The sequence below is a fragment of the Sediminicola arcticus genome (assembly GCF_040566695.1).
Classification (GTDB): Bacteria; Bacteroidota; Bacteroidia; order Flavobacteriales; family Flavobacteriaceae; genus Sediminicola; species Sediminicola arcticus.
Window position 1 is genome coordinate 1 of record NZ_JBEXAE010000002.1, and the last position, 115,343, is coordinate 115,343.

General features: G+C 37.6%; 106 protein-coding genes and 2 tRNA genes (1 of these 108 running past the window's edge). 72 read left to right on the forward strand and 36 right to left on the reverse strand.

Going from position 1 to position 115,343, the window contains the following annotated elements; genetic code table 11:
* Positions 1-298: 298 nt before the first annotated feature.
* The 3 genes from ABXZ36_RS03715 to ABXZ36_RS03725 all read right to left on the reverse strand — a co-directional run bounded on the left by ABXZ36_RS03715 (position 299) and on the right by ABXZ36_RS03725 (position 7,752).
* Positions 299-1,765 (reverse strand): glutamate synthase subunit beta, encoded by a 1,467-nt coding sequence (locus ABXZ36_RS03715; RefSeq protein ID WP_354614143.1) that lies wholly within the window; start codon positions 1,763-1,765, stop codon positions 299-301.
* Between the two features lie 8 nt (positions 1,766-1,773).
* Entirely contained in the window at positions 1,774-6,282 is a 4,509-nt protein-coding gene (gltB, locus tag ABXZ36_RS03720) for a glutamate synthase large subunit (protein WP_354614144.1), read from the reverse strand.
* Between the two features lie 327 nt (positions 6,283-6,609).
* Entirely contained in the window at positions 6,610-7,752 is a 1,143-nt protein-coding gene (locus ABXZ36_RS03725; RefSeq protein ID WP_354614145.1) for an acyl-CoA dehydrogenase, read from the reverse strand.
* Between the two features lie 317 nt (positions 7,753-8,069).
* Here ABXZ36_RS03725 and ABXZ36_RS03730 point away from each other — a divergent pair, with 317 nt between their 5' ends.
* The 7 genes from ABXZ36_RS03730 to ABXZ36_RS03760 all read left to right on the forward strand — a co-directional run bounded on the left by ABXZ36_RS03730 (position 8,070) and on the right by ABXZ36_RS03760 (position 14,018).
* Positions 8,070-9,296: a Glu/Leu/Phe/Val dehydrogenase dimerization domain-containing protein gene (locus ABXZ36_RS03730; protein ID WP_354614146.1), complete on the forward strand. Its 1,227-nt coding sequence runs from the start codon at positions 8,070-8,072 to the stop codon at positions 9,294-9,296.
* A 16-nt stretch (positions 9,297-9,312) separates the two neighbouring features.
* Complete coding sequence (gene nhaD / locus ABXZ36_RS03735) at positions 9,313-10,644, forward strand: sodium:proton antiporter NhaD (protein ID WP_354614147.1); 1,332 nt, start codon at positions 9,313-9,315, stop codon at positions 10,642-10,644.
* Between the two features lie 49 nt (positions 10,645-10,693).
* Entirely contained in the window at positions 10,694-11,386 is a 693-nt protein-coding gene (locus ABXZ36_RS03740) for a MotA/TolQ/ExbB proton channel family protein (protein ID WP_354614148.1), read from the forward strand.
* A 9-nt stretch (positions 11,387-11,395) separates the two neighbouring features.
* Positions 11,396-11,782 carry an ExbD/TolR family protein gene (locus tag ABXZ36_RS03745; RefSeq protein WP_354614149.1) on the forward strand — a complete coding sequence of 129 codons (387 nt, stop codon included), beginning with the start codon at positions 11,396-11,398 and terminating at the stop codon, positions 11,780-11,782.
* A complete protein-coding gene (locus ABXZ36_RS03750) occupies positions 11,783-12,622 on the forward strand; it encodes an energy transducer TonB (RefSeq protein WP_354614150.1) in 840 nt (279 codons plus the stop codon).
* A gap of 3 nt (positions 12,623-12,625) precedes the next feature.
* Positions 12,626-13,837 (forward strand): bifunctional folylpolyglutamate synthase/dihydrofolate synthase, encoded by a 1,212-nt coding sequence (locus tag ABXZ36_RS03755; protein ID WP_354614151.1) that lies wholly within the window; start codon positions 12,626-12,628, stop codon positions 13,835-13,837.
* 106 nt (positions 13,838-13,943) lie between these two features.
* Positions 13,944-14,018: transfer RNA gene (locus tag ABXZ36_RS03760), tRNA-Val, on the forward strand.
* Between the two features lie 92 nt (positions 14,019-14,110).
* Here the strand turns inward: ABXZ36_RS03760 and ABXZ36_RS03765 are convergent.
* Complete coding sequence (locus ABXZ36_RS03765; RefSeq protein WP_354614152.1) at positions 14,111-15,094, reverse strand: carbohydrate kinase family protein; 984 nt, start codon at positions 15,092-15,094, stop codon at positions 14,111-14,113.
* 335 nt (positions 15,095-15,429) lie between these two features.
* Here ABXZ36_RS03765 and ABXZ36_RS03770 point away from each other — a divergent pair.
* Positions 15,430-15,504 (forward strand) — tRNA-Val (locus ABXZ36_RS03770).
* 108 nt (positions 15,505-15,612) lie between these two features.
* Here ABXZ36_RS03770 and ABXZ36_RS03775 read toward each other — a convergent pair.
* Together ABXZ36_RS03775 and gldJ are read right to left on the reverse strand one after the other, a co-directional pair.
* Positions 15,613-16,887, reverse strand: a complete 1,275-nt coding sequence (locus tag ABXZ36_RS03775; RefSeq protein ID WP_354614153.1) for a UDP-N-acetylmuramoyl-tripeptide--D-alanyl-D-alanine ligase — start codon at positions 16,885-16,887, stop codon at positions 15,613-15,615.
* A 237-nt stretch (positions 16,888-17,124) separates the two neighbouring features.
* Complete coding sequence (gldJ, locus tag ABXZ36_RS03780; protein WP_354614154.1) at positions 17,125-18,789, reverse strand: gliding motility lipoprotein GldJ; 1,665 nt, start codon at positions 18,787-18,789, stop codon at positions 17,125-17,127.
* 431 nt (positions 18,790-19,220) lie between these two features.
* On the opposite strand from gldJ, the gene porV reads away from it, so the two are divergent.
* The 9 genes from porV to ABXZ36_RS03825 all read left to right on the forward strand — a co-directional run bounded on the left by porV (position 19,221) and on the right by ABXZ36_RS03825 (position 28,709).
* Positions 19,221-20,366 carry a type IX secretion system outer membrane channel protein PorV gene (porV, locus tag ABXZ36_RS03785; protein ID WP_354614155.1) on the forward strand — a complete coding sequence of 382 codons (1,146 nt, stop codon included), beginning with the start codon at positions 19,221-19,223 and terminating at the stop codon, positions 20,364-20,366.
* A 67-nt stretch (positions 20,367-20,433) separates the two neighbouring features.
* A complete protein-coding gene (cdd, locus tag ABXZ36_RS03790; RefSeq protein WP_354614156.1) occupies positions 20,434-20,919 on the forward strand; it encodes a cytidine deaminase in 486 nt (161 codons plus the stop codon).
* A gap of 166 nt (positions 20,920-21,085) precedes the next feature.
* Positions 21,086-22,084 carry a pyruvate dehydrogenase (acetyl-transferring) E1 component subunit alpha gene (pdhA, locus tag ABXZ36_RS03795; RefSeq protein ID WP_354614157.1) on the forward strand — a complete coding sequence of 333 codons (999 nt, stop codon included), beginning with the start codon at positions 21,086-21,088 and terminating at the stop codon, positions 22,082-22,084.
* Positions 22,085-22,088: 4 nt separating this feature from the next.
* The gene (locus ABXZ36_RS03800; RefSeq protein ID WP_354614158.1) at positions 22,089-23,744 is read left to right on the forward strand and encodes a pyruvate dehydrogenase complex dihydrolipoamide acetyltransferase; all 1,656 of its coding nucleotides are present in this window, start codon (positions 22,089-22,091) and stop codon (positions 23,742-23,744) included.
* An 83-nt stretch (positions 23,745-23,827) separates the two neighbouring features.
* Positions 23,828-24,871, forward strand: coding sequence for a M28 family peptidase (locus ABXZ36_RS03805; protein WP_354614159.1), 1,044 nt, complete (start codon positions 23,828-23,830; stop codon positions 24,869-24,871).
* A complete protein-coding gene (locus ABXZ36_RS03810; RefSeq protein WP_354614160.1) occupies positions 24,871-25,551 on the forward strand; it encodes an SDR family NAD(P)-dependent oxidoreductase in 681 nt (226 codons plus the stop codon). Before ABXZ36_RS03805 ends, ABXZ36_RS03810 begins: the two co-directional genes overlap by 1 nt.
* Complete coding sequence (locus tag ABXZ36_RS03815) at positions 25,552-26,154, forward strand: SprT-like domain-containing protein (protein ID WP_354614161.1); 603 nt, start codon at positions 25,552-25,554, stop codon at positions 26,152-26,154.
* A gap of 12 nt (positions 26,155-26,166) precedes the next feature.
* Positions 26,167-27,246 carry a mannose-1-phosphate guanylyltransferase gene (locus ABXZ36_RS03820; RefSeq protein WP_354614162.1) on the forward strand — a complete coding sequence of 360 codons (1,080 nt, stop codon included), beginning with the start codon at positions 26,167-26,169 and terminating at the stop codon, positions 27,244-27,246.
* Positions 27,247-27,248: 2 nt separating this feature from the next.
* Positions 27,249-28,709 carry a DUF389 domain-containing protein gene (locus ABXZ36_RS03825; protein WP_354614163.1) on the forward strand — a complete coding sequence of 487 codons (1,461 nt, stop codon included), beginning with the start codon at positions 27,249-27,251 and terminating at the stop codon, positions 28,707-28,709.
* Here ABXZ36_RS03825 and ABXZ36_RS03830 read toward each other — a convergent pair.
* On the reverse strand, positions 28,706-29,473 hold the full coding sequence (locus tag ABXZ36_RS03830; RefSeq protein ID WP_354614164.1) for an ABC transporter ATP-binding protein: 768 nt from the start codon (positions 29,471-29,473) through the stop codon (positions 28,706-28,708). The genes ABXZ36_RS03825 and ABXZ36_RS03830 overlap by 4 nt on opposite strands.
* Positions 29,473-30,210: an MlaE family ABC transporter permease gene (locus ABXZ36_RS03835; protein WP_354614165.1), complete on the reverse strand. Its 738-nt coding sequence runs from the start codon at positions 30,208-30,210 to the stop codon at positions 29,473-29,475. Before ABXZ36_RS03835 ends, ABXZ36_RS03830 begins: the two co-directional genes overlap by 1 nt.
* Positions 30,211-30,323: 113 nt before the next feature.
* Between ABXZ36_RS03835 and pafA the strand changes: the two genes are divergently transcribed.
* Positions 30,324-32,000, forward strand: coding sequence for an alkaline phosphatase PafA (pafA, locus tag ABXZ36_RS03840; protein ID WP_354614166.1), 1,677 nt, complete (start codon positions 30,324-30,326; stop codon positions 31,998-32,000).
* Between the two features lie 61 nt (positions 32,001-32,061).
* Here pafA and ABXZ36_RS03845 read toward each other — a convergent pair whose 3' ends face one another.
* From ABXZ36_RS03845 to gcvP, 4 genes are all read right to left on the reverse strand, one after another.
* Positions 32,062-32,916, reverse strand: a complete 855-nt coding sequence (locus ABXZ36_RS03845; protein ID WP_354614167.1) for a glycosyltransferase family 2 protein — start codon at positions 32,914-32,916, stop codon at positions 32,062-32,064.
* Between the two features lie 30 nt (positions 32,917-32,946).
* Entirely contained in the window at positions 32,947-33,474 is a 528-nt protein-coding gene (locus tag ABXZ36_RS03850; RefSeq protein WP_354614168.1) for a class I SAM-dependent methyltransferase, read from the reverse strand.
* Between the two features lies 1 nt (position 33,475).
* A complete protein-coding gene (locus ABXZ36_RS03855) occupies positions 33,476-34,531 on the reverse strand; it encodes a 3-oxoacyl-ACP synthase III family protein (protein ID WP_354614708.1) in 1,056 nt (351 codons plus the stop codon).
* A 170-nt stretch (positions 34,532-34,701) separates the two neighbouring features.
* Positions 34,702-37,551, reverse strand: a complete 2,850-nt coding sequence (gcvP, locus tag ABXZ36_RS03860) for an aminomethyl-transferring glycine dehydrogenase (protein ID WP_354614169.1) — start codon at positions 37,549-37,551, stop codon at positions 34,702-34,704.
* 139 nt (positions 37,552-37,690) lie between these two features.
* On the opposite strand from gcvP, the gene ABXZ36_RS03865 reads away from it, so the two are divergent.
* The gene (locus tag ABXZ36_RS03865) at positions 37,691-38,515 is read left to right on the forward strand and encodes a UbiA prenyltransferase family protein (protein WP_354614171.1); all 825 of its coding nucleotides are present in this window, start codon (positions 37,691-37,693) and stop codon (positions 38,513-38,515) included.
* Between the two features lie 213 nt (positions 38,516-38,728).
* On the opposite strand, the gene ABXZ36_RS03870 is transcribed toward ABXZ36_RS03865, so the two are convergent.
* The 4 genes from ABXZ36_RS03870 to ABXZ36_RS03885 all read right to left on the reverse strand — a co-directional run bounded on the left by ABXZ36_RS03870 (position 38,729) and on the right by ABXZ36_RS03885 (position 43,565).
* Entirely contained in the window at positions 38,729-39,283 is a 555-nt protein-coding gene (locus tag ABXZ36_RS03870; protein ID WP_354614172.1) for a sigma-70 family RNA polymerase sigma factor, read from the reverse strand.
* 497 nt (positions 39,284-39,780) lie between these two features.
* The gene (locus tag ABXZ36_RS03875) at positions 39,781-41,799 is read right to left on the reverse strand and encodes a M3 family metallopeptidase (RefSeq protein WP_354614173.1); all 2,019 of its coding nucleotides are present in this window, start codon (positions 41,797-41,799) and stop codon (positions 39,781-39,783) included.
* A gap of 101 nt (positions 41,800-41,900) precedes the next feature.
* Complete coding sequence (gene purE, locus ABXZ36_RS03880; RefSeq protein ID WP_354614174.1) at positions 41,901-42,395, reverse strand: 5-(carboxyamino)imidazole ribonucleotide mutase; 495 nt, start codon at positions 42,393-42,395, stop codon at positions 41,901-41,903.
* Positions 42,396-42,410: 15 nt separating this feature from the next.
* Positions 42,411-43,565, reverse strand: a complete 1,155-nt coding sequence (locus ABXZ36_RS03885) for a 5-(carboxyamino)imidazole ribonucleotide synthase (protein WP_354614175.1) — start codon at positions 43,563-43,565, stop codon at positions 42,411-42,413.
* A gap of 136 nt (positions 43,566-43,701) precedes the next feature.
* Between ABXZ36_RS03885 and ABXZ36_RS03890 the strand changes: the two genes are divergently transcribed.
* From ABXZ36_RS03890 to ABXZ36_RS03900, 3 genes are all read left to right on the forward strand, one after another.
* On the forward strand, positions 43,702-44,808 hold the full coding sequence (locus ABXZ36_RS03890; protein WP_354614176.1) for an adenylate kinase: 1,107 nt from the start codon (positions 43,702-43,704) through the stop codon (positions 44,806-44,808).
* A gap of 72 nt (positions 44,809-44,880) precedes the next feature.
* Positions 44,881-45,882: a GTPase ObgE gene (gene obgE / locus ABXZ36_RS03895; RefSeq protein WP_354614177.1), complete on the forward strand. Its 1,002-nt coding sequence runs from the start codon at positions 44,881-44,883 to the stop codon at positions 45,880-45,882.
* Between the two features lie 58 nt (positions 45,883-45,940).
* Positions 45,941-46,468 (forward strand): DUF4136 domain-containing protein, encoded by a 528-nt coding sequence (locus ABXZ36_RS03900; protein ID WP_354614178.1) that lies wholly within the window; start codon positions 45,941-45,943, stop codon positions 46,466-46,468.
* A 109-nt stretch (positions 46,469-46,577) separates the two neighbouring features.
* On the opposite strand, the gene ABXZ36_RS03905 is transcribed toward ABXZ36_RS03900, so the two are convergent.
* From ABXZ36_RS03905 to ABXZ36_RS03920, 4 genes are all read right to left on the reverse strand, one after another.
* Positions 46,578-46,952 (reverse strand): DoxX family membrane protein, encoded by a 375-nt coding sequence (locus ABXZ36_RS03905; protein ID WP_354614179.1) that lies wholly within the window; start codon positions 46,950-46,952, stop codon positions 46,578-46,580.
* A gap of 71 nt (positions 46,953-47,023) precedes the next feature.
* A complete protein-coding gene (locus ABXZ36_RS03910; protein ID WP_354614180.1) occupies positions 47,024-53,068 on the reverse strand; it encodes an alpha-2-macroglobulin family protein in 6,045 nt (2,014 codons plus the stop codon).
* A gap of 185 nt (positions 53,069-53,253) precedes the next feature.
* The gene (locus ABXZ36_RS03915) at positions 53,254-54,039 is read right to left on the reverse strand and encodes an SDR family oxidoreductase (RefSeq protein WP_354614181.1); all 786 of its coding nucleotides are present in this window, start codon (positions 54,037-54,039) and stop codon (positions 53,254-53,256) included.
* Between the two features lie 2 nt (positions 54,040-54,041).
* Positions 54,042-54,359 (reverse strand): cupin domain-containing protein, encoded by a 318-nt coding sequence (locus ABXZ36_RS03920; protein WP_354614182.1) that lies wholly within the window; start codon positions 54,357-54,359, stop codon positions 54,042-54,044.
* Between the two features lie 147 nt (positions 54,360-54,506).
* On the opposite strand from ABXZ36_RS03920, the gene ABXZ36_RS03925 reads away from it, so the two are divergent.
* The 7 genes from ABXZ36_RS03925 (at position 54,507) to ABXZ36_RS03955 (ending at position 61,568) form a co-directional block, all read left to right on the forward strand.
* Entirely contained in the window at positions 54,507-55,865 is a 1,359-nt protein-coding gene (locus tag ABXZ36_RS03925; protein WP_354614183.1) for a UDP-N-acetylmuramate--L-alanine ligase, read from the forward strand.
* A 79-nt stretch (positions 55,866-55,944) separates the two neighbouring features.
* On the forward strand, positions 55,945-56,643 hold the full coding sequence (gene radC, locus ABXZ36_RS03930) for a RadC family protein (protein WP_354614184.1): 699 nt from the start codon (positions 55,945-55,947) through the stop codon (positions 56,641-56,643).
* 40 nt (positions 56,644-56,683) lie between these two features.
* On the forward strand, positions 56,684-57,979 hold the full coding sequence (locus ABXZ36_RS03935; RefSeq protein WP_435602058.1) for a polysaccharide deacetylase family protein: 1,296 nt from the start codon (positions 56,684-56,686) through the stop codon (positions 57,977-57,979).
* A complete protein-coding gene (locus tag ABXZ36_RS03940) occupies positions 57,972-58,661 on the forward strand; it encodes a YjjG family noncanonical pyrimidine nucleotidase (protein ID WP_354614186.1) in 690 nt (229 codons plus the stop codon). The genes ABXZ36_RS03935 and ABXZ36_RS03940 overlap by 8 nt, the downstream gene beginning before the upstream one ends.
* Positions 58,662-58,733: 72 nt before the next feature.
* Positions 58,734-59,273, forward strand: a complete 540-nt coding sequence (locus ABXZ36_RS03945; RefSeq protein ID WP_354614187.1) for a hypothetical protein — start codon at positions 58,734-58,736, stop codon at positions 59,271-59,273.
* On the forward strand, positions 59,270-60,700 hold the full coding sequence (locus tag ABXZ36_RS03950) for a DUF5723 family protein (RefSeq protein WP_354614188.1): 1,431 nt from the start codon (positions 59,270-59,272) through the stop codon (positions 60,698-60,700). The genes ABXZ36_RS03945 and ABXZ36_RS03950 overlap by 4 nt, the downstream gene beginning before the upstream one ends.
* A 13-nt stretch (positions 60,701-60,713) precedes the next feature.
* Positions 60,714-61,568, forward strand: a complete 855-nt coding sequence (locus ABXZ36_RS03955) for a hypothetical protein (protein ID WP_354614189.1) — start codon at positions 60,714-60,716, stop codon at positions 61,566-61,568.
* On the opposite strand, the gene ABXZ36_RS03960 is transcribed toward ABXZ36_RS03955, so the two are convergent.
* Complete coding sequence (locus ABXZ36_RS03960; RefSeq protein ID WP_354614190.1) at positions 61,565-62,842, reverse strand: replication-associated recombination protein A; 1,278 nt, start codon at positions 62,840-62,842, stop codon at positions 61,565-61,567. The two genes, ABXZ36_RS03955 and ABXZ36_RS03960, sit on opposite strands and share 4 nt — an antisense overlap.
* 92 nt (positions 62,843-62,934) lie before the next feature.
* On the opposite strand from ABXZ36_RS03960, the gene ABXZ36_RS03965 reads away from it, so the two are divergent.
* Positions 62,935-63,681: a rhomboid family intramembrane serine protease gene (locus ABXZ36_RS03965; RefSeq protein WP_354614191.1), complete on the forward strand. Its 747-nt coding sequence runs from the start codon at positions 62,935-62,937 to the stop codon at positions 63,679-63,681.
* Between the two features lie 2 nt (positions 63,682-63,683).
* Here ABXZ36_RS03965 and rlmB read toward each other — a convergent pair whose 3' ends face one another.
* From rlmB to ABXZ36_RS03990, 5 genes are all read right to left on the reverse strand, one after another.
* Positions 63,684-64,427 (reverse strand): 23S rRNA (guanosine(2251)-2'-O)-methyltransferase RlmB, encoded by a 744-nt coding sequence (gene rlmB, locus ABXZ36_RS03970; RefSeq protein ID WP_354614192.1) that lies wholly within the window; start codon positions 64,425-64,427, stop codon positions 63,684-63,686.
* Between the two features lie 122 nt (positions 64,428-64,549).
* Positions 64,550-65,977: a PQQ-dependent sugar dehydrogenase gene (locus ABXZ36_RS03975; protein ID WP_354614193.1), complete on the reverse strand. Its 1,428-nt coding sequence runs from the start codon at positions 65,975-65,977 to the stop codon at positions 64,550-64,552.
* A 185-nt stretch (positions 65,978-66,162) separates the two neighbouring features.
* Positions 66,163-67,089 carry a hypothetical protein gene (locus tag ABXZ36_RS03980; RefSeq protein ID WP_354614194.1) on the reverse strand — a complete coding sequence of 309 codons (927 nt, stop codon included), beginning with the start codon at positions 67,087-67,089 and terminating at the stop codon, positions 66,163-66,165.
* Positions 67,090-67,101: 12 nt separating this feature from the next.
* Complete coding sequence (locus ABXZ36_RS03985; RefSeq protein WP_354614195.1) at positions 67,102-68,793, reverse strand: SusD/RagB family nutrient-binding outer membrane lipoprotein; 1,692 nt, start codon at positions 68,791-68,793, stop codon at positions 67,102-67,104.
* Positions 68,794-68,804: 11 nt separating this feature from the next.
* A complete protein-coding gene (locus tag ABXZ36_RS03990; RefSeq protein WP_354614196.1) occupies positions 68,805-72,011 on the reverse strand; it encodes a SusC/RagA family TonB-linked outer membrane protein in 3,207 nt (1,068 codons plus the stop codon).
* Positions 72,012-72,420: 409 nt separating this feature from the next.
* On the opposite strand from ABXZ36_RS03990, the gene rpsL reads away from it, so the two are divergent.
* From rpsL to ABXZ36_RS04175, 37 genes are all read left to right on the forward strand, one after another.
* Entirely contained in the window at positions 72,421-72,795 is a 375-nt protein-coding gene (gene rpsL, locus ABXZ36_RS03995) for a 30S ribosomal protein S12 (RefSeq protein WP_013305196.1), read from the forward strand.
* Between the two features lie 23 nt (positions 72,796-72,818).
* The gene (gene rpsG / locus ABXZ36_RS04000; RefSeq protein WP_354614197.1) at positions 72,819-73,295 is read left to right on the forward strand and encodes a 30S ribosomal protein S7; all 477 of its coding nucleotides are present in this window, start codon (positions 72,819-72,821) and stop codon (positions 73,293-73,295) included.
* Positions 73,296-73,306: 11 nt separating this feature from the next.
* Positions 73,307-75,439: an elongation factor G gene (gene fusA / locus ABXZ36_RS04005; protein ID WP_354614198.1), complete on the forward strand. Its 2,133-nt coding sequence runs from the start codon at positions 73,307-73,309 to the stop codon at positions 75,437-75,439.
* 11 nt (positions 75,440-75,450) lie between these two features.
* Positions 75,451-75,756 carry a 30S ribosomal protein S10 gene (gene rpsJ, locus ABXZ36_RS04010; RefSeq protein WP_062055772.1) on the forward strand — a complete coding sequence of 102 codons (306 nt, stop codon included), beginning with the start codon at positions 75,451-75,453 and terminating at the stop codon, positions 75,754-75,756.
* A gap of 162 nt (positions 75,757-75,918) precedes the next feature.
* Positions 75,919-76,536, forward strand: coding sequence for a 50S ribosomal protein L3 (rplC, locus tag ABXZ36_RS04015; protein WP_354614199.1), 618 nt, complete (start codon positions 75,919-75,921; stop codon positions 76,534-76,536).
* A complete protein-coding gene (rplD, locus tag ABXZ36_RS04020; protein ID WP_354614200.1) occupies positions 76,536-77,165 on the forward strand; it encodes a 50S ribosomal protein L4 in 630 nt (209 codons plus the stop codon). Before rplC ends, rplD begins: the two co-directional genes overlap by 1 nt.
* A 7-nt stretch (positions 77,166-77,172) precedes the next feature.
* Positions 77,173-77,463 (forward strand): 50S ribosomal protein L23, encoded by a 291-nt coding sequence (gene rplW / locus ABXZ36_RS04025; protein WP_354614201.1) that lies wholly within the window; start codon positions 77,173-77,175, stop codon positions 77,461-77,463.
* 9 nt (positions 77,464-77,472) lie between these two features.
* Positions 77,473-78,297 carry a 50S ribosomal protein L2 gene (gene rplB / locus ABXZ36_RS04030; RefSeq protein ID WP_354614202.1) on the forward strand — a complete coding sequence of 275 codons (825 nt, stop codon included), beginning with the start codon at positions 77,473-77,475 and terminating at the stop codon, positions 78,295-78,297.
* Between the two features lie 12 nt (positions 78,298-78,309).
* Positions 78,310-78,588, forward strand: a complete 279-nt coding sequence (gene rpsS / locus ABXZ36_RS04035; RefSeq protein WP_354614203.1) for a 30S ribosomal protein S19 — start codon at positions 78,310-78,312, stop codon at positions 78,586-78,588.
* 3 nt (positions 78,589-78,591) lie between these two features.
* Positions 78,592-78,999: a 50S ribosomal protein L22 gene (rplV, locus tag ABXZ36_RS04040; RefSeq protein ID WP_062055760.1), complete on the forward strand. Its 408-nt coding sequence runs from the start codon at positions 78,592-78,594 to the stop codon at positions 78,997-78,999.
* A 10-nt stretch (positions 79,000-79,009) separates the two neighbouring features.
* Positions 79,010-79,732, forward strand: coding sequence for a 30S ribosomal protein S3 (rpsC, locus tag ABXZ36_RS04045; RefSeq protein ID WP_354614204.1), 723 nt, complete (start codon positions 79,010-79,012; stop codon positions 79,730-79,732).
* Between the two features lie 20 nt (positions 79,733-79,752).
* Positions 79,753-80,172 carry a 50S ribosomal protein L16 gene (gene rplP, locus ABXZ36_RS04050; RefSeq protein ID WP_354614205.1) on the forward strand — a complete coding sequence of 140 codons (420 nt, stop codon included), beginning with the start codon at positions 79,753-79,755 and terminating at the stop codon, positions 80,170-80,172.
* A gap of 18 nt (positions 80,173-80,190) precedes the next feature.
* Positions 80,191-80,382: a 50S ribosomal protein L29 gene (rpmC, locus tag ABXZ36_RS04055; protein ID WP_062055754.1), complete on the forward strand. Its 192-nt coding sequence runs from the start codon at positions 80,191-80,193 to the stop codon at positions 80,380-80,382.
* A 13-nt stretch (positions 80,383-80,395) separates the two neighbouring features.
* On the forward strand, positions 80,396-80,653 hold the full coding sequence (gene rpsQ, locus ABXZ36_RS04060; RefSeq protein ID WP_062055752.1) for a 30S ribosomal protein S17: 258 nt from the start codon (positions 80,396-80,398) through the stop codon (positions 80,651-80,653).
* A gap of 2 nt (positions 80,654-80,655) precedes the next feature.
* On the forward strand, positions 80,656-81,024 hold the full coding sequence (rplN, locus tag ABXZ36_RS04065) for a 50S ribosomal protein L14 (protein ID WP_062055750.1): 369 nt from the start codon (positions 80,656-80,658) through the stop codon (positions 81,022-81,024).
* A 13-nt stretch (positions 81,025-81,037) separates the two neighbouring features.
* Positions 81,038-81,352: a 50S ribosomal protein L24 gene (gene rplX, locus ABXZ36_RS04070; protein ID WP_354614206.1), complete on the forward strand. Its 315-nt coding sequence runs from the start codon at positions 81,038-81,040 to the stop codon at positions 81,350-81,352.
* 2 nt (positions 81,353-81,354) lie between these two features.
* A complete protein-coding gene (gene rplE, locus ABXZ36_RS04075; protein WP_354614207.1) occupies positions 81,355-81,906 on the forward strand; it encodes a 50S ribosomal protein L5 in 552 nt (183 codons plus the stop codon).
* A 1-nt stretch (position 81,907) separates the two neighbouring features.
* Positions 81,908-82,177, forward strand: a complete 270-nt coding sequence (gene rpsN / locus ABXZ36_RS04080) for a 30S ribosomal protein S14 (RefSeq protein ID WP_354614208.1) — start codon at positions 81,908-81,910, stop codon at positions 82,175-82,177.
* A 70-nt stretch (positions 82,178-82,247) separates the two neighbouring features.
* On the forward strand, positions 82,248-82,646 hold the full coding sequence (gene rpsH / locus ABXZ36_RS04085) for a 30S ribosomal protein S8 (RefSeq protein ID WP_354614209.1): 399 nt from the start codon (positions 82,248-82,250) through the stop codon (positions 82,644-82,646).
* Between the two features lie 20 nt (positions 82,647-82,666).
* Positions 82,667-83,209, forward strand: coding sequence for a 50S ribosomal protein L6 (gene rplF / locus ABXZ36_RS04090; protein ID WP_354614210.1), 543 nt, complete (start codon positions 82,667-82,669; stop codon positions 83,207-83,209).
* Between the two features lie 11 nt (positions 83,210-83,220).
* Positions 83,221-83,577 (forward strand): 50S ribosomal protein L18, encoded by a 357-nt coding sequence (rplR, locus tag ABXZ36_RS04095; protein ID WP_354614211.1) that lies wholly within the window; start codon positions 83,221-83,223, stop codon positions 83,575-83,577.
* A gap of 6 nt (positions 83,578-83,583) precedes the next feature.
* Complete coding sequence (gene rpsE / locus ABXZ36_RS04100) at positions 83,584-84,108, forward strand: 30S ribosomal protein S5 (protein ID WP_354614212.1); 525 nt, start codon at positions 83,584-83,586, stop codon at positions 84,106-84,108.
* A gap of 12 nt (positions 84,109-84,120) precedes the next feature.
* On the forward strand, positions 84,121-84,300 hold the full coding sequence (gene rpmD / locus ABXZ36_RS04105; RefSeq protein WP_062055736.1) for a 50S ribosomal protein L30: 180 nt from the start codon (positions 84,121-84,123) through the stop codon (positions 84,298-84,300).
* Between the two features lie 15 nt (positions 84,301-84,315).
* Positions 84,316-84,768 carry a 50S ribosomal protein L15 gene (rplO, locus tag ABXZ36_RS04110; protein WP_354614213.1) on the forward strand — a complete coding sequence of 151 codons (453 nt, stop codon included), beginning with the start codon at positions 84,316-84,318 and terminating at the stop codon, positions 84,766-84,768.
* A gap of 10 nt (positions 84,769-84,778) precedes the next feature.
* Positions 84,779-86,122 carry a preprotein translocase subunit SecY gene (gene secY, locus ABXZ36_RS04115; RefSeq protein WP_354614214.1) on the forward strand — a complete coding sequence of 448 codons (1,344 nt, stop codon included), beginning with the start codon at positions 84,779-84,781 and terminating at the stop codon, positions 86,120-86,122.
* Between the two features lie 3 nt (positions 86,123-86,125).
* Positions 86,126-86,341 carry a translation initiation factor IF-1 gene (gene infA / locus ABXZ36_RS04120; protein ID WP_013305172.1) on the forward strand — a complete coding sequence of 72 codons (216 nt, stop codon included), beginning with the start codon at positions 86,126-86,128 and terminating at the stop codon, positions 86,339-86,341.
* A 9-nt stretch (positions 86,342-86,350) separates the two neighbouring features.
* The gene (gene ykgO, locus ABXZ36_RS04125; RefSeq protein ID WP_013621733.1) at positions 86,351-86,467 is read left to right on the forward strand and encodes a type B 50S ribosomal protein L36; all 117 of its coding nucleotides are present in this window, start codon (positions 86,351-86,353) and stop codon (positions 86,465-86,467) included.
* Positions 86,468-86,469: 2 nt separating this feature from the next.
* On the forward strand, positions 86,470-86,844 hold the full coding sequence (rpsM, locus tag ABXZ36_RS04130) for a 30S ribosomal protein S13 (RefSeq protein WP_354614215.1): 375 nt from the start codon (positions 86,470-86,472) through the stop codon (positions 86,842-86,844).
* A 13-nt stretch (positions 86,845-86,857) separates the two neighbouring features.
* Positions 86,858-87,250 (forward strand): 30S ribosomal protein S11, encoded by a 393-nt coding sequence (rpsK, locus tag ABXZ36_RS04135; protein ID WP_354614216.1) that lies wholly within the window; start codon positions 86,858-86,860, stop codon positions 87,248-87,250.
* A 98-nt stretch (positions 87,251-87,348) separates the two neighbouring features.
* Positions 87,349-87,954 (forward strand): 30S ribosomal protein S4, encoded by a 606-nt coding sequence (gene rpsD, locus ABXZ36_RS04140; RefSeq protein ID WP_354614217.1) that lies wholly within the window; start codon positions 87,349-87,351, stop codon positions 87,952-87,954.
* A gap of 18 nt (positions 87,955-87,972) precedes the next feature.
* Positions 87,973-88,965, forward strand: a complete 993-nt coding sequence (locus ABXZ36_RS04145) for a DNA-directed RNA polymerase subunit alpha (protein WP_354614218.1) — start codon at positions 87,973-87,975, stop codon at positions 88,963-88,965.
* Between the two features lie 55 nt (positions 88,966-89,020).
* A complete protein-coding gene (gene rplQ / locus ABXZ36_RS04150) occupies positions 89,021-89,551 on the forward strand; it encodes a 50S ribosomal protein L17 (RefSeq protein ID WP_354614219.1) in 531 nt (176 codons plus the stop codon).
* A gap of 95 nt (positions 89,552-89,646) precedes the next feature.
* Positions 89,647-90,759 (forward strand): glutamine-hydrolyzing carbamoyl-phosphate synthase small subunit, encoded by a 1,113-nt coding sequence (gene carA / locus ABXZ36_RS04155; protein WP_354614220.1) that lies wholly within the window; start codon positions 89,647-89,649, stop codon positions 90,757-90,759.
* A 115-nt stretch (positions 90,760-90,874) separates the two neighbouring features.
* On the forward strand, positions 90,875-92,167 hold the full coding sequence (gene eno, locus ABXZ36_RS04160) for a phosphopyruvate hydratase (protein ID WP_354614222.1): 1,293 nt from the start codon (positions 90,875-90,877) through the stop codon (positions 92,165-92,167).
* 157 nt (positions 92,168-92,324) lie between these two features.
* Positions 92,325-93,866: a glycogen synthase gene (locus tag ABXZ36_RS04165; RefSeq protein WP_354614223.1), complete on the forward strand. Its 1,542-nt coding sequence runs from the start codon at positions 92,325-92,327 to the stop codon at positions 93,864-93,866.
* Between the two features lie 145 nt (positions 93,867-94,011).
* Positions 94,012-95,298: a citrate synthase gene (locus ABXZ36_RS04170; RefSeq protein ID WP_354614224.1), complete on the forward strand. Its 1,287-nt coding sequence runs from the start codon at positions 94,012-94,014 to the stop codon at positions 95,296-95,298.
* A gap of 94 nt (positions 95,299-95,392) precedes the next feature.
* On the forward strand, positions 95,393-96,307 hold the full coding sequence (locus ABXZ36_RS04175) for a dimethylarginine dimethylaminohydrolase family protein (protein WP_354614225.1): 915 nt from the start codon (positions 95,393-95,395) through the stop codon (positions 96,305-96,307).
* On the opposite strand, the gene ABXZ36_RS04180 is transcribed toward ABXZ36_RS04175, so the two are convergent.
* Positions 96,297-96,554 (reverse strand): CBU_0592 family membrane protein, encoded by a 258-nt coding sequence (locus ABXZ36_RS04180; RefSeq protein ID WP_354614226.1) that lies wholly within the window; start codon positions 96,552-96,554, stop codon positions 96,297-96,299. The genes ABXZ36_RS04175 and ABXZ36_RS04180 overlap by 11 nt on opposite strands.
* 111 nt (positions 96,555-96,665) lie before the next feature.
* On the opposite strand from ABXZ36_RS04180, the gene ctlX reads away from it, so the two are divergent.
* Positions 96,666-97,598 (forward strand): citrulline utilization hydrolase CtlX, encoded by a 933-nt coding sequence (gene ctlX / locus ABXZ36_RS04185; RefSeq protein WP_354614227.1) that lies wholly within the window; start codon positions 96,666-96,668, stop codon positions 97,596-97,598.
* 34 nt (positions 97,599-97,632) lie between these two features.
* Here the strand turns inward: ctlX and ABXZ36_RS04190 are convergent, their stop codons facing one another.
* The 5 genes from ABXZ36_RS04190 to ABXZ36_RS04210 form a co-directional block, all read right to left on the reverse strand.
* Positions 97,633-99,138, reverse strand: a complete 1,506-nt coding sequence (locus ABXZ36_RS04190; protein ID WP_354614709.1) for a BCCT family transporter — start codon at positions 99,136-99,138, stop codon at positions 97,633-97,635.
* A 111-nt stretch (positions 99,139-99,249) separates the two neighbouring features.
* Complete coding sequence (locus ABXZ36_RS04195; protein WP_354614228.1) at positions 99,250-102,714, reverse strand: glycosyltransferase; 3,465 nt, start codon at positions 102,712-102,714, stop codon at positions 99,250-99,252.
* Between the two features lie 262 nt (positions 102,715-102,976).
* A complete protein-coding gene (locus tag ABXZ36_RS04200; RefSeq protein ID WP_354614229.1) occupies positions 102,977-104,344 on the reverse strand; it encodes a glycoside hydrolase family 2 TIM barrel-domain containing protein in 1,368 nt (455 codons plus the stop codon).
* 124 nt (positions 104,345-104,468) lie between these two features.
* Complete coding sequence (locus ABXZ36_RS04205) at positions 104,469-105,899, reverse strand: SDR family oxidoreductase (protein WP_354614230.1); 1,431 nt, start codon at positions 105,897-105,899, stop codon at positions 104,469-104,471.
* Between the two features lie 68 nt (positions 105,900-105,967).
* Positions 105,968-106,393 (reverse strand): hypothetical protein, encoded by a 426-nt coding sequence (locus tag ABXZ36_RS04210; RefSeq protein WP_354614231.1) that lies wholly within the window; start codon positions 106,391-106,393, stop codon positions 105,968-105,970.
* A 150-nt stretch (positions 106,394-106,543) separates the two neighbouring features.
* Between ABXZ36_RS04210 and argS the strand changes: the two genes are divergently transcribed.
* Positions 106,544-108,334 (forward strand): arginine--tRNA ligase, encoded by a 1,791-nt coding sequence (argS, locus tag ABXZ36_RS04215; RefSeq protein ID WP_354614232.1) that lies wholly within the window; start codon positions 106,544-106,546, stop codon positions 108,332-108,334.
* Between the two features lie 70 nt (positions 108,335-108,404).
* On the opposite strand, the gene ABXZ36_RS04220 is transcribed toward argS, so the two are convergent.
* Positions 108,405-109,133 carry a bacteriorhodopsin-like gene (locus ABXZ36_RS04220; RefSeq protein ID WP_354614233.1) on the reverse strand — a complete coding sequence of 243 codons (729 nt, stop codon included), beginning with the start codon at positions 109,131-109,133 and terminating at the stop codon, positions 108,405-108,407.
* 88 nt (positions 109,134-109,221) lie between these two features.
* Between ABXZ36_RS04220 and ABXZ36_RS04225 the strand changes: the two genes are divergently transcribed.
* Both ABXZ36_RS04225 and ABXZ36_RS04230 read left to right on the forward strand, forming a co-directional pair.
* Complete coding sequence (locus ABXZ36_RS04225) at positions 109,222-110,121, forward strand: Brp/Blh family beta-carotene 15,15'-dioxygenase (RefSeq protein WP_354614234.1); 900 nt, start codon at positions 109,222-109,224, stop codon at positions 110,119-110,121.
* 327 nt (positions 110,122-110,448) lie between these two features.
* Positions 110,449-110,991, forward strand: a complete 543-nt coding sequence (locus tag ABXZ36_RS04230) for a zinc-dependent peptidase (protein ID WP_354614235.1) — start codon at positions 110,449-110,451, stop codon at positions 110,989-110,991.
* On the opposite strand, the gene ABXZ36_RS04235 is transcribed toward ABXZ36_RS04230, so the two are convergent.
* The 3 genes from ABXZ36_RS04235 to ABXZ36_RS04245 all read right to left on the reverse strand — a co-directional run bounded on the left by ABXZ36_RS04235 (position 110,975) and on the right by ABXZ36_RS04245 (position 115,115).
* Entirely contained in the window at positions 110,975-113,536 is a 2,562-nt protein-coding gene (locus ABXZ36_RS04235; protein ID WP_354614236.1) for a TonB-dependent receptor, read from the reverse strand. The genes ABXZ36_RS04230 and ABXZ36_RS04235 overlap by 17 nt on opposite strands.
* Positions 113,517-114,431: a FecR family protein gene (locus tag ABXZ36_RS04240; RefSeq protein WP_354614237.1), complete on the reverse strand. Its 915-nt coding sequence runs from the start codon at positions 114,429-114,431 to the stop codon at positions 113,517-113,519. The genes ABXZ36_RS04235 and ABXZ36_RS04240 overlap by 20 nt, the downstream gene beginning before the upstream one ends.
* Positions 114,432-114,584: 153 nt before the next feature.
* Positions 114,585-115,115: an RNA polymerase sigma factor gene (locus ABXZ36_RS04245; RefSeq protein WP_435602075.1), complete on the reverse strand. Its 531-nt coding sequence runs from the start codon at positions 115,113-115,115 to the stop codon at positions 114,585-114,587.
* Between the two features lie 88 nt (positions 115,116-115,203).
* On the opposite strand from ABXZ36_RS04245, the gene ABXZ36_RS04250 reads away from it, so the two are divergent.
* On the forward strand, positions 115,204-115,343 hold the 5' portion of the coding sequence (locus ABXZ36_RS04250; protein ID WP_354614238.1) for a hypothetical protein. It continues 1,618 nt past the right edge of the window; the window shows 140 of its 1,758 coding nt (coding positions 1-140); the start codon lies at positions 115,204-115,206; its stop codon lies beyond the right edge, outside the window.

Sequence of the window (115,343 nt, forward strand, 5' to 3'; positions counted from 1 at the left end):
CCGATGGTACTGCTATACCAAGTGGGAGAGTAGGTCGCCGCCTTTTTTTGGAGAACCCTTCATCTAACGATGAAGGGTTTTTTTATGCCATAAAATGAAAGTTTGTTGTGTGTAAATCTAATATTCATGATTAAAAAAGATCCAACAAAAATGAGGAGCCCCATACAGGACTTCAATTTTATTATCGATTAAAAAGGAGTCGTTAATCGTTTTATAGGAAATAGATTTATTTTAGTAGGTAATACAAAAAAGACGTACCTCTGAAAGACGCGTCTTTTTTATGATGTAGTATTGTGTTTTATACCCTAGGCAAATCCCCATCACCTTTTAATGGTAAATTGGAGGAGCCCATTAAATAAGTATCCACATGAAATGCAGCTTGTCTTCCTTCTGAAATAGCCCATACGATAAGCGATTGTCCGCGTCTCTGGTCACCAGCCACAAATACGCCTGGTACATTGGTCATATAATTGTTAATAGAAGCCTTAACATTGGTTCTTGTATCCATTTCTAAACCTAATTGGTCAGCTATAGTTGTTTCAGAACCAGTAAAGCCTAACGCCAATAGAGCAAGTTCACATTTCCATTCTTTTTCAGTCCCCGGAACTTCTTTTAAATTAGGTCGATCTCCTGCTTTGTGAATCCATTCTACTTCGGCTGTAATTAATCCTTTTAAATTACCGTCCTTGTCTCCAACAAATTCTTTGGTGGAGATACTAAAGAAGCGCTCTGCCCCTTCTTTATGGGAGGAACTAGTCCTAAGCCTCATAGGCCAAAATGGCCATGGTTGGTCCTGTGGACGTTCTAAGGTAGCTTTTTCCATTATTTCAAAATTGGTAACGGAAACTGCTCCATGTCTAATGGACGTTCCTATACAGTCAGATCCCGTATCACCACCACCAATAACAATGACATCCTTACCAGTGGCTTTGATTTCTTCTCCTAAATCTTTTTTTCCATCAACACGTTTATTGTTCTGCTTGAGGAAATCCATAGCCTGTACAACACCTTTTAGGTTAGCTCCCTTTGTGGGAAGTCCTCTTCTAATAGTTGCCCCACCAGATAATACCATAGCATCAAATTCACTTTTAAGCTCATCTGCAGTGATATCTACCCCTACGTTAATACCCGTTTTAAAAATTATACCTTCAGCTTCCAAAACCTTTATCCTTCTATCAATTACATGTTTTTCCATTTTAAAATCTGGAATTCCATATCGTAGAAGTCCACCAACTTTTTCGTCCCTCTCAAAAACTGTTACCAAATGGCCAGCCCTATTCAATTGTTGAGCAGTAGCAAGACCTGCAGGTCCAGAACCAATGACGGCAATGCATTTTCCTGTTCTATTAGTTGGGGGTTCTGGCGTAACCCAGCCTTTGGCGAAAGCTGTTTCTACAATGTTTTTCTCTATATTTTCAATGGACACAGGGTCTTCATTGATACCTAAAACACAAGCCTCTTCACAAGGTGCTGGACATAGCCTTCCCGTAAATTCTGGGAAATTATTTGTAGAATGAAGTATTTTAGCCGCCTTTTCCCATTTGCCTTTGTAAATAGCATCATTAAAATCGGGAATAAGATTTCCCAACGGACATCCACTATGACAAAATGGAATACCACAATCCATACATCGGGCCCCTTGATCTTTAAGATCACTCTCCTTTAGAGGTACCGTAAACTCCTTAAAGTTCTTTATGCGTTCCTCCACGGGGGTGTATTCTTCTATTTTTCTATCGAATTCCAAAAATCCTGTTATCTTTCCCATATCTTCGATTATATTGTTTTTAGTTTTTCTTCCTCAAGGCGTATCAACGCTTGTCTGTATTCTTCTGGGAAGACTTTGATGAATTTGGGCAATATATCCTCCCAATTCTCTAAAATGCGCTGAGCAATTGGGCTAAGCGTTGCATTGTAATGGTTTTCTATGAGGGTTTTCAGTTGTAAGATGTCCTCGTTTTCATTTACCGATAGTAAGTTTAAGGCCTCCTTGTTGCAATTTTTATCGAACGTGCCTTTTTCGTCCAAGACAAAAGCTATTCCCCCACTCATTCCAGCACCGAAGTTTCTGCCTACTTGGCCTAAGATTACAGCGATACCACCTGTCATATATTCACATCCGTGATCACCAATTCCTTCAACCACAGCATGGGCCCCTGAATTACGCACGCAAAAACGTTCTCCTGCTTTCCCGTTGATATAGGCTTCTCCTGAAGTTGCTCCATAGAGGGTAACGTTACCTGTGATCACATTTTCTTCAGGCTTAAGGGTAGACTTGTCCGGAACCTTAATAATTAATTTCGCCCCAGAAAGACCTTTGCCTAAGTAATCATTAGTATTTCCATTAACGATCATCGTTAGTCCTTTGGTAGCGAAAGCACCAAAACTCTGTCCCGCGGAGCCTGTAAAGTTTAATTTCAGCGTGTTTTCTGGAAGACCCTCAGCACCATAGATTTTAGAAATCTCATTGCTAATAATGGCGCCTACTGCCCTATCTGTATTGCATATTGGGAAATCTAGTGCTATTTTTTCCTTTCTAAATAAGGCGGGATGTGCTTTACCAATAATTTCAAATTCAATAGACTTGTCTACATGATGTTCCTGTGCTTGGGTGTTGTAGAACTTTGTGCCTTTTGGGACATCTACTTGGTGCAGGATAGGGGTTAAATCTATCCCCTCTGCTTTGAAATGTGAAATGGCCTTATTTCGATCTAATTTTTGTACCTGACCAACCATTTCATTTATGGTTCTAAAGCCTAATTGGGCCATAATCTCTCTCAATTCTTGAGCAACGAAATACATATAATTTACTACATGTTCTGGTTTGCCTTCAAACTTCTTACGTAGTTCCGGGTTTTGAGTGGCTATTCCTACAGGACAGGTGTTCAAATGACAAACTCGCATCATAATGCATCCTGAAGCAACCAATGGTGCCGTGGCAAAGCCAAACTCCTCGGCCCCTAGTAAACAGGCAATGGCTACATCCCTACCTGTTTTTAATTGACCATCGCATTCCAAAACAACCCTATTTCTAAGGTCGTTCATAACCAAAGTTTGTTGTGCCTCAGCGATTCCAAGTTCCCAAGGAAGTCCAGCGTGTTTTAAAGAGGTTAGGGGTGAAGCTCCTGTGCCACCGTCATGCCCAGAGATTAGGATAACATCGGCTTTGGCTTTAGAAACCCCCGCAGCAACAGTACCAACTCCTATCTCTGAAACTAATTTTACATTTATACGAGCTTCCCTATTAGCCGATTTAAGGTCGTAAATCAATTGCGATAAATCTTCAATGGAGTAGATGTCATGATGTGGAGGAGGAGAAATCAATCCTACGTAAGGGGTGGAATTTCTCGTTTTTGCTATGGAGGGGTTAACCTTTGGTCCAGGTAATTGCCCACCTTCCCCAGGTTTAGCACCTTGGGCCATTTTTATCTGTATTTCCTTGGCGCTGGTAAGGTAATTGGAGGTGACTCCAAACCTACCTGATGCGACTTGTTTTATGGCGCTGTTTTTCCAATCGCCAGTCTGATTCTTATAAAAACGTTCTGCATCTTCTCCGCCTTCCCCAGAATTGCTTTTTCCGCCTATTCTATTCATGGCAATGGCCAAATTTTCATGAGCTTCTTTACTAATAGATCCATAGGACATGGCACCGGTTTTGAACCTTTTTACAATTTCGGTCCAAGGTTCTACCTCTTCTAAAGGAACGGGATCATAGTTAGAAAACTCGAATAAACCCCTAATGGTCATAAGGCCTTTGGACTGCTCGTTGACCAACGCTGAGAATTCCTTGAATGATTCAGGTTCATTGTTGCGTACCGATTTTTGTAGCTTGGCAATGGTCATCGGATTAAAGGCATGCTTTTCACCATCCCTTCTCCATCTATATTCACCGCCTATTTCCAATTCCAATTCTGCAGCAACATCTTGAGTTTTATAAGCCCTCTGATGGCGTCTGGCAATTTCTTTTTCTATTTCATATAGTCCTATACCTTGAATTCTTGTAGGGGTATTGGGGAAATATTTATCTACCACTTTGGTGTTAAGACCTACACATTCGAATAGCTGCGATCCACGGTAAGAATTTAAGGTAGATATTCCTATTTTGTTCATCACCTTAAGAATGCCTTTTCCTATTGCCTTATTGTAATTCTTTATAGCTTCTTCAAAGGAATAGTCTGTAATGTCATGCTCCTTTATTTGTTCTGCTATAATTTCATTGACTAGGTAGGGATTAATAGCGCTGGCACCAAATCCGAACAATAACGCAAAATGGTGTACCTCCCTGGGTTCGGCAGATTCAATGATTACACTTAACTGAGATCGTTTTCGTATTCTCTGTAAACCACTATTTACCGAAGAGCAGGCTAATAGTGCAGGAATAGGTGCAAGATCTTTGCTGACATTCCTATCTGTTAAAATGATAATATTAGCACCTTCGTCTATAGCGGATTCAGCTTGCTTTAATAAGGATGCCAACGCATCCTCTAGACCATTGAGGCCTTTGGATATTTCGTATAAGGTAGGTATGGAAACAACCTTATAATCTGGGCTGGCGTCGTAATTTTTAATCTTATCTAAGTCTTCTTTGGAAATAACAGGGTTTTGGATCTTTAATTTTCTGCAATGCTTTTCTGTAAAATCGAAAATATTATGATCGCTACCCAAGGTTAAGCTGATATCCGTAATTAACTCCTCACGAATTCCATCTAAAGGTGGGTTCGTTACTTGGGCGAACAACTGTTTAAAATAATTATAAATCAACTGGGGTTGTTCAGAAAGAACTGCAATAGGAGTATCAGACCCCATAGAACCTAGTGGTTCCTTGGATGTTTTTCCCATGGGTAATATAATGGTATTGATATCTTCTTGAGTATATCCAAAAATCGATTTTCTTTTTGATACAGAGGCTTCATTTAGGAAGAGAGGGCAGTCGTTATAAGGAATGTCCTTTAAGTGAACTAAATTATCTTTAAGCCATATTTTGTAGGGATGCCTTTGCGCAATTTCCTCTTTGATCTCTTCATCATTGATGATTCTGCCTTCCTCCATATTCACCAAGAACATTTTACCTGGCTCCAATCTACCGTGCATCTCAATATTTTCAGGAGCTATGTCTAATACTCCAACTTCAGAGGACATAATAACATATCCATCTTTGGTTACTGAATATCTGGAGGGACGTAAACCATTCCTATCCAAAACTGCCCCAATGTAATTCCCATCTGTAAAAGGTATGGAAGCGGGACCGTCCCATGGTTCCATCATACAGGAATTATATTCATAAAAGGCTCTTTTAGCCTCGGACATATAAGGATTCTTTTCCCAAGCTTCCGGAACCAATATCATCATTACTTCAGGTAGGGATCTACCAGTCATTAATAAGAGTTCTACGACCATATCCATTGTAGCCGAATCAGATTTACCAGGTAGGATTACGGGTAGTACCTTTTTTATCTCATCACCAAACCACTCACTTTTCATAAGCTCTTCCCTGGAAACCATTCTAGAAACATTACCCCTAAGTGTATTTATTTCACCGTTATGGCACATGTATCTAAAAGGTTGTGCCAAGTCCCAAGTTGGGAACGTATTGGTGGAAAATCGCTGGTGAACCAATGCCAAACGTGTAACAACACGAGAATCCATTAGATCTCTATAATATAAGCTTATGTCTTCGGGCATTAATAATCCCTTGAAGATGATTATTTTGGTGGATAGACTGGGGACATAGAAGAAATTACTTTCAGAAAGTTTAGAGGCTATAATGGTGTGTTCCGTAGTTTTTCTAGCAATAAAAAGTTTTAGATTAAAGTCAAAAAAACTTTGATCGTTATTCATTTTAGCAATAAAAACTTGTTTTACAAAAGGTTCTGTTTCAGTTGCGATTCTGCCGGGAATCGATTTATTAACTGGAACATCTCGCCACCCTAGTAATTTTAGGCCCTGCTTAGCGATGTTTTCCTCAAAAATTGAAATACAAAATTCTCTTTGATTTTGCTTTTGTGGTAAAAATATGTTTCCAACGGCGTAGTTGCCAGCTGTGGTGAGTTCAAAATCGCAAACTTCGGTAAAGAAGTCGTGAGGTATGTCTATGAGGATTCCAGCACCATCACCGGTTTTTCCGTCAGAGCTTACGGCTCCCCTATGCTCCAATTTCTCCAATATTTCAAGCGCCTTGTGGATGATATCATTAGACTTGTTGCCCTTTAAACTACATATAAATCCTGCTCCACAGTTATCATGCTCAAATTCCGGTAGGTACAACCCTTGCTTTATCAACTTCATAAATTATGGTATTTATTCAAAAATATCATATTTGATGCGTTAAATGCATCTTATTTATAATAATGTAACAAAAAAAGCAGTGTTTTGAATATTTCGTTGAAAAATATTTATATTTAATTTTGAGACGTTTAATATTTAGCAATTTGATAAATAGTAAAATTGGATATAGCGTATCCCTAAGGAATAGGGGGGTTGTAAATAAAAAAAGGATATTAATCCATAAATATTTTAGATCATAAGGGGGTATATTGTATGTAATTAGATTAAATGTAAAACACCCCCTATTTTCATAGGGGGTGTTTTACATTTAATATTTAAATAGGATTTTTAGTCGCGTAAGATGCTTCTAGAAATAACAATTTTTTGAATTTCAGAAGTACCCTCATAAATCTGGGTAATCTTTGCGTCACGCATTAGTCTTTCAACATGGTAGTCCTTTACAAAGCCATTTCCGCCATGTACCTGAACCGCCTCAATAGTGGTATCCATAGCGACTTGTGAGGCGTAAAGTTTGGCCATGGCTCCAGATAGATCGTAATCTTTGTCGTTGTCCTTGTCCCAAGCGGCCTTATATACCATATGACGGGCAGCTTCTATTTGTGTGTGCATATCCGCTAATTTAAAAGCAATGGCTTGATGGTTCATAATCTCTGTCCCAAAAGCTTTTCTTTCCTTAGAATATTTCTTTGCCATTTCATAAGCACCAGCCGCTATTCCTAAGGCTTGTGCGGCTATTCCTATACGTCCTCCGGCCAAGGTCTTCATTGCAAATTTAAAGCCGAAACCATCCTCGCCTATTCTATTTTCTTTAGGTACAATTACATCGTTGAACATTATAGAATGGGTGTCACTACCTCTAATTCCCAGTTTATTTTCTTTTGGACCAATTTCAAATCCAGGTGTTCCTTTATCAACGATTAGAGCATTAATACCCTTGTGGCCTTTTTCCACATTGGTTTGGGCAATGACCAAATACACTTCTGCAGAATTACCATTTGTGATCCAGTTTTTAGTGCCATTTAAAAGATAATGGTCGCCTTTGTCTATGGCGGTGGTTTTTTGTGAAGTTGCATCGCTTCCGGCTTCGGGCTCTGACAAACAAAATGCTCCGATTATTTCTCCAGATGTCAATCTAGGGAGGTATTTTTCCTTTTGGGCTTCGGATCCAAATGTTTCTAGACCCCAACAAACTAGAGAATTATTTACGGAAACTATAACAGAGGCCGATGCGTCAATTTTAGATAATTCCTCTACAGCAATGGCGTAAGACAAAGTGTCTAGTCCGCTACCACCATATTTAGGGCTTACCATCATTCCCATGAATCCCAATTCTCCCATTTTTTTTACCTCTTCTGTAGGAAATCTTTGAGCTTCATCTCGTTCAATTACGCCTGGGAGAAGTTCATTTTGAGCAAAATCCCTAGCTGCTTGTTGAATCATTAGTTGCTCTTCTGATAATGTAAAGTCCATAAATATGCAATATGATTAAAAATGTGCATCAAATATACGGCTATGCTTACAAATATTCAATTAAGTTTTGTGCATTATATCGGATTTTTATCAACTAGAAGTAAATTATCTGCATGAAAATTATTTTTCAATAGCAAAGGTTAAAAAACGGAAAACCAAATCAATATTTTTATATTTGTGGCAGTTTGAAAATATCGGTTGTATTAAATAGGTAACTTATGAGACAGCATTAGCTTCGCTAAAAGCGAATAACGTAATGATTATGAAGGCAGCATGCATTTAATGTTAGTTTACAAAAATTTAATAAAACGATTATAATGAAAGAGTTACTTAGTATCTACGAAAATAAGGCCCCTGAAATTGTTTTTAATTGGAAAGATCCAGAAACGGAAGCAGAGGGTTGGACCGTAATAAACTCTCTTAGGGGAGGAGCTGCAGGTGGAGGAACAAGAATGCGAGAAGGTTTGGATATGAACGAGGTGCTCTCCTTGGCAAAGACCATGGAGGTGAAGTTTACTGTTTCTGGTCCTGCTATAGGTGGTGCAAAATCTGGTATTAATTTTAATCCAAGTGATCCTAGAAAAAAAGGGGTGTTGGAAAGATGGTACCGTGCAGTTTCGCCTTTGTTGAAAAGTTATTACGGAACTGGTGGGGATTTAAATGTAGATGAAATACATGAGGTGATTCCAATTACTGAAGATTCTGGTGTTTGGCATCCTCAAGAAGGGGTTTTTAATGGTCATTTTAAGCCAACAGAAGCCGATAAGATTAACAGAATTGGCCAATTGCGACTTGGTGTAATTAAAGTCTTGGAAAGTGGAAAGTACTCGCCTTCTACTGCTAGGAAATATACTGTGGCAGATATGATCACTGGGTATGGAGTTGCTGAGGCCGTAAGACATTATTACGATATTTTTGGAGGTACTGTCAAAGGAAAAAGGGCAGTGGTCCAAGGTTTTGGCAACGTTGGTGCTGCAGCTGCTTTTTATTTCGCCCAAATGGGTGCAAAGGTAGTAGGCATTATTGACCGAGACGGCGGAGTAATAAAGGAGGAAGGATTTACATTTGACGAAATAAAGTCGTTTTATCTAGAGAAAAAAGGGAATACGCTGGTCGCTGATGGGATGATGTCCTTTGAAGAGATCAATAATAAGATTTGGAGCATTCAAACAGAAATATTTGCGCCTTGTGCGGCATCGCGTTTAATCACAAAGGATCAGATAGGGAACATGATCGATTTTGGTTTGGAGGTAATTAGCTGCGGGGCTAATGTTCCATTTGCGGATAAGGAAATATTCTTCGGCCCTATTATGGAGTATACAGATGAAAAAGTAAGTTTGATTCCTGACTTTATTTCCAATTGTGGAATGGCAAGAGTGTTTGCCTATTTTATGGAGCGTAGGGTACCCATGGATGACGAATTGATATTTCAAGATACTTCTGAAACCATACGTAAGGCTATTTTGAATATATTTAAACAAAACGCATCTAAAGTAAATTTGAGCAAAACAGCCTTTGAGATTGCATTGAAACAATTAGTATAAATTAAACCGACCGAAAATGGAGAGCATTATTATTATTGTATTTATTGTGGGTTATTTGGCAATAACCCTAGAGCACAACTTAAAAATTGATAAACTCATACCCGCTTTGGCGATGATGGCATTGCTATGGGCAATCATAGCCTTAACGCACATGCCTGTATTTGAGGTTAATGCTGAGTTAAGGGAGCTAGAACCCTCTCATATTGATGATATATTGTTACATCATTTGGGCAAAACAGCGGAAATTCTGGTATTCTTGTTGGGAGCCATGACCATTGTGGAAATCATAGATTACTTTGATGGTTTTGCCACCATAAAAGGATTTATTAAAACAAGGAGTAAGAAAAAGTTATTGTGGTTGTTTTCCATCCTTGCTTTTATACTTTCTGCAATAATAGACAACCTAACAGCTACCATAGTTTTAATTACAATTTTACAAAAGGTAATTAAGGATAGAGAAACCAGATTGTGGTTTGCCGGTATGGTTATTATTGCAGCAAATGCCGGTGGAGCATGGTCTCCTATTGGTGATGTAACGACTACCATGTTATGGATTGCCAATAAGGTTTCTGCCTTGCAGTTGGTGGAGCATGTATTTTTACCTTCTGTTGTATGTATGGTGGTGCCTACTTTTATTGCAAGCAGATTCAAAGCTTTTCAGGGCAATATAGAGGGCGAATTTGAGGAGGAAATTCCTAAATCAAAATTTGGGTCTAACATGTTGTACCTTGGATTAGGTGCGATTGTTTTTGTTCCTTTCTTTAAAACAATCACCCATCTTCCTCCTTATGTAGGAATGATGTTGTCCTTGGCAATTGTGGCTACTTTTGCAGAGATATATAGTAGTACTAAGTTTAGTCTGTCCAATGTGGATGGAGAGAGTGACGCACACGCACAACACAGCCCTGTTCATGCTTCATTGTCTAAAATTGAGTTACCAAGTATCTTGTTCTTCTTGGGAATATTATTGGCAGTTGCCGCCCTAGAGTCTTTGGGTATGCTGTTCCATTTTGCAGAAGGATTAAATTCGGCCATACCAAATACAGATATCGTAGTGATGTTGCTAGGTGTTGGTTCAGCAGTTATAGATAACGTACCTTTAGTAGCTGCTAGTATTGGGATGTTCTCCCAGGGAATGGATAGTCCATTATGGCATTTTATAGCATATTCAGCAGGAACTGGTGGAAGTATGCTTATCATTGGGTCTGCAGCTGGGGTAGTAGCCATGGGAATGGAGAAGATAGATTTCTTCTGGTACTTAAAGAAAATAGCATGGTTGGCCTTGGTAGGATTCTTGGCTGGAGCCGTAGCATTTATTTTGTTGAGAGATTTAATATTGAACGCATAATTTAAATGACAAATAACCGTTATAACGGCAACACTAATTAAGAGAACCTATGTTATTATTTCAAGATCTTGTCCAAGATCCAGCTGTTGACGCAGTTGTATCAGAGGAAAAAACACTTTCCGTTATCGATTTGATCGTCGATGGGGGTACTGGAAGTATCCTTATTATATCGGTATTGTTTGTCATGTTGTTCGTGGCGCTGTACATTTATTTTGAGCGTATTTTTGCCATAAAGGCGGCCTCCAAGATCGATAGTAATTTCATGAATCAGATTAGAGACCATGTGTCCAATGGCAAGTTGGAAGCAGCAAAATTGTTGTGCGCTCAAACAGATTCTCCTGTGGCTAGATTGACTGAAAAAGGGATTTCCAGAATTGGAAAGCCATTAGACGATATCAATAAAGCCATTGAAAATGCAGGGACCTTAGAAGTTTACAAGTTGGAAAAGAACATCAGTGTTCTAGCAACCGTTGCAGGTGCTGCCCCAATGATAGGGTTTTTAGGAACGGTAATTGGAATGATTCTTGCTTTTCATCAAATGGCAAGCAATGGGGGTCAGGCAGAGATGGGCTCCTTGGCTTCTGGTATTTATACGGCAATGACTACCACTGTAGCAGGTCTAATAGTTGGTATTATTGCGTATATAGGGTATAACCATTTGGTCAACAGAACAGACAAGGTAGTTCATAAGATGGAAGCTAATGCTGTTGAATTTTTGGATTTGTTGAACGAACCTCTTTAATCCATAGCTATGAAACTAAAAGGAAGAAACAAAGTCAGTCCAGATTTTAGCATGTCCTCTATGACGGACATAGTGTTTCTGTTGCTGATTTTCTTCATGCTCACAGCTAATTCTCCCAATGCACTGGATTTACTTTTGCCTAAGGCAAAAGGCAAATCTACCAATACTCAAAATGTATCTGTAAGCATTACCAAAGATTTGGAGTATTATATAGATAACCAAAGGATAAATGGAGCATACGTTGAAATTGAATTAAAAAAGGCACTGGAAGGACAAGAGAAGCCTACAATTATTTTGAGGGCAGAAGAAAGTGTTGCTATAAAAGAGGCGGTAAACGTTATGGAAATCGCTAATAGGAACAATTATAAGGTCATTTTGGCCGTGCGACCCAATTAAATGTCATTTTTAGATACAAAACATAAGAAGAAGTCTTTTACACTTACAACAGTTTTGTTAAGTGCACTTCTTCTTTTGCTTTTTTATATAGGTCTTACCTATATGGACCCGCCTATAGAAAATGGGATTTCTGTTAATTTTGGTGCCATGGAATTTGGTTCTGGAAACGTACAACCAAAAGAACTTATCAAAACAGCACCTAAACAAGAAGTGCAACCGCAGCAAAAATTAGAGGCTACGGTAACAGAGACCCCAAAAGAGAAAATGGAGGAGGTCTTAACGAGTGAAGATATAGACGCTCCGGTTATACCTCCTAAGAAGAAAGAGGTTAAAATCACACCCAAGGTAGACCCGAAACCTAAAGAAGAGGTAAAGAAGCCTGTGGAAACGCCCAAGCCCTCCCAATCTACCACTGATGCCCTATCAAGTATCATAAACGGTCCAAAAAATGATGGAACGGCAACAGGCGGTGAGGGCAACGATAATAGGGCAGGGGATAAAGGACAGCCAGATGGAGATCCTTATGCTACGAGCTACTACGGAAGTGCTGGTTCTGGTTCTGGAACCGGAGGGTATGGATTAAATGGGAGATCCTTGGTGAGCCAGGGAAAGGTTCAACAAGAATGCAACGAAGAAGGTAGGGTTGTGGTTAAAATTATAGTGGATAGAAACGGGAAGGTGGTCAGTGCCACTCCTGGAGTAAAAGGTACAACAAATAACAGTCCTTGTCTTTTGGATCCTGCAAAAAGAACCGCATTTATGCACAAATGGAACCTAGATTCCAATGCTCCTAGTCAACAAATAGGATTTGTTGTTGTCAATTTTAAATTGGGGGAGTAATTCATGGGGTATCAAGAAACCTTGGATTGGATGTTTGCACAACTTCCAATGTATCAGCAGAAGGGAAAGTCTGCCTTTAATGGAAAGCTGGACAATATATTAAAACTCGTAGATCATTTAAATCACCCCGAAAAAAATTTTAAGACCATTCATGTTGCCGGCACCAATGGTAAAGGGTCTAGTAGCCATATGTTGGCCTCTGTACTTCAAGAGGCAGGATATAAGGTAGGCCTTTATACATCGCCCCATTTAAAGGACTTTAGGGAGCGCATCAAGATCAATGGGATTCAAGTTGATAAAGATTATGTAATAACATTTATAGAGAAGAACAAAATGTTCCTTAGCGAGAACAAACTTTCCTTCTTTGAAATGACCGTGGGAATGGCCTTTGACTTCTTTGCCATTGAGCAAGTAGATATAGCCATTATAGAAGTGGGTTTGGGAGGAAGGCTCGATTCCACTAATATTATAATCCCCGAAGTGTCTTTGATTACCAACATTGGATTGGACCATATGGATATTTTGGGCTCCACCTTATCTCAGATCGCTTCCGAGAAAGCAGGGATTATAAAACCCAATGTTCCAGTAGTGATAAGTGAGTATCAACAAGAAATTGCTTCCGTATTTATGGAAGCTGCCCAGTCACGAGATGCAGTCATCGTCTTTGCCGCAAAGGAAGAATTACCCGATTATATTTCCTCCTTACTCGGGAATTATCAAAAAATGAACGTAAAAGGGGTACTGGCGACATTGAAACTACTTAAGGGTTATAATGTAAATGAAGAGCATATCAAAGCTGGACTTCTTAAAGTTGCAGAGAACACGGGATTAATGGGACGATGGCAGGTACTTGGCGAAAAACCCTTAGTGATATGCGATACAGCTCATAATAGTGAAGGCTTTGCCGTGGTATTACAGCAAATTCATCAACAAAAGTATAACGCCCTACACTTGGTTTTGGGTTTTGTAAAGGAAAAGAATCTCGAAGCAATTTTACCGCTCTTTCCAAAGGAAGCATCGTATTATTTTTGTGCCCCACAGATTGAAAGGAAGTTGGATGAATGGGTACTCAAAGAAAAAGCTTCAGAATTTGGATTGGTAGGGGAGGTGTATAATTCTGTAAATGAAGCACTTGTTGCCGCAAAGCAAATAGCCAAAAGTTCTGATCTTATATACGTGGGTGGCAGTAATTTTGTGGTCGCAGAAGTAGTTTGATTTTTTTGCATTTTTTTCTTTTGGGATTTCAAAAACTATACTATATTTGCACTCGCTTCGAGAATTTAGAAGTGGAAAATTAATTGAAAGATTGATTTACAAGTACGGGCTCTTAGCTCAGCTGGTTCAGAGCACCTGCCTTACAAGCAGGGGGTCACTGGTTCGAACCCAGTAGGGCCCACAAAAAAAATCCTGTTCACTATGTGAACGGGATTTTTTCGTTAAAACAGCCACTTAGAATTCTATAGACATCGTTAAGTATCTAAATTCAGCTTATACGATGCCATAGGTTTCCAATAATATCTTATTGGTCTCTTCAATATTCTTGAAAACACTAAAGTCACGACCTTGCGTCCTTTGGGCTCCTAAGGCATTAGCATATCTAGCCGCCCTTATATAATTAGTCTTATCTTTTAGTAGTCCATACCCAAGACCACCTGCGAAAGAATCACCACAGCCTGTGGTGTCTACCACGTGGCTTACCTTTATAGAGGGAACCATTTCTTGATGAACTTTATCCTCTTTTTTGAAGAAAACTGCTCCTCCTTTTGAATCTAAAGTCACAATTAATGATTTAACACCTTTATTCAAGGAGTGTTCAGCAAAGGATGCTAAATGATCTGTACTTTCGTCGTTAACATGTTTTAGGTTTTCTAGTTCGAATTCTTTTTCAAACCAACAGCATTTAGACTCTTCTAGATTCATTTTTAAAACATCTATAAAGGGTAGCCATTGATCCATGTCGATCCAAAATTTAACCAATCTATCTCCTGTCATTGTCACCGTGTTGGTGGGTCCGTGGGCATCAAAAATAATGGTGCCTGTACTATTTTGTTTTATATACTTTAGGGTCTCAAGGGGCACTTCATAATCTGTAATGGGAACACATACAAAAACATCACAATGTAATAGTGATTTTAAATCTTCCGGAATAATTGGATTCATGAATCCAGTTTGTTTCTCTAATCTGTTGTTCTGGTCAATAAACCTTAGGCTGATAACGTCTCCTTGATCTAACTCTGAAGTGATATGTTCAGTATTTATATTGGGGTATGCCGATAGAATTTCTTTAATGGGCGCTTCGTCTTTTTTTCGAACATGAGACACGAGATGGACTGTTCCTTCATTTCCTAATAATTGGGATAATCCAATAGCCGTATGTGTGGCACAACCGTACTTTTCAATTATTTCTCCTCTATGGGTTGTAATATGATCTCTTGGAATTGGGCCAAGAACCGCAATATTATATTTTGCCATGCGATGGTTTGCTTTGATTATCTAATTATTGTGAACTATATCTTAGGTGTTCTAAAATATACGAATTTTTTGAATTTTCCAATGATTAATTTTTTGTAACTACCATTCGTTGTAAATCTTATTTTTGAAAAATGGAAATAAAAGGGAGGCGAAATTATCGTAAAAACTTATGCTGATTTAATCTTTCAAACTAGAAATTCTTAGTACATTATGATCCTAAGGAAAAAGATTTAATGGCACAATAGGTGTTAGAAAAAACCCCTGGTAGGTCAAAATTGATGAATTTTATAGTTTTTCTAATCCAAAATAAGCTTTACATTAGCACCCTCGTTTATGGGGTATTAGCTCAGTTGGTTTAGAGCGCTGCCTTGACAGGGCAGAGGTCACTGGTTCGAATCCAGTATGTCCCACACCAATCACTAAATCCATCTCGTAGTAACGGGATGGATTTTATATTTCTAGTCAAGGTCTTATTGGTTTATGAAAGCGCGGAGATGAAAAGTCACCCATTTATTTGCCTAAATAAGGTCTAAAATTCGTTCCAATGCCATTCCACGAGATCCTTTTATTAGAACATTACTTCCTTTTGGGGCTCTATTTTTTAGGTGCTTAGAAAGATCGCCGAATGTTTTAAATTTTAGCAAAGGGCTTTGTGTGTTGAAAAAATTCTCTCCTATAAGATAGACAGTATCAAATTTTGAAGCTGCTGCTAAGTCAGCAATGTACTGATGCTCTTTAGCGGCGGTATCTCCTAGTTCAAACATATCCCCAATAAATATTGTTTTGTTCTCCCCTTCCATGGCAGCAAAGTTTTCCAAAGCGGCTTTCATACTGGTTGGGTTGGCATTGTAGGCATCCAAAATAATTTGGTTGTCATTTTTATGGATGATTTGAGAGCGGTTGTTCTTTGGTTGATAACGTTCAACTGCAATTTTTATGTCGACCATAGGAATTTTAAAATAATCACCAATAAGAATGGCGACACAACAATTGGTAAAATTATAGTTCCCTATTAAGCTTGATTGTATTTTTATCCCATGTGATTCTAGGGCCACAAAAGGATGGGCACCCAAACTCTTAATTTTGAATAAATTAGGATCGTCCTGACTATATCCTAATTTATTTGGATAGTCTTTTAATTTCTCTCTTTGGATGGGGTCATCTCCGTTAAAGAATACAGTCTTATGGTTTGAAAGTAGGAATTGGTAAAGTTCACTTTTACCGGTAATGACTCCTTCTTCGCTTCCAAATCCCTCTATGTGTGCTTTGCCAAAGTTGGTGATGTAACCAAAGTCAGGCTCGACCAAACTACATAAGAATTTAATTTCTAGTTTGTGGTTGGCCCCCATTTCAAGTATCGCTAATTGGGTATCGGGTTTTATATTCAAAAGGGTTAATGGTACTCCTATATGGTTGTTCAAATTGCCTTTTGTCGCCACTGTTTTGTACTTCACGGAAAGCACGGCATTGATTAATTCTTTAGTGGTGGTTTTGCCATTGCTTCCGGTGAGAGCGATGACTTTGGCTGAACTATACTTACGGTGGAAATTAGCAAGCTCCTGTAGTGTTTTTAAGGTATCGGTTACCAATATAGTTTCGCCATCGGAATGGTAGGTAGGATCATCCACAACGGCATAACGAGCTCCCTTTTTGATAGCCTCTTTTGCGTATTCATTACCATTAAAATTGTCACCTCTTAAGGCAAAAAAAAGGCAATTAGCCGTTATATTTCTGGTGTCCGTACTTACGGAATGAGATTCCAAAAATACCTTATGTAATTCATGTATAGTCATCTAATTAAGGGGGGGATTTTGTATTTCAAATCGAAAGCAAGATAAAACCAAAAAGGAAAACCTCGCTTATTTATAGATATAAATATATTCAATTATTCTAAAATTAGATATTCTCTAAAATGCTTTCGTTAGGTGAGAAGGCTAAGGTGTGCCGTTATTTGATTTATACATTTAATGTAGGGGCATAAAAAAAGCCCTGAGAACAGGGCTTTTGAATCTTTTGAATTTTACGAAGGCTTATTTTGCTTTTTTAGATCGTATCATTTTGTTTTTAGTTTTAGATTTAGAACCTACCCTAGACATTGCACATCTAAAACCAATATAATCGGTAGCCATATATTGTGGCATGTATCTGCGTTGTGCCGGATCTAACCAATACGCTCTATCTCTCCATGAACCTCCTTTGAAGACTCTAACTTCATCGTTGATCAAGGTGTTTCTGTTATTGGACTTATCGTATTTTCCTACTAAATTCCCAACTGAATCTACCTCAATTTTATGTTTTGGTGAGTTGTACATACTTTTTGTATTGTCCTCCTCCTCATCTTCACTGAATTGATCAAAGTATCTTGTAGATCCCGGTTCACCGTCTCTATAACCTCTGTTGTCACTAGAAGAGAAATTAGTTCTCAAATAGGTTTCATTCTCGTCAACCGGAACCATTTTTACTTCTCCAGGCAGATTGACTGCTACTATTTTTCCGTTCGGTAAGGTATCGTATACTATTTCATCCCTCAGCACATTTACTTTTCCATCTTCTCCTATAGCAGATTTCATATATACGTTACCTCTAAAGTAGTTGAAATCACTTACTTCATCATCCACAATAGGTCTGTATACATCGGCAACCCATTCCGCAACATTTCCGGCCATATCATACAGTCCAAAATCATTAGACTTATAAGATTTTACTTCAGCAGTAATATCCGCACCATCATCTGACCAGCCAGCAATTCCGCCGTAATCTCCTTTTCCTTGTTTGAAGTTGGCCAATTGATCACCTCTTCCTACTCTTTGTCCACTTCTGGTGTAGTCACCTTCCCATGGATATTTTTTTCTTCCTCTATAATTATTGTATTCCCTAGATCCAATTTGAGCTTGAGCAGCATATTCCCACTCGGTTTCCGTAGGTAACCTATATTCAGGTAAAATAATTCCACTGCTTCTTTTAGCAAAGACATTAACGGAATCTTTTTGTTTCTTCCCTTGTAAGGAGTCAATACTTCCGTTGTATACAGATTCTGGTCTCATTAAATAGGCTTCAGTACTAAAGGTACCACTACCTTCCCCATCTAGGGCCTGATATTTTGCGTCTTCTGCCAAATAACCTTCGCGTTCCAACATTACCTCGTTAACGCGGTCCGTTCTCCATTCAGCAAATTGAGTGGCCTGCACCCAATTCACACCTACTACAGGATATTCTGCATATGCAGGATGGCGCAAGTAGTTATTGGTCATGGTTTCGTTAAACCCTAATCTGTTTCTCCAAACCAACGTATCAGGAAGTGCACCTGTATAAATATGTGCATACTGAGGATTGTCGGGAGGGTAAACACTTTTTAGGTAATCTAGGTATTCTAGATACATAACATTAGTTACTTCTGTCTCATCCATATAAAAGGATTGGACATGTTGAGTGGTAGCAGTGTTGTTCCAATCGTGCATCACATCATCCTGTACTTTACCTTTTGTAAAGGTTCCACCTTCCACAAAAACAAGACCGGGAGCGGTTTCTTGCTCCTTAAAATCTGAATTAAATTGGAAACCACCTTCTTTGTCATTAATTTTCCAGCCGGTAGCTCTGGACGTATTCTTGGATGATGAGGAGTTTTTGCTACAACTAGTAAAACTTCCTATTACCACTATACAAGAGAGTACAACTTTGATAAATTGTTTTTTCATAATTAGGACTTGAGTTCAAAAAAATATAAACCGCTATTAAGTAGTTTGGGATTCGTATTATGATTTAAAATGATTTGCATTTGGCTATAAGAACGATGATAAGCGCATAATATTTTATGCTTTTACATTTTTTTTCATTAATTCTGATCATTGTGATTCGCATAGTTAATGCTTACAAAAGCCATAACGGTATAAAGCCAAGAATAGTATGATTGGTCCTTATTCTTTTTGGGACTAGTGAAGTATATCTTTGGGAATTAAAATAGGATCATTCCTGTTGTTTAATGGATGATGTTGATGGAATCATCGATTTTTTTTGAAAAGTATATAAGATATTGGCAAATTGTCCGTTAAATTGTAATACAACTCATTTCTTAAGGTAACCAATTTAAATGGGCATTTTTGAGATCTTGCTTAATCAAAAGTAGAAAATGAAAAAAATATTCACACTTGCATTATTGGTTTTGGTTTGTAAATTATCCGGACAGGAAGATAGGGTAATCACAACCGCAGTTCCTTTTTTGACTATCGCTGCAGATGCTAGGGCGGCTGGTATGGGAGATATGGGGGTTGCAACTTCTACAGATGCCTTTTCACAGCAATGGAACCCGGCTAAATTTGCATTTGCAGAACGGAAAATGGGAATAGGATTGAGTTATACCCCGTACTTAGAAAGTATTATTACAGACATAGCCTTATTAAACGCAGGGTATTATAATAAATTTAATGACAGAAGTGCTTTCGCCTTTAGTTTGCGCTATTTCACACTGGGTGAAATAGAATTGAGGCAGTTTGCGAATGATCCAGGAACCATTGCAAAACCAAATGAATTGGCGTTGGATGGTTCATATTCCTTGAAATTGAGTCAGACCTTTTCTATGGCTGTTGCTGGAAGGTTCATTAGCTCAAATTTAAAGTTTCAGGATGATGCCGGCGCTGATTCTCAGGCAGCAAGTTCATTTGCAGTGGATGTAGCTGGGTATTACCGATCAAGGGAAATTGCCTATAATAATTTTGATGGTAGATGGAGGGCAGGTTTTAACGTGTCCAATCTAGGAGGCAAAATAGCCTATGATCAAGGTGGACAGGGAAATTTTTTACCTACTAACTTAAAGTTTGGTGCTGGTTTTGATTTTATCTTAGATCAAGACAATGTTTTAGGGATAACTTCAGAATTTAATAAGTTATTGGTGCCAACTCCAAGAGATTTTGATGGTGACGGTGATGTGGATTCAGCCGATAATGAAGAATATCAAAGAATTGGATTCTTTAGTGGTATCTTTGAATCCTTTGGCGATGCTCCCGATGGATTTAACGAAGAACTAAAGGAAGTTACCTGGGCTTTGGGTTTGGAATATAAATATCAAAACTCGTTTATGCTACGTACGGGTTATTTTAATGAGAGTGAAGTTAAGGGGTCTAGAAAATTTTTCACTTTAGGAGCGGGGTTCCAATTTAAGGCGACACAGATAGATCTATCATACTTATTCTCTTCTTCTAAGGTGAAAAATCCTTTGGAGAATACACTTAGATTTTCACTAACATTTAATTTAGGGGAAGAAATTTTAAATGATTAATTTAAGTAAGCTTCCTATTGGGTATAGTATCTTTGAAATCATACAATAACCGCTAAAATAATATTTCTTGAGAAAACAGACCATTTCCTTTGAGATGACCGTTTTTGACAGCTTCGACGACTTGTCTATAGAAGATCAAAAACTTATGAATGCTGCTATTGCTTCCAGAAAAAATGCCTATGCCCCATATTCCAACTTTTTAGTGGGTGCGGCCGTATTGCTAGAAAATGGAGAAATTGTAATTGGAAACAATCAAGAAAATGCCTCTTATCCATCAGGACTATGCGCGGAAAGGGTGGCTGTTTTCTATGCAGGAGCAAAATATCCAGGTGTGCATATTAAGGCAATTGCTATTACTGCAACTTCGGAAAAATATATAGTTAAAGAGGCGGCAGCTCCATGTGGTAACTGCAGACAAGCTATATCCGAATACGAACAAAAACAAGAGACACCCATTCCTTTGATGTTGATGGGGGAGACCGGTGAGGTCATAAAATGCAATTCTATTGGGGATATTCTCCCATTGGCTTTTGGCAAGTCGTTTTTGGGATAAACATAATTTTTCGCCTAAAAATTAGCCCAAAAACAGGGGTAATTTTATATTTTCCCATCTTTTTGTGGTTTCTTACTAGCTTTTTCTTCAATACTTTTTCTCTATTAAATTTATGTGTATTTTTGTTCCCTTGTTTGATACATAAGCTTCAATAAATACTGAATTAATGAAAAAAATAACCAAAGAAGTCTACCTTAAATGGTATGAGGACATGTTGTTGTGGAGAAAATTTGAGGATAAACTAGCCGCAGTCTATATTCAACAGAAAGTAAGAGGCTTTTTGCACTTGTACAATGGGCAAGAGGCAGTTTTAGCAGGTTCCTTGCATGCTATGGACCTTTCTAAGGATAAGATGATTACGGCATATCGTAACCACGTACAGCCCATCGGAATGGGTGTAGACCCAAGAAGGGTGATGGCGGAATTATACGGTAAGGTTACGGGTACTTCAAAGGGTATGGGAGGATCTATGCATATCTTTTCCAAGGAAAAGGGATTCTATGGAGGTCACGGAATTGTTGGTGGCCAAATTCCTTTAGGCGCTGGAATGGCTTTTGCTGATAAATATTTTAAAAGGGACGCTGTAACGCTTTGTTATATGGGTGATGGAGCCGTTAGACAAGGTTCCTTGCACGAAAGTTTCAACTTGGCCATGCTTTGGAAATTACCAGTTGTTTTTATCTGTGAAAATAATGGATATGCCATGGGCACATCTGTCGCCAGAACCTCTTTTTCAACAGATATTTGGAAATTGGGCTTGGGCTACGAAATGCCTTGTGGACCGGTAGATGGAATGGATCCAGAAACAGTGGCCAAAGAAGTTAGTAAAGCAGTAGAAAGAGCCAGAAGTGGTGGTGGACCAACATTTTTGGAAATGAAAACATATAGATATAGAGGTCACTCAATGTCTGATGCCCAGCAATACAGGACAAAAGACGAGGTTGAGGAATACAAAAAAATAGACCCTATCAATCAAATATTGGAGATCATCAAGGAAAATAAATACGCTTCAGATGATGAGATCAAGAAAATAAATAAGCGTGTAAAAGACTTGGTTACCGAATGCGAAAAATTCGCTGATGAATCGGACTACCCGCCAGTGCAACAATTGTACGATATGGTATACGAGCAAAAGGATTATCCATTTTTACCACATAAATTATAAGTAGATGGCAGAAGTAATTAATATGCCAAGACTTAGCGATACCATGGAAGAAGGTACGGTAGCTAAGTGGCTTAAAAAAGTAGGGGACAAAATTGAGGAAGGTGATATTTTAGCCGAAATCGAGACGGACAAAGCAACTATGGAATTTGAATCTTTTCACGAAGGTACATTGCTCCATATCGGTATTCAAGAAGGGGATGGTGCTCCTGTTGATTCTCTATTGGCCATTATTGGCGAAGAAGGGGAAGATATTTCTGGACTTTTGAATAGGGGTGCAACATCTTCAAATTCAACCGAAGCAGAAAAAGAAGAAGCGGAAGTGCTGTCTAAATCTGACGATAATACCTCCGAAAGTGCTTCTGAAACTACTGAAATTCCCGAAGGTGTAGAAATTATTAAAATGCCGCGTTTAAGTGATACCATGGAGGAAGGAACAGTTGCTTCTTGGTTGAAACAAGTAGGTGATGAGATTGAAGAAGGAGATATCCTTGCGGAGATTGAAACCGATAAGGCTACTATGGAATTTGAATCGTTCTACTCTGGAACCTTATTATATATTGGGATTAAAGAAGGAGAATCATCGCCTGTTGATGCTGTTTTGGCTATTATAGGGCCAAAGGGCACTAAAGTAGAAGGTCTTTTAGATAGAAAATCTTCAAGCGAAAAGGCCCCAGCAGCGAAAACTGAAAAGAAAGAGGAAGTTAAAGAAGAGGTAAAATCTTCTCCTTCATCAGAATCAGTGGCCGTTAGTGATGGCAAAAGAATCTTCGTTTCACCTTTGGCTAAAAAAATAGCCGATGAAAAAGGAATTGATCTGTCCTCTGTTACAGGAAGTGGAGATCACGGAAGGATTGTAAAGAAGGATATTGAGAACTACCAGCCAGCACAAAAGGCTTCAGCTGGGACACCTATATCAGAGAAAACGGAGACTTCTGCAGGAAAAGCACAAAGTGTTGCATTTGCTGCACCCGTAGGCGAGGAAAGTAGTGAAGAGGTGAAGAATTCCCAAATGCGAAAAGTAATCGCAAAAAGATTGGGAGAATCTAAATTTAGCGCACCACATTACTATCTTACTATAGAAGTGGATATGGACAATGCCAAAGCTTCAAGAGAACAGATAAATAGCTTACCAGATACTAAAGTGTCTTTTAATGATATGGTGGTTAAGGCATGTGCAATGGCTTTAAAGAAGCATCCGCAAGTAAATACTTCATGGAATGGTGATACCACCCGTTACAATCACCATGTTAGCGTGGGAGTGGCTGTTGCTGTTGAAGATGGACTTGTAGTTCCTGTGTTGAAATTCACGGATCAGATGGGACTTACCCAAATAGGGGTATCTGTGCGTGATTTAGCTGGAAGAGCAAGGAATAAGAAATTGACTCCTGCCGAAATGGAAGGTAGTACGTTTACGGTATCCAACCTTGGGATGTTCGGAATTTTAGAATTTACCTCTATTATCAATCAACCCAACTCTGCAATTTTATCCGTAGGGGCCATCGTTGAAAAGCCAGTGGTTAAAAATGGTCAAATTGTGGTAGGGAATACCATGACAGTTACCTTGGCCTGTGATCATAGGACAGTTGACGGTGCTACTGGAGCTCAGTTTATGCAGACTTTAAGGGCATTCTTAGAGAACCCAGTTACTATGTTGGCATAATAACAATAGCTAACAATTATATTACAGAGCATTCCAATGATATTGGAGTGCTTTTTTTTATCTTTAAATCCAAATTTAAAAGGATGAAAAAAATTATAAGGATTGCACTTTTAGCACTATTGGTTGGTTGTGGTTCCACACAAACCATGGGAACCCAAACAGGTGTTGTGGGAGGTCCCGAAGGTGTTAAAGGGAAAATTGTAGAGTCTACCGATAATACTAAGGCTTATGGTTCATCCGACAATGGCGCTACTACTGCTGTATTTAGTGATAAAGCGAAAATCGGGGTTATAATGGATTATTTAGCCTCAGATGAGCTTCAAGGTAGGGAAACTGGCAGTGAGGGTATTGAAAAGGCTGCAGATTTTATAGAAGCCGTGTTCAAAAACAACAATATAAACCCTTACTTTATTACGTATAAGGATACTCTTACCAATATGGACACCAACGCCTATAATATTGTGGGGGTCTTGGAAGGGACGGATCCCGTACTTAAAAATGAATTTGTTGTAATCGGTGCCCATTATGACCACATTGGACTTATTGCTCCTGAGAATGGAGACACAATTGCCAATGGGGCCAATGATAACGCGTCAGGTACCACAACTGTATTGGAGTTTGCAAGGTATTTTGGGAACAAAAATAATAATAAGAGAAGCCTAATTTTTGCGCTCTTTAGTGCGGAGGAAAAAGGACTTTTGGGTTCTGCCCATTTGGCAAAGAGATTAAAATCTAAAAACCTAGATTTATATACCATGTTAAATTTTGAAATGGTAGGTGTGCCCTTAGTTGAAAAGGATTACTATGTATATGTTACCGGTTACGAAATGTCTAATTTAGCAGCTATTAGTAATGGTTACGCTGGGGAAAAGTTGGTAGGGTTCTTGCCCACGGCAAAGGAGTATAACTTGTTTCAAAGATCGGACAATTATCCATTTGACACAGAATTTTCCGTGCCTTCCCAGACCTATTGCACTTTTGATTTTACTAATTTTGATTTTTATCATAAAGTAGGGGATGAGCCAGAAATTATGGATTACGAGCATATGGCAAATTTTGTAAATAAAATGTATCCAGTCTTGGAAAAAATCATCAATGCACCTATTAAAGAAATAAAATACAATTAATGTCAAATATTATCATAACAGGTTCTAGTAGGGGTATAGGTTTTGAAATGGCTCAGCTTTTCGCGAATGAAGGCCATCAAGTATTGGCACTCTCTAGAAATGAAAAGCCTATTTCTGAGTTAAAACATAAAAACATCACAAGTTTTTCATTTGATATTTCCAAAAAGGAAGATATACAGAGAATGGAAGACTTTATCAATAAAACTTGGTCCTGCGTAGACGTATTAATTAACAATGCGGGTAAATTGTTAAACAAGCCCTTTTTGGATTCGTCTATGGAGGAATTTGAAGAGGTCTATAAGGTAAATGTTTTTGGAGTCGCTCGTATCACTCAGAGTGTGATTCCTCATATGTCTAAAAAGGGTCACGTGGTTACTATTAGTTCTATGGGAGGCGTACAGGGAAGTGCAAAATTTCCGGGATTGGCAGCTTATAGTTCCAGTAAGGGTGCTGTTATTACCTTGACGGAATTATGGGCAGAGGAATTTAAGGAAGGTGGACCTTCATTTAATGTATTGGCCTTGGGGGCAGTACAAACAGAAATGTTGGAAGAGGCCTTTCCTGGGTATCAAGCACCAGTGACTGCTCTTGAAATGGCTTCCTATATCAAAGATTTCGCCTTATCGGGACATAAACTATACAACGGAAAAATGCTACAGGTATCTAACAGTACCCCATAAATGAACGAAGTTTTAAAAAAATACCTCCCTGAAAGAGCGATTGAACCTTGTTTGGTTTTAATCAAGGACAATGGGGTGCATCTTAAAATTGTAAACGAGCGTGTAACGAGGCATGGAGATTATAGAAGGTTACCCAATGGGTTGCACCATATTACAGTAAACTCTTCCTTGAACAAGTATCGGTTTTTGATTACATTGGTTCATGAAGTTGCCCATTTGGTTGCCTTTGAGAAATATGGAAGACGGATATTGCCGCATGGCCTAGAATGGAAAAGAACATTTCAATATTTGATGTTACCGTTTATTCGCCCAGAAATATTTCCCTCAAAGCTATTGCCATTGTTGGCAAACCATTTTAAAAACCCCAAAGCAAGTAGTGACACAGATGCTAAATTATCTATAGCCCTAAAACAGCTTGATCATCAAAATAAAGATAATTCCTATATTTTTGAACTTCCCTTCGGTAGTGTTTTTAGGATTTATAATGGCAAGTTGTTTAAGAAAGGGAACAAAAGGGTAAAGCGGTACGAGTGTGTAGAGATAGCCACAGGGAAAGTATATATATTTCAGCCCAATGCAGAGGTTGAATTGATCAGTGATTAAAAATAATTGACCATGAATGAAAATTATTATGCCATATTAATGGCTGGGGGTGTAGGATCTAGATTTTGGCCTATTAGCACATCAGATTATCCAAAGCAATTTCATGATATGCTCGGAACAGGGGACACCCTTATCCAAAAAACGTTTAAAAGATTAAATAAATTTATACCGACAAAAAATATATTGATCCTCACCAATGAGCGGTACAATGATCTCGTGTTGGAGCAGTTGCCATTGGTAGAGCAAGATCAGGTAGTTCTTGAGCCGGCCATGAGAAATACGGCACCTTGTATTTTATATGCATCTCTTAAGATTCAAAAAATGAATCCTAATGCGGTTATGATTGTGGCCCCAAGTGATCATTGGATAGAAGATGAAGATGCCTTTGCAAAGGATGTGAAAATGTGTTTCGATAAATGTGAAAAGGAAGAGGTTCTTTGCACCCTGGGTATTAAGCCGACATTCCCAAACACGGGATTTGGATACATAGAGTTTCAGAAAGGAAATACCGATGCTCTTAAGAAAGTGACTCAATTTAGGGAAAAACCTGATTATGAAACTGCTAAAGAATTTTTAGCACAAGGTAATTTCTTATGGAATGCTGGAATTTTTATGTGGAGTGTTTCTACCATTGTGAATGCTTTTAAAGCTTATCAGCCATCCCAATTTAAATTGTTTGTAGATGGAATACCTAAGTATAACACAGAGGGCGAGCGTTCCTTTATTCAGGAAAATTACGAGAAGGCAGAAAACATTTCGATAGATTACGCTATCTTAGAACAGTCCAAATCTATTTTTGTAGTACCTGCCACCTTCGATTGGAATGATTTGGGTACTTGGGGTTCCCTATACGATAAGTTAGATAAGGATGAGAATAACAATGCCATTGTGAATAGTAAGGTCATTGCCCAAGATGCTAATGGTAATATGATTTGTACTCCAAAAAATAAGATTGTAGTTGTAGACGGATTAAAGGATTATATTATTGTTGATAAGGAAGAAGTACTCCTTATTTATCCTAAATCAAAGGAACAGGATATTAAAAAAGTATTGAATAAAGTCAAAGAAAAGTTTGGCAATCAGCATGCCTAGTTATGAGCGAAAATTTGAATCAGGATGAAAGTATCCCAACTGGAGGAGACGATAGTGGAAAGGAGGTAAAGAAGGATTTCCAAGGTCTATTGGATAGTTCAAAAAAGTTTCTTTCCGAACTTTTGGACATTCGTAACAATACAGACCAAGAGGCAACCAAAGATTCCATAATTGCGGATATTCCATTTAAGGGGCATACATCTTGGATTTTGATTTGTTCTATTTTTATAGCCTCTGTGGGTTTGAACGCCAATTCCACAGCAGTGGTTATTGGTGCAATGTTGATATCCCCATTGATGGGCCCTATATTAGGTATGGGACTTTCATTAGCTATAAACGACATAGATACTCTGAGGAGGTCGTTGAAGAATTTTGGGGTTATGGTGGTGCTTAGTGTTATTACCGCCTTTCTATTTTTCTATTTTTTTCCATTGAAGGATCAATCTTCAGAACTTTTGGCACGGACAGAACCGGATATTAGGGATGTATTGATTGCTTTTTTTGGTGGATTGGCACTTGTAATTGCCAGGGCAAAAAAAGGAACTATCGCAAGTGTGATTTATGGGGTAGCCATTGCTACTGCACTTATGCCACCGCTTTGTACTGTAGGATTTGGTCTTGCCATTGGTAATTTTTCCTATGCCTATGGTGCCATGTATCTGTTTACCATTAATACCATTTTTATTGGTCTTGCTACATTTTTGGTAATTCGCTTGTTGCGATTTCCAATGGTGCGGTATGTAAATTCACAAAGAAGAAGATTTATCGCAAGAATTGCATCTGTAGTGGCTATTCTGGTAATGATTCCAGCTAGTTTTACTTTTTATAATGCACTGCAGAAATCTTTGTTCAGAAAGGATGCCGATCAGTTTGTGACGGAAAAAATTGCGCCCTACAAATTTCAGGGAGAGGGAAGGTTTTTAGAGAATCTTACTACCATTGAATACGACAAAGGAAAGGATCCTAAAATTGAAGTTGTTTTTATGGGGAACGAAACTGTGCCAGGCAATGTTATCGCTACATGGGAGGCTCAAATGAAAGATTATCCTAAGCTAAAGAATACTGCGCTTAAAGTGGTCCAAGGAAACAATGAGGTACAGGATCAAATGAAGTACATCAGTGAACTTTATGAGTCCAAGAAAAATGAACTTCTAAATAAGGATGAGCAAATAAAGGTATTGGAAGGTGAGCTTATGAAGGTAAGTAAACTGGCGTCACAACAGATACCGTTTCAAGATATAAGTGCCGAGGCAAAAACCAACTATGAAAATTTAGCCAGCATGGGTTTTAGTTATACCATTAGCACCGATTTCAATAAACTAGATACTATTCCAATTTTCGAGGTAAAGTGGAAAGAGGGGACCAAATCTTCTCAGGTTGCCGCCGATACTAAAAAAATGAACGATTGGCTAAAATTGAGATTAAAAAACACGAAAATACAAGTAAGGGAATCGAGGAATTAATTCCGTTCCTCTACGTACATTTGTTTTACTTTTTTAAAAAGTTCTGAAGAGTAAACAAAATCGGTCACGGCCTCATTGTCTGTTTTAAAGATTTCCATGTTGGTTCCTTCCCATTCTTTGTAGCCATTTTTAAGGAAAAGAATTTTCTTTCCAATCTCCATAACAGAATTCATATCATGGGTGTTGATTACCGTGGTGATATCATACTCCTCAGTAATTTCCATGATAAGGTTGTCTATCATGATCGCTGTCTTGGGATCCAGACCAGAATTAGGTTCATCGCAAAAAAGATATTTAGGATTCATTACGATCGCCCTAGCTATGGCAACTCTTTTTTGCATCCCTCCAGATATTTCAGAAGGAAATTTGTGATGTGCATCAATAAGATTTACCCTTTTTAACACACTGTCTACTCTATCCTTCATTTCAGATTTGGATTGTTTGGTGAACATATCCAGAGGAAACATAACATTTCCTTCAACGGTCATAGAATCAAATAAGGCACTGCCTTGAAATACCATCCCCATTTCTTGGCGTAAATCTCTCTGTTGATCTCCAGAGAGCTTAGAATAAACTTGCCCGTTATAGCTTATTGTGCCTTTGTCCGGTGTAAATAAACCTAAAAGGCACTTTAAGAAGACTGTCTTCCCAGAGCCAGATTGTCCAATGATCAAATTAGTCTTGCCTTTTTCAAAATTCGTGGTGATTCCTTTAAGGACTTCTGAACTCCCAAATGACTTGTAAATATCGTTTACTTCTATCATTAGCCTAATAGTAATTGGGTTAGCATATAGTTTACAATGATAATGGTAACACTTGTCCACACAAAAGCGGTGGTACTTGCTTTTCCAACTTCCAAAGCCCCACCCTTCATGTAATATCCATGAAATGATGGGATGGTTGCAATAATGAATGCAAATACCATAGTTTTAATAAAGGAATAGGCAACATGGAATGGAATAAAATCCAATTGAAGTCCCTCTACAAAGTCAGCACTAGAACTGAATCCTCCAAAAACACCAGCAACCCAGCCTCCAAAAATACCTACATACATGGCAATGGCAATGGCAAAAGGGTAAAGTAATAGAGCAATAATTTTTGGAAATACCAGGTAGTTAAGGGAATTGACACCCATAACCTCTAGGGCATCTATTTGTTCTGTAACCCTCATGGTTCCTATACTGGAGGTAATATAAGAGCCAACTTTCCCCGCCATAATTATGGAGGTAAAAGTCGGGGCAAATTCTAGAATGACGGACTGCCTTGTGGCAAAACCAATTAAATTTCTGGGGATTAAGGGATTTGTAATGTTCAGGGCTGTTTGAATGGCTACGACCCCTCCGATAAAAAAGGAAATGAAAATTATAATTCCCAAAGAGCCATAAATTAATTCATCTATCTCCTTTAAGATGAGGGTCCTCATGATGGGCCATTTTGTAGGTTTTTTAAAAACCTCTCTAACCATTATAAAATAGCTGCCAATAGATGCTAAGTAGTTCATGTAATATAAATAGACTTCTTGCTGTAAAAATAGGAATATTAGCTTTCATTTAAGCTTCAATTATCTTTTAAAGGTATTTATTTATTTAATTTTGTATCCTTAAGATTTAAAGTATGATCAAAAGTAATTTAACACTAGTCCTTTCGCTTTTCCTTTTAGTAAGTATTCCTGCCGTGGGTAAGGCACAAAAAAGGGGTGATTCTGATACTCATAATTCCATATCGTTACAAACTAAACCAAAATTGGTGGTAGGTATAGTCGTGGATCAAATGCGTTATGATTATCTGACCCGTTTCTGGGATCATTATGGTGAAGGAGGATTTAAACGTCTTGCCAATGAAGGGTTTACTTGTAAAAACAATCATTTTAATTATGCACCCACTTATACTGGTCCAGGTCATGCTTCTGTTTATACCGGAACAACTCCTTCTATGCACGGTATTATTGGAAATGATTGGTATGATAAGGAATTAGGTAATAGTGTGTATTGTGCAGGAGATGAAGCGTATGCCTCTGTTGGTACGAAGAGTGATGCAGGAAAGATGTCGCCACTTAGGATGAACACAACAACCATTACCGATGAACTTAGATTGCATACCCAAATGCGTGGAAAGGTTATTGCAATTTCATTAAAGGATAGGGGAGCTGTATTGCCTGGTGGGTATACCGCTAATGCGGCCTACTGGTTGCAAGGTTCAGATGAAGGAAATTGGATTACTAGTACCTATTATATGAAGGAGTTGCCTCAATGGGTGAATGATTTTAATACATCAACTATTGTTGAGGATTATAACAAGCCGTGGAATACACTAAAAGATATTGCCTCCTATTTGGAGAGTGGAGTTGATAACAATTCTTATGAAGGAATGTTCAAAGGAGAAACAACCACTTCTTTTCCACATAATTTGCCAGTCCTATGGGATGCCAATGGGAAATTTAGCTTGTTGAAATCGACTCCTTTTGGGAATAATATAACGACAGATTTTGCTTTGGCGGCATTGGATGGCGAAAAATTAGGGGAGGATGCAATTACAGATTTCTTGGCGGTAAGTTATTCAAGTACGGATTATGTAGGGCATATGTTTGGAGTGGATTCTAAAGAGGTGCAGGACACCTATATTCGGTTAGACCTGGATTTAGAACTACTCCTAAAGACCTTGGACAAAAAGGTAGGAAAAGGGGAATATACAGTTTTCTTAACCGCTGACCATGGGGCGAATGAGGTGCCGGCCTATTTGATGGATCAAAAAATTCCAGCGGGCTACATCAAGTCGTCAGAGATGCTAAACAAACTCAACGAATTTGTAGAGTATACTTTTGGAACTAAAGATTTGATTAAAAATCTATCGAACAACCAAATATTCTTAGATCATGGAGTAATCAAGGGGTTGGATCTTAATGTAGAAAGTGTCCAAGAAACCATAGCCAATGAAATGCTTGGATATGATGGGGTGGAAAGAACTTATACCGCCTATCAAATGTGGCAAAATGAATATACTAAGGGAATTCCTTATATCTTACAAAATGGGTATAACCAAAAACGTTCTGGAGATGTTTTATTGGTTTTAAAACCGTCCACTGTAGGATATTCGAAAACAGGTTCTACCCATGGCTCCACTTTTACATACGATACCCATGTTCCATTATTTTTCTACGGGAAGGGAATAAAAAGAGGAAGTACGGTTGCGAAAACAGAAATACCGGACATAGCCCCCACAATAGCTGCCCTGTTAGGAATTGCTTTTCCGAATGGAGCTACTGGAGAACCTATAATAGAGGTTTTGGAATAGTGAGTTAAAGAACCTGATGGCTCTTTTTGCATAGGAAGTCAGCTGTAATATAAAGGGCGAACTATCTCAATAGTTTGCCCTTTATCTTTTCCCATCTTAAAGCCCTTATAAAACTACCTTCTTGTACGGTTACTAAAAATGGGATTTTCGCATTTTTAGCGGAAAAGTAGCCTTGTAGGTTATCTAGTAGGGAATTAAATTTTCCCTGTTTCCAAGCCATTTTTGCTGATGCAATGAGGGTTATAAGAAAACCATATCGCATGGTGTACATGGCCTTGCCTTGCAATAGCTTCGCTCTTTTGTTATATGCTTTTCCTATAGGCCGTAAATGCTTTACTTTTAAGCTTTCATCTGTGTGGATATCAAAACCGTGAAATTTAGCCAGGAGCTCGTCCACAGTGTCCCATCCCATAGCATTTCGAAGACCTCCCATGGCCAGAAAGCAATCTTTTCTATAGGATTTGAAGGCGCCCCTTACGTGATCATTGTCCATGGGGTGATTTCTTTTATATTCGCCAGTCTCATCTTGTTCGTAGGCAAATCCGCCTGCGATACCTACCTTTGGGTAATTATTAAAAATAACGGCTATTTTTTCAAAATAGTGGTCTGGTAATATAACATCGGCATCCATTTTTACTATAAAATCATAATCATCCTGTAGTTGTTGAAGCCCATTTTGAAAGGCACTGACCACCTTGCTACCGGGCATATGCAGGTGAGAAGATATAATAGTAAGCTTTTGGATTATTGGATTTATTACAGAGAACTCGTCTATGATACTTTCTGTGGCGTCATCAGAATTATCATTCACCACAATTACGGAGGTTGGTTTCAATGTCTGCCTATGCACAGATGATAAAGCATCTTTTAGATGTATCTCTTCGTTATGTGCAGGGATTATGATACTGTATCTCATAGGAACTTATAAGGCTGTAGTGATTATGCTTTAGGAGTTCTTCCTTTCTGCATATACAATATAATACCGGGGGGTTATGCTCCTTAACAAAGGTCTAATACCTAGTTTCTTTACGGGATTGGTCCATTTGGAGCGGTCTTTAACCTCCCATCCTGATTTTTCTAAGAGCCAATCAAATTGCCAATCTTCAAATTCATGATAGTGTCGGTCCCAAGAGTCGGTTTTACTTTTATAGGCATTAGAGAACCATAGACGCAAGGGTACGCTAGCTACTAGTTTGGTTGCTTTTATTTCGCGTAGAACATTAAAGGGAGCTACAAGGTGTTCAAAAATTTCAAATGCTGTAATGACATCGGCAGTTGAATTCCGTACTGAAGCAAATTCTAAATCTAAATCTTCACCATGGGTGTTCTCTACGGAATAGCCTTGATCTTTCATTAATTTAGAAAAAGGATTTTCTACTCCAAGATCTAAAATAGGTTTATCTGTGGTAATGTGTTTTTGTAAAAATGCAGAGGTATGTTTAAATCTTTTATTAGGAAAATTGTTTTCGTACATGCTAATATCTATAAACGAAGGCGTTTATGTTCATTCCTGCGCCTACACTTGCAAATATAGCAACATCTCCTTTTTTAATTTCCTGATTTTCTACTTTTCCTTTTCGGACCATATCATATAAGGTAGGAATAGTAGCTACTGAGCTGTTTCCTAGCTGATTGATGACCATGGGCATTACATCTTTTGGCGTTTTAAGGCCATAGGATTTGTAGAATCGTTTTACTATGGCTTCATCCATCTTTTCATTTGCTTGGTGGATGAATATCTTTTTCACCTCTTCAATGCCTACGCCACTTTCATCTAGGCAGTCTCGCATAGCGTTCGGCACATGTGTCACGGCAAACTCATAGATTTTTCTACCGTGCATTTTAATATACTTTGTATTAGAGGTTTCTTTTTGTGAAAAGGAATCACCATAAAATAAATAATAGGCTTCATCATTGGCGTAAGTTGCCGAGGAATGCGATAAGATGTTTCCTTGAGCATTTGCCTCAATAATAGTAGCTCCTGCACCATCGGAATAGATCATAGAATCCCTATCATACTTGTCAACAATTCTAGATAAGGTTTCCGCCCCAATAACCAAACACTTCTTGGCAATACCGCTCTTTATAAAGGCATTGGCCTGAATAACTCCTTCTATCCATCCTGGGCAACCAAATAAAAGGTCGTAGGCTACACATTTAGGATTTCGAATCTTGAGTTGGTTCTTAACTCTCGTAGCTAAACTTGGAAGAGTATCCCCTTGCGAATGTCCGTGTGCTACATCTCCAAAATTATGGGCGAATATAATATAGTCCAATTCTTCCTTGTTGACACCAGCATCTGCGATGGCTTTTTCGGCAGCTAGAAAAGCCAGATTAGAGGTGTTAAGGTGAGGTTCTGCATACCGTCTTTTCTCAATTCCTGTGATGCCCTTAAACTTTTCAATGATAACCGTGTTTGGACTATTGAAAGATGTACCATCTGAATTTAGAAATTCATGATCGCCAAAATCTTCATTCGAGGTGATAATAGTTGGCAAGTAGCAGCCTGTTCCTGTAATACCAATAGTCATAGGTGTTGTCTTCATATAATAGGCACAATATAGTGCAATTTAATAAATAATATTATGCATGCATAATGAATAGTACGATGTCCAATGCTAAATGATTACCTATTATGCCCTAATAAAAAGCCTCCCTAAATGTAAAGGGAGGCTCTGAGGTATTTATTTTGTTGAGGTTCTTAAGCTTCTGCGTACGCTTCAATTGGTGCACAGGTGCATATTAAATTACGGTCTCCATACGCTTCATCTACCCTTCTGATACTTGGCCAGAATTTATTATCTGAAACAAATGGCAACGGAAAGGCAGCCTTTTGTCTGCTGTATGGAAATTCCCAATTATCATTGGTTACCATATCTAAGGTATGTGGGGCATTTTTAAGGACGTTATCACTATTTTCCAAGGTAGCCTCATCTATTTCGGCTCTTATAGAAAGCATTGCATCACAAAAACGGTTTAATTCAGATAATCCCTCACTTTCTGTTGGCTCTATCATCATTGTTCCAGCAACAGGAAAGGATACAGTTGGTGAATGGAATCCGTAGTCCATTAATCGTTTTGCGATATCTGTTACTTCTATTCCATTTTCCTTGAAAGGTCTGCAATCAATGATCATTTCATGTGCAGCGCGCCCCATCTCTCCGGTATAAAGAACATCGTACTTGCCACTAAGCCTATGTTTAATATAATTAGCGTTTAGAATCGCAATTTTAGTAGAATGGGTTAGCCCTTTTTCTCCCAACATCTTAATATAACCATAGGAAATAAGGCAAACTAATGAGCTCCCCCATGGCGCTGCAGATATGGCCGTTATTGCTTTCTCTCCACCTGTTTTTATGATTGGGTTTCCTGGTAAAAATGGAACCAATTGTTCTGCTACGCAAATAGGTCCAACACCTGGTCCTCCACCCCCGTGTGGGATAGCAAAGGTTTTATGAAGGTTTAGATGACATACATCTGCACCTATCGCCGCTGGGTTGGTAATTCCAACTTGTGCGTTCATATTGGCACCGTCCATATAGACTTGTCCTCCATGATCATGTATTAATTTAGTGATGTGCTTTATGGAAGACTCAAATACCCCATGCGTAGAAGGGTAAGTGACCATCAAAGCGGCTAAATTTTCTTTGTATTGTTCAACCTTAGCCTCTAAATCTGCAACATCAATATTCCCTTTCTCATCAGTTTTTGTTACAACTACTTTCATTCCGGCCATTACTGCAGATGCAGGATTGGTGCCATGGGCAGAGGCAGGAATTAGACATATATTTCTGTGTTGGTCGCCATTGGACTCGTGATAGGCCCTAATAGTCATTAAACCTGCATATTCCCCCTGCGCACCGGAATTGGGCTGCAAAGAGGTTCCAGCGAATCCGGTAATAATATTTAAATCTTGTTCTAGTTCCTTAAGCATTATTTGATATCCTTCTGCCTGTTCAATAGGAACAAAGGGATGTATATTGCCCCATTGTGGAGAACTCAAAGGAAGCATTTCAGAGGCTGCATTCAATTTCATGGTGCAAGAGCCAAGGGAAATCATGGAATGGTTCAATGCTAAATCTTTACGCTCCAATTTTTTGATGTAACGCATCAATTGGGTTTCTGAATGGTATGAGTTAAAAACAGCATTCTCCAAGAATGTAGAGGTTCGTTTTACGGACCCGTTAATCACAGTTTTGTCTAATATACTATCAATTTTTAACCCTTCTTTTGAAAGTGCACTTGCGAAAATATCAACTATTTGTTGCAAGTCTTTTAGTGAGGTAGCTTCATTTAATGCTATACTTACAGTATTCTCGTCTGGATAGAAGAAGTTTACCTCATTTTTCTCTGCTTCAGGTCTTACCAATTTGGCGTCGGCCTTAAAGGTGATGGTATCAAAAAACGAACTATTGGTTTGGTATAATCCCATTTTTTCCAAAGCATCAGCCAAAGTAGCGGTAGAAGAATGTACTTTGTTGGCAATATATTTTAAACCTCTTGGGCCATGATAGACTGCGTACATACCAGCCATAACGGCCAACAGAACTTGAGCAGTACAAATATTGGAGGTAGCTTTGTCTCTTTTTATATGTTGTTCTCTGGTCTGTAATGCCATACGCAGAGCAGGTTTGCCGTCTGTATCCTTAGTTACTCCAATGATACGTCCTGGAATACTTCTTTTATATTCTTCTTTAGTAGCAAAAAAAGCTGCGTGTGGTCCTCCGTAACCTAATGGTATCCCAAATCTTTGGGTGGTACCCACTACTACATCGGCTCCAAATTCCCCTGGAGGGGTTAATAAGACCAAACTTAGTATGTCTGCAGCAACTGCAACCTTTATGTCATTTTTTTTGGCTTTAGCTACGAAAGAAGCGTAGTCATTTACTTGTCCGTGCTTGCCTGGATATTGCAATAATACCCCGTAAAATTCATCAGTAAAATCAAAAGAACCGTGATCGCCAATAACCAATTCTATACCTAGGGGTATAGCCCTTGTGTATAATAAGGAAATGGTCTGAGGTAGGACTTCTTCCGAAACAAAGAATTTAACGGTATTGTTCTTTTTTTGATCCTTGCTCCTCACTTCATAGAGCATGGTCATAGCTTCAGCAGCTGAGGTACTTTCATCTAGGAGAGATGCATTGGCCAATTCCATTCCCGTAAGATCACAGATCATGGTTTGGAAATTAAGTATCGCCTCTAAACGACCTTGGGCAATTTCTGCCTGATAAGGGGTATAGGCGGTATACCATCCTGGATTTTCAAGTATATTTCTCTTAATAGGAGATGGGGTAAGGCTCTCGTGATATCCAAGTCCTATGTACGACTTGAAAACCTTATTTTTTTCAGAGAGTTTTTGAAGATGGCTGAGGAATTCGTGTTCACTCATAGCCATCGGCAGATCCAATGGCTCTTTTAACCTAATATCATCTGGTAAGGTTTCATTGATCAGTTGTTCCAAACTGTCTACTTGTACCGTTTTCAGCATTTCTGGAAGGTCTTCTTCTCTTATTCCAATATGGCGTAAAGCAAATACGTCTGTCCTCATATTTCGGGCGTTTTTTTTTAAATAAAAAGATGTGCAAAAATACTCATTTCTAATTTCAAAATCGATAAATAATGTTAGGTAAAACATAAAGTTTTTAATTAATAATCAATCATGTAAACCGTTTAATTAATTTTGTTCAATGAAATGGCTTAGGCGAGTTTTCGACTTTTATTTGGATGCTAGTATTCATGTGGCGTTAGGTGTTTTAGCCATGCTGATGGTAAGTGGCCTAATCTTAAACATTTCATTAAATCGTAATTTGGCCTATTTTCTTTTTTTTGGTACTATAGTGGGCTACAATTTCATTAAATATGGAGTCGAAGCTAAAAAGTATCTACTTGTGGCAAATAGTTACCATAAAAACATTCAGATATTTAGTTTTATAGCCTTTTTTATTGCCGTCTACCATGCTTGGTTTTTAAACCTTGAAGCTAAGAAGTGTATCCTTGTACTTGTAATTTTGACAACCCTATATGCCTTACCTGTTTTACCTAAGGCTAGAAATCTAAGAAGTCTTGGTGGATTTAAAATTGTTGTGGTAGCTATTGTTTGGGCTGGGGCCACAGTACATCTGCCAGTTCTGGCTGCTTCGGGTGAGCTTACTTGGGACGTTTGGATAGAAGGGGTACAGCGATTTTTGTTTGTCTTGGTCCTTATGGTACCTTTTGAGATCAGGGATTTGGATTATGATGGGCCCGAACTGCGAACCTTACCACAACTTATAGGATTTTTAAGAACTAAGATATTAGGCGCCTGTGGGGCTTTTCTTTTTTTTTGGCTCCTTTTTTTAAAGGATCACATCTCTAATATAGATGCACTATCTAAAGGTTTTGGCTTGTTTATAATGGGATTGCTAATGTTGTTAACACAAAGGAAGCAAACTACTTATTTTTCTTCCTTTTGGGTGGAGGCCCTACCTATTTTTTGGTTGATATTCTTGCTATTGTTTGCTTTCTGGATATAGCTTCTGTTTCATCTCCAACTTTTCTTTTTCGGATAGAGCCTTTAAACGGGCCTGATCACATAAAGAAGTAAGTTTGGTATTTTTTTTGGTGTACTTGGAGCAAGTTTTACACATAAAGACATGGAACTTAAGTTTTAGAATTTCTAAAAACTTAGCTTCTCTGTACTGTGCTTTGTTACATATTACTGCTGCTTCTTGGCAAGAAATCATAATTTAAAACCAATTTTGATTAAGGCAATCCATAAGGGTTGTTCTGGCCCTATGTATCATCACCCAAAGATTAGACGGATTAATATCCAACTCATTACAAATATCTTCGGTGCTCATGCCCTGAACGGTTTTCATGGTGAATACTAAAGCTTGTTTTTTTGGTAATTTAGAAATACATTCTTGTATTGCAATGCCCAACTCCTCATTCTCTATGTCGCTATTTTCTAGTATACTCATAGGATCAGCCACCTGCTCCTCCAGCCAATCTCCCTCGGTTTCGGAGCTTGTATTGTAGGTCATGCGCACCTCTGCTTTTCCTTTGTTGGAGTTTATTTTGCGATAATGGTCAATTACCTTCCGCTTTAAAATTGCAATCAGCCACGTGCGTTCGGCTGCATCGCCCTTATAGTTCTTGGCAGATTTCAATCCGGCAAAAAAGGTTTCCTGTACCAAGTCTTTCGCTATTTCAGTGTCGCTTACACGGGAAACGGCATAATTGAAAAGGTAATCGGCATAATGATCCACCCAAATTTTGGGCTGTAATACGTGAGTTGTCATATTATTTTTTGCTCGTACCAAAAGTAATTTATTTTTTTTTGACCAGTATGCCTTATTTTTATTTAAATAGTTTACTTAGGAAAAAGCAGTTTACTGCTTTTTTTATTTGCAATGGTTCAGTTGTGAATGGTCCAAATGAAAACAATTCCGATTACCTAGGTGTCAGAAGATCTATTGGCTTCAATAGTTTTAGTCGATGTAAGAACGCCTCCTGAATTTAGTGTCGGCCTTATATATAAAGTTGAAAATGTCAATTGGTTGGGGATACTTTTCAAAACAGTTAGAACGCCTGTCCAAAGGCCCACCTATTTATGTGTACCGCAAGGTTGGGAGTTGCAGTCTTAAGGCGGCCGAATAGCTAGTAGTCAATGGCTTTGAAAATGTGACCAACCTATCCGGAGGGTATGATACCTGTTTAATATAAAAGTGATTAAAGTGAAAAATATTTGATATATAAAAACCTATAAAAATAAAGATCTTACAGGTTTTTATAGGTTCTAAATTAATCCGGCTCTTTCTAATAAGGGCTCAATTTTTGGTTCTGCTCCCCTAAAACGCTTGTAAAGGTCCATAGGGTTCTCTGTACCTCCCTTGGAAAGGACATTTTCTTTGAATTTAGTAGCAATTTCTTTATTAAAAATACCCTTTTCCTTAAAATAAGCAAAGGCATCGGCATCCAGTACTTCTGCCCATTTGTAGCTGTAGTAGCCAGAGGAATATCCGCCTTGAAAAATATGAGCAAAAGAGGTGCTCATGCATGTCTCGGGTACATCGGGATAAAGATCGGTGTCTTTGAAGGCCTCTTTTTCTTGCGTCTTAACATCGGTTATATTAGAAGGGTCTGTTCCGTGCCATGACATGTCCAATATGGCAAAGCTCAGTTGACGTAGGGTGGCCATCCCTTCTTGGAAGGTGGAAGACTCTTTGATTTTTTCAACGATATCCATAGGAATCAAAGTTCCAGTGTCATAGTGGGTTGCAAACAGTTCCAAAGCCTCTTTTTCATAACACCAATTCTCCAAGATCTGACTTGGTAATTCCACAAAATCCCAATAAACGGAGGTGCCCGATAATCCAGGATAAACCGTATTGGCCAGCATACCATGTAGTCCGTGTCCAAACTCATGGAAAAGGGTAGTTACTTCATTAAAGGTTAGTAAGGAAGGTTTGCTTTTTGTTGGTTTGGTGAAATTACAAACATTGGAAATATGGGGTCTTACATTTACCCCGTTTTGAACGTATTGGGATTTAAAGGAAGTCATCCAGGCTCCCCCACGTTTTCCAGATCTAGGATGGAAGTCCGCATAAAAAAGGGAAACTAATTTTTTTTGCTCGTCATAGATGCGATACGTCTTCACATCCGAATGGTACTTGTCAATATCAAAGACTTCTTCAAATTGTAATCCATATAATTTTTCAGCCACTTTAAATACGCCTGCAATGACGTTTTCTAATTTAAAATATGGCTTCAGTTTCTCATCGTCTAAATTGAACAATTTCTGCTTTAACTTTTCAGAATAATAGGCGCTGTCCCATTTTTTTAAGCCATCTATTTGGTCCAGCTCTTTGGCAAAGGATTCCAATTCCTTAAACTCTCTTTCGGCAGCTGGTTTGGCTTTTTCCAAAAGTTCGTTAAGAAATTCATGAACTTTTTCAGGTGTTTCCGCCATCCTTTCTTCCAGAACAAAATGGGCATGGGTCTTATAACCCAACAAATTAGCACGTTCATAACGGAGTTTCGCAATCTTCATTATGTTTTCTTGGTTATCCAATTCGTCATTATGAAACCCTTTGCTGCCAAAGGCTATAGAAAGTTCTTTTCTTAACTCCCTTTTTTCTGCGTATTTCATAAAGGGGATATAGCTGGGATAATCCAAGGTGATTAACCAACCTTCTTTGTCTTTAGTCTTTGCCAACTGCTCAGCAGCTTCTTTTTCGCCTTCCGGTAGTCCTTCCAAGTCGGCCTCATCCGTTAGGTGCATTTCGTATCTATTAGTCTCGGCAAGGACATTCTCTCCAAATTGCAGTTTTAGCTTGGATAGCTCCGCGTCAATTTCTCTTAACCTCTTCTTTTTGTCTTCGGGTAAATTAGCACCATTTCTGCTGAAACTTTTATATTTTTTGTCCAGGAGGGTGTATTCCTCTTTGTTCAGATCCAAATTATTCTTTAGTTCAAAGACTGCTTTTACCCTTTTAAAAAGGATTTGATTTAGCATTATGTCATTACCGAATTCTGATAGGAGGGGGGATATCTCTTGGGCAATATTTTGAATTTCAGGATTGGTCTCAGCGGAATTCAAATTAAAAAACACACTTGAAACACGATCTAATTGTTGGCCTGCAAAATCTAAGGCTGCAATAGTATTTTCAAAAGTAGGAACTGAACTGGCATTGGCAATAAGGTCTATTTCCTTTCGGGCTTGAGTCATAGACTCCAAAAAAGCAGGTTTAAAATGTTCGTTCTTTATCTTGGAAAAAGGTGCTGTATCGAAGGATGTCAATAAGGGGTTGTTCATATAATCTTTTAATCAATTTTAATTTAAGTAGAAATCTGTTTTATTGGTAATGCGGAATCATAAGTTAGCAATACGTCAAGTACTTATGCTACATGAACGTTTTAAGTTTGTTTTTTACGTACTTCTTCTGCTCCCTGTATTACTTTTTGTTTTAGACCTTCTTTGTAGAAAATAATTTTGTCCAAGATACATTTATCACTGCTGCCAATGATTTGTGCAGCAAGGATTCCTGCATTTTTAGCGCCGTTCAAGGCTACTGTAGCAACGGGGACGCCACCAGGCATTTGTAAGATAGATAAGACGGAATCCCATCCATCAATGGAATTGCTACTTTTTATGGGTACCCCAATGACTGGCAGCGGAGACATGGAGGCAACCATGCCCGGTAAATGGGCGGCACCACCTGCGCCTGCAATGATAACTGAATACCCATTTTTATGGGCATTCATGCTGAAGTCAAATAATTTTTCGGGAGTACGGTGTGCGGATACAATATCCACATCAACCTCTATGTCAAAACCTCTTAAAATATCCACTGCCTCTTGCATGATAGGTAGATCACTTGTGCTTCCCATAACCACTGCCACTTTGCTCATAGTTGTATATTTTTCTTATTCACTGATTACTTTTATGGTCTGCTTCACTTGTTCGGCAATTTTTCTTGCCTTGGCTATGTCGTTGTTCACTATGGTTACATGACCCATTTTTCTAAAAGGTCGCGTTTGTTTCTTGCCATAGATATGTGGGGTAACCCCTTCCATTTTCAGGATCTTTTCAATATTGGCATAGACCACATTACCCGTATGACCCTCTGCGCCCACTAAATTAACCATAATACCAGCTACCTTACTCGCAGTATTTCCTAAGGGTAAATCTAAAATAGCGCGTATATGTTGTTCAAATTGGTTTGTGTAACTGGCCTCTATACTGTAATGTCCACTATTATGTGGCCTAGGGGCCACTTCGTTGACTAAAATTTGGTCGTCCTCGGTTTGAAACATTTCTACTGCCAAAACACCAATGTGATTCATTTTTTCTGAAACCTTTAAGGCGATGGCATTTGCTTTTTGTGCTACTTTGTCATCAATTCTAGCCGGACATATGACATATTCCACTTGATTTGCCTCTGGGTGAAATTCCATTTCTACAACGGGGTAGGTAACTACTTGTCCGCTAGGATTTCTTACCACAATCACAGCCAGCTCATTTTTAAACGGGATCATTTCTTCCGCTATGCATTCCACATTAGGTAAGCCGTCTATGTCCTTTAGATTTCTCACCACTTTTACGCCCTGACCATCATAGCCAAATTGGGTGCATTTCCACACAAAAGGGAATTGCATCCCGCCATTGCTAATACTGTCCTTAATTTCACTGGTGTAGGCAAATCTACTGAAAGAGGCCGTAGGGATGTCATGATCTACATAAAAAAGCTTCTGTGTGGCTTTATTCTGTATAGTACGCAATGTTTGTGACGGGGGATATACCTTGATGCCCTCCTCTTCTAGCTGCTCTAAGGCATCCAAGTTGATATTCTCAATTTCAATAGTGAGGACATCTACTTTTTTTCCAAAATTGTAAACGGTATCGTAATCCATAAGGTCTCCCTGTTGGAATTCATTACAGGATATTTTGCAGGGCGCTTCCTCTGAAGGATCCAGAACTTTAGTATGGATATCAAACTTACGGGTCTCGTAGAGCATCATTTTTCCTAATTGGCCACCGCCTAGGATACCCAGTTTAAAATCGGAAGAAAAATAGTTCATGGATTATTCTTTAGTCTTATGGATAATCGAATACAAATAGTGTAACAAAAATACATTTAAATCTTAAAACAGCCTTGCGCATCTTAGAAAAGAGAAATCAAAATGTTATCTTTGGCATCTCATAAAATTTATGGCGGTGATAAAGCTCCACGACAAATATTTTAAACCATTTCTTAGCAAAGCGGAAATAGAAACTGCTGTTAAAAAGGTGGCCCATGCCGTTGCAGCAGATTATAAAGAAGAAGTGCCAATTTTTGTTGGCGTTCTTAATGGGTCTTTTATGTTTGTTTCCGATGTTTTAAAGCATTACGAGCACCCCTGTGAGGTTTCTTTTGTGAAGTTAAGCTCTTATAGTGGTCTTACCTCTACAGGAATAGTAGAAACCTTGTTAGATGTGCCAGAAAATATTGAAGGTAGGGTAGTTATTATTCTTGAGGATATTATAGATACCGGCCGTACTTTACAGAAACTAGTGCATTTGTTTGCTAATGTAAATGTGAAGGAATTCAAGATAGCCACCTTGTTCTATAAACCATCCGTTTATAATGGGGAGTATACCATTGACTATGTAGGAATGGAAATTCCTGATAAGTTTATTGTTGGGTATGGACTAGACTACAATGAACTGGGAAGAAATTTAAAAGAAGTATACCAATTAAACCAAAAACATATGATTAACCTAGTATTGTTCGGAAAACCTGGTGCAGGTAAAGGCACCCAGGCTGAATTTCTAAGGGACACTTATAACTTAAAACATATTTCTACTGGCGATGTGTTCCGTTACAATATTAAAAACGATACAACATTGGGGCAACTTGCAAAATCCTACATGGATAAAGGAGATCTTGTGCCAGATGAGGTTACTATAAAAATGTTGCAAGAAGAAGTGGAGAAAAATCCTGACGCATCCGGATTTATATTCGATGGATTTCCAAGGACAACTGCACAAGCAGAGGCCTTGGATGATTTTTTGGATACCAAGGACATGAAAATCAATGCAACTATAGCACTAGACGCCAATGATGAGGTGTTGATTCAAAGACTTCTAGAAAGAGGTAAGGTAAGTGGTAGGCCAGATGATCAGGACGAAGATAAGATTAGAAACAGATTTGAAGAGTACAACCAAAAGACCGCCCCCTTGAAACAATATTATCAAGCCAAGGGGAAATTCCATAGTGTGGATGGTATTGGCGCCATAACTGATATTACTGAACGCTTAAAGGTTGTAATAGATAAATTATAAAGTTTGCTTTTCAATGGGTTTCCCCGTTTGGGAATCCCTTGAAGAATTCGTGGAAACTGTTAAACTGTAAAAATGACTGAAGGTAATTTTGTTGATTATGTTAAAGCTTCTGTTTCTTCCGGAAATGGGGGCAAGGGTTCTGCGCATTTACACCGTGAGAAATTCATAACTAAAGGTGGACCTGATGGTGGTGATGGAGGAAGAGGGGGACACATAATCTTAAAGGGCAATAAAAACCTTTGGACCTTGGTTCACTTTAAATTTAAAAGACATTTTAAGGCTGGTCACGGTGAGCACGGAAGTAAAAACAGAAGTTTTGGTGCTGACGGGGAAGATATCTATGTAGATGTGCCTTTGGGTACTGTGATACGCGACACAGAGTCCAATGAAATTTTATTCGAGATCACTGAAGATGGAGAAGAAAAAATCATTGTTGAAGGTGGTATGGGTGGACTTGGTAACTGGCACTTTAGGTCCTCTACCAATCAGACACCTAGATATGCCCAACCTGGAAAACCTGGAGAAGACAAACAGATTACCTTAGAAATGAAAGTTTTGGCAGATGTAGGCCTTGTTGGGTTCCCAAATGCAGGAAAATCAACGTTATTGTCTGTTATTACCTCTGCTAAACCAAAAATTGCCGACTACGAATTTACTACCCTTAAGCCTAATTTGGGTATTGTTGAATACAGGGATTTCCAAAGCTTTGTGATGGCAGATATCCCAGGAATTATAGAGGGAGCTGCCGAAGGAAAAGGCTTGGGACATTATTTTCTAAGACATATTGAACGGAATGCTACTTTATTATTCCTGATTCCTGCGGATAGCAAAGATATAAGTAAGGAATACGAAATATTACTGGATGAACTTCGCAGGTATAACGAAGAACTTTTGGACAAGGAACGCTTGGTGGTTATTTCCAAAAGCGATATGCTAGATGAAGAGCTTATCAGTGAAATGAGAGTAGAAATCGAAAAAGATCTCAATGGCACACCATATATGTTCATCTCATCTGTTGCCCAGAAGGGTATCGTGGAACTTAAGGATAGGCTCTGGGCGATGTTGAACGATTAAATATTTGATGATTTAATTGCGTTCCCATTTTTAAGTATTTTTATAAAAAAACCAATTGATGAGAAACATTTGTACCATCTTGGCAGCCTTTCTTTTAGTATCGTGTAATGCTGTTAGAGTTAATTATGATTACGAAAAGGACACAGATTATTCAAGTTATACTACCTATAATTATTATCCGGATATGAAAGCGGGTTTAAGCCAGTTAGATACAAAGCGTTTATTAGATGCCATTGATTCTACCATGCAGGTTAAGGGGATGTTACTTGTAGAAGAACCAGACTTTTTTGTTAATATAACCAGCAGTTCAATGCGAGCTCCTAGAAATAATTCTGTAGGTCTTGGAGTAGGCGGAACAGGAAGAAATGTAGGAGGAGGGCTATCTATAGGTTTGCCTATTGGTCAGCCCGATTTAGAGCGCGTTATTCAGTTCGATTTTGTGGATAGCCAAAAGGATGAACTTTTTTGGCAAGCTATTAGCGAAAGCTCCTACAAGGAGAATTTGTCCCCAAAGGCAAGGGAGGCTAAATTAAAACAACTGGTAGATAAGGTTTTTTCCAAATATCCTCCGGGCAGAAAGAACTAACAAATACTATATGAAAACTACCGTTCATACGGCAATTATGAATTGGCTATATTAAAAAAGGTGGACACATAGCGATATGGGTCCACCTTTTTTGAATTATTAAATTTTCTTAAGGTCTAATGATATCCTTATAGCGATCTTTATAAAAGTAAAGCATAATAATATTTAGTAGAAGTAGTATTAATGCTGGACCTATGGAGCTAGGCTCCAAGAAGGCATTAAACAAAATGGCATTAACGGAGATGGTCATTAGAATGATCATCATCAATGCCCCAAACTTGTTGGCCAATAAAGAAAGACCTGCAAGTATTTCGACCAAGGCAACCATGTTAAGGGTGTTGGTACTCATCAATGCGGAGAAATACTCATTTGCCGCTTCGGACATTTGTCCCATGGGCATAAAATGAAATAATTTATTCGATCCGAATACGATTAAGAATAGTCCAAACGCAATACGCAGGGCCATGAAAATTTTTGGATTCATAATTGGCTGTTTATCTATTAGTTATGTGTTAATTTATAAAAAAAATCGATAACATATTACGAATTTCATAACTATTTCTCCATAATATGAATTCTAATCCCTTCGCTATGGCTACTAAATTCGGGGGCATACATGCTTTGAATTGTTGAAATACCGTTACTGAAATCACCTGAATTATTTACCCTTAGATCGTACTCAAAAACATAAATCCCTTTTGGTAGGTTATCAAAAAAGAAATTGGAGGTGGCATCTTTGGTGCTTTCATAATATCCCAATCCATCTTGCCATTTATACTGGGATATAACATTTACGGGCTCCAAACCTGCAGCTCTCATATCTTTGAGATGGATAAATTCCATTGCCCGGTCTACCTTTATCACAATCCGAGCCTTGATTAGATCACCAACATTTAACTGGGTGTCTTCGGTAATTTCTTGCAGTTCTTCCCCTAAATCTGTATTCTTTTTTAGAAATAATTTTTTTTCTAGTTGCAAGGGTGTTTTCGCTGGGGTTATCTTATCCAAATCCTCAAAGTACTGCCAATATAAAGCACCCCAAGCTACACCGTTCCTTTTTTTACCCAATTGAACTTTGGCCATTTTGGGCTTAATCTCATTCCCATTCCAGGTGGTTTTAAAATAACCAGTACCTGCTTCAATGGGGCTATCGGAGTTCCATGGTTTTATGGTCTCTCCTCCCATTTGAACATCTATCACATCGGTAATGGAAAGCCAATCATTACCCTTTAGTAATAAGGCATATATGGCTTCTGTGGTTGCCTTGGTGGTTTGCCATTGATTGGTCTGCTTGTTTTTTAGTAGCCATACTTTCAGATTCTCAATAGTCTGTTGATTCAATGCGTCTTCCTCTCCGATCTCAGTAAAAGCCTCTATTAATAGTGCCTGAGTTTCAATGGGTGATTTGTACCAGTACCACGAAGCGGAGTTTTCCTTCCAGTACATGCCCAATTCATCACTAACAATACTGTTTTCCTTTAAGGATTGCATTATCTTCTTTGCTTCTAAGTCCATTTCTCTCCTATGAAATACCAATGCTAGTAACCCCTTTTCATATAAAGTTTTCTTGGTCCAGTACTTTCGTGCCTGACCTATGTAGTACTGCATTACCTCCTGTACCGTATTAGATGCGGGTTGATCCTTAAAAAAGCTGCGTAGATATAGGTACTGGATCTGTATGGAGCTTAAATAATCATTATTGATATTATCCGTGTATTTTTTCATCTCTTCGTATTCGGTTACGAATTCCGCATCCAGAAAAGCAAGCCCTCTTTCTTCTATTCTTCCTAATTTCTCATTGGTAAGACCGGTATTTAAGTTTTTTAAATGCCCAATTCCGACCAATATATGTTGAGTGATAAACCTATTTTGGGGGCCTCCTTGGAACCAGGCCCATGATCCTTCAGACATTTGGTTGTCTACTAGTTTATTTAAAGCTAATTGCTGTTCCTGTTGTAGATGATTACTATTGAATAAAAGGGCTATTCTCTTTTTCTGTTCTGGTTCCGTTTGCGCATCCCTTAACCAAGGAGTTTCTTGAATTAAAATGGATTTCAGATCTTGATTCTTTTCTAGATTACTCACTAGGGCATCTGTATTTGCCCATTGATCAAAAACAGATTTAATTCTAGGATTTGATTTTGTGATATGATTAGCCAAAGTATTAGCATACAAACGGGCGAATATCTGCTCGTTGCTTTCATACGGTTGCTCCATAAGATAAGGGAGTGCTTGTAATGCATACCAGGCGGGATTAGAGGTGATTTCCAAGGTGAGCTTATGGCTGCTTCTCGTGTTTGAGGTGGTTTCCTTTAATTTTTGTAGCGTAAATGTTTTAGTAGTATTGCCACTGATCCACATGGGCAAGGTTTCGGTCACCAATATTCTATTGGTCAGAACGGGTAGGATGTTCTGTTCTCCATCGCTAAAATCTCCTGCTTTCGCCATGACTGTATATTGGACAGCCTGAAGATTTTTGGGAATAGTAAGTGTCCAAGATACCTGAATATTGTTTTTAGGATCTACCTTAAATGCTTTCTTGTTACGAGGACTAGATTTTACTGATATAAGTAGCTCATCAGTAATATTCCTTCCTGTAAGCGCATCCTCTAGCAGAATACTGGCATCGCCTTCCAGTTGATTTTCTGTAAGATTGCTTATTTTACTGCTGATGGTGATAGTGTCTCCTTCCCTTAAGAATCTAGGAGCATTGGGTGTTATCATGAGTTCCTTTTGGGTCAAGGCTTTAAAAGTTTTTACGGTACTTTCCAATGTAGCAGTATGCGCTAATAATTGAAGCTTCCATTGGGTAAGGGCATCAGGAGTCTTAAAACTAAAAGAGACATCGCCTTCGGTATTGGTCAATAAACTTGGAAAGAAAAAAGCAGTTTCCTGAAGATTTTTTCGAACCTGAATTTGTTCCATTTCGGTTTCTTTTTCATTCACACGTATAGAGCTTTCATCTAAATCTCTGATCTTTCCCCTTGAATATAATGCGATTTCTTCCTCAGATTGTTCATTAGCATCATCGGCAACTTCCATGGCTATTGGCGCTGAATTCTTCATCATCATTTCTGTTCTGTACAACCTATTGCTATTTCCAAAATAAAACTCGAACCAATTGAATGTGTCATATTCTTGTTGAGAATAATCATGGCTTTCTGTTTGGCTTACACGTGTATTGAAATTTACCGTACCAAAACTTTGGTGCGCATTAGAGCTATAAATGGAATAATAGGATGGTTTTTCGGTAGGGTTAAAATACCATTCATGCTCCCTAAAAGTATCCAAAGAGGCATCGTACATACTTGCTAAAACTTCTGCAACTACCTTTTCGCCTTTTGGACCTTTAAATTTAAAACTCCAAGTCTCTTCGGCACCAGGAGCTAACTTATCCCGGAATGTCATAGTCTCCAATTCGAGATGGGTCGATGGATAAGGCACACTTATGCTTTGATTCCCATTTACAAACCCATTAAACGCAGAAAAGCTATAGTTAATGACAAAACCACCCAAATCACCTTTCTCAATTGGGATAGAAATGGATTTGCTATTATTGGACAAGGAAACTATAAGGGTTCTTTTAATTTTTTTATCCTTTTCAATAAACAATGTCACTTGAAGGTCCTTTGCGGTTGAGGCCAATGTAAAGTTTACTATATCCCCTATGGTGTATGATTCCTTATCGGTTTTTATGTCGAACAATTCATTATCTGCTAATTTTTTATCCTTCTTTGAGAAAACAGTGGTTTGCACTGCGTCCTTCACAGACTTACCATACCTGTCTTTTGATTCTAGTTCAATTACATACTTGCCAGATTCCCATGATTCAATAGGGTCTAGGACAATTTTATCTATTTTTTCAGTATTAAAATCGGCCTGCCAAACCAAAGTTCCTTTTTCCGAGTTTTCTGGATTTTCTTCATTGGAATAAGAATCATGTGGAAACAAAACGTTGAACTCCTCTTTTGTGAAGGAGGAAAATTCAGGAGCTTTCCATGGTCGTTCTCTAAGGACCTTATCAGGACACTTTAATTTATACATTTTAAGAGTACCCTTTACTGAAACCTTTTGACCATTAAGATTGGTAGTGGAAATTTCAAGGGAGTGATCTTTTTTGTTTTTATCTAGTTTGTTTGCAACTTTTATTTTGGCCAATAGGGAATGATACCCTACACTCACCATTGTTGACGCACCATGGGTTTCAACATTAATATCTGTAACATCTACGGTTACTTTGTATGTAAAAATGGGTAAATCTTTCTTGGGAATATCACTGTCAGGGATTGCCCTAAATTTAATCTCAAATTTGCCATCTTCATCGGTTTGAGTTTCCCCATGTGCAATTTCTTGGGCCGAACTTCTTATATACGGGTGACTCCAATAATACCATTCTGGATATTGAACTACCCTGCTCACGGCATAACTGACTTTTGCTTTGGTGATGTTACTTCCGGCAAAGGCTTTGGCGGTCCCCGTTAATAAAATACTGTCATTCACTTTATAACTTTCCGTTACAGGATCAATAAAAGTCTCAAATTTTGGTCGCTTGTATTCCTCAACGGAAAAATTGGATTGTCCGCTTAAAATAATGTCTTCAGAACTTGCTAGTAAAGAATATTCACCAGTAAGACCGTAATTGGGTAAAATGAACTGTCCATTTAAAGAACCGTATTCATTGGTTTTATGTTCCTGCCTTCCAACCTCTTGATTATTGGCATCGAAAAATATTACTATGGTTTTTGTATGTTTTAATACCTCTGTAGAAAATTTCTTTCTTTTTAAAACGATTCCTTTAAAAAAGACGACTTGGCCAGGTCTGTAAATGCTCCGGTCCGTAAAAATAGAGGTGAAATAGGTGGTATCGGTAAGACGATCAACTTCTGTATTTTGGGATATAAAATACGTTCCAAAAATTGCATGATCTTTTTTAGACTTGACAGAAATAGAAATATTTGTCCATCTTTCATCAGAAAAATCGGTGTTGATGAAGCCTTGTTTATCTGTGAGAGTGGTGTGTTTCTTTAATGGCCCATTGTAATTGGTTTGATAACTCAAGGTAACTGGGACTCCTGAAATGGGAAAACCGTTATTTCTATTAATAACCTGAAACTTTTGTTCGTTAGCTCTTCTTGTTTCTACAATGGCAATATCGGTTACTTGCACTGTTTGAAAGGCAAACGTAGCATCGTCTTCCGCAAGAATTACGTATAAACCATTGGGTAATGCAGGGAGTAGTATTTCTGTGCTGTGATTTTGATAGTCCCCAACGTTTTTTAACGTTCCCGTCCATTGCTTGGCAAGCTGTAGTTTGTTTATAAAGGATTTTTGCTTTTCTATTGGATAAATTTTCTCTAATTGGACTTTTTCTCCCTCGGTAATAGTATAAGCCGAAAGCTTTAACCCATCCATATTTTTGTAGTTCACTAAGATGCGCGATGCTGTGTTTATTGGCAGAGCCCCTTCAGCTTTTAACTGAAGGTTCCGGGAAAGTATTTGACTTTTCAGTGCTAAGGATTTTTCGGCCGCTACGCTTTTTGGATACTTTTCAATTATAGCATTACAGATTTCCAATGCTTCTTTCCGTTTCCATTGATTTTTCTCATCGGATATAGGAAGGAAGTTCTTAGCCCACTGGTCATACAGTGCTGCAATCTCGTAATGATATAGCGCTGCAACATCGCCCTTAAAGGAATTAGCGGTATTTTTCAATGCTTCCAAATAGTATTGATCCACTTCCTGGATGCTAGCATATTGTTTTACAAAATGTAGGCGCTCTATATCTACATTTACCATGGCCAAAGGGGATTTGTCCTTTAGATGGAATGTTAAAAGTTGCTGGTATAGTTTCAGAGCCTTTAATTGGAGGGAGCTACTGTCTTTAGGATTTAACGTTAAGACACTGAATTTTTCCGCTGAGGTAAAATACTTAGGCTGATCCAATTCAAATTTATACGAAGGAGTTATGATGCCATTCTCACTGGTTTTATAAAAATCCAATGCGGTATGGGCCAAAACATCATAAAGTGAAGGTCTGTATAGCTTTGAATCCTTTTGATGATCTAGAATATCTTTAAAAATGTTGATATCCAACTTTTGTAGAACCTCTTTGTCTTCCAAGGAACGTTCAAAGTGAAAAGTTATTTCTTCAAAAAGAGTGCTGAGGTCCCACGTTCGAAAATCTAGGTGATCTTCCTTAGTTTCAGTTTTAGTCCGATTATAGAACTCAAAGCGGTTCTGCTGATAGTATTGCCAATAGAGATTAGCCAAATAACTCTCTAATATGTTTTTTGTGGGAGTTGTAGCTTTGTTAATTTCGCTTTTAAATTCATTAACAATGGTCAATTGGGATTCCTCTTCCAATACCATACTATATTTCGAAGAATATAGCAATGCTTTAATAGTCTGTGGAGAATTTTGTTCTTTTTTAGATTTTTTGGAGATGGTATTAACCACTTCTAAGGCAGATATTGTCAACGATTCTTCTTCTAATTGGGCAACCTTTGTCCAAAGGGTTTCATAGGAAGTATTCCCTTTAGTTTGGGCATGGCCCATTTGGGAAAATAGAAGCAGGATGAGTATAGAAGCTAGATGTTTCATAGACATAAATTTAGAAACAATATTAAATAATCTGTTATGTATAGGTCGATATGAAATGACAAAAAAGTAACCTTAGAGCATTATAGACAACCTCAATTGCAAAAAGAATACCAAAAAGTGAGTATAAAAAAAATAAGTCCTTATTGGAATAGAGACTTATTTTTTCATCTGCTAGCTAATAGCATTTAAACAGATTTTAACATGCCCCCATCAATGGGAATATTTGCGCCCGTAATGAATGACGCTTGTTCAGAAGCTAAAAAGGCCACTAAATAACCGTATTCTTTTGGATCTCCAAATCTGCCTATGGGAACATTATTGAGCATTTGTTGGTTTACCTCTTCCATGGGAATACCAAAAGATTTGGCTTTGGCACTATTAAGGTTTTTTAGTCTTTCGGTATCAAAATAGCCAGTCAGGGTGCTGTTAACAGTGATCCCATATTTACCTACGTCGGCTGCCAATGTTTTCGCCCAAGTTGTCACTGCCGCCCTTATGGAATTGCTTAATGCTAGATATGATAAAGGTTCTTTTACGGAAACAGAAGCAATATTTATGATCCGCCCGTATTTTTGATCTATCATTCCCTTTAAAGCAAGTTCCGAGGTGTAGACGACTGTTTTAAACAACAGATCAAAAGCAGCTTGGTAATCTTCTACTTTTTTTTCCATTGCTCCTCCCGATGCAGGACCTTGGGTGTTGTTCACTAAGATATCTACCGAATTATTTTTAAAATAGTTTCCTATAATTTCTTGATAAGAATTAAAGTCAGTAAAATCTACTTCCAAGTATTGGTGCTGTTGCCCATTATCTGTAGGCATTAGGGAAATAATATCTTTCAATTTTTCCCCACTACGCGCCATTAGGGTAACACTGGCACCACTAGCAGCCAATTGCTCTCCTATGCCCTTACCAATGCCTTGACTACTACCGCCCACCAAAGCCCTTTTTCCAATTAAAGATATATTCATGATTACTTGTATTCTTCTCTAGTGGGGCTAAAGGCGTCCATCAATTTACAGTCGGTAAGTGCTTTGCCACTGTGGGGCAAATGTGGAGCAATCACTACGAGATCTCCAGGTCCATAAACCTTGGTATGGCCGTCTAAAGTAAATTCAAAACTACCTTCCAATACCTGCATAACCTGTTCGTTCATATGGGAGTGTAAGGGAACTTCCGCCCCTTTTTCAACCTCCCAAAAAGCTAGACTCATATTTTGTGTATGTATCAGTTTACCTCGGTACCCAGGCATTATTTCTTTTGGGGCCACATCTTTTAATTTTATATGCATATGTACTTGTTCTTTATACGAATATAAACAATATTCAATACTTTGAGGACGCTAAAAAGAGCTGTTGGATGTGCGTTAAAATCAAAACATTTAAAATTTTATTAGGCCCATGCAATCCCTATCTTTACGTTTTTTAAATTCGATTAAATGCACATTCATTTTATAGCTATTGGCGGAAGCGCCATGCACAATCTAGCCCTTGCCTTGCATCATAAGGGATATGTTATTACCGGGAGCGATGACGTTATATTTGAGCCTTCTAATGGCAGGTTAGATGCGAAAGGACTATTGCCGAAAGAATTTGGTTGGTTTCCAGAAAATATTCATCGAGATTTGGATGCTGTAATTCTGGGCATGCACGCCAAACCGAATAACTTGGAATTGTTAAAAGCTCAAGAATTGGGGTTGAAGATATATTCCTATCCTGAATTTTTATATGAGCAATCCAAGCATAAGACTAGGGTGGTTATTGGTGGTAGTCATGGCAAAACCACCATTACCTCAATGATTCTCCACGTCTTGGATTACCATGATAGGCCAGTAGATTATATGGTAGGCGCCCAATTGGATGGTTTTGACCGAATGGTTCATTTAACTGAGGAGAATGACTTTATTGTTTTGGAAGGTGATGAGTATTTGTCTTCACCAATAGATAGAAGGCCTAAATTCCATTTGTATAAACCTAATATTGCATTATTGAGTGGAATTGCATGGGACCACATCAATGTATTTCCTACCTACGAGAATTATGTGGAGCAGTTTCAAATATTTGTTGATAGTATCGTCAAAGGAGGTAGTATCACTTATAACGTAGAAGACCAGGAAGTAAAAAGGGTGGTGGAAGCTTCCATGAATCCCATTCGGAAGTTACCTTATGAAACCCCTGCTTATTCTATAGAAGATGGCAAGACTCTATTAATGACAGAGGAAGGTCCAATGCCCATTGAGGTTTTTGGTAGGCATAATCTCAGTAATTTGGCCGGAGCAAAATGGATCTGCCAAAATATGGGGATAGATGAGGCCGACTTTTATGAGGCCATAGCCTCTTTTAAAGGAGCTTCCAAACGATTGGAAAAAATAGGAGAAGGAAAAACAAGTGTGGCTTACAAGGATTTTGCCCATTCGCCAAGTAAGGTAGCGGCAACAACTAGGGCTGTGAAGGAGCAGTATCAAGATAAAAAGCTCTTGGCATGCTTGGAATTGCATACTTATAGCAGTTTGAATGCTGATTTTTTAAAAGAGTATAAGGGGGCCCTTGATTATGCCGATGAGGCCGTGGTGTTTTATTCTCCTGAATCAGTGAAGATCAAGCAGCTGGAAGAAGTGACCAAGGAGCAAATTGCAGTGGCTTTCGAAAGGAGCGATCTTAAGATCTACACGGACGCCCTTTCGTTCAAAGAATTTCTGTTCCAAAATAATTTTGATGATTCAGTACTCCTACTTATGAGTTCTGGTAATTACGGGGGATTAAATTTTGATGAGGTAAAGGATCTTATGGAAAATTAGGGCGTAAGTTGAATTGAATTGGGAATAGATTTTTTTCTTGAATTTTAGTTTAAATTCTTTTGTTTGTTATCTTTAACAGATGCAAGAAAAGTCGATTAATTTCTCTATTAAGCAGTGGTCAAATGATGACAAGCCCAGAGAGAAATTGGTACATAAGGGGAAATCTGTGCTTTCGGATGCAGAACTGATTGCTATCTTAATTGGTTCTGGCAGTAGAAATGAAAGTGCTGTAGAGCTCGCGAAAAGGATATTGGCATCTGCTAATAATAACTTAAACGAGTTGGGAAAACTATCCATTAAACAATTAATGCAGTTTAAGGGGATAGGAGAAGCAAAAGCTGTTACGATTGCAGCAGCCCTTGAAGTAGGAAGGAGAAGAAGAGAGGAATCAGCACAAAAGATTACTAAAATAACAAGTAGTAAAAGTGTTTTTGAGCTGTTGCACCCTCTGATGGGAGAACTTCCTCATGAGGAGTTTTGGATTGTTTACCTAAACAACGCAAATAAAGTAATGCACACCGCCCTTTTGAGCAAAGGAGGAATAACTGGTACTTTGGTAGACGTACGTTTGGTGTTGAAGAAGGCACTGGAACTGGGTGCTGTGGGGTTAATTTTGGCACATAACCATCCGTCGGGAACTTTAAAGCCAAGTGAAGCTGACAAGCAGGTGACCAGTAAACTCAGAACTGCTGCTGAGGCTTTTGATATAAAAGTTTTGGATCATGTGATCATTACCCAACAAGATTATTTTAGCTTTGCGGATAACACTATGCTATAAAAATGTCCAAATAGCATTAAATTTGGAATTTTAGGAACCTATGTTGTTGATATATACCCATAAGATTACGTCTCGCTTCACTTACATTATGAAGCATATTTTCACTCGAATTCTGGGAATAGAGGTTATTTTTACGACCAAAGTGGAAGATTTTATCAAGCATGCTGGTCCAAAAATAACATATACTAAGCAACCCTTACAGAATGAGTTTTTTGTTCGAAGCAATGACCTACTATTCGAACAGGGGATAAACGACCTTCAATTTAAAATGGGGGAATGGAATGGAGTGCCCTGCTTTTTTGTTGCCAGGGACCGCAGTAATATTCCTTTTGATATTTTTGCTGCCAGTTTTTATCTTATCTCTAGATATGAAGAATATTTGCCCCATGTAAAGGATGTGCACGGAAGGTTTCCTCCCACGGAAAGCCTTGCATATCAGCATGATTTTCTAGAAAGGCCCGTTATAGATCTTTGGGCTTTCCAGTTGCTTAAAGCATTAAGGGAAAGGTTCCCAGATATGAAGGCAAAAAAACGGGAGTTTTCCTATACATCCATCATAGATGTTACTACCTCCCACTGTTTTGCATATAGAGGTTTTGTTAGAAGTCTTGCTGGTCTATTTTTGGATATTGGTTCTCTTAAATTAAAACGTGTTGTAGAGCGTTTTATGGTCTGGCTTAACCCTGAATTAGATCCTTATGATAATTTTTTTAGTCTTATAGAACTTCATAAGAATTACGGAGTAGGTAGCATGTTCTTTTTCCAATTCGCAGAATATTCTACCTATGACAAAAATGTGTCAACCAATAATAATAGATTTAGATATTTAATAAAATCTGTTGCAGATTATAGTATAGTATCTTTAGGCGCTTCGTATAGTTCCTTTGATAATAACGCCTTGTTAAAGGAGGAGAAGAAGCAGTTGTCGCAAGTTATAAACAGGCCAATTAACGCTTCTAGAATGCGATATAATAGGGTAGATATTCCAACTACCTATCGGAACTTGGTGGAGGCAGAATTTACAGATGATTATACCATGGGGTACACCCATGAAATAGGTTTTAGGGCAGGCACTTGTACCCCTTTTTTCTTTTATGATATTCCTTTAGAGGTGCAACAACCCATAAAGGTTCATCCCTTTGCTGTGCATGATTACGCCTTAATGAAGTATATGGATCAGGAAGAGATTTTAGAAAAGATATCCTTCCTTTATAAGGAAACGAAGGAGGTGAATGGGAATTTTATTAGTGTTTTTTCCAATGAACTTTTAGGCGGTGAAAGTAAAATAGATTGGATAGATTTATACAGTACAGTTTTAAAGAATTATTATGTTTAGAAATATTGTAACAGACGTTTTTTTTGATTTGGACCACACGCTTTGGGATTTCGAAAAGAACTCAGCGCTAACCTTTGATAGAATACTACAGGCCAATAGGGTAGGCGTTGACTTAAATGATTTTTTAAAGGTGTATATCCCTCTTAATCTAGAATTCTGGAAACTATATAGAGATGGTAAGATAATCAAGGAGGATTTAAGGTATCAGCGATTAAAACAAACCTTTGATGCTTTGGGATTTACGATTTCGGATGAAACCATTCATGTCCTATCTGAGGAATATATAGAGCACTTGTCCTCTTTTACCCATTTGTTTCCAAATACGGTCCACATCTTAGACTATTTAAAACCAAATTATAAGCTACATATCATCACCAATGGTTTTCAGGAAATTCAAGAAAAAAAATTAAAAAATTCCAACATACACGGGTATTTCGATCAGATTATTGATTCTGAAATGGCTGGAGTAAAAAAACCAGATCCTATCATTTATCAATTGGCCCTTCAAAAGGCAAGGGCAACTCCTGAGAAGTCCATCATGATAGGGGACAGTTTAGAGGCCGATATCATTGGTGCAAGGGCTATGGGGCTGCATGCCCTTCATTTTAATGTTCACAATGATGAAAAACATGAATATTGTGATATGATACATGATCTTAATGAAATAAAATCTTATTTGTAGAGTTGTAGAAGTAGTTTCTTTAGATAACTGTCACAATATGTGTTATCTAGGGAGTTTTAAATCACGTTCAATATGAAGTACTTCGTTCCTTTATTTCTCTTCATTGCTTTATGCGGTTCTTGTATGCAAGAGCAGGATTTCAATCAATTTGAGAACCTTAGTATTAGGCCCACAATAACTTCTAGTATCTTGTATATAGAAACCACAGAAGAATTTATTAATTCTGTAGTGCCTGGAGCCTTTTATGCAGAGGAATTTAATTTTGACGCCTTTACAGAGGATTTTTTTGCAGAAGGGGTTCTAAGTGGTGTCCTTACCTATGAGGTAGAAAATTCGACAAGCAAAACAATTGAGATTGTTATTGAATTATTAGATGAAAACGGGATTGTATTAGACACAGAACCCATTCTTGTGGAACCCGCTCCTCCAGTTTTTACAAAAATGGTGGAGATCGCCTATGGTCCCGGGGGAAGAAGCATCGATATCATAAAAAACACCTCTGCAATCAGGGTAAGCGCACAGAATCTTAGTGATGATACCAGTATTTCAAATGAACTAGATCCGAAAATAATATTGCGTTCCAGTGGAACTTTTAAGGTGGAGCTCAAATGAGATTACAAAATCTAATTGTAGTTTTTTTGCTTTTGGACTGTTCTTCTATATTGGCTCAAAATAAACAATTGCTGTACGATTTTATGGAAGTACCACAAGCCTTAATGCTCAATCCAGGAGCAAGGGCAACGTATCAATGGTATGGTGGTATACCCATGCTTTCCGGAATTTCTGCTGCAGCCGGAACTAGCGGGGTGACTGTAAATGATATTTTTGCCAATGATGGCATAGATATTACCACCAAAATAAGAGATAAAGCCATTTTTGGGATGAATTTTCGGGACGAGATCAGTGGAACTATTCAATTTGAATTTCTGAATGTTGGATTTAGAAGTAAAAATAGGCCCAGTGATTTTTATTCCTTTGGGATGTATTTGGAGGAGGATATGATTACGTATTGGCCTCAGGATTTGGCTATTTTAGGGTTTGAGGGTAATGCTAATTATATTGGCAGTAGATTTAATTTGGAGCATTTGAAAGTTCGTGGCGAAGTGGTTAATGTTTTTCATTTTGGCATCAATAGAAAATTGAATAATACCTTAAGAGTTGGGGTCAGGGGAAAGCTATATTCGGGGATTTTGGATGTAAGTTCTACCAGCAATTCAGGTTATTTTGTCACCAATCCTGGGGAGAACAACCTCTTGGCAAATACCCTAGTTGCAGATGTAGAGGTTAGAACCTCGGGCATTGACGGTTTGGTAGAGGGGAACCAAGGGGTGTCCCAAACTTTTTTAAAAAGGGCACTTTTAGGGGGCGATTTAGGTTTGGGTCTTGATGTTGGATTTACGTATCGACTTAATAATCGAACTTTGATAACTGGAAGTTTGTTGGATGTAGGTTTTATAAGGCACACTAAAGATGTTAAAAATTATACTTTGAAAGGTAGTGCTACCAACGAAGGTATTTCTATTATACTTCCAGGAGACCTAGAAGATCCTAACCGAGATTTTTGGCAAGAGCTTGTAGACGAGATAGAGGAGCTTATTCCTTTTGAGGATAATAGGAACAGTTATATTAATTTTAGACCAACAAAACTCAACGCCTCCCTACGCTATAATTTTGGAGAACCATTAGCTTCAGAAGAAGATTGTGAATGCACCTCAGATGGGGGTGGATTAAAAGGTAGACAGCCAGAGTACGCTAATAGTGTGGGAGGGCAGTTGTATATGATCAATAGGCCTAGAGGTCCACAAGCGGCATTTACCGCTTTCTATATGCGCAAATTAGGTAATTTCTTGGCACTTAAAACCACTTATACTGTTGATAAATTTTCCATCTCTAATATTGGACTGGGCATGAGCATGCAGGCCGGACCCGTTGAACTTTATGCCATGGCAGATAATTTATTAGGGTATAGGAATGTGTACGCAAGTCAATATGCCTCTTTCCAATTCGGATTAAATATTATATCTTGGGGCAGAAAATGATGGTAAACCACTTATGAAAATCTCACTTTTTATCCTATTCCTTTTTGTAGTGTTTCTTGGAAACGCACAAACAGATCTCAATCAATACAAGTATATCATTGTCCCTAAAAAGTTTGATGGTTTTAGAAATGAAAACCAATATCAGACCAGTACACTTATTAAATATCTTTTTGTAGAAAATGGATTTACTGCGGTATACGAGGATGCACTTCCAGATGACCTGAATAGAAATCGTTGTCTTGGGACAGTTGTGGCGATAAAGGAAGGCTCCGGAATGTTAGCGACAAAATTATCATTGACCTTAAAAGACTGCCAATCCCAAATAGTCTTTGAGACCCAAGAGGGTACTAGTAAGGATAAGGATTACAAAACAGCTTACGCTGGTGCCATAAGAGATGCTTTTATTTCCTTTAAGGGGCTTAATTATGTATATGTACCAAGATTAGAAAAGAAAAGTACTCTAACGATGATAAGTTTTAAAAATGATGTGAAGCAGATTAAGGAAGCTGAAATCAAAAAGTCTGAAAATGGAGTCTTGGTGCAAGAGGCCACCATGGAACAACTAACGTATAAGGAAATTGTACCTGAGCCTTCAAATTTAGAAAAAGGGGTGAACACGATGGAAAGTTCTAAAAACGGTTTACTTCCAACAGCACTATTATATGCCCAGGAACTTACCAATGGATATCAATTGGTGGATAGTACACCTAAGGTTGTCCTAAAGATGATCAAAAGTACAATGGCAGATGTCTTCATTGCGAAAGCGGGTGATCAAGACGGTATGGTCTTTAAAAAGGACGGAAAATGGTTTTTTGAATATACTTCCGATGGTCAGGTGATTGTTGAGGAACTTCAGATCAAGTTCTAAAAATCATATTTGCTTTTCCATCTGTTTTTAAGGAATTCTTTTAATGCATTTTCCCGCTGATTATTCCCAGGTTTATAAAAGGATGAGCCCTTGATACTGTCAGGCAGAAACTCCTCCTCTACAAAATTGTTTTGGTAATCGTGGGCATACTTGTATTCCTGCCCATAACCCAAATCCTTCATTAATTTGGTGGGTGCATTTCTTAAACCTATAGGGACAGAAAGGTCCCCCGTTTCTTTAACAAGCTGTTGTGCCCTGTTGATGGCCATATAACTAGCATTGCTTTTAGGAGAGGTTGCGAGATAAATGGCGCATTGGCTCAATAAAATCCTTGCTTCCGGATAGCCTATGGTAGTGACAGCCTGGAAGGTTGTATTGGCCATGACCAAGGCTGTAGGGTTGGCATTACCTATATCTTCAGATGCGGCTATGAGCATTCGTCTAGCGATAAACTTTACATCTTCGCCACCTTCTATCATTCTTGCCAGCCAATAAACGGCTCCGTTTGGATCGCTCCCACGGATCGATTTTATAAAGGCAGAGATAATATCGTAGTGCTGTTCTCCCGTTTTGTCGTAGAGTACCGTATTTTTTTGAACTTTGCTAAGCACAAGATCATTGGTTATAGTTATTTGGTCCCCACTTTCAGAGGAAATTACCAATTCAAAAATATTCAATAGTTTTCGTCCATCACCTCCTGATAATTTCAAGAGAGCCTCGGTTTCTTTCAGTTCAATATTTTTGCTTTTTAGATAGTCATCCTGCTTCATTGCCCTATGCAACAACGCTTCCAAATCTTGCTTTCCAAATGGATTTAAGATGTAAACCTGGCATCTGGAAAGTAAGGCCGGAATTACTTCAAAACTTGGGTTTTCTGTGGTGGCTCCAATAAGAGTTACCCATCCTTTTTCAACTGCTCCTAAAAGAGAGTCTTGTTGGGATTTGCTGAAGCGGTGTATCTCATCAATAAATAGAATAGGATTTTTAGTGGTAAATAAGCCTCCACTCTGTTTAGCCTTGTCTATTACATCCCTAATATCTTTTACGCCACTACTGATGGCACTGAGGGCATAAAAAGGACGTCCGCTGGTATTGGCAATGATATTTGCCAATGTTGTTTTACCTGTGCCAGGAGGACCCCACAAGATAAGCGAAGGTAATATGCCTTTTTTTATCTGTTGTGTTAACGAACCTTTTTCGCCAACCAAATGGTGCTGGCTGACATAATCTTCTAAGGTTTTGGGGCGTATGCGTTCTGCTAATGGTTCATTCATAGGTTCAAAAGTATAACAATTATCCTGATGACAATTTATCAGGTTTTATATTTTTGGTCTTTAAATTGATGAATTTGTTTTAAATTGTAGGGATGTCCGAGGATAAATATTTCAAATTTTATAACGCGGTTTTAGTAGTTCCTTTGATAGCTGTATTGACCATATGGTTGGTTTTTTGGTTGGAGTTGAGTCTTCAGGTGAATTGGAATTTTTTAGGAATTTTCCCAAGGACCTTGTCAGGACTAAAAGGAGTGGTTTTTAGTCCACTAATCCATAGTTCTGTGGAGCATTTGTACAACAATACCATTCCTGTAGCCATTCTTCTTGGTGCATTGGTCTATTTCTATCAAGATATTTATGGAAAGGTGCTGATTTGGGGTATTCTTATTTCAGGAATAGTGACATGGATCATAGGAAGGCCATCCTATCACATAGGTATCAGCGGTCTTATTTATGTTTTGGCTAGTTTTATTTTTTTTAAAGGGATTTTCACTAAACATTACAGGTTGGTGGCCTTATCCTTAGTAGTTGTATTTATTTACGGTGGATTATTGTGGTATATATTTCCTATAGAAGATGGTATTTCTTGGGAAGGGCACTTAGGTGGTTTTACAGCAGGACTGTTGATGGCGTTAATGATCAAGGTAAAAACGCCTCCTGTTAAGAAGTATGAATGGGAGCAAGAAGATTTTAATGAACAAGATGACCCCTTTCTAAGGCATTTTGACGCAGATGGAAATTTTGTTGAAAATAACGAAGAACAAAGCCATACTGAGGAGGCTTCGGTAAAGATTACCTATCATTTTAAAAAGTCCTTACCTGAAGAAGGCAAGGACTAATCTTATTTTGAACGTTGTCTGACCACTTCGTATAAGAAAACGCCACAAGCTACCGAAACGTTCAAAGAACCAATTTCGCCCAAAAGGGGTAATTTAACAGTTTCTTCCGAAGCCTTAAGAATGGAGGGGGAAATACCTACATCCTCCGCGCCCATGACGATGGCGCAAGGCCCTTCAAAGGATACGTCATATAGTGTTTTCTCTGTTTTTTCGGATGCTGAAATTACCTTCACTCCAGAGGATTGCAAATAGAACACGGCATCTTTTAAATGATCTACTTTAGCTATGGGTACTTTAAATGCCGCACCTGCCGATGTTTTTATAGTATCTGCTGTAACTGGGGCAGCTCCCTTTTTTTGTATGATGATTCCGTCAACTCCTGTACATTCTGCAGTTCTAATAATAGCCCCAAAATTGCGAACGTCGGATAATTGGTCCAATAAAAGAAAGAGAGGAGTTTTCTGGTCGTTGGCTAATACTTTTTCTACCAGTTCTTCCATTTCATAGAAAGAAATAGGAGAGATACTGGCAACTACCCCTTGGTGGTTCCCTTTGGTTAGTCGGTTTAACTTTTCAACGGGAACATAGGAAAATCCAATACCATTCTTCCGAACCAAGGTTTCCATTTCCTTGATAAGATCGCCTTTTAATCCTTTTTGGATAAATACCTTATCCAAATTTTTACCAGCGTTTATAGCTTCTATAATTGCGCGTATTCCAAATATTTGGTAATCCTCATTTTTCATGGGGTAAAGGTAAAATAAAAAACCATCTTAATATTGTAACCTTAATTTAATTCGGGAATAGGAACGTTTAATGATCAACTTAAGAAGTAGGATAGGAGCTACTTCTTTCTTGAGATTTAATTCTAATTTCCGGTGATTAGAAGATCTTTCACTTTATCGGGAGTCTTCAGATAAGGCATTGATTTTCTTTTTACCATTGTTTTGAGCTGTTCTATTCCAAAATTTTCTTTGTCTCCTTTAAAGTAAATGCGCCAAATTTTTCCTTGGGTAGACTCCGAGATGTAGAGAGAGCCATCTGCTCCCTCAGAAAGTCCCATAGGCCTATATTGGGCATCTTGCATGTTAACAATAGTATCTGTCCCTGTAAAACCGTCCGCAAAGACCTCCCATTCCCCTACTGGATTTCCATTTTCAAATGGAATAAAGGCTACAATATAACCCGCTTGGGAATATGGAGTCCTATTTGTAGATCCATGAAAGGCAATAAAGGCACCCTTTCGGTATCTAGAGGGAAATTGGTTTCCTTTATAGAATAGAAGGTCATTTGGTGCCCAATGAGCTGGAAGTCCCATGATGGGTTTTTTGAATTCTTTTGCCTCTATTTTGCCATCACCACCGTATTCTGGTGCTAGGAGCTTTTTGTTCTGGAAGTGATCATAATAGCTATAGGGCCATCCAAAATCATCGTCCTTTTCTATCTTCATGAATTCTTCTGCTGGAAGCACGGCTTGTTGCCATTTGCTATAGAATTGCGGTGCATGGTTATGGAGATAATCCCTCCCATGTTGTACGCCATATAAACTATTTTTCTCATCGTTCCATGAAAAGGCTACAACGCTTCTAATTCCTGTAGCAAATAGTTCACCATCTTGTTGTGACTGACCAGGCTTGTTTTCATCAAATTTCCATATACTTCCTAAAACCTCAAGGCCAGGGCATGGCATCATGCCTTTAATCTGTCCTTTAGAATTTGGATCCTCGCAAGCGTTTGTAGGAGCGCTGAATGTGACATACATATTTCCTTTTTTGTCAAATGCAAGAGACTTAGCATTATGCCATCTCTTAGGAAAATAATCTGTAAGAATGACTTCTGTTTTTGATTCTGGTATCAGTTTATTTGGGGTTAACTTTTGTCTATAGATAACTTGTTCGGAACTAAAATAAAGGTATCCATTGTGAATTCTCATTTCTGTAGCAAAGGTGCCATCATTAGGGTAATCACCAAATTTCTGGATGATATCGGCTTTTCCATCTCCAGTTGTATCACGGAGTGCCATGTTACCCATTGTACCTTTTGGTTCTCTAAGCTTTACATAAATATCGCCATTATCGTTAACGGCAATATGTCGTGATGGACCAATGCTGTCAACCACAACTATGGCAGAAAAATCATCGGGGAGAAACAATCCTCCATTTTTAGACTCTTCCTTGGGCTGCTCAATAGCTATTTCTGTTTTAGAGGATATTGGGTCTTTTTTTTTATTCTCTGTTGCGTTTTTGCAACCAAAAAGTAAAGTAATTTGGAGTAAAACTAGTAAGCATTTTTTCATATGTAAACAGTGAATATTTCAGATGTTAAAGATAGGAAAATTGAGGATTAACTTTTGGTCATAGGGAAAGATAACTATTTTGCTTAAACTCGTATTCTATTAGGTTTAAGTTTTAAAGAAAACTTTAAAAAACATAAAAAGGGCGTAAACATTGTTTACGCCCTTTTTATAAAAATAACTATTATTTAATCTACACAGAAATCTATAGCTACTGGACCAGCAGGTGGATTTGTAGAAATGTCTGCAGCAACGTTACCGTTAGGTGTTATGATTGTGAATGATATTTCACCGTAGAAATCACCAGGAAAAAACCAATCAGCAGTAGTTGTCCCTACAGGAATATCAATAGTAGCTGTACCACTAGAAACACCCGGAGTACACACGAAATCTGATGTGTCGTAAGGAGAACAAAGTCCAACTTCAAATACGGTACCATCGTTTAATGTTACAGTAAGACCAGCTCCTGCATCGGCATTAGTTGTTTGCCATCCATCACCAAATGCGTCTTCCATATTAATTACCCAAGTTCCAGGTGTTGGTGGAACTGGAGGACAAACCAACGGTACTGAATATCTAAATGGAGATCTGAAATAAGACCCACCAGAAACGGTACTGTTCAAATTATTACTAGAGAAGGTTCTGCCATCTGTAAGATTTAACGCATATCTTATTACAAAGCTATCACCACCTGTATACTGATTTGCAGCAAGACCTGCTACAGATGCCAATTGCCCTAACGTTAATGAAACAGTTATAGCTGGTAAACCATCCGCGTTTGGAGAAAATTCCGACGCGGGTAGTGTTGTAACCAAAAATTCAGTTGAACTAGTTCCTGCAGAAGCATCATTAAAAGTAGTATATACCTCTACATCTTGAAGAAGGTCTCCTCCAGCATTATCTTCAACCTCAAATGAGGTTGTGATAGTGGAAGAAGGATCCGAAAAACTGAATTGTTGTGCAGCGATCTCCAATGAAGGAGTTGTTGATCTAAATACAGCTCCACGTGTTACATCAGCGAAAACATCGTCAATTGTCTTATTGCTGGACTCACAGGCGACGAAGCCTGTGGTGACCAACGAAAGCATCATTAAGTTCTTTATATATCTTTTCATTGTTCTTTTATTTTAATTTGATAATGGGAATCCAGCATCAGGGTTATTGTCCCAGAAAACCTTTTGTGTTACGTTAGTCTTTTGGGTAACAGAGCTGTTGTTGTTTGCAAACACAGCAGGGTAAAGGAAAGACCTAATGAATAAACCTGGATCTGGTTCCAAGTTTGGTTGTAAGTCGTTTGGATATCCAGTTCTTCTGTAAAAATTATAACCGTCAATACCATTACCAAAGGTTGCTACCAAAAATTCTTTAGCAATAAGGTTTAATTTATCATTTCCGGCAGCCGCATCATATATAGCTTGAACTTCAGCAATGTAATCATCAATATCGTCCTGTGTAGGAGCTAAAGATAAGTCAGCACCAGCATCTAAAGGTCCAAAAGCAACTGTTTTGTCAATTGATTTTTGAATACCATTAGTTAAGTGTGTTCTTGCGCCAGCAAGATCGTTACTAACAAATGCAATTTCAGCTCTTAAGAAATCTACAGTCTGTGCTAAGAATATTGGTAGTATACCTGCACCACCAGCGCCAGAACCTAAATCAACCGCTTCATAAGTGCTATCATCAAATTCACCACCTGCAGGATATACTCCGTACGTTGTTCTAATTTGACCATCTGGAGGAGTACCGTCATCGTCACCATGATCTCTACCCCAATACCCATTTGGTAAGGAACAGAACGTAAAATTACCTGCAACATAATGCGCTGGAGCAGGTTCTACACTGCATGAAAGGGTTTGTTGGTTAGGCCCGTCAGAATCTGAAGCCCCTGGTGTGGTTTCTGATTGTCTGTAATAGTAGTATCTAATTCTTGGATCACTTCCTTCATAAATACCCACTCCGTTGTCAACTTTAGAATTATCCATGTAGTTCATCATCCAGTTGCTCATGTAGGTGTTAGCACCTTGAGGTGTGTAGTTGGTAACATAATTAGGATGTCTAGAATCTGGATTTACTACGTTTGTACCCCAAGTAAATTGGAAATCTTCCGAAACTGAGGTCATATAGTTTCCATTCGTAATAATGGCATTAAATGCGGCAACAGCACCACTATCTACCAATCTAGATTGAGCATAGATTTTTAGCTTTAAAGAATTTGCTAGTTTTACCCAGTTATCCCAGTCACCAGCATAATAATAATCGTTGCTTGGTTCAGCTGCGTTATCTGTAGCAGTAAAATTTGCTATAGCTTCATCTAGTAAAGAAAGGGCTGCAGAATAAATAGCGGCACCACCATCTACAGAAGGGTTTAAATTCTCAATCCCACCTATAGCTTCAGAATAAGGAACGTCACCATAAAAATCAACTAGAGTAACGGCTGTAAAGGCTTTAATCACTTGGCCTATACCAATATGTCTTCTGAAGTTATCCTCTGTTGCTAACTCATTCATTGCAGCGATATCTGTTAACATAGAGGAATAAGCAACACTCCACTCAAAATCTTGAGAAGCTGGTGAATAGGCTTGTTGGTACAACCTAGTACCCATATACTCCATACGGGTTACTTCAGCACCATTGGTTCCTATTGCATTATTAAATCGCGCAAATTCTTCTTGAATACGATTCAAATAAAAATCTGCTGAGGCTTGATCGGGACTTACAGCGTTTGGATCACTGGTCAGATCAAGTTCTGTTGTCTCACACGAAAATAAAATTCCCGCTGAGAACATAGTAAGAACTAAATTTTTAATAAATATTTTCATTTTCTATTTTTTTAAAAAGTTGCTTTTATAGACATACCATATCTTTGGGAACCTGGGCTATTGATAAAGTCAAAGCCTAAAGCGTTACCTACACCTACACCTAGGTTTTCAGGATCAAAGTTAGTTCCTTCAGGTACATTGATACCCTTAAACCAAAGGTTCTGACCAGATAGGGTTATACTAAGAGATCCAAATGGTGTTTTTTCCAGTGATTTTTTTGGAATGGAATACCCTAAGCTAATTTCTCTAAGGCGTATTGTGCTTCCATCATATACCTGTAGTTCACTAGGACCAAAGGCAACATTGCTGAAATAATAATCAGAGTTGTTAATTTGAATATCATTTACACCACCATCTTGTTTTACACCAGGTAGGATAAAGGTTGATACACGATCTTGAGTGTCAGTGGTTAAACCTCTTCCAACAAGTGCAGAAATAGTGTTTGCATAAACATCTCCACCATGTCTGTAAGAGATATCAAAATTAAAGTTGAAGTTTTTAAAACGGAAACCGTTACTTACGTTAAGTCTCCAATCTGCGTTGGGATCACCAATTTCAAATAACCCATTCTCTTCAACATAACTACCAGTACTGGCAACTACCTTGTTTCCATTGTCATCTCTTAATACTCTAGATCCTAAAATAACACCAAAAGGTCTTCCAGGAACAGCGAAGTTAGAAAGGTCTGAAAACAAGCCACCAATGTTGATGTTGTCTGTATCTTGGCCTAAATCTATTACAGTAGACTCATCAGCTGTAAAGTTTGCATTTACATTCCAATTGAAGCCTCCTTGTTTTTCATTTCTAAATAAAGTAACTCCTAAGTCTGCCTCTATACCTTTAACCTGTACTTCACCAATGTTGGTTACTGTTGAGGTGTAGCCAGTAGCTGGGTCCAAAGGTCTATTTGAAATTAGATCTGTTGTGTTTTTCTTATAGACAGATACGTCTAAGGAAACTCTGTTTCCAAGTAAACGCGATTCCACACCAAATTCAATTTCTTTAAGAAGTTCTGGTTTTAAACCAGGATTGGCCAACTCGTCATCAACTCTAACGGAAGGAACTAAAGTCCCATCTTTTAAAAATTCTCTAGTATTCAATGTACCTGTTACTGCAACGGGATAGCCACCAAAGAATCCTGCTGAAGCTCCGTAACCAGCTCTTAACTTTAAGAAGTTAAGGCCGTTTTGTGATTGCAAACCGTCAATAAGAGCAGTAGGCAATATGGATATACTCGCAGAAGGATAGAATATAGAGTTCTCAACGAAGTTGGAAACCCAGTCATTCCTAGCTGCTAAGGTTAAATAAGCAAAATTGTCATAGCCAAATTCAGTTTGGGCATAAACACCTACTATATTTTGTATTTCATCATACTGTACTGGTGCTTGTGTAGAAAAGTTAAAGTGTCTAAACACGTTGAAAATTGATTGTTGGTCACTGGTTACACCTTGTCTAGAAAATTCTGTTCTTCTAGAAGTTGCTCCCAAGTTTACGTTCATATCCAATTTTTCAGATAAAAGGAATGAGCCGTTAAACTGTAAAGTATGATCCCAAATGGTGTTTCTATTGTCATACGTTTGGTATCTACCTTGTATAAACCCTTCGGCACCTCCTTTGTTTTGGCCAATTTCATTTCGTTCTGTATAAAAATCAAGACCCGTTCTCCAAAAAACGTTTATCTTATCATTGAATTTATAAGTGGCTTGTGAGCTACCAAAAACACGATTTGTTGTTTGGTTGGCAAAGGAATTGGCAGCAGTCCATCTAGGATTCTGAATATCATTTCCACCCCTGTAATAAACACTTCGGCCATCAATAGGGCTTTGAAAAGGAAGTCCCATTAAATCTATACTTCGAGGCGTAAAGAATAAGTGTCCAAAAATAGAAGCACCATCTCCAAATGCACCGTTACCTGTACTGGCAGCAATTGGTGGAGATTTAACGTCGTTCTTAGAGAAATTCAACGTACCATTTACGGTAAAATTATTACTTAATTCTGCACGTCCTCCCACACTTATATTGGTTCTCTGTAACTTGTTTCCAGGTGTAAAACCAACATCTCTTAAGTTACTAGCACTGGCATTGTACGAAATTTTACCATCTTCAGATCCGCCAGAGGCGTTTATGGAATTATTTGTAACTGTTCCCGTACGGAAAAAGTCTTTAACTCCGTTGTATGGTTTGTAGTCGTATACGGCATCATTAAACTCTGGAAAAGCGGCTCTTACACCAGAATTTACAGAGTAAGGATGTCTTATTTGAATAACTCCTTCTGGAGAAACACCTCTGTAACTAGCTCCAAAACTGTTTGCATTAGGAATATTAAAATCAGGTCCCCAGTTACTAAAAAATGCTCCGTAAGCCTGATCAAAACCATTACCGTATTGGTCTTGGTAATCTGGCAATGTAGAGATTTCATTGAAAAACATGGAGGAAGTTACCGTAATTTCTGATTTTGCACGGCTAGCTCCAGAAGAACCAGCTTTCGTAGTGATTAAAATCACACCGTTCCTACCTGCTGTACCATATAGGTTAGCTGCTGCTAAACCTTTTAATATACTAACATCGGCAATACTGTTTGGATCCAAGTCTAAAAATCTACTAGAACCTACATTACCATCAATAGCACTTCCTTGAGCGTTGGTATCAGAACTAAAAGGGACACCATCTACAATAAATAAAGGCTGGTTAGATCCAGAAATGGATGTAAAGCCTCGGATAATAATATTCGTTGCTGATCCTGATACACCACTTGCAGCGTTGATTAAAACCCCCGATGCTTTACCATTCAGTGCCCTACCTACATCACCTTCTGCTTTTTGTTCCAATTGTTCGGAACCAATGGATGCAACCGCATAACCTAGCGATTTTTTCTCTCTTTTAATACCTTGGGCAGTGACCACTACTTCTTCCAAAGCTTGTGCATCTTCTGCCATTTGAACATTAAGCGTGTTGCTTGCTCCAATATCCATTCTGACTTGCTTTTGACCTATATAGGTAAACAAAAGAGTTTGGCCGGTAGATCCTTGTATGGAATATTTCCCATCAAAATCTGTCTGTGTACCGTTAGTGGTACCTACTACAACAATGTTGACTCCTGGTAAGGGTAGACCGTCTTGATCCGTCACCGTACCGGAAATCGTTTTTTGTTGTGCAAAAGTCAAATGCACAACAAACGCCAATAGTAGCGTTAAGATTCCATTTAGTTTTGTTCTCATTTTTAAATTATTTGAATTAGCTGAGTGCTAAAATCCTAAATTCATGTTAATAAACCAAACTAATTTTAATAAATATTTAAGATTTCTTTAATACTCTTTATTGTGTAAATTCTATAACGACCACTATTATTTGTGGGGTTTCCATAGTTGACGGACGCTGTGTGATGCTATAAAGAGAAATAGAAACACAATTCTTTTAACATTTGATATATGTCAAGTAGTCTTTGGTAAATTTTTAATCTGATATATGGCGTATTTTTTGCCTTCGTTTGGGGTGTTTGATTGAAGCTCTTTTGTCTTTTTAAAAAAAACATTGGAAATTAATGCTTTAGAATTTGAATTATTGGTAATAATTACTACATTTGCCAGCCCTTAAAAGAGGGTAAGTTTTATACATATAATATATAGTATGCCAACAATTTCACAATTAGTACGAAAAGGAAGGGCCACAATTACTAAGAAGAGTAAATCGGCTGCTTTGGATTCGTGTCCACAGAGAAGAGGGGTTTGTACTCGTGTTTACACTACAACACCAAAGAAACCAAATTCTGCAATGCGTAAAGTTGCAAGGGTTAGGTTGACCAATGGTAAAGAGGTGAACGCCTACATCCCTGGAGAAGGACACAATCTTCAAGAGCACTCGATAGTATTAGTAAGAGGCGGAAGAGTAAAGGATTTGCCAGGTGTTAGATACCACATTGTTAGAGGTGCTTTGGATACAGCAGGTGTTGCTGGAAGAACCCAACGTAGATCTAAATATGGAGCTAAACGACCTAAGAAGTAATTAAATCTTTTTAAAGAGAAGACATGAGAAAAAAACAGGCCAAAAAAAGACCGTTATTGCCAGATCCAAGGTTTAACGACCAGTTAGTAACTAGGTTCGTAAACATGATGATGTGGGATGGTAAGAAGTCTATCGCTTTTAAAGTATTCTATGATGCAATTGATATCGTAGAAGAAAAGAAGACAGATGAAGAGAAAACTGCACTTGAGTTGTGGAAAGATGCGTTGTCTAATGTTATGCCTCACGTAGAGGTTAGAAGTAGAAGGGTAGGAGGGGCAACTTTCCAAATCCCAATGCAAATTAGACCGGACCGTAAGATTTCTACTGCTATGAAGTGGTTGATCAGCTATTCACGCAAGCGTAACGAAAAAGCAATGTCTCAAAAATTAGCCGGTGAGATTTTAGCCGCTGCTAAAGAAGAGGGTGCTGCAGTTAAGAAAAGAACAGATACCCATAAAATGGCAGAGGCTAATAAAGCATTCTCCCACTTTAGATTTTAATTAATAGAGAAATGGCTAGAGATTTAAAATTAACAAGAAATATAGGTATTGCTGCTCATATCGATGCGGGTAAGACAACTACGACAGAGCGTATCTTGTTTTACACTGGTGTGAGTCATAAAATAGGTGAGGTTCATGATGGTGCTGCTACTATGGACTGGATGGAACAAGAACAAGAGCGTGGAATTACCATTACTTCTGCTGCTACTACCTGTGAGTGGGTTTTTCCAATGGAAAATGCCCTGCCAACCGAAGATGCACAATCTTACCACTTTAATATTATAGATACTCCTGGTCACGTTGATTTTACGGTTGAAGTAAATCGTTCATTACGTGTATTGGATGGGTTGGTTTTCTTGTTTAGTGCAGTTGATGGCGTTGAGCCTCAGTCTGAGACTAACTGGAGATTGGCCGATAATTACAAAGTTCCACGTATCGGTTTCGTTAATAAAATGGACCGTCAGGGAGCTGATTTCTTGATGGTTAACAGGCAGGTTAAGGAGATGTTGGGATCAAAAGCGGTGCCAATTGTTTTGCCTATCGGAGACGAGGAAAACTTTAAGGGTATCGTGGATTTGGTGAAAAATAGAGCTATCGTTTGGCATGATGAAAATTTTGGGGCAACTTTTGATGTAGTTGCGATACCAGAAGACATGAAGGCTGAAGTTAAGGAGTTTAGAGCAGCTTTGATTGAAGCTGTTGCTGAATATGATGAGACCCTAATGGAAAAGTTCTTCGAGGATGAAGATTCTATTACAGAAGATGAGGTTCACGCTGCTCTAAGAGCTGCTGTTATGGATATGAGTATCATACCTATGATCTGTGGATCTTCATTTAAAAATAAAGGTGTTCAGTTTTTATTGGACGCTGTATGTAGATATTTACCTTCTCCTATGGATAAGGATGATATCGTAGGTATGAACCCAGATACTGAGAAAGAAGTTTCTCGTAAGCCATCTGTAAAGGAACCATTTGCTGCTTTGGCTTTTAAAATTGCTACCGATCCTTTTGTAGGACGTTTAGCTTTCTTTAGAGTGTATTCTGGTCGTTTGGATGCCGGTTCTTATATATTGAACAATAGATCAGGTAAAAAGGAACGTATCTCTCGTATCTATCAAATGCACTCCAACAAACAAAATGCTATCGATTTTATCGAGGCTGGTGATATTGGAGCGGCAGTTGGATTTAAAGACATCAAGACTGGTGATACTATGTCTGATGAAAAGCATCCTATCGTTTTGGAAAGTATGGATTTTCCTGATCCCGTTATCGGTATCGCGGTTGAACCAAAAACCAAAGCGGATGTTGATAAGTTAGGTATGGCTTTGTCTAAACTAGCTGAAGAAGATCCAACCTTTCAGGTTAAAACTGATGAAGCATCAGGGCAGACTATCATATCTGGTATGGGTGAACTTCACTTGGATATTATTGTAGACCGTCTTAGACGTGAGTTTAAGGTAGAGGTAAACCAAGGCGAGCCTCAAGTTGAATATAAAGAGTCTTTAACTAGGACTGCATCGCATAGAGAAACTTATAAAAAGCAATCTGGTGGTCGTGGTAAATTTGGAGATATTGTATTTGAAATGGGACCTGCTGATGAGGATTTCGTAGGATCTGGTCTACAGTTTGTAGATCAAATTAAAGGGGGTCGAATTCCAAAGGAATTTATACCATCGATAGAAAAAGGATTTGCAGCAGCAATGCAAAGTGGTCCGTTAGCGGGCTATGAAATGGACACGATGAAAGTTGTATTAAAGGATGGTTCCTTTCATGCAGTAGATTCAGATGCACTTTCGTTTGAGTTAGCCGCTAAAATGGGATACAAAGCTGCGGGTAAAGCTGCGGGTGCTATTATCATGGAGCCTATAATGAAAATGGAAGTATTGACCCCAGAAGAAAACATGGGTGATATTGTTGGTGACCTTAACCGTAGAAGGGGAACAGTTACCAATATGGATGATAGAGCTGGTGCAAAAGTCGTAAAAGGTATGGTACCGCTTTCAGAAATGTTTGGTTATGTAACCTCATTGAGGACCTTGTCTTCAGGTAGAGCTACATCAACAATGGAGTTTTCGCATTATGCAGAAACACCATCGAGTATATCAGAAGAAGTAATTAAAAAAGCTAAAGGGGTAACCTCTTAAATAATAGTAAAATGAGTCAGAAAATCAGGATAAAATTGAAATCTTACGACTACAACTTGGTAGACAAATCTGCTGAGAAGATTGTTAAGACGGTAAAGACCACAGGAGCTGTTATTACAGGGCCAATTCCTTTGCCTACACATAAAAAGATATTTACTGTATTGCGTTCTCCTCACGTAAATAAGAAATCTAGAGAACAGTTCCAATTAAGTTCTTATAAAAGACTATTGGATATCTATAGTTCTTCATCTAAAACTATTGACGCCTTAATGAAGTTAGAGCTTCCTAGTGGTGTTGAAGTGGAGATAAAAGTATAGTTTTATCTTATCCTCTTCCTTAGGGAGTGGGTTACATGTCCAGCGCTTTGTGCAAAGGAAAAATGGAAAAAAATAAATTCAGGGTTGAATTATTTTTGACCCTGTTTTTTTGCTACATATGTAGCAAAACACAAATAAGTTAATAATTAATAATTAGTAAATATGTCTGGGTTAATAGGTAGAAAAATCGGCATGACCAGCATTTTCGATGAAAATGGAAAGAACATTCCATGTACAGTAATCGAAGCTGGACCATGCGTAGTTACCCAAGTCAGAACCTTAGAGGTTGACGGGTACAGTTCCCTTCAGCTTGGTTTCGATGACAAGGCGGAAAAACGTGCGAATAAGGCCGAAACAGGTCATTTCAAAAAAGCAGGTTCTACTCCTAAGAAGAAAGTCGTTGAGTTCCGAGATTTTGAAGGAGAATACAAATTAGGTGACACTTTAGGTGTAGATCTTTTTGTAGAAGGAGAATTTGTAGATGTAATTGGTACATCTAAAGGAAAAGGATTTCAAGGTGTTGTTAAAAGACATGGCTTTGCAGGTGTTGGTCAGGCAACTCACGGTCAGCACAACAGACTAAGAGCTCCAGGTTCTATTGGTGCGGCTTCATATCCAGCGAGAGTATTCAAAGGAATGAAAATGGCAGGTAGAATGGGAAATGATAGGGTTACAGTTGAAAACCTTAGAGTTGTTAAAATAGTTCCAGAGAAAAACCTTATTGTAATTAAAGGTGCAGTTCCTGGTCATAAGAACGCTTACGTAACTATTCAGAAGTAATGAAAGTAGCAGTTTTAGATATCACAGGAAAAGAAACAGGCAGAAACGTTGAGCTTTCTGATAGTGTTTTCGGAATAGAGCCTAATAACCACGCTGTATACTTAGATGTAAAGCAGTATTTAGCGCATCAGAGACAAGGTACCCATAAATCAAAGGAAAGAGCTGAGATTTCTGGTAGTACAAGAAAAATAAAGAAGCAAAAAGGTACTGGTACCGCTCGTGCGGGTAGTATTAAATCTCCTGTTTTTAGGGGAGGTGGACGTATTTTTGGACCAAGACCTAAAGATTACACTCAAAAATTAAATAAGAACCTGAAACGTCTTGCAAGAAAATCGGCTTTGAGTATTAAGTCAAAAGAGCAAGCCATATTTGTGGTGGAGGATTTTAATTTTGAGGCGCCAAAAACAAAAGAATTCAAGGAAGTTTTGAAGTCATTGGGATTGGAAAATAAAAAATCTTTATTTGTGTTGGGCGATTCAAATAATAATGTATATTTGTCGTCACGCAATTTAAAGCGTTCCGAGGTCGTAATCAACTCAGAATTAAGTACTTACAAAATATTAAATGCTGGTAGCATTGTCTTAATGGAAGGTGCTTTAGAAGGAATTGAATCGAACTTAACTAAATAAGAGAGACATGAGTGTGTTGATAAAGCCAATAATTACGGAAAAAATGACCGCGGACAGCGAGTTGTACAATCGTTATGGTTTCATTGTTGACCCAAGTGCCAATAAGCTTCAGATTAAGAAAGCTGTTGAAACTACTTATGGGGTATCTGTGGAAAAGGTTCGTACAATGAATTACGGGCCCAAACGTAAATCTCGTTACACAAAAACCGGCGTACAGCACGGTAAAACAAATGCTTATAAAAAAGCGATTGTTGATGTAGCGGATGGAGAGGCAATTGATTTTTACAATAATCTATAAAGACAAAAAATGTCAGTTAGAAAATTAAAACCAATCACTCCAGGACAGCGATTTAGAGTAGTAAACGGGTTTGACGCCATTACTACTGATAAGCCGGAGAAGAGTTTACTCGCTCCGTTAAAAAAGTCCGGAGGTAGAAACAGTCAAGGAAAAATGACCATACGCCAGAAAGGTGGAGGTCATAAAAGAAGGTATCGTGTTATCGATTTCAAGAGAGAGAAGCAGGGAATTGTTGCAACTGTTGATTCGATTCAGTACGATCCTAACAGAACAGCCTTTATCGCATTGTTGAATTATGCAGATGGTGAAAAAAGGTATGTTGTTGCCCAGAATGGGTTGCAAGTAGGTCAAGAAGTTGCTACAGGTGGTGATGTTGCTCCAGAAATTGGAAACACCTTACCTTTGAAAGCTATTCCTTTAGGTACTATTATTTCTTGTATAGAATTACGTCCAGGTCAAGGTGCTGTTATGGCTAGAAGTGCTGGAACGTTTGCTCAGTTGATGGCGAAAGACGGTAAGTTTGTTACTGTTAAGTTACCATCAGGAGAAACTAGATTGGTTCTTTCTGAATGTTTGGCCACTATAGGTGCTGTCTCTAACTCTGACCACCAATTATTGGTGTCGGGTAAGGCAGGTAGAAGCAGATGGTTGGGTAGAAGACCAAGAACTAGGCCGGTAGCAATGAACCCCGTCGATCACCCAATGGGTGGTGGTGAAGGTAGAGCTTCGGGTGGTCATCCAAGATCTAGAAATGGTATTCCTGCAAAAGGTTATAGAACTCGTTCTAAAACTAAGAGTACCAACAAGTATATAATAGAACGTAGAAAGAAATAAAAAGAGAAAGAAATGGCACGTTCACTAAAGAAAGGACCTTACGTTCACTATAGTCTAGACAAGAAGATTCAAGATAATGTGGTATCTGGAAAGAAATCAGTTATAAAAACTTGGTCTAGAGCTTCAATGATAACACCAGATTTCGTTGGTCAAACCATAGCGGTACATAATGGGAAGCAATTTGTTCCTGTATTTGTAACTGAAAACATGGTTGGTCACAAATTGGGAGAATTTTCACCTACAAGATCTTTTAGAGGTCATGGTGGTACTAAGAATAAAGGTAAAAAGTAAGCTATGGGAGTTCGAAAAAGACAAATGGCCGAAAGAATAAAGGCAGAGAAAAAGCAAGTTGCATTTGCGAAACTAAATAATTGCCCTACATCACCAAGGAAGATGCGTTTAGTAGCTGATTTGGTAAGGGGAGTTCAGGTTGAAAAAGCTCTCGCTATTTTAAAATTCAACCAGAAGGAAGCTTCTAAGAGATTGGAGACATTATTGTTATCTGCTATTGCAAACTGGCAAGCCAAAAACGAAGAAGCGAGTATAGAAGATGCGGACCTTATTGTAAAAGAGGTACGAGTTGATGGAGGAAGTATGTTGAAACGACTTAGACCTGCACCACAAGGAAGAGCGCATCGAATTAGAAAACGTTCCAACCACGTAACAATGGTATTGGAGTCTAACAATAACACACAAAGCTAGAGCATTTAGTATGGGACAGAAAACAAATCCAATCGGGAATCGTCTAGGTATTATCAGAGGATGGGAATCTAACTGGTACGGTGGAAACGACTACGGAGATAAGTTGGCCGAAGACGATAAGATAAGAAAATATGTTCATGCACGTTTGGCGAAAGCTAGTGTTTCTAGAGTTATTATTGAACGTACTCTTAAGCTTGTTACTATAACCATCACAACTGCAAGACCTGGTATTATTATTGGGAAAGGTGGTCAGGAAGTAGACAAGTTAAAAGAAGAGCTTAAGAAAATTACTGACAAAGAGGTTCAAATAAATATCTTTGAGATTAAGAGACCAGAATTGGATGCCAATTTGGTTGCTGCAAGTGTTGCACGGCAGATCGAAAGTAGAATTTCTTTTAGAAGAGCTATAAAAATGGCTATCCAAGCTGCAATGAGGATGAACGCTGAGGGTATCAAAATACAGATATCTGGTCGTTTGAACGGTGCTGAAATGGCACGTTCAGAATCTTACAAGGATGGTAGAATTCCATTGTCTACATTTAGAGCTGATATAGACTATGCATTACATGAAGCACATACTACATACGGAAGATTGGGTATCAAAGTGTGGATCATGAAGGGTGAGGTTTACGGAAAGAGAGAGCTTTCTCCTTTGGTAGGAATGTCTAAAGGACAGACCGCTGGCAAAGGTGGAAAACCAGAAGGAGGAAAGAAACCACGTCGTAGAAAGTAATTTTTTAAAGAAAGAAAAAAATGTTACAGCCAAAAAGAACCAAATATCGCAAAGCGCAGAAGGGTCGCATGAAAGGGATCTCCGGAAGAGGACATCAACTTTCTAACGGTATGTTTGGTATAAAATCCTTGGACACTGATTTTATTACATCTCGTCAAATCGAAGCGGCTCGTATTGCAGCTACAAGATACATGAAGAGGGAAGGTCAGTTATGGATCAAAATATTCCCGGACAAGCCTATTACGAAAAAGCCTTTAGAGGTGCGTATGGGTAAAGGTAAAGGTGCAGTAGAGTACTGGGTTGCCGTCGTAAAACCAGGAAGAATTATGTTTGAGGTAGGTGGAGTGACCATGGACATTGCTAAAGAGGCAATGCGTTTGGCAGCTCAGAAGCTACCTGTTAAGACTAAGTTTGTTGTTGCTAGAGATTATTCAGCTTAATTTTAATTTCAAGAAATCATGAAACAATCGGAAATAAAGGAATTATCAGTAGAAGGGTTGAAAGAAAAACTAGCTGAGTACAAAAAACAACATGCGGATTTAAAAATGGCCCATTTTGTTACTCCATTGGAGAATCCTCTTCAAATAAGAAAAGTGAGAAGAACAGTGGCAAGAATTGCGACAGAATTAACAAAAAGGGAATTACAATAATTGGTTCTGCTTTATGGAAAATAGAAATTTAAGAAAAGAGAGAATAGGCGTTGTAACAAGCGATAAGATGGAGAAATCAATTGTGGTTTCAGAAGTTAAACGTGTAAAGCACCCTATGTACGGAAAGTACGTGTTGAAAACTAAGAAATATGTTGCGCACGACGAGACGAACGACTGCAATGTTGGGGATACTGTGAAGATCATGGAAACCCGACCATTGAGTAAGAACAAGTGTTGGAGATTAGTTGAAATCATTGAAAGAGCTAAATAATTATGTTACAGCAAGAATCTAGACTAAAGGTAGCCGATAATACAGGAGCAAAAGAAGTATTGACCATACGTGTTTTAGGTGGTACAAAAAGAAGGTATGCTTCAGTAGGTGATAAAATTGTGGTTACGGTTAAGGAAGCCGCACCAAATGGTACTATCAAGAAAGGTGCAGTTTCTACTGCTGTTGTTGTAAGGACTACTAAAGAAGTTAGAAGACAGGATGGTTCATACATTCGTTTTGATGATAATGCTTGTGTTTTATTGAATCCTACGGGAGAAATGAGAGGTACACGTGTATTTGGTCCTGTGGCAAGAGAACTTCGTGATAAACAATTCATGAAGATTGTATCATTAGCTCCAGAGGTGCTTTAATATATTCAGTAAGATGATGAAACTTAAAATAAAAGCTGGAGACACTGTAAGAATTATTGCTGGTGACCATAAAGGTACCGAGGGCAAGGTTGTTAGTGTTGACCGTGAAAAAAACAAAGCGATTGTAGAAGGTGCCAATATGGTATCTAAACATGAGAAACCGAGCGCTAAGAATCCTCAGGGAGGAATAGTAAAGAAAGAGGCTCCCGTTCATATTTCTAACCTATCTTTGATCGATCCTAAATCAGGCGAGACAACAAGAATAGGTTTTGAAGAAAGGGATGGCAAAAAAGTAAGGTTTTCCAAGAAATCTAATGAAGTAATTTAGTTATGGCTTACATTCCAAGATTAAAACAAGAGTATAAAGAGCGTGTCATAAAAGCGCTTCAGGAAGAATTTGGTTACAAAAATGTAATGCAAGTTCCTAAGCTGGAAAAGATAGTTCTTAGCAGGGGTGTTGGAGCAGCTGTGGCAGATAAAAAATTAATTGATCATGCTGTAGATGAACTTACAGCAATCACTGGTCAGAGAGCAATATCAACTATCTCTAAAAAGGATGTTGCAGCTTTTAAATTACGTAAAGGTATGCCAATTGGCGCTAAAGTTACTTTACGTGGTGAAAGGATGTACGAGTTTTTGGATAGGTTCATTACAAGTGCTTTGCCACGGGTAAGAGATTTTCAAGGTATTAAGGCTACTGGTTTTGACGGTAGAGGCAATTACAACTTGGGAATTACTGAACAAATTATCTTTCCAGAGATGAACATTGACAAGATCAATAGAATTAATGGTATGGATATCACTTTTGTGACCACGGCAGATACCGATAAGGAAGCAAAATCATTATTAACAGAATTAGGACTACCTTTTAAAAAGAATTAGTATGGCTAAAGAATCAATGAAGGCCCGCGAAGTCAAGAGAGCAAAAACTGTGGCAAAATATGCAGAAAAGAGAAAAGCTTTGAAAGAGGCTGGAGACTATGAAGCATTACAGAAATTACCAAGAAATGCTTCTCCTGTACGTATGCATAACAGATGTAAGTTGACTGGTAGACCAAGAGGTTACATGAGAACTTTTGGTGTGTCTAGAGTAACGTTCAGGGAAATGGCAAACAACGGTTTGATTCCTGGCGTTAGAAAAGCTAGTTGGTAAAAAAAATTGAGTATAAACTGGTTCCAGGTTTAACAATAATGTTAAAAACCGTTACCGCAAATATATAATTATGTTTACAGATCCAATTTCGGATTATTTGACAAGAATTAGAAACGCCAATATGGCGGGTCACAGGGTTGTAGAAATTCCTGCTTCTAATTTGAAAAAAGAAATGACCAAAATCTTGTTTGATCAAGGTTATATTTTAAGCTATAAATTTGAGGATAACGCCGTTCAAGGTAATATCAAGATCGCCTTAAAATATGATAAGGTTACCAAAGAGCCGGTTATAAAAAAATTACAACGTATAAGTAAACCAGGGCTACGTAAGTATGCTAATTCTTTAGAACTTCCAAGAGTTTTGAATGGTTTAGGAATAGCGATTGTATCTACTTCCCATGGAGTAATGACAAGTAAGCAAGCCAAATTAGAAAAAGTTGGTGGAGAGGTTTTGTGTTACGTTTATTAATACTATAAAGAGTTAGAATAATGTCTAGAATAGGTAATAATCCAATAGCGATCCCGGAGGGAGTATCTGTAGAGGTAAACGAGAGCATCATTACTGTAAAAGGTAAGTTAGGTGAGCTTACTCAGGAGTTCTCTGCGGTAGCAATAAAAATAGAAGACGGACAGGTGTGGGTAACCAGACCATCTGATTCAAAAGAACACAAAGCTAAACATGGTCTTTATAGAGCCCTTGTTTTGAATATGGTCAAAGGTGTATCTACAGGTTGGACCAAAGAGTTAGAGTTGGTAGGAGTAGGATACCGTGCAAGTAATCAAGGACAAAAGTTAGAATTGGCATTGGGCTTTTCCCATAATATAGTTCTGGATTTAGCCGAAGAGGTGAAATTAGAAACTATTTCTGATAAAGGAAAGAACCCAATTATAAAACTAACGTCTTTTGATAAACAATTGGTAGGACAGATTGCTGCCAAGATTAGAGGTTTCCGTAGACCAGAACCTTACAAAGGAAAAGGAATCAAGTTTGTTGGTGAACAATTAAGAAGAAAAGCTGGTAAATCAGCTTAATAATTAGCATTATGGGATTATCGAAAACTGAAAGAAGACAACGGATTAGGAGAAGAATTAGAAAGGTTTCCTTTGGAACGTCCACAAAGCCTAGATTGTCTGTTTTTAGGAGCAATAAGGAAATTTATGTTCAATTAATAGATGACACTAAAGGAGTTAGTTTAGCTGCTGCGTCATCTAGGGATAAAGATCTTAGCTCTTCTAAAGGAACAAAATCGGAAATAGCTACCCAAGTGGGTAAGGTTATCGCAGAAAAAGCACAAAAGATAGGAATTGAAACTGTTGCTTTTGATAGAGGTGGTAATTTGTACCACGGTAGAGTAAAATCATTGGCTGAAGGAGCTAGAGAAGCTGGACTAAAATTCTAATAAATTATGTTTCAAAAATATAAAAATGCAGAAACCGTTAAGCCAGGAGGTCTAGAATTGAAAGATCGTTTGGTAGGGGTTCAAAGGGTAACGAAGGTAACTAAAGGTGGTAGAGCATTCGGTTTCTCTGCGATAGTTGTTGTTGGGGATGAAAATGGTGTTGTTGGTCATGGCTTGGGTAAATCCAAAGAAGTTGCTACAGCAATAGCCAAAGCAATCGAAGATGCGAAGAAAAATTTAATTAGGATTCCTTTAAATAGGGGAACTCTTCCTCATGAGCAAAAAGGTAAATTTGGTGGAGCACGCGTATACATACAGCCTGCTTCCCACGGTACTGGAGTTATTGCTGGTGGTGCTTTAAGGGCTGTATTGGAGGCCGTTGGGGTACAAGATGTACTTTCTAAGTCACAAGGTTCTTCTAACCCGCATAATGTTGTAAAGGCTACTTTTGATGCCTTGTTACAACTTAGGGATGCAAAAACTGTTGCAACACAAAGAGGAGTTTCTTTGGAAAAAGTTTTTAAAGGATAAATCAGGGATATTATGGCAAAGATTAAAGTTAAGCAAGTAAAGAGTAGTATCAAAAAGCCACAAAACCAAAAAAGGACTTTGGAGGCCCTTGGATTACGAAAATTAGGCCAGGTAGTAGAGCATGAAGCAACGCCTAATATTCTTGGTATGATAAATAAAGTTGAACACTTAGTTTCTACAGAAGAAGCTTAATAACGATAAGGTGTTATGAATTTACACAATTTAAAACCAGCAGAGGGATCTACTCATAAAGATGGTAAAACCATTGGTAGAGGTCAAGGTTCTGGAAAAGGTGGTACTGCCACAAGAGGACACAAAGGTGCAAAATCCAGATCTGGGTATTCCAAGAAAATTGGTTTCGAGGGTGGACAGATGCCATTGCAACGTCGTGTTCCTAAGTTTGGTTTTACCAATATCAACAGAAAAGATTTTACTGGTGTTAATCTTAACAAACTACAAGAATTAGTAGATAATGGTATCGTTAAGGATGCTGTAACTATTGATGTTTTAGTGGAAAACAGACTGGCTGGTAAAAACGATTTGATTAAAATTTTAGGTGGAGGTGAATTAACAGCTCCTCTAAAAGTTTCTGTACATAAATTTACTGCCAGTGCCAAAGCGGCTATTGAGGCTGCGGGTGGTGAGGTAATAAGTTTATAAGCGTATCACTATGAAGAAATTTTTTGAGACATTATCCAATATTTGGAAGATAGATGAACTTAGGGGGAGAATTGTTATTACCCTTGGTTTGCTTTTGGTTTATCGTTTTGGTGCCCAAATAGTTCTTCCTGGTATTGATACCACACAGTTGGCAGAATTATCTTCCAACACGGACAGTGGTATCTTAGGTATTTTGAATGCTTTTACAGGAGGGGCTTTTGCCAATGCTTCTGTTTTTGCATTGGGAATCATGCCATATATATCGGCCTCCATCGTAGTTCAATTGATGGGAATTGCTATTCCTTATTTACAGAAGCTGCAGAAGGAGGGAGAGAGCGGAAGAAAGACGATCAATCAGATTACTAGATGGTTAACTATTGGTATTTGTATCGTTCAAGCTCCTGCATATTTGTACAGTCTAGGGGCTTTAGGAGTTCCTGATAGTGCTTTTGTATTGGGTAAAGGATTAAACTTTATAATCCCTTCTGTTATCATTTTGGTGACAGGTACTGTTTTTGCTATGTGGTTGGGTGAGAAAATCACAGATAAAGGGATTGGTAACGGTATCTCATTGTTGATAATGATTGGTATCATAGCAACTTTACCTCAGTCATTCGTTCAGGAATTTGTCTCTAGAACGTCCAACAATAACGGTGGATTAATGGTCATGTTATTTGAGATTATAATTTGGTTCGTAGTTATCCTTGCTAGTATTTTATTAGTGATGGCCACAAGGCAGATACCCGTACAATATGCTAGAAGAACGGCTTCAGGAGGATATGAAAAAAATATCATGGGCTCAAGACAATACATTCCATTGAAGTTGAATGCTTCAGGAGTAATGCCAATTATCTTTGCACAAGCTATTATGTTTGCCCCGGGGTTATTAGGGAAAACGTTCAATAATACAGCTGTGGGACAATGGATGGAAGTTCAGTTTGCAGATATGTTCGGATTAGCGTACAATTTATTGTTTGCTTTTTTAATTATTGTGTTCACTTACTTCTATACTGCGATCACGGTTCCTACCAATAAAATGGCTGACGACCTTAAAAGGAGCGGTGGTTTTATACCAGGAATTAGACCAGGAAAAGAAACTGGTGATTTTCTTGATAAAATAATGTCTTTGATTACGTTACCAGGATCAATTTTCTTAGCTTTGCTGGCTGTTTTACCAGCCTTAGTTGTAAAGATTATGGATGTACAACCCGGATGGGCCTTGTTTTATGGAGGAACTTCGCTATTAATTATGGTAGGTGTGGCCATTGATACAGTGCAACAAGTGAATTCATATTTGCTGAATAGACATTACGATGGTCTTATGAAAACGGGTAAAAATAGAAAAGTAGCTTAAATTATGGCTAAACAGGCAGCAATAGAGCAAGACGGGAGCATAATTGAGGCATTGTCCAACGCAATGTTCCGTGTGGAACTAGAAAATGGACATGTAGTAACGGCTCATATCTCTGGAAAGATGCGTATGCATTATATTAAGTTGCTTCCAGGTGATAAGGTGAAATTAGAGATGAGCCCTTATGATTTGACTAAGGCAAGAATTACATATAGATATTAAGTAAATAGGATGAAAGTTAGAGCATCAATAAAAAAGAGGAGTGCCGAGTGCAAAATTGTGCGTAGAAAAGGCAGATTGTACGTAATTAATAAAAAGAATCCTAGATTTAAACAAAGACAAGGGTAATTATGGCAAGAATTGCAGGTGTAGATATACCAAAACAGAAAAGGGGAGTTATTGCTCTTACCTATATTTTTGGTGTCGGTAGAAGTAGGGCTAAAGAAATTTTAGAGAGAGCCCAAGTTAGTGAGGATACCAAAGTATCTGATTGGAACGATGATGAAATTGGACGCATTCGTGACTCCGTTTCTTCTTTCAAAATTGAAGGAGAACTTCGTTCAGAAATCCAAATGAACATTAAACGTTTAATGGATATTGGATGTTACAGAGGTATTCGTCATAGATCTGGTTTGCCATTAAGAGGTCAGAGAACTAAGAACAACTCTAGAACTCGAAAAGGAAAAAGGAAAACAGTTGCCAACAAGAAAAAAGCAACTAAATAATAAGTAGTGTATTATGGCAAAGTCAAATGCAAAAACAACAAAGAAACGTAAGGTTATTGTTGAGTCAGTAGGTGAAGCACACGTAACGGCCTCTTTCAATAACATTATAATCGCTTTGACCAATAAAAAAGGTGATGTAATTTCTTGGTCTTCAGCAGGTAAAATGGGTTTTAGAGGTTCTAAAAAGAACACTCCTTATGCGGCCCAAATTGCTGCAGAAGATTGTGCAAAGGTTGCTCACGAAGCTGGGTTGAGAAAAGCAAAGGTCTATGTTAAAGGACCAGGAAACGGCAGGGAATCTGCTATTCGTTCTATTCACAATTCAGGTATTGAGGTAACGGAGATTATAGATATTACTCCAATGCCACACAATGGATGTAGACCTCCTAAGAGAAGAAGAGTTTAATTATTAATATGGCCCAAAAAGGGTTTTCACAGGAAATGTAGTTACGATTATCGAAGGATTAGCCTTAATTCATAATCACATTTCCCAATTTAAAGAAGATGGCAAGATATACAGGACCAAAAACAAAAATCGCCCGTAAATTCGGTGAAGCGATTTTCGGAGATGATAAATCTTTTGAAAAAAGAAATTATCCTCCAGGACAACACGGTAACGCAAGACGTCGTGGAAAAAAATCTGAATATGCAATCCAGTTAATGGAGAAGCAAAAAGCAAAGTACACATATGGTATTTTGGAGCGTCAATTTAGAAATATATTTGCAAAAGCTAATAGTAGTAAAGGAGTTACCGGTGAGGTTTTACTGCAGTTTTGTGAATCTAGATTGGACAACGTAGTATACAGAATGGGTATAGGAAATTCTAGAAGTGCTGCAAGACAATTAGTTTCCCACAGACATATTACTGTTAATGGTGAATTGGTAAATATACCATCTTATTCATTAAAGCCTGGTGATGTTGTTGGTGTAAGGGAAAAGTCAAAATCTTTACAATCCATTCAAGATTCTCTTTCTGCAAGCAGCAACGTTTACGAATGGATTACATGGAATACTGAGAAGAAGGAAGGAACCTATGTTTCTATTCCAGAAAGATTGCAGATTCCAGAAAACATCAAGGAACAATTAATCGTGGAGTTATACTCTAAATAAAACAAGACTGATCCAATTATGGCATTATTTAATTTTCAGAAGCCCGATAAAGTTATAATGATCGATTCTACAGATTTTGAAGGGAAGTTTGAATTCCGCCCTTTAGAACCTGGTTATGGATTGACTGTTGGGAACGCATTAAGAAGAGTATTGCTTTCATCTTTGGAAGGTTTTGCAATAACTTCTGTTAGAATAGACAAAGTAGAGCATGAGTTCTCATTGATTTCTGGTGTTGTTGAAGATGTTACAGAAATCATCCTTAACTTAAAACAGGTTCGTTTTAAGAGACAAATAGAAGACGTTGAAAGCGAAACTGTTTCTATTTCAGTTAGCGGAAAGGAACAATTGACTGCCGGTGATTTTCAAAAATTCATTTCCGGATTTCAAGTGCTTAACCCGGACATGGTGATCTGCAATATGGATCCCAAGGTGAGTATCAACATGGAAATAATTATTGAGAAAGGAAGAGGGTATGTTCCAGCTGAGGAAAATAAGAAGTCTGGTGCGCCGTTAGGAAGCATTGCTGTAGATTCCATCTTTACTCCAATAAAGAATGTTAAGTACAGTATCGAGAACTTTCGTGTAGAGCAAAAGACGGATTATGAGAAATTAATTTTTGAAATTTCAAGTGATGGTTCTATACATCCTAAAGATGCATTAACCGAAGCTGCCAAGGTTCTTATTCATCACTTTATGTTGTTCTCTGATGAAAGAATAACACTAGAGGCAGATGAGATAGCTCAAACTGAAACTTATGACGAGGAATCCCTTCACATGCGTCAGTTGTTAAAAACTAAATTAGTGGATATGGATCTATCGGTTCGTGCTTTAAATTGTTTGAAAGCAGCCGAAGTAGATACATTAGGAGATTTGGTTTCTTTTAACAAAAACGACTTGATGAAGTTTAGAAACTTCGGTAAAAAGTCCCTAACAGAACTTGAAGAGTTGGTAATCAACAAAGGGTTAAGTTTTGGTATGGATTTGTCAAAATATAAATTGGATAAGGATTAATTGACTTCCCTATGAGTGGTGAAAATCATTCTGAAAGAAGCATATAGGTATAGTAATGAGACACGGAAAAAAAGTTAATCATTTAGGAAGAAAAACAGCGCATAGAAAGGCTATGTTGGCTAATATGGCTTGTTCTTTGATAGAGCACAAAAGAATCAACACTACCGTTGCCAAGGCAAAAGCCCTTAAGCAATTTGTTGAGCCTTTGATCACAAAGTCCAAAGCTGAGAACAATCAGACAGTTGAGAAAGGAACGCACAATAGACGTATCGTTTTCAAAAACCTTAGAGACAAGAACGCTGTAACAGAGTTGTTCAGTGGAGTTTCTGAAAAGGTTGCGGATAGACCAGGTGGTTACACAAGGATTATCAAATTAGGTAATCGTCTAGGAGATAACGCTGACATGGCAGTTATTGAGTTAGTAGATTTTAACGAAATTTACAATGCTGGTAAGCCAAAAGCTAAGAAAACTACAAGAAGGGGTAAAACCAAAAAAGTAGAGACCGCTCCGGCCGCTGAAACTGAAACTGAAACAAAAGAACCAGCTGAAGATGCTGAAAACAATGCTGATGATTCAGAAAAATAAAATATCATTACATTTTTGATATATGAAAAGGATAGGCCTAAAAGCTTATCCTTTTTTTTATGTTTATTTGTCAAACAATTTAGTATTTAAATCAGATGAAGTATCAAACAAAAAAGAAAGCATTGCTATTGTTGGCCGATGGAACTATTTTTTACGGAAAGGCCGTGGGAGATAAAGATGGAACCGCTTATGGGGAAGTATGCTTTAATACCGGTATGACTGGATATCAAGAAATATTTACTGATCCTTCTTATTTTGGACAATTAATGGTTACCACCAATGCACATATTGGTAACTATGGAACTAAAGAGGAAGAAGTGGAATCTGATTCCATAAAAATTGCCGGACTGATCTGCAAAAATTTTAGTTATGATTATTCTCGGGTTGATGCCGATATGAGCCTAAAGGACTTTATGGACAAAAACAATTTGTTTGCCATATCTGATGTGGACACAAGGGCATTGGTTAGTTATATCCGTGATAATGGAGCCATGAATGCAGTGATTTCTACAGATGTAGAAAATTTAGATACCCTAAAGAAAGAATTGGCAAAAGTACCAAGTATGGATGGGTTGGAATTGTCCTCTAAAGTATCAACAAAAGAAGCCTATTTTTACGGTGAGGAAAATGCTACCTATAAAATAGCAGCACTAGATATCGGGATTAAGAAGAACATTTTAAGAAACCTGGCTAAAAGGGATGCGTATATTAAGGTGTTCCCTTACAATGCTACTTATGATGAGATGAGTGCATGGAATCCGGATGCTTTTTTCATATCCAATGGACCTGGAGATCCACAGCCTTTAACAGATGCGATTGCAGCGGCAAGAAAGATGATTGCCTCCAGTAAACCGTTATTTGGCATTTGTTTAGGGCATCAAGTATTGGCACTTGCCAATGGTATCTCCACCTATAAAATGCACAACGGTCACAGGGGGATTAACCATCCAGTAATGAACCTCATGACGGGTAAGGGGGAGATCACTTCCCAAAACCATGGTTTTGCCGTTAGTAGGGAAGAAACAGAAGCTAATTCGGATCTGGAAATAACGCATATACATTTAAATGACAAGACCGTAGCCGGAATGAGGATGAAGGGTAAAAATGTTTTTTCGGTACAATACCATCCTGAAGCAAGTCCCGGACCACATGATGCCGAATATCTTTTTGATGACTTTTTTGAAATGATAAAGAATGCGTCAAACTAAATCGTTATAGTTAATAAATTCCATAAAACACGATGGATATCGCAATATATAGGCAATCAGTGACGGCACTGTTTTGTATATTTGTGAGAAGTAAATAATCAGAAACAAAAAAATTATGAGTATTATAATTAACGTTCATGCAAGACAAATTTTAGATTCTAGGGGTAACCCAACTATAGAAGTAGATGTGCATACAGAGAGTGGTATTTTAGGTAGGGCAGCAGTCCCATCTGGGGCATCCACGGGAGAGCATGAAGCTGTTGAGCTTCGCGATGGAGGTAAAGCATTTATGGGGAAGGGTGTTAGCCAAGCTGTAAAGAATGTAAATACTACCATCTTCGAAGAAATTGTTGGGATGTCTGTATTTGAACAAAATCTTATAGATCAAACAATGATTGATTTGGATGGTACTCCCAATAAATCCAAACTTGGGGCAAATGCCATTTTGGGGGTTTCATTAGCAGTTGCAAAAGCTGCTGCCAACGAATTAGGAATGCCTTTATATAGATATGTTGGCGGAGTAAGTGCCAATACACTTCCAGTTCCAATGATGAATATTATCAATGGGGGTTCGCATTCCGATGCTCCAATTGCATTCCAAGAATTTATGGTAATGCCTGTAAAAGCAAAAGATTTTTCACATGCCATGCAGATGGGGACAGAAATTTTCCATAACCTTAAAAAGGTATTGCACGATAGAGGATTAAGCACTGCAGTAGGAGATGAAGGTGGTTTTGCGCCAAATTTAGCAGGTGGAACTGAAGACGCTTTGGATACTATAGCAAAAGCAGTTGATAAGGCGGGTTACAAATTAGGAGATGATGTAATGATTGCCTTGGACTGTGCTGCAGCAGAATTTTATGTTGACGGAAAATACGATTATACAAAATTTGAAGGAGATAAAGGAGTGGTAAGAACCAGTCATCAGCAAGCAGACTATCTGGCTGAGTTAGCTGCAAATTATCCTATTATTTCCATAGAGGACGGAATGGATGAAAACGACTGGGAGGGTTGGAAATACCTTACCGATAAGATTGGAGATAAAGTACAATTAGTAGGAGATGATCTTTTCGTAACCAATGTGGAACGTTTGTCCAAAGGAATCAAAAACGGCATAGCTAATTCTATCCTAATAAAAGTGAATCAAATAGGTACTTTAACTGAAACTATTGCGGCTGTAAATATGGCTCATAATGCTGGATACACATCAGTAATGTCTCACCGTTCTGGAGAGACTGAGGATAATACAATTGCAGACTTAGCTGTGGCATTGAATACAGGTCAAATAAAAACTGGTTCCGCTTCTAGATCCGATAGAATGGCTAAATACAACCAGTTATTGCGTATTGAGGAAGAATTGGGAAGTGTAGCTTACTACCCTGGCGCAAATGCTTTTAAAATAAAATAAAATAAAATAAAATAAAATTTATATCTTATAGATATAGTAAAGCCCTTCTTGTTGAGAAGGGCTTTTTTTTTGTGTTTTTTCTGAAAATAAAGGGTATATAGAAAAATAAATAATTACCTTTTATGGTTGTAAAATAGTAATGATTATTTTGAATTAAATGAACAATTTTCTTTTTGTAGCGGCCGAGAATGATGGTATAGCCAAATGTAAGGCAGGTGGTATGGGCGATGTGGTTAGAGATGTCCCGAGACAGATTTCCGAAAGGGGGGATAAGGCTCATATTATTGTACCTTCCTATTCCAGACTTCACCAAAATGGAACATTAAGGTCTCTTTTAAATTTCAAACTTAGAGGGGTGACCTACTCGGCGGAATTATATGAGGTGATTCCAAAAAAGGAATTTGCCAATGTCCATCATTATGTTATTCATCATCCTGAAATAGAGGCTGGTGGAATTGCCCATATTTATCATGATGACCCAACGGAACCTTTTTATACAGACTTCATTAAATATGTTATTTTTTGTACTGCGGTCGCCGAGGCTCTTAAAAAGGAGTGTTTTGGTAAATTAGACGTCGTGCACATACACGATTGGCATACTAGCATGTTGTTATTTTTAAGATCGTATCATCCAGGGTATAAATCTTTAAATCAGATGCGTTTCGTTTATAGCATTCATAACTTGGCCATCCAAGGCATTCGCCCTTTTGATGGGAATTATGCCTCTCTCAAAAACTGGTTCCCGGAAATTGATTTGGATTACGAGGGATTAATGGATTATAGATACCAGGACTGCATTAATTTAATGGCTATAGGGATACGTCTGGCCGATGCAGTTCACACGGTTTCCCCTTCTTATAAGGAGGACATACTTTTGCCAAGTTCCCCTCCTGCATTTATAGGTGGAGAAGGGTTAGAAAGAGATTTACAAGTAGCAGATAACGAAGGAAGGTTATTTGGTATTCTTAATGGAAGTAATTATAATAATATTAGGGAGGCAGAAAAAGGAAATCTGTACCGCAATACCATTACCGCTATTTTTCAATGGTTGCAGGAAGAATCTAAAAAATATAAATCTGACTTTTTAGCACATACTGGGGAAAAGATAGTCAGGTTTTTGACTGAACCTCCCACTTTTGTTTGCTCAAGTGTTGCTAGATTAACCGAACAAAAATTTTATTTTTTTAAGCGCTCTCCTGACGTAATAATAGCCATATTAGAAAAGTTGTCCAAGGTAAACGGGATTTTGCTAATTTTGGGAACAGGGGATCCCGGTTATGAAAAACTGTTCCGTGAAATAAGCTACTCCCATAAGAATTTCATTTTCGTAAATGGGCAGTCGGAAGATGTTATAGATTCCATCTATCTGGAGTCCGACCTCTATTTTATGCCCAGTCTTTTTGAACCATGTGGGATAAGCCAAATGCTAGCGATGAGGAATGGGCATCCCTGTTTGGTCCATCACACGGGAGGTTTAAAAGATACAGTGGAACACCTTAAGACAGGATTTAGTTTTGATGGGGTAACCTATGATCAGAAAATGCAGAATATGGTAAGTATTTTTGACCAAGTGTTGGATATTTTCCTGAATGATAAGCCTACCTGGGAAACTATTGAAAAGAATGCCAAGGAAATGAGATTCACCTGGAAAAAATCTGTTGACGAGTATTACAGACTTCTTTATTCCATAAACGCCTAGTTTAGTTTTGAAATAAGGTTCATTATAGTTGGAATTATACCCTAAAATACAAGTATTGTTAATTAAAATACAAAAGAAATTACGGAATTGTTAACCAAAAACGTTTTTCTTAACTTTACGATCACTTAAACAGTAAAAACCAAAAATGTCAGACAAAGCTACTTTAGAATATAAAGGGAAAAAATACGATTTTCCAGTAATTGAGGGTTCAGAAAATGAGCTCGCTATTGATATAAAAACATTACGTTCAGCCACGGGTATGATTACCATAGATCCGGGTTTTAAAAATACAGGTTCTTGTGAAAGTGCCATCACTTTTTTGGATGGTGAAAAAGGTATTTTAAGATATAGAGGATACTCCATTGAGGAGCTGGCTGAAAAGGCCGACTTTTTGGAGGTAGCTTACCTTTTGATATTTGGAGAATTGCCAAACCAAGTTCAGTTGACCAATTTCCATAATGACATTAAAGGGGAGTCGCATGTGGATGAAGAAATGAAAAAGATTTTGGATGGTTTTCCAAAGTCGGCACACCCTATGGGTGTATTATCTTCATTAACCAGTGCTTTGATAGCCTTTAACCCATCGTCTGTAAACGTAACTTCTGAAAAGGAAATGTACTGGGCCATTGTCAGAATACTGGCAAAATTCCCAGTATTAGTGGCTTGGACCTTGCGTAAAAAGAAAGGATTGCCATTAGATTATGGTGACGATAGTCTTGGTTACGTAGAGAACATTCATAAAATGATGTTCAAGAAGCCAAACCAAGAATACAAAAAGAATAAATTGGTAATTGAGGCTTTAGATAAGTTGCTGATTCTTCATGCCGATCACGAACAGAATTGTTCAACGTCTACTGTGCGTATCGTAGGTTCTTCCCATGCGGGGTTGTTCGCTTCCTTGTCAGCTGGTATTTCAGCATTATGGGGGCCTTTGCACGGTGGAGCCAACCAAGCCGTATTGGAAATGTTGGAAGCTATTGAAAAGGATGGTGGAGATACTAAAAAATACATGGCCAAGGCCAAAGACAAAGATGATCCTTTTAGGTTGATGGGCTTTGGACATAGGGTGTATAAAAACTTCGACCCACGTGCAAAAATTATTAAAAAAGCGGCAGATGACGTATTGGGAGATCTAGGAATAGACGACCCTATCTTGGAAATCGCTAAAGGATTGGAAAAAGAAGCGTTGGAAGATCAGTACTTCGTAGATAGAAAATTATATCCGAATGTGGATTTCTATTCTGGAATCATTTATAGAGCTTTGGGGATACCGACAGAAATGTTTACAGTAATGTTCGCCTTAGGTAGACTTCCAGGATGGATTGCCCAATGGAGGGAAATGAGATTAAAAAATGAGCCTATAGGAAGACCTAGACAGGTTTATATAGGTGAAAATGTTAGACCTTTTGTCTTTGTAGAGAAGAGAAAATAAGACTTATTAAAAGCTTAAAATTAAAAACCGCTCCTTTTAATGGGGCGGTTTTTTTTAGAAATATAAGTATTCTATATTTGCTTAAAATTTAACTATGTTACATCTAAATGTTACAGACGAAACTTCTCGATTGCGTTCTGTTATTCTAGGAACTGCAAAGAGTTGTGGTCCCGTTCCTAATCCTGAGGAAGCTTATGATCCAAAATCATTGGAGCATATCTTGGCTGGCACATATCCAAATGAAGAGGATATGGTAAAGGAAATGGAGGCATTTGCTGCGGTTTTTGAAAAGTACGGTGTAAAAGTTTATAGACCGAAAGTATTCAAGGATGTGAACCAAATATTTTCAAGGGATATCACTTTTGTAATAGAAGATAAGTTGATAAAGGCAAATATTCTTCCAGATAGAGAGATTGAAATAGAGGCTATTAAACATGTATTAGATAAAATACCCCAAGAAAATATTATAACGCCTCCAAAGAGTGTTCATATTGAGGGTGGCGATGTAATGCCCTATGGAGATTATATTTTTATTGGTACATATACCAAAGCAGACTATTCAGATTATATTACGGCCCGAACCAATAAGGCTGGTGTAGAATTCATTAAATCCTTATTTCCAAACAAAAAAGTAAAGTCTTTTGAATTGAGGAAGTCCAATACCATAGCCAATGAGAATGCACTTCATTTAGATTGCTGTTTTCAACCGGTAGGTAAGGATAAGGCTATTATTCATAAGAATGGTTTTCTCGTAGAAGAGGAATACCAATGGTTAGTAGATTTTTTTGGAAAGGAAAATGTGTTTGAAATTACGAAGGATGAAATGTACCATATGTTTAGCAATGTCTTTTCCATATCTCCCGATGTTGTAGTGTCTGAGCAAAATTTCACCAGACTAAATAATTGGCTAAGGGAGAAAGGATTTACTGTGGAAGAGATCCCTTATGCGGAAATTTCCAAACAAGAAGGATTATTGAGATGTAGTACTATGCCATTGATTAGGGATTAATTATTTTTGATCTTTGCCTTAGGTATTTTATGAAGGCCATAAGAGAAACCAAGGCCCATATTCCTTCTAGGATTATAAAGGGCACATAATCTAATAAAAAGGAAGCTACGCAGGCTATACCTGCCCCTAGAAGATTTAAAAGGATATAAGAAAGGTCTGTAGGCTTGATGATTTCCCTGAGGTTGAGAAAGTAGCCCAATAATATCAAAAATACACCAATGGCACCGATCCAGTCTGTAGAAGTCATCTTGTGAGTTTTTTAACCTTTAACCATTTAACTTTGCAAGTTAATCAACTAATTTTGTGTTCATCAGTACAGGATAACAATATTATTTAATATAAATAGTACCATCAAGCCATGAAGCAAGCAACAAATACAATTTTAATGATTCGCCCAGTGAACTTTCGGATGAATGAGCAAACTGCGGTAAATAATTATTTCCAAGAGAATTTGGATATGGTGAATCACGACATTAATATCAAAGCCCAGAACGAATTTGATGCTTTTACAAATAAATTGCGGGAGAAAGGGGTAAATGTTGTTGTTGTAGAGGATACCTTGGATCCTGATACCCCAGATTCTATTTTCCCAAATAATTGGGTTTCTTTCCATGAAAATGGGAATGTTGGGATCTACCCCATGTTTGCGGAAAATAGAAGAAATGAGCGCCGAGACGATATCCTTGAAACTCTAGAGGAAAAGGGATTTTTGATAGAGAATATTGTGGATTATACTTCTGCTGAAGCCGAGGAATTATATTTAGAGGGTACAGGAAGTATCATTTTAGACCGGGTACATAAAAAGGCCTATTGTGCCTTATCCGCTCGTGCCGATGAGGAGCTCTTTATTGAATTTTGTGAAGACTTTGAGTATACTCCTGTGGTATTTACGGCCAATCAAACTGTTGCTGGTAAGCGGTTACCTATTTACCATACCAATGTAATGATGTGTGTTGCAGATGCCTTTGCTGTAATTTGTTTGGATACTATAGATGATAAAAAGGAAAAGAAGAATGTTGTTGACCATTTAAAGGAGGATGGAAAGGAAATAATTACCATTACTGAAGCTCAAATGCACCAATTTGCAGGAAATATGTTGCAAGTGCAAGGAATGGGAGGGCAAACTTATTTGGTGATGAGTACAACTGCTTATAATAGTTTAACTCTAGAAAATAAAAAGGCAATAGAAAAACATTGTCCAATAATCCATAGTTCTTTGGAAACGATAGAGACCTGTGGCGGTGGAAGTGCACGCTGTATGATGGCAGAGGTTTTTCTTCCCCAAAAGTAGATTAAACATGTTTTTTTTTAAGCTTCTCTTTTAATTATGAAAGAGAAGCTTTTGTGTCTTTTATAAGTTCTCTTATGAAGATAAAGGTCATGGCCACCATGAAAAAAGCAAATGGCAAGGAGGTGATAATCAATAATTTTTGAACAGCGATCAGCACATCGATTTCTGGTTTGGCATCGCCTAGGAGAATAATAGCCGACGCTCCCAAAAGAATAAAAATAGCCCAAAGTAGACGATGTATTTTACTAGGATTCTTCTTGCCTTTGTCGCTAAACATACTTAATACAAAAACAGCAGAATCTACAGAGGTCACCAAAAAACTAATCAATAGTACTATGGTGGTCACGTTCAAAAAGGTTGCTAATGGATACTGTTCAAAAAAAGTAAAGATAGAGGTGAACACATTTCCAAATTCATTTTGATAGGTTCCCCATGCTTCAATAAGTTGGAACGCTGAACTACCAAAAACAGAGAACCAAAAGAAGGTTCCTAGAGAGGGAATGATAAGTACGCCTAATAACAATTGACGCAAGGTCCTACCCTTGGAGATACGGGCAATAAAAATACCGGTAAAGGGTGCCCAAGCCAACCAAAAAGCCCAGTAATAAAAGGTCCAGTCCGTTAAGAATTCTATACCGGGATTATAGGACCCAATGGCAAGGCTCATCGGAATGAAGTCTATTAAATATTGTAAGGTTGCCATACCAAAAGACCATAAAATATTACTCATATCACTGGTCACAAATATGAAAGCCAGGAGAATTAGGGTAATAAGAATATTCAATTTAGATAAGATTTTAATTCCCTTATTGACGCCCATCCAAACTGAAATAAAAGCAATGCAAGAAATTATAATGACCAAAACTAAGGTGGTAGGAATTCCAAAGTTTGTTTCAAAAATATGGTTTAATCCACCATTGATCTGTGTCGTTCCAAGACCTATGGCAGCAATGAGACCAAATACAGTGGTAATGATGGTCATAACATCTATACCCATTCGGGCTGGTTTATACCTGATGGTGTCTTCTATGGTTGAACTTACCAATACCTTTTTCTTTTTCACGAAAAGGGCATAACCAACAACCATAGCAAATAGCCCATAAAATGCCCAGGCTGTAAAACCCCACTGGTAGAATGTAAATTCTAGTGCTAAAATTTCAGGAGTGTTCTTGGAAATGAAAGGAGCGTTTTGTTGCATATATACTGGTTCCTGCACTGCTCTTAAAAGAATTCCAGCTCCCATACCTGCACTGTAAAGCATAGCAGTCCACGCCCAAAGGGAATGCACTGGTTTTTGATTCTTTTTTCCCAATTTTATTTGACCCAAAGGAGAAAGGGCAATCCCGATCAGTAAAAGAACACACCCGCAACCAAGGTAGAGATAAAAGTATCCAAAATAGTTGCGTACCCAAATAGAGGTGGTTTCTATAGTATTGTAAGATTCCTCAGTAAAACAATAAACGAGAAGAGACAGAAAAAAAATAATCCCAATGGATATGGAAAGAAGAATATTTTTTCTGATGAATTTAAGGATAGCGATAGGGCGGTAGTTTAGGTTTTAGCAATATTTCGTATCATGCCTCCAAATATAAAAAAATGAAAGGGATACATCATAGTAATAGGCCACCTCAAAACTTTAACTACTATTTTTCTATCGTATTAAGGGTGTGTTTAATGTAGTCATTGTAGTGGTTATGAATCCTCTTTCATCTATACCAGTAAGAAGTAATCTATATAATTGATGGTCTTCGGGAATTTTAAGGGCAATTTTAGATCCCTTTCCTACATCCTTAATCGCAAGATAATTACCATATTGATCACATTTCACCAATGACCATTCAAAGTCTATTAAGTTTGTTGTTAAGTCGCTACTCCATTCGTTAAATTCATTACGTGCAATGGCATGATAGTTTAGGATATTTCCCTCGTAAATTGGTCTAGCTGGTTTTAGAATTCTGATATTTGTTGGTTTTATTTGCACATTTGATTTTCGTAAGGTGTTTAATAGGTCAAAATAGTCTTTTTTGTACCTGCCTTTTCTATCTATTATTCCATTAAATGTTAACTTGTTACTTTCGTGTTTATCCTGCCATGCTGTGATAAAAAATGAAATATTGGAAGTATAGATATATGGATCTATTAGACAATCCACATTAATTTCACTAAATACAAATTGAGTATTCGTATTTTTCAAATAGGTCAGTATTGGCTCTAATTGTTCCTTTTTTTTTACAACCAATCCTAAAGCATCTATTCCAGGAACATTTTCCATTAACATCTTAGAATGATAAATTGATTGTTGGTTTACCTCAAGGTCAACGATTAATGGTCTATTTGAATCTATTTCTTTTAGCTCCTTTACTAGGTTCTTCAACCAGACTATGTAGGCTCGTTTTTGAAAAAGCAGGTCGGGTTTATGATGAAAATCTTGTTGATTGTATTGCACATCATTTTGAATACTCCAGGAGGATATATTGCTTTGGAGTTTCCATTTATCAATTTGGTCAATAATTGACTTTTTTAATTCTATGGTTTTTAAAGTATCCTTTACAAAGTCTATATCGCTAGGAATCCAAAAACTATAAGAGATAGTAATATCGAATTCTTTAGCAATAGTTAGTACATTTTGGTCGTATATAGAGTTGCCTTCATATTTAATGGTGTTAATCCCCAGGCGCTTTAGCCTTTTAAAATCAATTAGTAGGTTTTTTCGACTTAGAACATGGTAATCCTTTCGCCAGTCATGTGCCTTCTTAAGATTTACTCCTTTTATTTTTTTTAGTTTATTGATTTCATGAGGTAGGGTTACATCATTTTTTAACTCTGGAAATGGGTTTAAAACATACTCAGGTATTTCCTTTTCCTTAAATGAACTTTTAATAACTTGATTTTCTGTAATGCTCCAGTCCATTAAGTTGTTTTTTTGTAATCCTTCAGGCCAATTATCATCAACCTTACTATTGAAATAGATTACAGATTTTATTTCAGAAAAATTATTTTCAATGGAATAAAATGCCTTATTGAACCATTCGTGTTGTTTTTGGTCATCCTTTAAAGTGCCAAATTCTGAAATTATTACTGGGGTGGATGGTAGCTTTTGAATTTCATAATGGAAAGGCTCATATAGTTTTTTGAATGTAAGATTTTTTCCATCTTGGTTTAGTCTTCCATAATTCAAAATATTTATACCAATCCAATCGACATAATCTTTACCAGGATAGAAAGCCCTTATATTTTTCGATTTCCATGGATTCCAAATCCATATAACATTGCGTGCGCCAGTTTTCTTAAAAATCTCGTAAGTATGTATCCAAGCTTTTTTGAATTTATCTGGGGCACTATCATCATTTATGCACCAAGGGTAAAATGGATTGTCAAACTCATGGGCAAATCTCAGAAAAATAGGTCTCTCCAGATTTTTCATTTTTTCTGCAAATCTGTTTATATAACTATCAAAATAACCTTCTGTTATCAGTTCATATACATGTTTGTTGTTTTGAGGTTCGAGTTCAAAAGAATTTGTCCATGGTTCCCAAGTTATCATTGGGATCGATTTTTGAAGGTAAATAGAGTCTAATAATGGGCCTGGGAAGTTAGACTCTATGTTCTTATTCCAAGCAATATATAGCGATATAATATCAAAATTATCACCTATCTGAGAAGAGGTCTCATTTACGTTTTGGAGATTGGTAATTCCATTATCAATCTTAGGTGCAAAAATTCCTATATAATTGACTTTGTTTTTGATTTGAGGCTCCCCTTGTACACCTTCCCATTTTACATATTCACCATAATATTGTAAAACTCCGCATAATATTAATATACCAAAGCACACAGGAAGAGCAATCTTGGGCCAGAATTCAAATACTTTGCTTTTTAATAAATTTAAATAAGTTAATTTTTCCTTTTTAAAATTTAGACTGAACTCGACATTTTTTTGTTTTTGATACGCAAAAACGAAGGTGTAGGACATAAAGGCTACATTTAATAAAGCAAAACCAGACATAAAAAGCGAGAAAGGTGTGAAATCAATGGAAAGGCCATATATTACGGCTATTATGGAAACAAGCCCTAAGGTTATGTTTGGTAGTAAAATTATCCAACTGGTAAGCTCTTTGTCTTCTTTAGGTGTTGGTAAATAGGGAACTTTTTTGCGAATTATGGTATAAATGAAACCTATGATAAAAACCCACCAAGTACACGTTTGAAGTAACCCACCAATGATATGTATGCCACGTTCACTTTTGTCCATAACCCATTTCTGGACATAAAATCTTACTCCAATAATACAAATGATTATTGGGAAGAAAAGTAGGCCAAAATTTAAAACGTTCCCTTTCCATGGGGTAGAGGCTGTAAAAAGGGAAATTATGGGGATTAAAAAGCTCAAAAGATAGATAACTCCTGAAAAATAGTGGAATGGTAATATTCCATAATGTATTTTTTGTCTCCAAGAGAATTTTTTGAATAGTTTAGGGTATACTGTAACCAATAATTCTAGGGTTCCTCTTGACCATTTGAGTTGTTGTTTGTAATAGGATGTTAGAGACGCCGGAGCAAGTCCTTTTGTATAAATATTTGGAACATATATAGATTTCCAACCTTTTGCATGAAGTTGCATGGCTGTATGCATGTCTTCAGATAACCCTGGGGCATGACCACCTATGGAATCAAGTGCTTTGCGCCTAAAAACGCAATTGGCCCCAATCGCATTTACTGTTCCATAGGAATTCATGGTCATCATTACCGGCCCATAAAAATGGAAAGTTTGTTCAGCGGCACCTTTTGCTACCTCTGATTCCTCTATATTGTAATAGGCTTGCACGGTTTGGACAAATCCAACTTCATCATCTTCAAAATAGGGTATTATATCATCCAAAAAATTGTCCATTGGAATATGGTCTGGGTCTAGAATAAGGCAAATATCTCCTGTGGCTTGAATAAGGGCATTATTTATATTCCCAGCTTTGGCATTAATTCTATTATTTCTAGTTACGTGTACGATACCATTTTGCTCACAAAACTCCTTTAAATAAGAATCGTTGGCTTCATCGCATAAATAGGCCGTATTAGGATATTTTATTCTTTTGATTGCAAGAAGTGTGTCTTGAATCATGTCATAGGGTTCACCTGGGAAGTAAGTTGTTAAAATATCAACTTTAAAATTTCTGGTAAGCTTAGGTCTTACGGGAATTGATATATCCCAATAGTGATACCATATATATACTATTCTTAAAGTGTCAAATGCCAGAGGGCACATTAACAACCAGAAAAGAAAATGATCCTCAATTAATTCTGGGTTTAAAAACCAATAAAAAAAATTAATAATACTAATTAATCCTATTAGAATGAGAATTCTTAGTACTAGTTTGTTCTTTTTATTTGGAGGCTTCATATGGCTTACTTTTGTCATTTAAAACGTAAAAAGGAATGTTTGTTGTGGCGTAGTACCCATCTTGGTCATATATATAGGCAAAAATTCTATAAGGACCTTCTTTAGTGGGTGTAACAAATAGTGTTTTATGTTTCGCGAAATCCTCAAATCTGGTTATTACTTTTTTTGGTTTTATTTCCATATCCCCATAACCCCATCTTCTATAATTCCATGCTTCTGGATAGATTTCCCACTTTATATTCAAGCTGTCTTTTTTAGGTGTACTGAACACAATTTCAGCTATTTTTTTTTCAGATGGAGAAAAAACAATATTTTTCAAGGAACTTTGATTGTCAACAAGCATGTAATCCAAGTCAATTTTATTCCGGTTGTAATTTGATGCCGTCCAAATCGATTCTAGTTCAGGAATAATCTCAGATTTAGAATTATTATCTCCAAATAAACTAAACCAAGTATGTGTGCTTTCTTGTTTTTGTCCCCAAAAAAAAACCAATGATCCTAGACATCCTTTTTGGATATTATTTGAGATATTTTTGTATCTTATTGTAAGCTGTTCTATTTTTTTTGTGCTAGTAGGTTCTATTGGGGCGTCCCAAGAGGTGAAGGTGTGTTCCCACGGGCCATCATTTCCCCATTCACTAAGATAATAGGGTTTAGATCCTGTGAAATATGAAAGGTTGGATATTTCAGAGGTTAAATTTTTTATGTTTCCGAAAATATTATAGGATACCAAATCTATCTTAGGAGAGTGATAATAAATACTTAAGGTTTGTTTTTTACTACTGGAAGGAATTGCAGTACCAACGGGGTGATTAGGATCTAACTGATGAATAATTTCGATTATTTCATTGAAATTGCGCATAAATGAATTTTCCCAGAAAACAAAAGGATATCCAATTTCATTGCCAAGATTCCACATTAAAAGAGCGGGATGGTTTTTATGTTCCGTAATAAGGGATTTGATTTTCTGTTTTAATAATTTATTGTGATTCTCATCTTCGTATGCATTATAATTTTTGTTATACCCGGGGATAGGAATATCAACAATCACGGCCAAACCATTTTTTTGAGCTTCATTGAGATAGTTCGCCAAGTTAATTGTATCGTATAGACGGATCGTGTTGCCACCAATATCGGCCAGTTCCTTCAAATGGGAATTTCCAGATGCACCTTGAATAACAAAAAGATTTTTATTTCTAATGAGTTGAAAACCATGGTCTGTCCTATCTATATAAACAGTTTTGGTTTTATCTATAATTTTTTCCTTTCTAAGACGTATTAGGATAAAAAAGATTCCCAATATGCTTGTAACAATACCTATAAGGAAAAAGATGAGTAATCGTTTAAGCATTTTCAACCAAATAATTAGTTTGGGGATCTAAATTAGTAGATATTATTTAATATCTTAGTTGAATTGAGTTACAAGTAGTAAATATACGACAACAAACATCTTTTCTCTATATTACATCAAATTATTACGGTTGTACTTTAGCAATATTTCGGATCATGCCTCCAAATATAAAAAAATGAAAGGGTACAATACTGTACCAATACAAACGCCCTTTTAGTCCTCTGGGTCTAAACGTAGCCGTCTGATGCAATATATTTTGATCATCAATTCTAAATTCTAACCAAGCCTCCCCGGGTAATTTCATTTCTGCAAATAGCAATAAACGCTTATTTTTCTTATCGGCCAAAAGAACTCTCCAAAAGTCTAGGGAATCCCCTGCATAAATCCTATCTGGATGGGTGCGACCCCTTCTTAAGCCAACGCCTCCAGTAAACTTATCTAATATGCCCCTGATTTTCCATAACCAATTGGCATAATACCATCCCGTTTCACCCCCAATTTTCCAAATATTTTCAAGTACCTTTTCGGGATTGTCAACCTTTAAATGTTGTTCATCCTTAAGCACTCCAAATTTTGGGACCTGAATGTATTTTTTTAAATTCTTGTTCATTCGGCCACTGACCATGCTATCTTTCCAACTACTGATGACCAAGTTTTGTTCTATTTTAACAAATGCCATTTGTATGGCCTCCGTATAGGAATGGGGGGTTAGACCTAATAATTGTTGTATGCGATCATCCTTTGCTACAACTTCCATTTTCATGCTATCTACTAAATTCATGGCTAACTTATAGGAGGTAGAGGTGACAAAATACAGCCAATAGGAAGATAGTTTAGGTGTCATTACAGGAACAGTATAGATAGCAATTTTTATTCCTCTAACTTTGGCGTATTGTTCTAACATGGACTTATAGGTGAGCACTTCGGGACCTCCAATATCAAAGGAGTCATTATAGGTCTTCTTATTTCCCAATACACCCGTCAAAAAGTGAATGACATCCCTGATAGCTATAGGTTGCGTTTTGGTTAACACCCATTTTGGTGTAATCATTATCGGAAGCTTTTCACAAAGATCTCTAATGATCTCAAAGGAAGAACTCCCAGATCCAACAATGATACCCGCCCTAAGAACTGTAAGGTTGTAACCTCCCTTATACAAAATATCTTCTACGTTTTTTCTGGAGCGCAAATGTTTAGAAAGATCTTTATCATTAACGATACCACTCAGATAAATAACCTGCTCCACTTTGGTGTCATTCATATACCGATTGAAATTTTTGGCTGATATAGCCTCTTTTTCATCAAAGTCAGTGGTTGATGAACTCATGGAATGGATAAGATAATATGCCACGTCTATATCGGCTGGTATCACATCTGGTGTGTATTTGTCCAAAAAGTCAACCTCCACAACACTTATCTTTGATAGTGTTTCAGCATCTATGGATAATCTCTTTTGATCGCGTACGGCACAGACCACTTCATGGCCTTGATCCAAGAGTTGTGGTAACAACCTCATCCCTATATATCCATTGGCACCTGTAAGTAAAATCTTCATATCATAACATTATTAATGTAGACCTTCATTAATGTTTTTATTTCTTAAATTCTGGCAGCATTAAGCATCTAGAGATCTTCAATAGAGGTGGGGGCATTGTCTACTTTATAGTCTAACATTTTCCGAAAGTATTTTTGAATGGCCTTGGTATCCGATCGAACTTTGATAAAATGGTGGTCCCTGTAGATCGAATATACCGCGAAATCACCCTTATAAATAGTGAGTTTATAATAGGGGATGACCAACGCAAAGGTTTCTAACAAAGAACGGAATCTTAAAATTATTCCCTTTGGCCTCATTTCTATATTGCAACTGTCTAAATTGTTGTCCAATAGTAATAAGTCTCTAATTCCGGAACTAGATGCTGTGATAAATAATTTTGGGGATCCAATTCCATTTAAATTGAATCGCTCTTTTAGTGTAAAAGGCTTTCCGACTTCTTCATCTACTTTTCTCGTGATTTCTTTATTGTTATAGGATACGTTTACGAGCATGTTAATTTTAGCAATTTTTTAATTTAAAAGTACTTTTCATAGTTACTTCTAAAGTTAAGTAAATCTTCAATTATAAAGGCTGGGTTAGTGATATAATCAGTGGAAAAGAATAAAAATGCGTAGTTTTGCAGCTTTAAACACCAAGATGTAATGAACATTCAAGAAGTCTTAACCCTAAAGGTAAAAGAAGTAATTAATTCCATTTATAAAGTTGATTTACCTGAGGTAGAATTTCAACCTACAAGGAAGGATTTTGCAGGGGATATTACTGTTGTGATTTTCCCTATGTTGCGCTTTATAAAGGGAAATCCGATTCAAATAGGGGAGCAGATCGGCCAGTTTTTAAAGGGCGATGTTGAAGAAGTACAAGATTTTAATGTGGTAAAGGGTTTTTTGAATATCACCATTGGAGATAGGTATTATCTTAATTTCTTTAATGACATTAAGGATGATACCCAATTTGGTTATGCTGACCAAAAAGATTCGGACGCGGTTATGGTGGAATATTCCTCTCCAAATACCAACAAACCTCTCCATCTTGGTCATATAAGGAACAACTTATTGGGGTATTCTGTTGCCGAAATAATTAAGGCATCAGGTAAAAAAGTATACAAAACGCAAATCATTAATGATAGGGGCATACATATTTGTAAAAGCATGTTGGCCTGGCAACGTTTTGGTAATGGGGAAACACCGGAAAGTTCCCAATTAAAAGGGGATAAATTGGTAGGGAACTACTATGTTGCCTTTAATAGAGCCTATAAAGAAGAAATTGCAGCGATGGTCGCTGAAGGAGTTGATCCTAAAGTAGCAGAAAAGGAAGCCCCAATACTTTTGGATGCTCAGGAAATGCTTCGAAAATGGGAATCTGGGGACGCGGAGATTGTACATCTCTGGAAAACCATGAACCAGTGGGTTTATAAAGGTTTTGAGGTTACTTATAACAATCTTGGAGTAGATTTTGATCAATATTACTATGAAAGTGATACCTATTTATTAGGGAAGGATGTGGTTGATGAAGGGCTAAAAAAAGGGGTTTTTTATAGAAAAGAAGATAGCAGTGTTTGGATAGATCTTACTGATGAAGGTTTGGATGAAAAAATAGTTTTACGTTCAGACGGCACTGCCGTGTATATGACACAAGATATAGGAACAGCCATTCAACGGGTAAAGGACAACCCAGATGTAAAAGGGATGGTCTATACAGTAGGGAATGAGCAGGATTATCATTTTAAAGTGCTTTTTCTTATTCTGAAGAAATTGGGGTTTGATTGGGCCGAAAATCTATTCCACTTAAGCTATGGTATGGTTGACTTGCCTAGTGGTAAAATGAAGAGTAGGGAAGGAACGGTTGTGGATGCAGATGATCTAATGCAGGATATGACTAGAACTGCCGCAGAGATTTCTAAAGAGTTGGGGAAATTGGAAGATTATTCCGAAGTGGAAAAACAAGAACTTTATAAAGTAATTGGCTTAGGAGCATTAAAATATTACATTTTAAAGGTTGATCCTAAAAAACGCATACTTTTCAATCCAGAGGAATCGGTAGATTTTCAAGGAAATACTGGTCCTTTTATTCAATACACCTATGCAAGGATTCAATCCATTCTAAGAAAGGCAGTGGATACAAACGTGTCCTTATCAGGAACGCAGGGAACTTTAGAAATAGAACTCCATGAAAAGGAGAAAGAATTGTTAAAGCAATTGCAGTTATTTCCGGATACAATTCAATTGGCTGCCACTAATTTTAGTCCGGCCTTAATAGCGAATTATACGTACGATCTGGTAAAAGAATTTAATTCGTTTTATCAGAATGTTTCAATTTTAGGTGAAGAAGATGAACTAAAAAAAATGCTTCGCGTGCAATTGGCCAAGAAAGTTGGGGATGTAATTCAATCGGCATTTAAACTATTGGGAATTGAAGTTCCCGAAAGAATGTAGATTGTAAGATAATTAAAAATAAAAAAGACCGCTTATAGCGGTCTTTTTTTTTGTTCGCTAAAACAAATTATTAAGCCTCAGATGATTTTGATACTGCCAAGCTGTAAACAACTAGACCAAAACCAATTTTGTTGATAGCATCACCTATGTTGTAAATAACATCTAGGTTTAGACCACCAAAGATTCCATCATACCATCCTGGAGTACCAGCCATGTATCCGATTGGATAAATTGCCCAACCTACTAATACAAACCAGCATAGTGTTTTGTGTGCTTTTAATACGGCACCACCTGCTGCTTCTGCCAATTTCTTTGCTTGACCCAACCAGATGTCGTAGACAATTGCGAAATATGCGATTCCTGATATTAGACCCCAAATCTGAGCTTGGTCTCTATATACAGCTTCACCTAGGTATCCTGTAACCAACATTACAACGGATAAAAAGATTAATCTCCACATTAGTGATTTTTTAGCTCCTGCTACTTTAAGTATCAAGAAGAATTCCACACACATTAATGGCACCGTCAATACCCAGTCCACATAGCGAAAGAAGGTGGGGGACTCCTCAAAAGCAGCCCAGTAGTCTCGCATGTACCAATAATGTACAGCAGCAATAAAAGTAATTAATCCTGAAACCAGGAGTGAGGTCCTCCATTTTTTGTCGAAACTGCTCATAGACAGAAAGAAAAAGGCTGATGCAGCCATCATTGCCATACATCCTACAAAAAATGTAAATCCTACGTAATCATCTGGTGCCAACTTGGCCACCAGAGGAAGTGATGCTAAAAAGTTTTCCATAATTAAAATCGTTATTTAGATTTGTTGAATTAATTAGCCATAAATTTAAACAAAATAGTTTTAATTATTTGTTATATTTTTGTGAAAAATGAAAAAAGAAGGTACTATATTTAAGAATTTGGATGGTTTTGTGCTGGTAACCACTTTTTTTTTCCTTTGGTTCGCCATAAGTTTTGGTGATAGTGTTGAGGATATAGTGGCTTATTTTTTGATCTTAACTTTTGGTATTCTTCACGGAGCCAATGATTTAAAACTGATACAGACATCAAATTCGAATGCCAAAAAGAAGTCTAGTTTTTTGAAGGTTTCGTCCTATTATGTATTTTTCATTTTAATATGTGCCTCATTATTTTATTTTCTACCAAGTTTGGCGCTTCTTACTTTTGTTCTTTTTAGTGGATATCATTTTGGGGAACAACATTGGAGTTCTAAATTTAAAAGGCGGTCTAAAGCAACTTTATGGTTTTATTCTAGTTATGGACTTATAGTTCTATCCTTATTATTTGTCTCTCACACAATTGAGGTCAACACAGTTATTGAAAACATTACTGGCCATTACATAGAGCCAAATTTTTTTTCCTATTTACTGTTTTTTAATATAGGTTTATTTGCGATTTTATACTTGCTGCTCAAAAAAAATAGGAGTCTGGAAAGTAATTGGATCAGAGAAATTTTTTATTTGGTCGTATTCTTAGTGGTGTTTAAGACAGCATCATTACTGTGGTCTTTTGCTATATATTTTATTTTATGGCATTCTTTACCCTCCTTGGTTGATCAGATTAAATTTTTATACGGTGGTATTACTAGGAAAAACATCATCTTGTATTTAAAAACTTCCCTTATATATTGGGCCATTTCTGTAATCGGGCTTTTAGTATTGTTTCTTTTTTTTGGGAGGGATAGCAATACCTTTATAGCATTCTTCTTTTCGTTTCTAGCGGCTATAACCTTTCCTCATGTTTTGGTAATGACAAGACTTAATAAATAATTTTATATGTGCTGAAACCGCGTCTATTTAAACCCTCCAGTAATATTTAGTATGTTTGAAAAATGAGCTTACCTAAAATTATTGCCCTCTTATGCATCTTTTATATTTTCGGCTATTTCTTATCTATTACGCTTTGGGATTGTATCATGTTAATCCGTTTGTGAAATTGAAGCGGCTAACGGCATAGGAAAACAACTTGTCATCACGAATTTTCCTATATATGCCAAGTTTTTCACCCTACAAAAACAAAAATTTGAGTTTCGTCTCATCCGTTTTAAAAGCAGAAAATAATTTATTTCCCATGGTCTAGTGCCACAACAAGGGCAAATGGTCTTGTTGATATGCGCTACTGCAACTATGCTTACTATGGGAGTAAAGGATTATATGATTTCTTCCATTGATAGAATAATTATATATCCCACCCATTATTTTTCACTAATTAATAGAAAGAGTCATATAGGGGAATACAACCCAAGACTTAAAACCTTGGGGCTATCTGCTGAACATTTTAGGGCGGGTTTTGAATCTTTAAATGATAATTTAAACCTAGGACTACATGAATTTGCCCATGCTTTAAGTTTTAATGCGCTCACAAAGCAGAACAGGGAGGCGCAAACGTTTACCAATGGACTAAAAAAAATACAAGAACTGTATTTAGATGCACAGTTTTTGACCCAGTTGAATAGCACAGCTTATTTTAGTGAATATGGGATGGAAAATATTCATGAATTTTGTGCCGTAGCTGTCGAGAATTATGTGGAGACTCCTTTGACCTTCCAAAAAGAATTCCCTGGACTCTACAGAATTATTGGTCAGATGTTGAATTTTGATTTTCAGCAGCCCTTCTCGAAAATTAAAAACTCAGCCTAAAACTAATATTTGGGGTTATTCCCAAGGAAACACTTTCTATGGTTTCTATTTGGTTTTGGTCGTTTAGCCTGTAATAGGTGTTAAGAACGTTTCTTTTATTTAAAAGATTGAGTAATGAAGCTCCTACTGATGCCTTAACATTAGTACCTATCTCAAAATCATAAATTACGGAGGCATCTGCCCTTAGATAGTCAGGAAGCCTGCTACTATTGTTCTCTTGGTAATTAATGCTATTAGGGAAGGAGGTCCTGTCAATGCCATTGTCACCTTCTTGAGGTTCTGTATACGGCTTTCCTGTTCTATAATTAATGCCAATCCCTAATTTAAGTCCTTCGTAGGAATAAGTGCCTGCAAAGGTTAAAGTATGTCTTATATCCAAGTTATTGGGAAAAGATTGTGGGGTAATATCGTTAAATGTATAGTTATTCAGGTTATAAGCATAGCTTAACCAAGTGCTAAAGGTTTTCGTTTTTTTATTGATTAAAAATTCAATCCCCTTGACGTCATATTTTCCTATTTCCCCATTAAATTGATTTTGGTTTTGGAAGCCTTGGGTAGAAGTACTGATACCATTTACTTCCTTGTAAAAACCTTGAAGTCCCAAATACCAACTTTTATTATCGTAATTGAAACCAATAGATCCTTGCTTGCTTTTTGTTATAGGTAGGTCATCATTGTCGGAGAGAATCCATCGGTTTTTTTCTATCCCTAAGAAATTTTGTTCTAGATCAATGATTTGATTGGTGGCCTGATTTTTAAATTCCCCCAAAATCTCCCCATTGAAATGTTTTGTGAAAGAATAGGCTATACTTAACCGTGGTTCTAGGATCCACTCTTTAAAGGTGTTGATATTTTCCAAATAATTTAGTCTAGTACCGATCCTCCCGTTTATTTTTTTGTTAAAGGATGTGTAATTAAGCTCAGAAAATACAGAATGTTGCCTAAGAACACCTTTGATGTTGCTTTTAAAGGCTGGCTGGGTCACATTGGTAAAGTTAATGATGCCCACCTCACTAAATGCATAACCATTGAGCCAACTTAAGGTATTGGAGAATTGATATATGGTGTTCAGTTTTAATGCTGTTTCCAGAACCTGATTGTTTTGAAATAGCTGCTGATTACCATTATCTGTGCTATTTCTTGCGTCTAAATTGTATTTGGTAGAGTACATATTTAGATGGGTGGAAAAATTAGATGTCCAATTACTTTCTAGATGACCTCCAAAAGAGAAATTGTTTTGATCCAAACCACTTTGTGAGGATTGTATGCTGTCTTTTGCCGTTTCTGTATATCTCAGATCGTTTTTAATAGTGATAAAGCTTAGTCTTACCTTATGATTTTCATTAAGGTCATACAATAGTTTGCCTGAAATATCATAAAAATAAAAGTCCTCTTCCCTAATAATATCAGCATCAGTAGATTGGGAGTTATTATCTTTAATTTTAGTATCCTGAAAAGCTTTATCAAAAAAACGACTATAGGTTGGCGTATTTAAAAAATCGGTTACTGAACGTCTGGCAGAAAACTGGAAGGCCCAATTTTTGCTTAAAGGAACATGGGCATATACATCGCCACTAATAAGATTAAAACCTGTTCCTCCAAAAAATGAATTGTGGATGTTATTTTGGGATTCCATATTAATGATACTGCTTACTCCCTCTCCATATTGAGCACTCGTACCGTTTTTTATAATGGTAACCTTATCTGTGAGGTAGGGATTAAAGGCCGAAATCAACCCGAAAAAATGGCCCGATTGATACATTTTTATTCCGTCCCATAAGATTAGATTCTGATCATTTGTACCGCCTCTTACATTTATATCCGAGACGGTTTCATCAATACTTTTAATGCCTGGCAGCGCTTGTATGGTTTGTAGTACGTCTGGTTCAATAAGTCCAGGTAAAATACCAAAATCGTCTATGGTTAAAAGAATGCTGCCATCAATTAGTTGGCTAAGTCCTGTAGTTAAGAGCTTAAAAAGAATAACCTCATCCAATTCTTCATAATTAGGCACTAACAATAGTTGTTTGCAAGGGGAAGGATTTAACAATTCTTCTGCCTTTATATATCTTGTCTTATACCCTAAGAACCGAATGCGCAAGGTGGCTTGCCTAGGAATATTTTTCAGGGAAAAGGAACCTTCAAGATTGGTGATTATAGCAATGCTGCTTCCCAACACTTCAATAGTAGCCCCTTGGATAGTGTTGGCTTCATAATTATCGAGGACTTGGGCACAGATATCTACGGTAGTGCTTTTGTAAAGGGTATAGTAGCGGTCGCTAAGTTTCTTGACCTGTAATTGTGTGTGGTTTTGAATGCTATTTAATATTTCAGCTAATTCCTTACTCTGTATTGGGATAATTGATAAATTTTGGATATCCTCGTCCACATAGGAAAATTTGACATTAAAATTAGCTTCTAGGGATTGGATGTACTCTATAAGAGGCACTGAAATAACCTTGCTGTTTTGGGCCTTGGTCGCCAAGGTGAAAAACAGCAGGAGTAAGAAAGTAGTATTTAAAATTTTACGGCGTTTCTTCAGCATAGAATACGACTTTATTCCCATCTAGTTTTTTGAACTGGATATTGGCAGGAACACTTATACTTTCTAACGCTAAATCTATATCTGTATTACTAAAAGTACCGGTAAATAATTGGTTAGTATTAATATCCTTCACTTCAATAGTTACATTGTATTGTCTTTCAAACTCATCCAACACGTAGGATAGAGGGATACTTTTAAAATTACTCTCGTTATTCATCCAATAGGGCACAGAAGTTGTTGGCGCAATGGTAGGTTTAACCTCTCCATTGATCGCTAAAAATGACGATCCCGCTGGCACCTTGAATTCTTCTTTTTTGTAAGTTACACTTACGAGTCCTTCAAAACAGGTCACCTCAAAAAGTCCTTTTCTATTTTCCACGTTAAATTGGGTTCCTAATACAGCTACGGTTCCCTCGTCGGTGGAAACGGTAAATCGTTTTCCCTTGGCTACCTTAAAAAAAGCCTCTCCTTTAAGGTATACATTTCGTTTTTTGTCCCATTTCTTTTTGCTATAGGAAACTTCGGATTCGGCATTTAAAACAATTTCGGAGTTGTCAGGCAATACTACTTCGGCCCGCTGGGCATATTGAGTGGAAATAGTTTGATCTAGAGAGTTGAAATAAAAGATGGAGGCAACAGCGATAACAGCAATAGCCGCCGCCACGCGCATTAATTTTGTATACGGACGCATTAGGATAACCTTAGGTGTGGACTTTTCCCTTTTGTTCTTAAGGGAATCCCATGTCTTAGAGGCATCGAATTTAGGAGCCTCCAAAGTACTGGAAACTTCCTTTAAGCGCTCATAAGAAGCATATTCGGCAGATTTTTTAAATTCTGCTATCTCCTCCTTGGAGAGCTCGTTATTGAGCCATTTTGCTAAGTAATTTTCTTGCATCTCACTATTCTTTACATTATTTAAACAACCGAAAAAGTAAAAACCCTACTTTATAATTGAACTATTTTCTCTCTAAATGATTATTTATAAGTGCAATAGAAATTAGATCCGTTTTAAGGCGACCCATATTGTAGAAATATGGTGTGGATTATATTAAATCCCATCAATTTGATCACGCAACGTTTTTAAAGCCAAATGCATTCGTTTTTCTATAGCTTTGACACTTACATTTTCCATTTCTGCAATTTCTGCATACTTCTTCCCGTCTATTCTATTTAATAAAAAGGTAGTTCGTTGGTTTTCAGGTAAACTGTTTAAAGCACGGTCTAATTTTTCCTGATATTGTTTTTCTTCTAATAAAAATTCTGGCGACTCATGGGAAACTTCTAAACTTTTATCGGCATATTTCAGACGAACCTTTTCTGCTTTGATCACATTTAAATAAAGATTGTTCGCAACTGTATACACATATGATTTGGCTTTTTCGGGCGTTACTTTGTCGCAATTCTCCCAAAGCTTTATAAATGCCTCCTGTACGGCATCATATGCTTTCTCCTCATTGCCAAACTTATAATATATATAGTTAAAAACCGTTTTAGAATTGGCATTATAGAGGGAGTTGTAGACCTCTTCTCTACAAATGTTATTTTTGTTGTCCGTATCCAATCGTACTATTTTTTTCAAAGATATTTTAAAAAAAATTAAAAGTAGGTAGGGTTTTTTTTAAGTGGGTTGTTCTATAGTTATAAAATCAAATTTAATCCAAAACATTATGAAAAAGTTTTTAAGTTATCTAATGTATGCTGGCCTACTGGCGTTTGCTATGAACTTCACCTCATGTCAAGATGAGTTTGAAGAATTACCACAAGGAAATGAGCAACAAGCTATTGCAGCCAGCTCATCTACTGCCAA

Bases quoted from the DNA above. Each gene is read 5' to 3' on its own strand.
- ABXZ36_RS03715 (WP_354614143.1), bottom strand. From the start codon at position 1,765: ATGGGAAAGATAACAGGATTTTTGGAATTCGATAGAAAAATAGAAGAA.
- gltB (WP_354614144.1), bottom strand. From the start codon at position 6,282: ATGAAGTTGATAAAGCAAGGGTTGTACCTACCGGAATTTGAGCATGAT.
- ABXZ36_RS03725 (WP_354614145.1), bottom strand. From the start codon at position 7,752: ATGGACTTTACATTATCAGAAGAGCAACTAATGATTCAACAAGCAGCT.
- ABXZ36_RS03730 (WP_354614146.1), top strand. From the start codon at position 8,070: ATGAAAGAGTTACTTAGTATCTACGAAAATAAGGCCCCTGAAATTGTT.
- nhaD (WP_354614147.1), top strand. From the start codon at position 9,313: ATGGAGAGCATTATTATTATTGTATTTATTGTGGGTTATTTGGCAATA.
- ABXZ36_RS03740 (WP_354614148.1), top strand. From the start codon at position 10,694: ATGTTATTATTTCAAGATCTTGTCCAAGATCCAGCTGTTGACGCAGTT.
- ABXZ36_RS03745 (WP_354614149.1), top strand. From the start codon at position 11,396: ATGAAACTAAAAGGAAGAAACAAAGTCAGTCCAGATTTTAGCATGTCC.
- ABXZ36_RS03750 (WP_354614150.1), top strand. From the start codon at position 11,783: ATGTCATTTTTAGATACAAAACATAAGAAGAAGTCTTTTACACTTACA.
- ABXZ36_RS03755 (WP_354614151.1), top strand. From the start codon at position 12,626: ATGGGGTATCAAGAAACCTTGGATTGGATGTTTGCACAACTTCCAATG.
- ABXZ36_RS03765 (WP_354614152.1), bottom strand. From the start codon at position 15,094: ATGGCAAAATATAATATTGCGGTTCTTGGCCCAATTCCAAGAGATCAT.
- ABXZ36_RS03775 (WP_354614153.1), bottom strand. From the start codon at position 16,887: ATGACTATACATGAATTACATAAGGTATTTTTGGAATCTCATTCCGTA.
- gldJ (WP_354614154.1), bottom strand. From the start codon at position 18,789: ATGAAAAAACAATTTATCAAAGTTGTACTCTCTTGTATAGTGGTAATA.
- porV (WP_354614155.1), top strand. From the start codon at position 19,221: ATGAAAAAAATATTCACACTTGCATTATTGGTTTTGGTTTGTAAATTA.
- pdhA (WP_354614157.1), top strand. From the start codon at position 21,086: ATGAAAAAAATAACCAAAGAAGTCTACCTTAAATGGTATGAGGACATG.
- ABXZ36_RS03800 (WP_354614158.1), top strand. From the start codon at position 22,089: ATGGCAGAAGTAATTAATATGCCAAGACTTAGCGATACCATGGAAGAA.
- ABXZ36_RS03805 (WP_354614159.1), top strand. From the start codon at position 23,828: ATGAAAAAAATTATAAGGATTGCACTTTTAGCACTATTGGTTGGTTGT.
- ABXZ36_RS03810 (WP_354614160.1), top strand. From the start codon at position 24,871: ATGTCAAATATTATCATAACAGGTTCTAGTAGGGGTATAGGTTTTGAA.
- ABXZ36_RS03815 (WP_354614161.1), top strand. From the start codon at position 25,552: ATGAACGAAGTTTTAAAAAAATACCTCCCTGAAAGAGCGATTGAACCT.
- ABXZ36_RS03820 (WP_354614162.1), top strand. From the start codon at position 26,167: ATGAATGAAAATTATTATGCCATATTAATGGCTGGGGGTGTAGGATCT.
- ABXZ36_RS03825 (WP_354614163.1), top strand. From the start codon at position 27,249: ATGAGCGAAAATTTGAATCAGGATGAAAGTATCCCAACTGGAGGAGAC.
- ABXZ36_RS03830 (WP_354614164.1), bottom strand. From the start codon at position 29,473: ATGATAGAAGTAAACGATATTTACAAGTCATTTGGGAGTTCAGAAGTC.
- ABXZ36_RS03835 (WP_354614165.1), bottom strand. From the start codon at position 30,210: ATGAACTACTTAGCATCTATTGGCAGCTATTTTATAATGGTTAGAGAG.
- pafA (WP_354614166.1), top strand. From the start codon at position 30,324: ATGATCAAAAGTAATTTAACACTAGTCCTTTCGCTTTTCCTTTTAGTA.
- ABXZ36_RS03845 (WP_354614167.1), bottom strand. From the start codon at position 32,916: ATGAGATACAGTATCATAATCCCTGCACATAACGAAGAGATACATCTA.
- ABXZ36_RS03850 (WP_354614168.1), bottom strand. From the start codon at position 33,474: ATGTACGAAAACAATTTTCCTAATAAAAGATTTAAACATACCTCTGCA.
- ABXZ36_RS03855 (WP_354614708.1), bottom strand. From the start codon at position 34,531: ATGACTATTGGTATTACAGGAACAGGCTGCTACTTGCCAACTATTATC.
- gcvP (WP_354614169.1), bottom strand. From the start codon at position 37,551: ATGAGGACAGACGTATTTGCTTTACGCCATATTGGAATAAGAGAAGAA.
- ABXZ36_RS03865 (WP_354614171.1), top strand. From the start codon at position 37,691: ATGAAATGGCTTAGGCGAGTTTTCGACTTTTATTTGGATGCTAGTATT.
- ABXZ36_RS03870 (WP_354614172.1), bottom strand. From the start codon at position 39,283: ATGACAACTCACGTATTACAGCCCAAAATTTGGGTGGATCATTATGCC.
- ABXZ36_RS03875 (WP_354614173.1), bottom strand. From the start codon at position 41,799: ATGAACAACCCCTTATTGACATCCTTCGATACAGCACCTTTTTCCAAG.
- purE (WP_354614174.1), bottom strand. From the start codon at position 42,395: ATGAGCAAAGTGGCAGTGGTTATGGGAAGCACAAGTGATCTACCTATC.
- ABXZ36_RS03885 (WP_354614175.1), bottom strand. From the start codon at position 43,565: ATGAACTATTTTTCTTCCGATTTTAAACTGGGTATCCTAGGCGGTGGC.
- obgE (WP_354614177.1), top strand. From the start codon at position 44,881: ATGACTGAAGGTAATTTTGTTGATTATGTTAAAGCTTCTGTTTCTTCC.
- ABXZ36_RS03900 (WP_354614178.1), top strand. From the start codon at position 45,941: ATGAGAAACATTTGTACCATCTTGGCAGCCTTTCTTTTAGTATCGTGT.
- ABXZ36_RS03905 (WP_354614179.1), bottom strand. From the start codon at position 46,952: ATGAATCCAAAAATTTTCATGGCCCTGCGTATTGCGTTTGGACTATTC.
- ABXZ36_RS03910 (WP_354614180.1), bottom strand. From the start codon at position 53,068: ATGAAACATCTAGCTTCTATACTCATCCTGCTTCTATTTTCCCAAATG.
- ABXZ36_RS03915 (WP_354614181.1), bottom strand. From the start codon at position 54,039: ATGAATATATCTTTAATTGGAAAAAGGGCTTTGGTGGGCGGTAGTAGT.
- ABXZ36_RS03920 (WP_354614182.1), bottom strand. From the start codon at position 54,359: ATGCATATAAAATTAAAAGATGTGGCCCCAAAAGAAATAATGCCTGGG.
- ABXZ36_RS03925 (WP_354614183.1), top strand. From the start codon at position 54,507: ATGCACATTCATTTTATAGCTATTGGCGGAAGCGCCATGCACAATCTA.
- radC (WP_354614184.1), top strand. From the start codon at position 55,945: ATGCAAGAAAAGTCGATTAATTTCTCTATTAAGCAGTGGTCAAATGAT.
- ABXZ36_RS03935 (WP_435602058.1), top strand. From the start codon at position 56,684: ATGTTGTTGATATATACCCATAAGATTACGTCTCGCTTCACTTACATT.
- ABXZ36_RS03940 (WP_354614186.1), top strand. From the start codon at position 57,972: ATGTTTAGAAATATTGTAACAGACGTTTTTTTTGATTTGGACCACACG.
- ABXZ36_RS03945 (WP_354614187.1), top strand. From the start codon at position 58,734: ATGAAGTACTTCGTTCCTTTATTTCTCTTCATTGCTTTATGCGGTTCT.
- ABXZ36_RS03950 (WP_354614188.1), top strand. From the start codon at position 59,270: ATGAGATTACAAAATCTAATTGTAGTTTTTTTGCTTTTGGACTGTTCT.
- ABXZ36_RS03955 (WP_354614189.1), top strand. From the start codon at position 60,714: ATGAAAATCTCACTTTTTATCCTATTCCTTTTTGTAGTGTTTCTTGGA.
- ABXZ36_RS03960 (WP_354614190.1), bottom strand. From the start codon at position 62,842: ATGAATGAACCATTAGCAGAACGCATACGCCCCAAAACCTTAGAAGAT.
- ABXZ36_RS03965 (WP_354614191.1), top strand. From the start codon at position 62,935: ATGTCCGAGGATAAATATTTCAAATTTTATAACGCGGTTTTAGTAGTT.
- rlmB (WP_354614192.1), bottom strand. From the start codon at position 64,427: ATGAAAAATGAGGATTACCAAATATTTGGAATACGCGCAATTATAGAA.
- ABXZ36_RS03975 (WP_354614193.1), bottom strand. From the start codon at position 65,977: ATGAAAAAATGCTTACTAGTTTTACTCCAAATTACTTTACTTTTTGGT.
- ABXZ36_RS03980 (WP_354614194.1), bottom strand. From the start codon at position 67,089: ATGAAAAGATATATAAAGAACTTAATGATGCTTTCGTTGGTCACCACA.
- ABXZ36_RS03985 (WP_354614195.1), bottom strand. From the start codon at position 68,793: ATGAAAATATTTATTAAAAATTTAGTTCTTACTATGTTCTCAGCGGGA.
- ABXZ36_RS03990 (WP_354614196.1), bottom strand. From the start codon at position 72,011: ATGAGAACAAAACTAAATGGAATCTTAACGCTACTATTGGCGTTTGTT.
- rpsL (WP_013305196.1), top strand. From the start codon at position 72,421: ATGCCAACAATTTCACAATTAGTACGAAAAGGAAGGGCCACAATTACT.
- rpsG (WP_354614197.1), top strand. From the start codon at position 72,819: ATGAGAAAAAAACAGGCCAAAAAAAGACCGTTATTGCCAGATCCAAGG.
- fusA (WP_354614198.1), top strand. From the start codon at position 73,307: ATGGCTAGAGATTTAAAATTAACAAGAAATATAGGTATTGCTGCTCAT.
- rpsJ (WP_062055772.1), top strand. From the start codon at position 75,451: ATGAGTCAGAAAATCAGGATAAAATTGAAATCTTACGACTACAACTTG.
- rplC (WP_354614199.1), top strand. From the start codon at position 75,919: ATGTCTGGGTTAATAGGTAGAAAAATCGGCATGACCAGCATTTTCGAT.
- rplD (WP_354614200.1), top strand. From the start codon at position 76,536: ATGAAAGTAGCAGTTTTAGATATCACAGGAAAAGAAACAGGCAGAAAC.
- rplW (WP_354614201.1), top strand. From the start codon at position 77,173: ATGAGTGTGTTGATAAAGCCAATAATTACGGAAAAAATGACCGCGGAC.
- rplB (WP_354614202.1), top strand. From the start codon at position 77,473: ATGTCAGTTAGAAAATTAAAACCAATCACTCCAGGACAGCGATTTAGA.
- rpsS (WP_354614203.1), top strand. From the start codon at position 78,310: ATGGCACGTTCACTAAAGAAAGGACCTTACGTTCACTATAGTCTAGAC.
- rplV (WP_062055760.1), top strand. From the start codon at position 78,592: ATGGGAGTTCGAAAAAGACAAATGGCCGAAAGAATAAAGGCAGAGAAA.
- rpsC (WP_354614204.1), top strand. From the start codon at position 79,010: ATGGGACAGAAAACAAATCCAATCGGGAATCGTCTAGGTATTATCAGA.
- rplP (WP_354614205.1), top strand. From the start codon at position 79,753: ATGTTACAGCCAAAAAGAACCAAATATCGCAAAGCGCAGAAGGGTCGC.
- rpmC (WP_062055754.1), top strand. From the start codon at position 80,191: ATGAAACAATCGGAAATAAAGGAATTATCAGTAGAAGGGTTGAAAGAA.
- rpsQ (WP_062055752.1), top strand. From the start codon at position 80,396: ATGGAAAATAGAAATTTAAGAAAAGAGAGAATAGGCGTTGTAACAAGC.
- rplN (WP_062055750.1), top strand. From the start codon at position 80,656: ATGTTACAGCAAGAATCTAGACTAAAGGTAGCCGATAATACAGGAGCA.
- rplX (WP_354614206.1), top strand. From the start codon at position 81,038: ATGATGAAACTTAAAATAAAAGCTGGAGACACTGTAAGAATTATTGCT.
- rplE (WP_354614207.1), top strand. From the start codon at position 81,355: ATGGCTTACATTCCAAGATTAAAACAAGAGTATAAAGAGCGTGTCATA.
- rpsN (WP_354614208.1), top strand. From the start codon at position 81,908: ATGGCTAAAGAATCAATGAAGGCCCGCGAAGTCAAGAGAGCAAAAACT.
- rpsH (WP_354614209.1), top strand. From the start codon at position 82,248: ATGTTTACAGATCCAATTTCGGATTATTTGACAAGAATTAGAAACGCC.
- rplF (WP_354614210.1), top strand. From the start codon at position 82,667: ATGTCTAGAATAGGTAATAATCCAATAGCGATCCCGGAGGGAGTATCT.
- rplR (WP_354614211.1), top strand. From the start codon at position 83,221: ATGGGATTATCGAAAACTGAAAGAAGACAACGGATTAGGAGAAGAATT.
- rpsE (WP_354614212.1), top strand. From the start codon at position 83,584: ATGTTTCAAAAATATAAAAATGCAGAAACCGTTAAGCCAGGAGGTCTA.
- rpmD (WP_062055736.1), top strand. From the start codon at position 84,121: ATGGCAAAGATTAAAGTTAAGCAAGTAAAGAGTAGTATCAAAAAGCCA.
- rplO (WP_354614213.1), top strand. From the start codon at position 84,316: ATGAATTTACACAATTTAAAACCAGCAGAGGGATCTACTCATAAAGAT.
- secY (WP_354614214.1), top strand. From the start codon at position 84,779: ATGAAGAAATTTTTTGAGACATTATCCAATATTTGGAAGATAGATGAA.
- infA (WP_013305172.1), top strand. From the start codon at position 86,126: ATGGCTAAACAGGCAGCAATAGAGCAAGACGGGAGCATAATTGAGGCA.
- ykgO (WP_013621733.1), top strand. From the start codon at position 86,351: ATGAAAGTTAGAGCATCAATAAAAAAGAGGAGTGCCGAGTGCAAAATT.
- rpsM (WP_354614215.1), top strand. From the start codon at position 86,470: ATGGCAAGAATTGCAGGTGTAGATATACCAAAACAGAAAAGGGGAGTT.
- rpsK (WP_354614216.1), top strand. From the start codon at position 86,858: ATGGCAAAGTCAAATGCAAAAACAACAAAGAAACGTAAGGTTATTGTT.
- rpsD (WP_354614217.1), top strand. From the start codon at position 87,349: ATGGCAAGATATACAGGACCAAAAACAAAAATCGCCCGTAAATTCGGT.
- ABXZ36_RS04145 (WP_354614218.1), top strand. From the start codon at position 87,973: ATGGCATTATTTAATTTTCAGAAGCCCGATAAAGTTATAATGATCGAT.
- rplQ (WP_354614219.1), top strand. From the start codon at position 89,021: ATGAGACACGGAAAAAAAGTTAATCATTTAGGAAGAAAAACAGCGCAT.
- carA (WP_354614220.1), top strand. From the start codon at position 89,647: ATGAAGTATCAAACAAAAAAGAAAGCATTGCTATTGTTGGCCGATGGA.
- eno (WP_354614222.1), top strand. From the start codon at position 90,875: ATGAGTATTATAATTAACGTTCATGCAAGACAAATTTTAGATTCTAGG.
- ABXZ36_RS04165 (WP_354614223.1), top strand. From the start codon at position 92,325: ATGAACAATTTTCTTTTTGTAGCGGCCGAGAATGATGGTATAGCCAAA.
- ABXZ36_RS04170 (WP_354614224.1), top strand. From the start codon at position 94,012: ATGTCAGACAAAGCTACTTTAGAATATAAAGGGAAAAAATACGATTTT.
- ABXZ36_RS04175 (WP_354614225.1), top strand. From the start codon at position 95,393: ATGTTACATCTAAATGTTACAGACGAAACTTCTCGATTGCGTTCTGTT.
- ABXZ36_RS04180 (WP_354614226.1), bottom strand. From the start codon at position 96,554: ATGACTTCTACAGACTGGATCGGTGCCATTGGTGTATTTTTGATATTA.
- ctlX (WP_354614227.1), top strand. From the start codon at position 96,666: ATGAAGCAAGCAACAAATACAATTTTAATGATTCGCCCAGTGAACTTT.
- ABXZ36_RS04195 (WP_354614228.1), bottom strand. From the start codon at position 102,714: ATGATTCAAGACACACTTCTTGCAATCAAAAGAATAAAATATCCTAAT.
- ABXZ36_RS04200 (WP_354614229.1), bottom strand. From the start codon at position 104,344: ATGCTTAAACGATTACTCATCTTTTTCCTTATAGGTATTGTTACAAGC.
- ABXZ36_RS04205 (WP_354614230.1), bottom strand. From the start codon at position 105,899: ATGAAGATTTTACTTACAGGTGCCAATGGATATATAGGGATGAGGTTG.
- ABXZ36_RS04210 (WP_354614231.1), bottom strand. From the start codon at position 106,393: ATGCTCGTAAACGTATCCTATAACAATAAAGAAATCACGAGAAAAGTA.
- argS (WP_354614232.1), top strand. From the start codon at position 106,544: ATGAACATTCAAGAAGTCTTAACCCTAAAGGTAAAAGAAGTAATTAAT.
- ABXZ36_RS04220 (WP_354614233.1), bottom strand. From the start codon at position 109,133: ATGGAAAACTTTTTAGCATCACTTCCTCTGGTGGCCAAGTTGGCACCA.
- ABXZ36_RS04225 (WP_354614234.1), top strand. From the start codon at position 109,222: ATGAAAAAAGAAGGTACTATATTTAAGAATTTGGATGGTTTTGTGCTG.
- ABXZ36_RS04230 (WP_354614235.1), top strand. From the start codon at position 110,449: ATGGTCTTGTTGATATGCGCTACTGCAACTATGCTTACTATGGGAGTA.
- ABXZ36_RS04235 (WP_354614236.1), bottom strand. From the start codon at position 113,536: ATGCTGAAGAAACGCCGTAAAATTTTAAATACTACTTTCTTACTCCTG.
- ABXZ36_RS04240 (WP_354614237.1), bottom strand. From the start codon at position 114,431: ATGCAAGAAAATTACTTAGCAAAATGGCTCAATAACGAGCTCTCCAAG.